Source organism: Sphaerothrix gracilis Ecp01 (assembly GCF_030405905.1).
Lineage (GTDB): Bacteria > Cyanobacteriota > Cyanobacteriia > Phormidesmidales > Phormidesmidaceae > Sphaerothrix > Sphaerothrix gracilis.
Genome location: NZ_JASATW010000005.1, coordinates 1 through 113,616 on the forward strand (window position 1 = coordinate 1; position 113,616 = coordinate 113,616).

Consider the following 113,616-nt stretch of genomic DNA (forward strand, 5'->3'; position numbering starts at 1 on the left):
CTGGGTGAGGAAGGTGCGTGTGGTCTCATCGGGCCATTTGTCCGCTAAGGCCTGCAAGGCAGTGCTGCGGGGATATTCGTTTTCATCGTTGAGGGCGCGCTGGGTGAGGAAGGTGCGCATGGTCTCATCGGGCCATTTGTCCGCTAAGGCCTGCAAGGCAGTGCGGCGGGGATATTCGTTTTCATCGTCGGTAGAGCGCTGGATAAGAAAGTCATGGGTGGTCTCGGTTGGCCATGTCTGGACCAACGCCCGTAGAGCAGCGCTGCGAGAAGTCCCATTTTCATCGTCGATAGAGCGCTGGACAAGGAAGTCATGGGTAATTTCGTCTGGCCACTTCATAGCTAGTGCTAGAAATGACGCCTGACGCGCATACCAATTCGCATTTAAGGCAAGACTTATTACACGCTGACGGTCACCAAAGATATTTGCTACAAAATGTGGCCAGCTTCCCGTCGATGATGGAGCACCAGAATCCTCTCCCAAGTGATATAGCCGCTCAAAATGAGTTTCGAATTCGTCCTCCCAGACAGCTCCCGGCCAAGGTCTGCTAAGGCTTCGAGACAATGTCACAATTTCATCAATCATTTCATTGAACATGTTGCGCTGAAATACCCGAACTACGGTGCGAAGCAGAAGATTTCCAACCACTTGCAAATCACTAATGTTTCTTGCTTCCATTAAGCATTCAATGGCGAGAGGTAATTCGTTCGGTGGAGACGAGGAATGGATGAGTGTGTCAATATCCGTTCGATTCGTAAGGTGCTGAAGGATGAGACCCACGAAATATTCGTCTATTTGACTGCAAACCAGACGTAAAACCTCGCGCCAATCATCATCTCGACAATGCTTTTCAAATAGATTGATTAACGCATCTTCATTGAGTGTTTTGGCAACATTAAACTGATGAACAATTTCTGCAGCACAGAAATACTCCAAAAACGTGCGATGGACAAAAGCGTAACTATTTGCACCCAGGAAACAAAGGATAAAATTTCGTTCACGCAGCTGCTTTACCAATGCCCGCGCTACTGCCCGCGCTTGGTCAAACCGTAATTCTGTGCGGAGATACTCTTCAATCAAGCCAGTCAATGTGTCGCCGTCAATGTAATTAGCGCGCAATTCGTCCGATACCCGCGTCTGCATAGCGTATGCCACCACCCGCAAGATATCAGTCTTCTCCCGTAGCCCGATCTCTGTACTCAAGCCGGGAAAATCGACTAATGTACGTTCTACATCCCACTGATGCAGCAGCAACCGCGAGCACTGCTGATACAGGTCAACCCGATCGCGCGGCAGCTCTTGATGTCGATTCAGCACCGCCATCATCGTCAACAGCAGTGGATTCCCTGCCAACTGCCGAATCGATTTAGAGTTTTGGATTGCCTTCTCCAGCCGCTCTTGCTTACTCTCAGCGTCCGTTTTCTGCGACTTATCAAACGTCACCTCATGCCACCGATCCAAAAAGGTGCCAATCTGGTCGTCGTCCAGATCTTGCAGCATAAAGTGGCGAAACTCGGCGTTGCGCAGCCGATGGGGCTGATAGCCCACCACCCGCGACGTCACCACCAGGCGCACATTCTTGTACTCATTGCTAAAGCGATGAATATCGTTGACCACCTGCTCCCGCTCAGCCGGGTCAAACACTTCGTCCAATCCATCCAGCAGCACCACCACCCGGTTCGGTTGCTCCAGCAGGTGCTTCAAGGTTTGCTGATTCAGCCGATGCCAAGTTGAGGCTTCGTGCAGATACTTTAAAAAGCCTTTGTGGCTGGGGCAGTGCCAGCGGGTATATTCTCGCAGCTCAATCAGCAGCGGCAGCGGCTGGGTATAGCGCTGGTTGGCGTCATTAATCCGCGCCCACTGCAGCGCCAGATACCGCAACAGCGAAGACTTACCCGATCCTGGATCCCCCAAGATGACCAGCCGTTGGATGGCGGCGGCATCAGTGACTGCCAGCACGGGTTTGGGGGGTTGGTTCACATAGGCTCGCCGCCGTTCATCGTGTAGCCTTTCCGACTCGGCCAGCTGGGCCGCATCCAGTTCTCCAGCTTCCACCAAGCGCAGCAGCTGATCCTTCGGCACCTCCAGCAGCTGCGGGTCATACTCATGGCACTCCCGCACCGACTGCGCCACAAACACGCTCCATAGCCGCACCTCGTAATAGGCTCCTGTCGTGTCAAGGCTGGCCAAATCTACCGTGCCATAGCGCTCGACTAGCGCTTCGCGATAGGTTTCCAGATTAAACTCTGGAGGCAGTCCCGCCAGTTCTTGCAATGCCTCAGTATTCTGGGCCTGAGCCAGGGAGGCGAACGTCTCCTGGAGTTCTGTCGAAGATTGGCGGATTGCCACCACTTTGGCCGCAAAGCGCTTCGCCACGTATGGCCAAGAGAACCCCTCTGGCATGGCGAGGGCACCGTCGAGCTGTTGCCACGCCGTGATAAAGATTTTGGGATCAAGATGGTAGTCAGGCTGCAAAAACAGGGCGGCGATGGCGTCGCGCACCGACTCCTGATTCACAAACCGCCGCACATCATAGATCCAGGCCTGTAGCCGCTCTCCCTCAATATCGGCCCGAATCAGTTCGTCTTCAATGAGTTGCAGCAGTTCTTTAAGCGCCTGTCCAGTGGCCTTAGTGAGCGGTTCCTTGTAAATAACGGAAAAAACGCTCTTAAAGCATTGCCCGACGTAGCTTTTGGCCGCATCTTTGGCGACTTCCTTAGCAATGTCTTCCAGAATTGGCCGAAAGACCGACAGTGCTGCAACACCCCAGATGGCTAGCCATTCCACCATTTTTTATTCACAAGAGAGTCTCCCCGATTATAGCCAGACCCGCTCAGCCCAATAGCAACTTTCCGCATATCTTCAGATGTGCCGTTGCCTGCCTGTATAGAATGCAACTGACGAGCAATCGTCAATGCCACCGCTTGGGGCGCTACTTTACATAATCTTTGCAGCGAGCTGGCTGATTCTCTTCGATTCTACGTTCCTCATTAATCACTTTGACCTTTAGAAGCGGGCAGTGCCCGCCCTACGTGGTGTGGCGAGGGCTTTATTGAGGCGGGCAGTGCTCGCCCTACTCTGGGCGCTGAATGATGGTTTCTAGGATACGGCGCTTGTTTTGCGGGTCGATGCCGATTAGGCGCACATAGTCGTCAGGGTAACTGGCGAGACATGTGGGAGTAGTTTGAGGTGGAGCTGAATGTGGTGGGAGAGGGGAATAACAGCCGGGGGGATTAATAGGAAAGCGTAACGGGTCTTCTCGTGCCTGCCGCGATCGCTGCTATCTGCATGTGATATTTGCATAGTGACAGCGGCTTTGAAACATGAGTCAGCAAAGTTTGTGTTGGAATACACCAAGCCATCAGATGGATTTTTGTAGCTTGGCTTAAAAGCAGCGCGCAGGTCACCAGATTCTCAGTCAGCCGCTGCTAGCCACACCTACTTTCGAGGCGCACAAACCGTGTCTACTCAAGTCAGTTCTCCCAACAGCAGTTCTCAAAGCTTCGCGGACAAAGATTCTCAGAAACGTCAGCTCACTTATTTACAGTTAGTGCTTTGCTCAGCAGCGATTGGTTTAGTGGGGGGCATAGTAGCTACCTGCTACTACTTCGTTTTAGAAACCATGATGCATGGGGTTTGGCATACGCTGCCGAACTTAGCCATCCCTTATTTTCCTGACTGGCTGCCAGCTAATAACTATGTATGGATCGCCACCACAACAGGCGGCTTTTGTGTGGGACTAATTCTTTACTTTATGGGTCTACCTGGCGAAATGGCCCAAGTCGTTGATAAGATTCACAGCCCAGGGCGAATTGACATTCGTAAAACCCCCGCTATGGTAATTGCTTCGCTAGTGGCAATTACCTCAGGCGGCAGTGCTGGGCCAGAAGCGCCTTTAGTTCAGGTCAACGGCAGCTTTGGTAGCTGGCTAGGCGATTCCTTGAAGTTAGAAACCGCTTCAGTGCGCGTCCTCACATTTTGCGGCATGAGCGCGGCGCTAGGCGCTTTTTTCGGTGCTCCGATTGGCGCGGCGATCTTTGCGTTGGAAATTCCCCACCGTCGAGGGTTGGAGTATTACGAAGCCGTTGCGCCTGCCGTGATTTCAGCAATTTTATCTTTTGCCGTATTTCGCATCAGTACGGGCATCACCATTGGTGGCTTTTATCATTTTGAATCGGTACCGCCGCTGACGCCGATCAATCTTTTGGAAGGGTTAGCGCTGGGTGTTGTCGGGGCAGGCGTGGCGGTTATGTTTATCTACGTCTTTCGGCTAGTAGGCCGGATTCTAGAGCCGCTAGAACATTTCCGCATTTTGCTAGCAACTCTGGGCGGTCTATCTATTGGCCTGATTGCCTTTGCCTATCCGCAGACGCTCTTTTTCAGCGAGGAGCAGATTCATACGGTGATTGAGACGGGAGCGCTGTTAGGAGTATCGGCGCTGCTGCTGATTGCAGTCGCTAAGATGTTCGCCATCAGCTTTACGCTACATTCTGGCTTTTTAGGCGGCTTTATCTTTCCGCTGTTCTTTATTGGGGCCAATGTGGGATTAGCGATCGCCCTGGCAGTGCCTCAAATCCATCCGACGCTGGGCATGGTCTGTCTGATGGCAGCAGTCAATGTCGCGGTGACTAAAACTCCCATCAGCACAAGCATCATCCTCAGCGTTTTGTCGGGAACCGCCATGCTGCCGGTAATCGTCATCGCCAGCTTTACGAGCTTCCTGTTGACCAGCCAAATTGCCATGATCGGCACTCAGCGATCGCGCACCCTAGAGAATATGGCTGCTCCTGCACTACCTCAAAATCAACTGGTAATGGGTCTGCAGAATATCGCCAACGCGCCCTCTACCTGAAACGAGCGGCTTGAACGGGAATGCCTGCTATTGACTTAGCCCAAATAAAAAAACCGGAGAACCTTCAAACTCGCTCGACAAGCTAAAAAGGTTGTCTACTTGAAGATTCTCCCGGCATGACCTTAGGTACTTCGGATAAGAACAGTCTCTCTGGTTTGTATCAGATCGTCGATGGAGAAAATTCAGTAAAAAGTTCAGGAAAGTTCAGGTGCACTGTCGGGTATGTCCGCGACAAGCCTAACTTGCGGCAGTTCAGCGGAGATAAGGCTACTTTATAAGCAGGCGTGCTGATCTCCCTCTTCTCTATGCTGCGGCTTCTAGAACCGACGATTGCCACCAAAATTCAAAAGATGAAAGAGCGGGTGCAGTGGCAGCATCCGCTCATGGTGACAAGCGGCATTGATCAAACCCGCTTTGTCCTAGAGGACGGTCACGACCAGGAGAGCTTTTCCTTTTTAGTAATTGGCGATAGTGGCTCTGGCAGTCATGGCCATCACGATCCGCAGCGGCGGATTGCGGCACAAATGCTCCCTCATCACGCTGACTGCCAATTTTTACTCCACACGGGTGACGTGGTCTATCAGTGTGGTTCCCACGAGCAGTATCCTGCTAACTTCATTCAGCCCTACCGGGAGTTTTTAGTGGGCGGCGATCGCCCGGATCAGATTGCTTACGACCAGATGGTCTTTGCCCTGCCCTTCTTGCCTGTTCTGGGCAATCACGACTACTACGACTTACCCCGTTTGCACAGCCTGCTCGCGCCGCTGACTCAGCCCCTGCAGCGTTTGCTGCGGCAGCCCCTACGGCGTAACATTGGCCGCTACGGATCGGGGCAGGGAGATGCCTTTGCCCGCGCCTTTTTAGATTATTCTCAAGATTTGACTTTAGATGAGCTAGCCTGCCACCTCAATCGCCACTATGATGCTCAAACCGAAAGGGGGCGCTGCCTGCGCTATCAACCAGGTCAGTTCACCCGCCTGCCCAACCGCTATTACAGCTTTCGCTATGGCGGCATTGACTTCTTCGCCCTAGATTCCAACACCCTCAATGCTCCTTCCCCCTTACCCAGTGATCAGTATGGGGAAAGCTATCGGCAGATGCTTCAGGCCCACCGCCGTGCCATCGCCGCCGCAGAAGCGGAAGTGTTTGACGAGGCGGCACGGCTACAGGCCACTCTTCCAGAAGCCGCCGAACAGCTCGACGCTCTTAGAGGCAAGCTGGAGCAACTGGTGGAGGTGCAGCGAGATATTGACAAGCAACTGGCGGCTCAGGGCGCGGAAACTGTAGATATGGATCAGCTCATCTGGCTGCAAGAGCGCCTAATTGCCTCATGGCAAAATCCGCAGGTGCGGGGTCGCATTCTGTTTTTTCATCATCCGCCCTATGTCAGCGAGGCAACGAAGTGGTGGCAAGGACAAACGCTGGCTGTACGACAGCACCTGCGCTGGGCCTTAAATGGTGCAGCTACAGCAGTGGGTCAAAATCGCGGCGATCGCCCCCTAGTGGATTTAGTGCTGAGCGGTCATGCCCACTGCTTTGAATATTTGCGTACCCTGGATACGGGCCATGCTGACTCCAATCTGAGCTGGGTTGTCTGCGGCGGAAGCGGTCTGAGCCTGAGACGACAGCGGCCCGCTGGGGCTGAGCTAGATGAAGTTTTTCCTAAAAAAGCTTACCCCTATCGAGAAAAGCGTTTGGTTGCCAAATCGCAGCTATTTGTGGGTCTTAGCGGCCAGCAGCAGCAGCGACGACCTTACTCTTTCTTACGGATTGATGTTCAGACTGGCGCTAAGCCTCAGTTTGTGCTGCGTCCCTATGTTTCAGAGCGACATCATCAGACTTGGCGAGACTATAGCCTTGATGCTATTGTCCTTTAGCTAGCGCGGGCATAGGCCAAATCGCGAATTAAAACGCTGCGGGTACTAATATAGGAGCCAACAGCGTTGCACTCTTCAGGACTGAGGCAAACGTCATCTTTGATTTGTCCCAGTAAATACTGCGTCAAGCTGTCACCCCCTAGTCGAGTTAGGACATCGGCGGGCGTTTTTTCAATTCGAGACCAGAGCAAACGCAAGAGGGAAGCATTCATGTTTGTCGGTTTCGGTATAGGAACACTGGAATATAAGCGACTTGATCTACTTATTTATATTTTCTTTAGATTCATAGCTTTACCCTAACGCTCCTCCAAAAAAGCTACAAGGGGGCTGCGGTAAAAGTTATCGCAATCGTCAAACTTATAACGTTTGGCAATCAGACTATGTACTTGCATTAAGAATTACAAAAACAAATATCTTTCTCGGTCAAAATAACGTGTTGTTCCTACGGTTCAGGGCTTTCTAGTAACGATCGCTCGGTGGCCTTCAGCGACTGTACCAGGCTGAGGGGCAGGGGCGACTGGCTGATCTCGCTAGCATAGGCCGCACTGAGAAAAGGCCGATAGCGCTGATCTTGGCGTAGGTAAGTCTGGAAAAAAATTGTACTCATGGCCTCTAAGTAATTCTGTGCAATATCAGGACGGGGCCCCAGAATGCTGACCGGAATGGGTAAAACTTCGCTGTCGTTTTCCGAGCGGGCAACGGTAGAAAAGTGAGTACCGTTTTGCAGCAGCAGCAGGTGGCGCTCTGCAGAGGTCAGCCAGGTAAAAGGGATAATCTGCTCAGCTAGAGCCGGCGCTACGGTGTCCGAGCTGCCCGCAACCAGCAGAGTAGGCACCTCAACTTGGCTCAGCCCCGCTGGCCCGAAAATGATGCTGCCGATGGGATTGACGGCGATCGCCGCTTTGATACGCGGATCGCTAAATGTGGCAACCGTTTCTGGCAGCCGAGCTGAGGCTGTGTCCCCAGCGGCGATCGCCGGTTGAAACAGTGCTAAAGCCTGACACTGCAGTAAGAGCGAAACATTAAAGCTGCTGAGCTGAGGCGGACAGTTTTCTACTAGTGAAGCCTGATTAAAAGTCGCTCCGGCCAGCGCTAGGGCCGTAAAGCCGCCAAAAGACTGGCCGATGATACCGACTTGATCTAGATTGATGCGGCGTTGCAGATAAGAATCAGCCCTAGCGAAGCGGGTAAGCGCATCTAGAGCCAGGCTGACTTCCTGAGGCCGATTGATGAACTCATCATCCGGGACTACCTGGGTCGTACGCCCCTCGGCTAAGGCCAAAAGTTGCTCAGCGCTGCTGCCACCATGCTCAACTGCCAGCACCACAAACCCGTAAGAGCTAAGATAGCGAGCCAGGTAAGCAAACGTGGTGCGATCGCTGCCGAGTCCGTGAGAGATCACCACGACGGGAAATCGTCCCGGAAATTCCCGCGAAGCAATCTCGCTAACAACTGGGATATAGAGATCAGCCGGTGGATTGAACCGGCGTACAGTCAGCGAAACTCGGCGCAGGGCAAATGGCCCCCGCCGCTGAATTTCTCTGGGCAGAGAAGCTATGTCAGGGAGGGTCTGCTGCTGGGCAGCCTGCAGCGCCGTACTCTGTATCGTTGCGATCGCCTGGTTGGCCTCATTCACGGCGCGATCGATGCCCTCCGCCACCGCTAAGCCGCGCAGCAGGTCAATGCGCACGCCCTGGGTCGGAAAGTAGCGCAGCACGTTGAGCAGCGTCAGCCCTTCTTCTGAATCAGCCGCCGCCAGCACCAGTGCCGCCCGCAGCGGCAGGAAGCCGGAGAGACGCGCCGGCGTATTGATGACCTCGCCAAGCTGCTGCAGCAAAAACGTGCCTTGGGGCGTATGCAGAAATTGGGAAACCGTGATGACGTTGATATCAACTGGCTCAGTCAATACCGTGCGCAACTGCGCCAGCTGTTCTGGGGTTAAAAACCGAGCGTAATACTCTAGATCACTGGGCAGTTCTCCCTCATTGGCTAAAGTCTCCAAATCTTCTATCTCAATTGCTCGCTCAAAGAGGCCGAAGGTGAGATAAATTCGCTCAGCCGAGACAGCCGGAGTTGCGATCGCTAAGCTTTGGAGAATACCAGCGCCCAATCCCCAAAAGCTCGGTGCTAGCCAGCGTTTGATCCCCCCAAAATAGTGGCCCCTAGAATGCTCGGCGCTGGCAAATTCCCGGTCAATACCCACATTCATAAAACAGAGAAAACAGTAATCTGAGGGAACTATAGCCTCTATTGATCAAAAATCTCCGCCGCCTACCCGGTGATTGACTAAAATTTCAGCAATTTCCCTGAGACCGTGAAGTCTAGGAGCCTGCATCCGGAATTGCCCTGACTTGTTGCTGTAAGTCCGCTTCTGAAAGAACGGGAATGCCTAACTGCTGCGCTTTTTCTAGCTTAGATCCGGCTTCTGCCCCGGCCACAACATAGTCGGTTTTCTTGCTGACAGCGCTGGTGACTTTGCCACCTGCGGCCTCAATCAGTGCCTTGGCTTCACTGCGCTTAAGCGTAGGCAAGGTCCCCGTCAATACTAAGGTTTTGCCGGACAGCGGTTGCGGTTGCCCTAGGGCCGTCGTGTCAGCTTGCGCCGCTAGCTGAATCCCGGCTGCTCGCAGCGACTCAATCAGGTTTTGATTAGCGGGTACGCGAAACCACTGATAGACCGACTGAGCAATTTCAGGGCCAATGCCATACACCGCCGCGATCGCTTCAGTTTCTGCTGTAGCTAGCTGCGCGACTGTGACAAACTGCTCGCTCAAAAGCTGGGCGTTGACGCTGCCTACGTGGCGAATGCCTAAGCCATAGAGCACTCTCGACCAGGGCTTTTGCTTTGACTGGGCGATCGCCTCTACTAGTTTTTGCGCTAGCTGCTGACCCATGCGATCTAGCGGCAGCAAGTCGTCTACGGTGAGCTTATAAAGATCGGCGATCGACGCCACGAGTCCTAGCTCCACCCACTGCTGCAGCCATTTTTCGCCCAGGCCGCTAATATCCATCGCGTCCCGGCTGGCCCAGTGAATCAGGGCACCCCGGACGATCGCCGGACAGGAACGATTGACGCAGCGGGTGACGGCCTCTCCCTTCGGTTTGTCCACTGGCTCACCGCATTCTGGGCAGTGGGTTGGCAGCGAGAAAGAACGAGCCTCGGCAGGCCGCAATTCAGGCAAAATTCGTACCACTTCCGGGATGATTTCGCCCGCCTTGCGGACGATAGCGGTGTCCCCAATATGAATGTCTAGCTCCGCTAGGCGATCGGCATTGTGCAGCGAGGCGCGGGAGACAGTGGTGCCTGCTAGCTGCACTGGGCTGAGCTCGGCCACTGGCGTAATCGCGCCGGTGCGCCCCACATTAACCGTGATATTTTGCACCACTGTCGGAGCTTCTTCCGCCGGATATTTCAGCGCCACGGCCCAGCGAGGAAACTTTTGGGTAAAGCCCAGGCGATCTTGCAAGTCTAGCGAGTTGAGCTTGACGACAACGCCGTCGGTGAGATAGCTGAGCTGCTGCCGCTCGGTAGCCCAGTAGGTGTAGTAAGCCTCAATTTCCTCAGTGCTCTGGCAGAGTTTGCGATGGGGATTGACTTTGAAGCCAAGCTTTTGCAGCAGTTCGAGGGCATCCCACTGGCTAGCGGGCAGGGGATGAGGCACTGCAGGCGGTGAGGGAGCGGGAGCGGACTGGGTGGGAGCGAGGGTTTCAAGCTGGAGGGGTTGGTTCCAGTGGGGGATGAGCAGAGTATAGGCGAAAAAGTCGAGCTGGCGGCGGGCCACGACGCGGGAGTCGAGCTGGCGTAAGGTGCCTGCAGCGGCATTGCGAGGGTTGGCAAACAGGGTTTCTCCGGCAGCTTCCCGGTCTTGATTGATCTGCTCAAAAACATCTAAGGGTAAAAAAGCTTCGCCCCGTACTTCAATCTGGGCGGGGGGATTGTGCAGTTTTAGGCGCAGGGGAATGCTGCGGATGGTTCTGACATTTTGGGTGATGTCTTCACCAGTAACGCCGTCACCGCGCGTAACGCCACGGGTGAGGATGCCGTTTTCGTAGGTCAGGGCTAGGGCATTGCCGTCAATTTTCAGCTCAGCCACTGCGGCCACCTGCTCAATATCCGGTTCCAAGCGCCGCCAGCGGTCTTCCCAAGCCTCAAATTCGCCAATGCCAAAGGCGTTTTCTAAGCTGTAAAGGGGGATATTGTGGCGAACGGAAGTAAACTGGCTGGCGGGTTTTTCACCTACGCGCTGGGTGGGGCTGTCAGGGGTAATTAGAGCAGGATGCTGGGCTTCTAAGTCTTGCAGTTCCCGGTAGAGCCGATCGTAGACCGGATCTGCCATTTGGGGCGCATCTAGCACGTAATAGGCATAGCTAGCTTGCTGCAGGAGCGATCGCAGTTCACGGGTTCGCTGCTGAATTGCGGCTGAGGGAAGATCCATAGAGCGACTCGGCAAACAAACAAACTTGCAAACACAGCTAGCTCAACGCCAGCCGGACACCGAGAGATTGTAAGGCATTCTCTCTGGCATTTGCCATTGTCAGAGAGGCAATTATCAACCAGAAAAAAACAGAGAAAACAAAAAAGGCGATCGCCTAGCTGAGCGATCGCCCTTTGTCTTCAGTCATCTACAAATTCAGTCATCTACAGGAACAACTAGCCTTAGACCGTTTGCGATCGGCGCAGGCCAAACAGTCCTAGCAGGCTCAAAGCTGCCAAACTACCTACCATACCGGGTTCAGGCACAGACGTTACCGCCAGTCCTATCAGCTGCTTGTCGTCATCACCAAAGTCTCCAATCGCCGTTGCCCCACCCGAGGCGAGATCAACGGAGTAGAGGGTAGAGCCAGAAGCCGCATAGGCAATATTCGCGCCTTCGGTGGGAGAGAATATGTCAAAACCCCCCAGGGCATTGAAATCAATTCCCAAACTGCCAATGGTGCTGAGGCCGCCAGCGTTTGCCGGATTTTGCAGATTCAGCGTGTCGAGAACATAGTCAATGGCATAGAGCTGAGTCGCTCGCCCTGCAGGAGCACCAAAAAAGGAGTTGATGTAGCCTGCCGCCGTCACGTTGGGATCAACTCCAAAATTAGGATCGCCCGCAACATAGGCCAAGGTGCCGTCAGGTTGGACACCGGGGGTATTGGGGTCAAAGTCTGCAATCTCACCCGTATCGACGTTGATCCGAAAGTTTTGGTCGTTGGTTCCCTCTAGCCGCAGGCGATCGGCAGCCGGATTAAAGTCAAACCCAGACTGCTGGCCGCCGCTATAAGACAGCGGCGACAGCGTGCTTTGGAACGTAGCGGCTCCGGTTTTGATGTCAATAGTGTAGATATCGTCTGTATCAGTAATGCCGTAGAGCAGTCGATTGGCAGGGCGAAAGTCAATACCCAACAGGGAACCGTTGATCCCGGTTACGTTGAGGGTTTTGATAGTGCTGGGATTTTCCAGATCAAAATACAGGATGGAATTGCTGTCGTCTAGCCCAAACAGCCGCGTGGTAGCTGCTTCAGCAGCCTGATGACCCAGCAAGCTGAGAGCTGCTGCCGTCATCAAGCCAGCGACGAAACCGAACTGTCTTACTTTCATAGAACCTCACAAAGGAGTAGCGGTATTCATAAGCAGACAGACAGCAAAAAAGACAATAGAGGTAGAGTCATCACTTCATAGAACAAGTAAGTCTGTCCAAGCTCTCCGTGTTTTTGCAGTTGTCTGCTAGTAATACGGAGGGGGCCGTCACGCAGATACTTCACCAAAACATGATTTATGAAAGCTTCATATATGAGCCGTAAAGCAGTAAGACTGTAAAGCTGCAATGAAGCCGTCAGTACAGTAGCTGAGTTACCGCCAACGCCAACGTCGGACAAGCAAAGCCAGATTCCGCTTTTACCAGTTTCTTTTGCCAGCTTGAAAACACTTAAGCATGCTGAATTTACCAGAGTCTACCCAAGCAGACTTTCTTTGGCAGTAGCATTGCGGTTTTGCTCATCTAGTTTGACTTTGGAAATCCGCGCAAATACCAAGACGCTTTATTAACTATTAGCTAACGCTCAAGCTAAATTAGACCCAGATTGGGAACCATGAGGTTGGCAAGGCTCAGCAGCTTTGCTGAGTTCTAGATAGCACTATCAGCCATTTCTCTGATTGAGATTTAGACATAGCAGGGTTATTCTGATTAAATAAAAACCTTAGATATTCAGCATTTGATCCTGACTTATCAAGCTTTTCGGTGCTAAACACTCAATAGGCAGACCTAATTATTTGCAGATGGGTAAAGCCTGCCGGGTATAGCTGTGCTCAAGTGACAGCGAACCCATGCGGGTGTTGAGTTTCGTTTCTCAACCGTAACTTATACTTGACACTCACTCATGTTTAACGGCGCCTACCTACTTAAAGAAAACTTATCTCTTTCATGCCGTAGTCAATATTCGTAGAAGCATGGCGCTCAGAATTTTTTATCCTAAAAACTACAATTCGGCCCATAGAACCTTCAACAAGATCAATAAGTTTCGTTCTAAGTCGCTGCAAAAAGGAACAGAGCAAGCCAACAAATTTCAGCTATTAAGATATTTTGCAATTAGTGGATTCATTGCATTTGTTTTAACCGCGATCGCCCTCAACCATTTTTACCATCATCAGTCGGTTAAAAATCTCATTCACCTGACCGAAGAACAAAATGTTGCCCTGACCAAATCATTTTCCAATACGCTTTGGCCAGAATTTTCCATTTTTTTACAGTCCACTGGTCCGCTGAGCGATCAGGAACTCAAGCATCACCCCAAGATGGCTGAGATGCAGCAAGCTGTCTTTGCCCAGATGAAGGGACTGTCTGTTGCCAAAGTAAAAGTTTTTGATTTAGAGGGGAGAACCGTTTTTTCCACTAACGCTGCTCAGATTGGAGCCGACAAGAGTCAATCTAGCGGGTTTATGGCGGCGAGAGCTGGCGAAGTTGTGAGTCAGCTAGGGCATCGAGACTCATTTCAATCGATTCAGGGTCAGTTGAAAGAACCAGATTTGCTTTCCAGCTATGTGCCGATTGTTTCAGGGGCAGAGGCCGAGGTTCAGGGTGTGCTCGAGCTGTATAGCGACGTTACGCCTTTGATGAGTCAAATCTATCAAACTCAGCGAACTATTCTGTTGGGCAGCTTTGTTATTCTGATTGGACTCTACAGTGCTCTGTTTTTAGTGATTAAGCGAGCCGATCAGATGATTAAGCAGCAGCACGAGGCTTTGCAAAAGTCGCAGATTGACTACAAAAGGCAGGCCAGTATTTTAGAGACAACCCTCAGCAACCTGCGGCAGACACAAACTCAGCTAGTTCACAGCGAGAAAATGTCGAGTCTAGGTCAGATGGTGGCAGGCGTAGCCCACGAAATCAACAACCCGGCTGGCTTCATATACGGCAACCTTCAATATCTTACCCAGCAGTTTAATGAACTGACGGAGCTGCTTAGGCTTTATCAAAAACACTATCCGGCACCTGTAGCCGAAATCGCTGCCCAGGTTGAGGACATAGACATAGAGTTCGTGATTGCTGATTTGCCCCGTTCATTAGAGTCTATGCAGATAGGGGCCGAGCGAATTCGACAGATTGTGCTTTCACTGCGAAACTTTTCCCGCCTCGATCGCGCGGGCATTGATAAGTTTGACCTACATCAGGGGCTAGAAGATACGCTACTGCTGCTGCAAAACCGGCTCAAGGGTAAAACAAACTATGCCGCCATTAAAATTGTCAAGCACTACGGAACGCTGCCGCTGATTGCAGCCCACGCCGGACAGCTCAATCAGGTGTTTATGAATCTGCTGAATAACGCAATTGATGCTATTCGAGAAAAACAGCTTGAACAGATAAAGACTGGCGATCGCAGCAGTCCAGCAGAGATTGAAATTTCAACCCAGGCAGCGGGCGATCGCATTTGCCTCAAGATTCGAGACACGGGTTGCGGTCTGTCTGAAAAAACGCGCGCTAAGATTTTCGATCCCTTCTTCACCACCAAGCCCGTCGGCAAGGGGACGGGGCTAGGTTTGTCAATCAGCTATCAGGTGATTACCCAAAACCATCGAGGCCAGATAAAATGTGAGTCGGCCTCAGGCGCAGGAACCACGTTCATCCTGACGCTGCCTGTGCAGCAGCCTGAAGCTAGCCCCTAAGTTAAGCAGCCTTGCGTTTATGCAGCGCTACAGACAGGTTTTGTGGCTTTTTTGGAGTACGGCGATCGCAGCCGAACTAGAGTATCGGCTCAATTTTTTAATTGCTGCTCTCAGCAGCTTGGGTAGTTTGGCAGGCAGTCTGTTTGGCCTGTTTCTCTTCTACCAGACGGGCTACGAGTTTCAGAACTGGAACTGGGAAGAGGCCCTGATTGTCTTAGGCATTTTCACGATGCTGCAGGGCTTTGCTGCCACGTTTTTGGCCCCCAATCTCAACAAAATTGTCAGGCATGTGCAGGAAGGCACCCTTGATTTTGTCTTGCTCAAGCCGGTGAGCTCTCAGTTTTGGCTTTCAACCCGAGCTCTCTCACCCTGGGGCGTCACCGATTTGTTTTTTGGTCTAGGCACGATCGTCTATGCGGGCAGTCGGCTCGGCTTAGAGGCTTCTGCTTACTTGTGGGGGCTGCCGCCTTTGCTGTTGGGAGCGGTGAGTCTCTACAGCCTGTGGTTCATGCTGGGAGCTACCAGCATCTGGTTTGTCAAAATTTATAATGTAACTGAGGTTTTGCGCGGCCTAATTGAGGCGGGACGGTTTCCGATGGCAGCCTATCCGGCTGCCTACCGCGTCTTTTTCACCTTCATCGTGCCCGTGGCCTTTTTGACCACGGTGCCAGCAGAAACCCTGCTGCAGCGAGTAGACTGGGGCTGGCTTTTGGGGTCAGCACTTTTAGCAGCCGCTCTGTTTCAGGTTTCTCGCTGGTTTTGGCGCTTTGCCCTGCAGTTTTATACCAGTGCCTCTAGCTAATGGAACAGCAGATTTTAGTTTGTCAGAATCGGAGCTGTCGCCGCTATGGATCAGCTCAGGTTCTGAGAGCGTTTCAACAGGCGGGCGTTGAGGCAGAACGGAGTGGCTGCTTAGGTCAGTGCGGCAATGGGCCGATGGTCTTGGTTTTGCCTGAAGAAATTTGGTATGACCGCGTGATTCCCCGCCAAGTAGACAAAATTGTAGAGCAGCATTTGCAGCAGGGGCTACCAGTGCGATCGCTGCTGTATAGGAAATTTCATCATGGAGGCTGAGGGTAAGAGTCTGTCGGTATCAGTGATGAGTCAGATAAAGGCGACGCGGCGACGCGGGGATTCGCCGCCGACATTTGGGCTGGGCCAACGGCTACTCCTTTTGTAAAAGCTGGGAGAAAGCAAGGTCTTCAGAAGCCAGCACAAAGATAGTGGGAGGGAGCTTGGCGGTCATGTGCTGCAGCTTTTCGTAGTATTGGCTGAAGTTTTCATCCGGTCTGGCTAGGCCTAGAAAAATGAGGTCGGCTTTGCGAGAGGAAGTCAACAGAATCTGATCAAAGGGTCTATTGTCGGCAATGATCACCTGGGAGGTCGCGCCAATGCGCAGGCTATCTGCCAAGCTCTCTAGGTTGATTTTGGCCGCATCTGCCGCCGCTTGGTTGGGGACGACCAGTTTTAGGCTCACCTCCGCGCCCATCCACTGCAGACTAGTACGCATCAGGTAGGCCAGAATTAGCATCAGGCCGCCGTTGTCCTGCAGGCCGCCCCACCAGACGTCAATTCGGCGACGCCGCAGGAGGGGATAGGTGCCAAAGCTGCTCTGTTCTGGATCGGCTCGCAGAATCACAATGTTGCGTTTGGCCTGATGGCATTTGGCAATAAACTGGCAGTAGCGATCGCGGCTCTCTGGATTTTCCGTATCGCCAATCAAGATTGTGTTAGGCACGAGCTGACCGATACCATACGCCTCAACCAGATTCTCTGCGCCCTCAAATGGACCCGGTGCTGTCACTAGCCGCACCATAGCCTGAATACCGTGTCGCTCTAAATAGTCTTGAATAGTGGCCTCCATTGTTTCCTGCTGGGCCACGCTGCGGGAACCGCTGGGAATGACGCTGGCTACAGTGATTAAACCTCGGTTGTGGGTGAGCGCAGCGGCTAGCTCAATCAGGTGCCAACGGCGGGTAGGAGCGCCGGAAAAAACCAGGATGTGGGGCCGCCAGTTTTTAGCATCAGGCGTTTTCTGAATGTTGTAGAGGCCAGTGCGCACTAAGGTCATCCACAGTCCCTGACGCACATCCCCCCAGGTGGCGCTCAGCTCTCGCCGCTCCAGCCAGATATAAATGCCTAAAACAATCAGAGCCGCGACAATAGTGGCGATCGCGTTAATCAAAAACATGATCGCCAAGCAGCCTACTGCCCCTGCCAGCGATAGCGACCAGTGCACCTTGAAACTAGGGCGAAAAGAGGGACTTTGCAAAAAGCCCTCCACCCCCGCCGTCACGTTTAACACCATATAGGTGGTGAGAAAAAACATGGTTAGCACTGGGGCAATTAGGTTGAGATCTCCCAGCGAAACCGCCGCCAGCGCAATTCCCAGGGTAAACAGGGTGCCCAAGCGCGGCTCGTCACTAGGGCCGCTGCCATTGCCCAACCACCGCAGTTTTTTCGGCAAAATGCCGTCGCGGGCTAGGGCCTGCAGCACGCGCGGGGCACCAAGGATGCTGCCAATAGCGCTAGAGAGAGTCGCCCCCCAAACCCCCAATAAAATCGCGTCGCCCCAAAAGGCCATACGGCGCATGACCAGAGGTTCGGCAATCAGTGTGGCCGGATCGGCCCACCAGTTGAGCAGAAACGGAATGCCCATGTAGATGACATAGCCGGTACCGATAGCAGCCAGAGTGCCTACGGGAATCGCCCGGATCGGATCGCGCAAATCCCCCGACATGTTGACCCCGGACATGATGCCTGTCACTGCCGGAAAAAATACCGCCAGCACCGCCCAAAAGTTGACAGAACCAGGTACCTCAGTGACAGGAAGGGACGTAGGTGCAACGGGTTCGCCAAAGATCAGCGATACCAGAGATACCAAAATTGCCGCCATAATCACGTACTGGGCTTTGATGGCAATCTCCGCCGACTGCAAGGCCAGCGCCGTGACCAAAACAGTGGTAATTACGGCAATCAGGGTCAGATTGAGGCTGGGAAAGACCTGCACCAGACTCTCAGCAAAGCCAATGGTATAGAGCGCTACTGAGAGGGCCTGGGCAAAGTAGAGTGGAATTCCTACTGCGCCTCCGGTTTCAATGCCTAGAGAACGACTGATCATGTAGTAGGCACCGCCTGCCTTGACTACTTGATCAGTGGCGATCGCGCTAATCGAAAGCCCGGTGAGAAAGGTAATGCTCGTCGAGATGGTGACAATGACCAGAGTGCCAACTAAACCCACATGCCCCACCACCCAGCCAAAGCGCAGATACATAATCACGCCGAGGATAGTCAAAATAGAGGGGGTGAAAACACCGCCAAACATCGTCAATCCAGCAGCACTGGCCTCTGGCTTGGAAATAACAACGTTGGATTCTGAGCGACGAGAAGGCATCTGCTAGGCCCTAGTATTTTATTAGGCGAAGGAAAACGTCTGCCCACCATCATGCCTAAAGACTGGCGCATCGACTAGTTTTCTAGACTGTGTAAACATATATAAAGCAGCTTTTCATTTTGTCCCCTGTGGTTTCTTCAACACTGCCCGCGACGACTCAAAAAGCCTGGGCCAGAGCGATCGCCCAGCCTGCCACCGAGTTTGCCCTGACGCCGCTGACTGTTCTGTCCGGTGAGCTGCCGCCAGACTTACGCGGCTCGCTGTATCGCAATGGTCCCGGACGTTTAGAGCGAGACGGCTTGCGGGTGCAGCACTGGTTTGATGGCGATGGCGCTATTTTGGCAGTTCATTTTGCCGACCAGCAGGCAACTGCTACCTATCGCTACGTGCAGTCGGCAGGCTACCGAGATGAGGAAGCGGCAGGGGCTTACCTCTACGGCGGCTATGGCACGCCTGCTCCCGGTCGGTTCTGGGAGCGCTGGCGCAAGCAGCTCAAAAATGCCGCCAATACGTCGGTGCTAGCCCTAGGCGATCGCCTCCTCGCTCTGTGGGAAGGCGGCCAGCCCCACCAGCTCGACTTGCATACCTTGGAGACATTGGGCACCGAAAACTTTGCAGTACTGACTCCTAGCTGCACCTATTCAGCCCATCCTAAAATCGACGCCGCTACCGGAGACATTTACAACTTCGGCGTTGTACCTGGGGCCAACGCCACCCTAAATCTCTACCGCAGCGATCGCACAGGCCGCATTCTCAAGCAAAATGCCATTCCCCTCAACGGCGTACCGCTGCTGCACGACTTTGCCCTAGCAGGCCAGTATTTGGTCTTTATCGTGCCGCCCGTGCGGTTAAACACCTTGCCCGCCGTCTTGGGACTCTCTAGCTTTAGTGACTGCCTGATGTGGCAGCCCAAACGGGGTACGCAGATTGTCACGGTGGATCGCCAAAGCCTAGAGGTGGTGAGCTATGGTGAAACCGAGGCTTGGTTTCAGTGGCATCTGGGTAAAAGCTATCAGGACTTTGACGGCAATTTGGTGATTGAGTTTGTCCGCTACCCCGATTTGACCACCAACCAACACCTGGGCGAGATCGCCAGCGGTCAAATCAGGAGTGTGGTGAACGGTCAGCTCTGGCAAATTCGCCTAAATCCGCAAACGGGAACAGTGCTGGAGCAAACGCCGCTAGTTGAACGAGGCTGTGAGTTTCCGGTATTTCCCAACTGGCCTAGCGACCTGGATCTGGCCCCCACTTATCTCAGCATCCGCCGCTCTGAGACGACTGCGCACACGGAGCTGTTTAACGCCATCGGCTGCTTTGATCCGCAAAACCAGGTGCTGACAATAGCAGATGCCGGAGAAAATTGTTATCCCGCTGAGCCAGTCTATGTGCCGCAGCCGTCAGATCCGGCTCAGGGCTGGATTCTAACGGTTGTCTACGATGGCGATCGCGATGTCAGTGAAGTTTGGATTTATGCCAGCGATCGCCTGATAGAGGAACCTATCTGTCGGCTAGCGCTGCCAAGCGTAATTCCCCATAGCTTTCACGGTACTTGGCGGCAGGGCTGAGCTGCTGCGGGCGATGCTGCTGTGACAGCGGATATTCTATGGCTCTACAAGATTTGGAAAAAAGCGTCGTCTAGCTCGTAGCCCAGCATCTGGGTCATGAATTTCAGCCGGGTACGGCTGGTGATGCCCTGAGCCTGTAGCCAGTGATTGATGTCAAACACCTTGCGCATGACGAAAATTTCTAGGGCTTCCGGATTGTAGCGAATGCCTTCGCGGGGGCTGAACTGATGCGGCACCAGCATGGCGGCATAGCGGCCCAGTTCGCCCGCTTCCCAATCTAAAATAAGCGGTAGCCAGGGATAGAGCGTGTCTAAACGGATAAACCAGAGCCGTACTTCCGGGATCTCAGATAGCTCACGCGGGTCGGTGGGGTCGCGGGGATAGTCAATTTCAAAGCGCAGATTAATATCCTGATTGACCGGGTCAAGGTCGGCCAGCAGTGGCTCTAGAACTGTTTGGGCAGGAGTTAAATCCAGGGTGTTGAGGCTGGCTTGACTGAGAGCGATCGCAGTGGGCATAACGGCTAAGTAAGTGGACACAAACAATACTGTAGGGCGCTGTTAGGCATAGCCGCAATGTACCCTTTTGCAGGGCTTTGATGCATGAGTAGAGACGGGCCGCAAGGCTGAAGCTACGGCTAAACCCCGTTCGTCAGTTACTGAGGTATCCAAGCAGGTTCCTAGACATGCCATGATAAATGAGTTGAATTTCCACAGCTATGTCTGACTCGCCCATTCGGATCTGTATTACCCTAGGCACTCGACCGGAAGCTATCAAGTTAGCGCCGGTAATTCAGCAGTTCCAGCAAAGCTCCCAGTTCAAAACCCAGGTTGTCCTGACCGGGCAGCACCGTGAGATGGTGCAGCAGGTGATGGATTTGTTCAATCTGCAGGCCGATGGCGATCTAGACATTATGCAAACCCGCCAAAGCCTGACCGATATTACCTGTCGCAGCTTGCAGGGGTTAGAGCAGCTATTTCAGCAGTTCAAGCCGCAGATGGTGCTGGTTCAGGGAGACACCACCACCGCCTTTTCCGCTACGCTAGCGGCGTTTTATCAAAAAATTGCCGTGGGTCATGTGGAGGCAGGGCTACGCACCGATGACCTGCTCAATCCCTACCCCGAAGAAGCCAACCGGCGTCTCATTTCCCAGCTAGCCCAGCTCCACTTTGCCCCGACAGCCAAAGCGGTAGAAAATTTGCGGCGCTCTGGGGTTGTGGGGCAAGTTCATCAAACAGGCAACACGGTGATTGACGCCCTGTTACAGGTGGCGGCCCGCCAGCCTGAGTGCTCAATTCCACAGCTAGACTGGACCCAGCACCGAGTGCTGCTGGCCACTGTTCACCGCCGGGAAAATTGGGGAGCACCGCTGCAGCAGATCGGCCAAAGCTTTTTGGCTATTTTGGAGCAGTTTCCAGACACGGCCCTGCTGTTGCCGCTGCATCGCAACCCAACTGTGCGAGAACCGCTAACGGCGATGCTGGGCCAGCATCCCAGAGCCTTTTTGACCGAACCCTTAGACTACGGGCAACTGGTGGGAGCTATACAGCGCTGCTATCTTTTACTGACTGACTCTGGCGGCCTCCAGGAAGAGGCGCCTGGGCTGGGCAAGCCGGTTTTAGTGCTGCGAGAGACGACGGAGCGTCCAGAAGCGCTCGCTGCCGGTACAGCTAGGCTCGTGGGTACAGAGGCCGATCAGATTAAGCAGGCAACGGCAGAGCTGTTAAACGAGGCAACGGCCTACGAGACAATGGCAAAAGCGGTCAATCCCTTTGGTGATGGTCGAGCCGCTCAGCGGATTGTCCAAATTGTCGGCGACTATTTCAGCTAAGCCAGCTAATTTTCTGAGGCATCATCCTGCATCTCATCCAGCAGATTTTTTTTAGAGCTTTTGAGCTGCTTCCACAGTCCTTTAATTTCGTCATAGGCTTCTTCTGGACTGAGCTTACCGCCTGTTTCTAGGCCGCAAATAATCGCTACTCGCTGCGCAAATTCTTGCAGATTGGCATTGAAGGCCAAATTCCCCGGAGAAAATTCACCTCGGTATCTGCTGCGGGGATAGAAAAAATTTTCTTTGTCGGAAGAATTTGAATTAACCATAGATGCCTCGTCATGGGAAACCGTTTAAAAGCTGATGCCCTACTATTTTTCCCCTATTCTCTAGCGGTTCTATTGCAAAAGACTCAGAAGCACTAGCTTATTTAAGCCCTCTGCTAACCAGCATCAGTCTTTGACCTCCTCAGCTCCGCCTCAAAAGTCAAGCAAAAAATCATAGCTTTCACGGCGTAGGTCACTGTGTCAGCGTAACGCATTCTAGCTCTTACGTTCTCTGCTAGCTAAAGCCCTAGCTGCTGCTCTACCCAAGCGATCGCCGTTTTGACTGAATCTGTTGCCATCAGAGTCTGGAGTGAGAGTTTTTCAAAGAAGCTGACCACTTCAGGGGGCACCCGCATGAAAATCACCGGCTTACCGGCTTTCAACGCTAGGGCCACTTCGGCAACCGTGCCCAAACCGATACCACAGGCAATGACAACCTCGCTAGAGAGCACATTGACGTTATTTCTGGCGTTGCCCAAATCCGTCAGAATCGGAACATCAACTGCGGCCGAGAGCGTACTCACATCTGTGCTGGGTAAAATGCCTACCGTCAGCCCCCCGGCGGCGCGAGCGCCCTGACTGGCCGCCTCCATCACCCCCACGTTGCGCCCCCCTGTCAGCAAAACCCAGCCGCGATGAGCCACTGCTTCTCCCAGAGCGTAAGCCGTTTGGGCCACGAGAGGGCTAGCGCTGTCGCCCGGCCCCATGATGCCGATTAGGTGTTTAGGCATAGTGTTTGACTGAAATTGATAAAAAACTTGATGCTAGGGATCTCCACATTTGTTATTTTCGTCGATTAAATTGTTGTAATGATAGGGCTTGCCTTAAGTTTGCTCACGTAGCGGAATTGATACGCCAGCCTGCTTACTCCACCAGTCCTATACGATTGCAAAAATTGTGCAGCTTTTGTTTCTAGCTAAGATTTTTGATCGCCAACTTCGCCTCAAACACCGTGCCTGGCAATATGGCAGCTCCTGGCTGCTCGGCAGCCTGATTGCTGTCGTCTGGAGTCTGGGGACGCCGGGGATAGCCCTCAATCGGCTGACCATTCGGATTGGGCCGATTGCTCAAACAATTGAGGTAGCAGATCTAGAGCAGTTTGCGCGTACAGGAGAGGTGCCTCCCAGGCTGCGGCTCTACAGCACCTTTTTGACTCCTCAGGTGCGGCAGGTTTTACAGAACCAACTGTCATTAGATCCAGACATTAGCGATCGCATTGTTGACGATATTTTGCAGTCGGCCAATGGTGAATTGCTGCTGGATACTCTCTCAACTATTGCGCCGGATCTCTCGGTCGATCAGCTGCGGGCTGCAATCCGACTAGCGGCGATGAGTACTGACGGGCTGAGCGTTTTGGGCATTTTACGGGCGCTGCCCCAAGACAGCCTCGAAATTGATGCCAGCGCGGCGATCGCGCTCATTTCCCAACTTAATCTTTCGCGGCTAGAGAGTCAGGCCCTCAGCAGCGTTCTCGACTACGAGCTAACTGATAGCGCCACTGACGCACTGCCAGCCAATTTTGATCCCGCCGCGCCTGGGCCAGAGTCCGTTGAGCAGTGGGAACTGCAGCTACGCGATCGCGATCGCGATCGGATCGTGCCCATCGATATCTACTGGAGTGACGACAGCCAGGGGCCACTGGTCGTTCTATCGCATGGCTTTGGAGCCGACCGCCGCTTTTTAGCCTACGCGGCCCAGCATTTAGCTTCACACGGGCTGACGGTAGTCGCGATCGAGCATCCCGGCAGCAATGTAGCCGCCCTTTCTGCCACCGAGCTAGACCCCAGAGCCGGGCGGGAACCCAGCCGCATTCTGCCAGCCACTGAATTTATTGATCGGCCCCAAGATGTCAGTTTTGTCTTGGACGAGTTGGCTAAGCTCAATCGCCACTCTTTTGCTCTGCGCGGTAAGCTCAAAACCGACCAGGTAACGCTGATTGGACACTCCCTGGGAGGCTATACCGGGCTAGCGCTGGCGGGCGCTAATCTCGATACGCGGGAGTTGGGAAGTTCCTGTAGCACCCTGATTCCGGTGGGACTGTCTCCGGCTGACTGGCTACAGTGTGCCGCCACTGACTTGCCGCGCCGCAGCCTTGATCTCAGCGATGCCCGCATTCAGCAGGTCGTCGCCATGAATCCCCTGATTGGCGATCTGTTTGGCAGCCGCGGCCTGACTCAGGTGACGGTGCCAACCTTGATGCTGACTAGCACCAACGACGGAGTGACGCCGACTATCAAGCAGCAAATTCGCCCTTTTTCGCAGTTAGCCGGCCCTAAGTATCTAGTGGCTGTCATTGGCGGCACCCACCTCAGCGTTGGCGATCCCCAAAACATCAATCCGGCCCTGCAGCAAATCCCGTTTATGCCAGAACTGCAGGGAGAAGAAACCCAGCATGTACGCCAGTTCGTGCAGGGACTTTTGCTCAGCTTTGTGAAGCAGCAGACCCCGGAAGCTGACCTCTACGCCCCCTTTCTGAGCGCCGCCTACGCTCAGTCTATGTCAACTGCCGAGCTACCTGTTCGCTTCAGCACCGAGCTGCCCCAAAGCCTGACTAACTGGCTCCGATTAACGGGTAGCTGGTCTAGCAAGAGCCGTAGCCCGACAGGTCTGCTGGCGTCGCTGATGCATCTGGAGGTGATTCAGGTGAACAATCGCCTAGGCCGACTGCCGCATCATGTCTTTGCCTACCTACGCCTTAGCTATCCGCCGCTGATTGTGCTGGATTGGCCTTGGCAGCCGCTGCGCCAAAGCTGACGCTGCCACAGCCAGGCTACTCGTGGGTCATGCCATCGGGCAGAATCGCCCCGGTGAGATCGGCGTTGCGCAGATTGGTGTAGGTCATGCTGGCGTTAATCATGACGGCTTCGGTGAGGATAGCGCCGCTCAGATTAGACCAGTTCAGCTTTGCCCGGTAAAGGGTAGCCCCGCGCAGATTGGCTCCCCGTAAGGAACTCCAGCTTAGATTGGCTCCTCGCAGGTTAGCCCGGCTGAGATTGACGTTGACTAAGTTAGTCCCTTTCAGGCGGGCGCGGCTGAGATCAACATCTCGCAGATCGGCCCCTTCTAAAGTGGCTCCGCTCAGTACCGCATCGGTCATGCTGGCATTTTCTAAAACGGCCCCATTGAGCAGAGCGCTAGTCAGATTAGCGTTATCTAGCACCGCGCCCGTGAGATCGCTGCCAAGCATTTTGGCTCGACTCAAACTGCTCTCGCTTAAATTGGTTTCCCGCAGCATTGCGCTGTCTAAATTGGCTTCGCTCAGATTAGCGTCTCGTAAATTAGCCTGATAGAGCTGGGTTCTAATTAGGTTGGCGCTCCGTATCCCGGCTTCTGCAAGATTGGCCTGTTGCAGGTTGGCATCTGTCAGATCGGCGCCAATCAAATTGCTCAACTGCAGTATGGCCTGAGTAAGGTCAGCCTTGACTAAAACAGCTTCGCGCAGATTAGCGCCAGCCAGATTAGCCCCCACTAAATTGGCCTGACGTAAGTTGGCCCGACGTAAATTGATCTCAGGCAGCTCGCAGTTAGCCAAGTTAACGTCGACTAAGTTAGCGCTCCGGAAATCTCTTTCTCCTGCTGCGTAACGTGCTAGCAGCTCTTCTGCATTCATGAATTTTGTCTCAGTTTTCAATTTTCCCTGCTAGCTTCAGCCCTGTTGAATAACTTATAGCCTGCTGTCCCTGATCTGCAGAAAGCGGTGAAGAGAGCATTCAGTCCGGCTTAGTCAACTGCAATAGCCCCGAAAACGACTGTTTATCTCTCATCAGTTAGCGTACCCAGTCTCCTTCCTCCGGAGGGCAAATCTGCTGAGAAGAGCCTGCATTCTCCCATAGAGATCATGTTAGCGACAAGGGCTATATTGCTTGTCCCATTTACGCTGCTAGCTATTTGCCATCGCTACGGATAGGCATCCTTTTAGGTCATTTTTTTACGCTAAGCAGCACTGCTTTACTGCGCTGTAGCCGTGGGGCTGTGGCCGTCTAACCGGGTTCATAGCTGTCCTATTGCCAACCCTCTAACAGATAAATTCAGCTAAATTTGGGCGACCTCTTTAAAATGAATGGCATATTTATAAGAACAGATAAAGCACTCCAAACAGGTAGCCATCACTAAGGTAAAGGACAAGGATATGCCGGATAATCGCCGAAGCCAGGTTGTCACTCAGGGCGTTCAGCGCAGCCCTAACCGCGCCATGCTGCGGGCTGTTGGTTTTCAAGACGAAGACTTTAAAAAGCCGATTGTGGGCTTAGCGAACGGCTACAGCACGATTACTCCCTGCAATATGGGTATTAACACCCTGGCCCAACGGGCTGAAACCGCTTTGAGAGAAGCGGGGGTGATGCCGCAGATGTTTGGCACCATCACTATCAGCGATGGCATTTCGATGGGAACAGAAGGGATGAAATATTCCCTGGTGTCGCGAGAAGTCATTGCCGATTCGATTGAGACGGCCTGTATGGGTCAGAGTATGGATGGCGTGCTGGCGATTGGCGGCTGTGATAAGAACATGCCGGGAGCGATGATGGCGATCGCCCGCATGAATATCCCAGCGGTATTTGTCTATGGCGGCACGATCAAGCCGGGGCACTACAACGGCCAGGATTTAACGGTAGTCAGTGCCTTTGAAGCTGTCGGGCAGTACAGCGCCGGTAAGATTGATGAAGCAGAACTGATAGCAGTAGAGCGCCATGCCTGTCCGGGGGCGGGTTCCTGCGGCGGTATGTACACCGCCAATACGATGTCGTCGGCCTTTGAAGCGATGGGCATGAGTCTCCCCTATTCCTCAACTATGGCGGCTGAGGATGAGGAAAAGGCAGAAAGTACTGAAAAATCGGCATTTGTTTTGGCTGAAGCCGTTCGGCAGCAAATTTTGCCCCAGGCTATTTTGACTCGCAAAGCCTTTGAAAACGCGATCGCCGTAATCATGGCAGTGGGGGGGTCCACCAACTCGGTGCTGCACCTTTTGGCCCTAGCCCATACCATCGGCGTTGACCTCACCCTCGACGACTTTGAAACTATCCGCGCCAAGGTGCCTGTTTTCTGCGACCTCAAACCCTCCGGGCGCTATGTGGCAACTGACCTACACAAGGCGGGGGGCATTCCCCAGGTGATGAAAATGCTGCTGAACCAAGGGCTACTACACGGCGATGCCCTCACGGTTAGCGGTCAGACCGTGGCGGAGGTGCTGGCAGAGGTGCCCGATCAGCCCCGCCCTGACCAAGATGTGATTCGTCCTTTTGAACAGCCGATCTATGCTCAGGGCCATTTGGGCATTCTGCGGGGCAATTTAGCAACTGAAGGAGCAGTTGCTAAGCTCACCGGCATCAAGAAGCGCAGTATCACCGGCCCAGCCCGCGTATTTGACTCTGAAGAAGATTGCCTAGACGCTATTCTGGCAGGCAAGATTCAGGCCGGGGACGTGATCGTGGTGCGCTACGAGGGGCCAAAAGGCGGACCGGGAATGCGGGAAATGCTGGCCCCAACCTCAGCGATTATCGGTGCAGGTCTAGGGGATGCCGTGGGCTTAATCACCGATGGCCGCTTCTCTGGCGGCACCTATGGCATGGTGGTAGGCCATGTGGCTCCTGAAGCTGCGGTGGGCGGCGCGATCGCCCTAGTCGAGGAGAACGACGCTATCACCATTGATGCCGATGGTCGTAAACTGCACCTTGATATTTCTGATCAGGAACTGGCGCAGCGCCGCAAAAACTGGCAGCCGCGCTCGCCCCGCTATACCCAAGGGGTACTGGCCAAATATGCCAAGCTAGTATCCTCTAGCAGTCGCGGGGCCGTAACGGATCTAAATCTGTTTGAATCCTAAGCGTCGGTAGGGACAGACCAGATTTGCCCCGGCAGACAGGTCACGTCCCTACCCTTGCTCAAACCCGGCATAGCTGCGTCCGCGCCACTGGGTCGGGGTTTGGATAGACGAGATATAAATGCGATAGACCGCCAGCAAATCGGCTAGGGGAGACAGCCAAAAAGCCCATTTCCCCTGGGCTTGGCTTAGGTCGTAAGACGGCGCGATCGCCAGCATTAGCCCTAGCCGTATCACAATCAGGCTGAGATTTAGCCCTAGAGCGATCGCCAGCGTCACGGACTGCCCCCCGAGTCCCCAGACAATGCCTAAAACGGGGGCTAGCAGCCAGGGCAGGCCCTGCACAGCCGAGAGAAACCACAAATCGCCCCACTTCTGGGCCGCAGAGGCGGCGTCCTTTAAGTCCAGCGATCGCCCCCATTCCTGCCAGGTTTCTTGGGCGCCTTCATACATCCGCACCTGCAGCAAATTAGCGCCGTCGAGAAAGCCGACCTTAGCACCCCGCGCTGCCGCCTGCCGGGCCAGGGTGACATCGTCACAGAAAGACTGGCGGGCGCTGCTATAGCCATCCATTGCAGCTAAAAGCGATCGCCGACAGAGAAAACACTGGCCATTGGCCATCACTCGTTCGGGCGGCGCGAAGCGGCTACCGGCTGGGCCAAAGCGATAGATCAGTGTCATCAGCAGCGCGGGCTGCAGCCACAGCTCACCGGCCTGCTTTAACACAAATTGCGGTGCTAGCGAGACTAAGTCATAGCCCTGCGCCTCTGCCGCTAGGACGAGTGCGGCCACTAGCCCTGGCTGTGGGCGAGTATCGGCATCAATGCCTAAAATCCAGCGGCTAGCTGCCGCGCTGTGACAAAATCCTGTGTGTAAGGCCCAAGGGCGACCTACCCAGTCAGGCGGCAGCGGCTCATCGTTGAGCAGTCGCACTCTCGGATCCTGGGCGGCAATCTGTTTGACGAGATCGGGGGTACCGTCTTGAGAACTGCTATCGACGACTAAAATCTCTCGCACTTCATAGGTCTGCCGCCTTAGTCCGGCTAGGCAAGGGCCAACCCGATGGACTTCATTGAGGGTGGGGACGATGATGCTGACAGCGCCTAGCAGATCGAGCGTGGGCCGCTGAGGCTGGAGGGGCAGTTGGCGAGTGGGGCCTTGCAGCAGACGTCCCAATAGCAGCGCTGCTGCCGGTAGCTGGTAGGCCAGTATCAGCAGCGCCAACGCACTGGCCTCGACGACGAATCCTTCTAAACTACTGAGCAAAACAGCAAACTCATCAAGATTACTTGTGAGGTACAGCGCCAACTGGCGGGGGCACCTCTTCGGGGGCCAACGCCTTGTCAACATTACCCTGCCACTGAACTGGCTCCGGTGTCACCATGTACCAGCACAGCACCGCCGGAACGGCGCCCGCAGCCAGCCCCAATAATACCGGAATAGTAATCCCCGAGCCTAAGCTCATCAGCATGGCAAAAGCAAAATTAGCCAGATAGACAATTAGAGGCGTTGTTAGCTGCGATCGCGTTAGGCGCTGTACTGACTGCTGTCCGCGCCAGAGAAAAGCTGCCACGCTCATAAACAGAGCGCCCGTACCCAGCCAGCCAGCAAAATTCTGATAGGGCATTCCGAAAAAAGCCCCCGGACGATGCCAAAACCAAAAAGGCATCGCAGTCTGACTCATGGCCGGATCCAACACAAAGTCCCAAGAGGTCAGCAGCCCAGCCCCTAGCAAAATGCTGCCTACTTGCCAAACACCAGTGGGAATCCACAGGCCGTCTCGCAGCCGCTGCTGACAGGAGAGTCCCGAACGGGCTAGCAGGTAAGCCGAAAAGCCCAAATAAAACCAGGACAGCGGAATTGTGAAGGGCACCAGTCCGGCAATCTTATAGCCCAGTCCGTTGAGATAGCTGTAGTGGCCAAACGGGAAGCCAGTGCTGGTGCCCAGCAGCTCGCTGCTGAGGGAAAGGGTAATTGCGGGAACAAGAAAAGCCAGTAAAGTCCGCGTTCCCAGCAGGCGATAGCCGTAGAGAGCCACCGCGATCGTCCCCAATACGATGTAAACAACCCCGCCACCGGCCATGCTCCAGCGAAACATCAGCGGCCCCGCCGGAATGTTGGCTAAAAACTCAGGGTGGGGCATCACCCACAGCAAACCTGCTAATCCGAAGGCCATAGAGACAACATGTCCCCACAGGCAAAACCGCTCAATCGCTCTCAATCGATTCATTACAAGTCCCCACATCACACTGCCCTGAGGCTAGCTTTTGTCTGCAATACTTTTTGTTAGAGAAAAGGCATTTCTGAAAATCCTCCCTTAGATTATAAGTTTTGTAAACAGGCTGTGGGGGGATTTAGCCATTTTGCCGGGTAGGGCGGAGGCAACTAAAGCAACGGTCTGGCGAATCAGAGACAGAATTTTTAGCAGGAACGCCCCCATCGTTCTATAGACTCTTGATCAGACTCTGTGTCGTTCAGTGAGGAAATTCGGTGACTGCGGGAATAGTGCTTTTGATTATTGTGATTGTCGTTGTGGCCATAGCGGCGATCGCGGTTGAGCTGCAGTATCGGCAGCGACCGGGAAATGCGCTGGCATTTGCGGCGGGTCAGTGGAATTTAGAAACCTATTCTCCGCACCACTACGTCATTGTGGGCGAGCCGCAGCTGATCAATCAAACGCGATCGCTGGAAATTATGGTGCCAGAGGTGACGGTGGAAGCGACTTTGCTCTCAGGGGAGTCTTTGAGCGAGGTGACGCTGCAAACTCGGCTAGTCCCTCGTCACCCGGATGCGCCAGCCCGCGCTGATGACTACTGGTTCGGCTACATCGTGAAGGTGGGTAAAACCACTCAGATGGAAATCACTGTTGATATTCAGGGGCCTAATCTCAGCCGGCTCAAAGCGCTGTGGCTCAAAGTCCACTATCTCACCTACGGCCCTCAGGGGCGCATTCCCAAAACCGGGCATGTGGTTGTGCCGCTGCAGTTTCCCGCCCCTGATGCCACTCCTCACTGGCGCGGTACTCCCGTAGCCGAGCGTCTACCTGTGCCGACCCATCTGCTGACCCACCTAGATGATCCGGTGGCGGTCGTCAAAAGATACGTCGTGCCCCATGCCAAGCCAGGGGACATTGTTACTTTGGGAGAAACCCCCGTCGCCATTATGCAGGGGCGCTGGCGACATCCCTCTACGGTACGGCCTGGCTGGGTGGCCCGGCGGCTGTGCTACTATTTCATGCCCACCTCTAGTTTGGCGACTGCCTGCGGTATGCAGACGCTGGTGGACATTGTCGGCGCTGGGCGCGTCGTCTATGCGTTTGTGGTGGGGGCGATCGCCAAAAAGTTTTTGGGCAAGCCCGGCCTGTTCTATCAGCTCGCCGGGGAACAGGCCCGCCTGATCGATGACGTTACAGGCACCTTGCCCCCCTATGACCAGTTCATCGTGCTGGGGCCACAGCAGCCACAGCAGGTAGTAGACGCTATCCTTAAAGAAACGGGTTTAGAAGCCGCCATTGTAGACGTCAACGACTTGAAAGCGGTTAAGATATTGGCAGCGACCTCTGGTGTTAATTCAAACATCCTGAGTCAGGCCCTGATTGATAATCCGGCGGGCAATGCCGATGAGCAGACGCCGCTGGTGCTGATTCGTCCTAGCGTTTAGGGCTTGTAGCCTTCGGCCTCGCCTAGCTCACTCACCCTCACTCATCCTATGCCTTCACACTCTCACAATGTCGTGATTCGTCCCATTCAGTATCGGGATTTGGATGCGCTGGCAGAATGCGGTGAAGGCACCCTGGAGTCAGGCGATCCGGTTGACTCAGCCACGACCAGCCAGTTTCTTAGCCAGGTGCGGCAGTGGTACGGCCCGCTCAAGTTTTTAAGCCTGTTTCCCAATCCACTGCAAAAGCTGCTTTCCGTCTACGTCGCTGAACGTGAGGGTAAAATCTGCGGCATGATCCAGGTGGCTCCGTTTAACCACACCCGCAGCACTTGGGAAATTCAGCGCGTTGCAATCAATCTGGCGGCGGGTTCTAGTTTTACCGTTGTTGGCTCCCAGCTACTGCGCTACTGCTTTGAAAAACTTTGGGAAGCGCGTACCTGGCTAGTAGAAGTCAACGTTAATAACAAATCTGCTTTAGGGCTGTACCGTCAAAATGGCTTTCAGCCGCTAGCCCAGGTTACCTACTGGTCGATTTCTGCTGACGTACTGGCAGAACTGGCCGCTCGCGAACCCGATTTGCCCAACTTGCTGCCCATCAGCAATGCTGATGCCCAACTGCTTTACCAGCTCGATACGGCTGCAATGCCACCTCTGGTCAGACAGGTTTTTGACCACCAGATTCAGGACTTTAAGACCAACCCGCTGCAGTCGATGACTCAAGGAGTCAGCCAGTGGATGAATAAAGCCGAGGTGGTTAGCGCCTACGTGTTTGAGCCGCAGCGCAAGGCCGCTATCGGCCGTTTTGAACTACGGGCCTGCCGCGACGGTTCGCGGCCCCACTCGGCTCAGCTCATTGTGCATCCGGCCTATACCTGGCTTTATCCAGAACTGCTGACGCAGCTAGCTCAGGTATTACGGGCTTATCCCAGCAATGAATTGCATCTCTATTCACGGGACTATCAGCCAGAGCGAGAAGAATTTTTTGCCCAGATTGGTGCTGTCCAAATTGAGCACGGACTGATGATGTCTCGCTCGGTCTGGCACAAGCTGCGCGAATCTAAGACTCTCTCCCTGGAGGGACTCCAGCTTCCCGACGTGCTGCAAGGACTCCAGCCTTCCGGCAAACCTATACCCGGACGAATTACCTGGGCCGCCGATCCGGCTCTGCCCGAAACTAACCGCCACGAGTATCAGGCGGGCCAACAGGAGCGACCGAGCGTGCCTAGCGAGCCAGAGCGCTCTGCAGCCGAGGAAACCGCTGGCGATCGCCCCCTTTCCCAGCCTGAAGGCCGCTAGCTGTTATCGTTAGTTTTGGTAAGCCGGAGAGAATTCTGGCTGAGCGCGACATTTTTTATGATTTCAGCTTTGGGGCTAGATATTGGACGGAAACGCATTGGCGTGGCTGGCTGCGATCGCACCGGATTGATTGCCACCGGCTTAACCACTTTAGAATGTCGCTCTTTGAACGAAGTGACTGAGCGGCTGCAGCGGTTAGTCCAGGAACGCTCAGTAGAAGTTTTAGTGGTCGGTTTACCGTATTCAATGGATGGTAAGCTGGGCTTTCAAGCTAAACAAGTGCAAAAAGTGGCCCACCGCTTAGGCCAAGCGCTACAGCTCCCGGTAGAGTTCGTCGATGAGCGACTCAGCTCTGTGCAAGCAGAGCAGCTCATCTTGGCGGAACGCCGCTCTCCGTCTCGTAACAAAGCGCTGATCGATCGTAAGGCGGCAGCCATCATTTTGCAGCAGTGGCTTGATCACCGTCGCGCAGCGGCAACGTAGCCAGTTTTCTAGCCTGGGGCCAGCAAGGAGTTTTTTTCATGGCGGATGAAGCGAATGAAATGCAAGAGGCAGAGGTAATCTTGACCGATGCGGCAGGGCGATCGCTGCCCTGCTTCATTGAGCAGACCATTCCGGTCGAAGATCAAGAATATTTGCTGTTGATTCCAGCCGATGCTCCCATTGAAATTTTTATGTGGCAGGCGGACCCAGACAGCGACGACGAAGATGAGGTGCTGGTTGATATTGACGAAGCCGATATTGACGCCCTGTTTCCCACTGCCCGCGCCGTCCTGGCTGAGCAGGACCTGATTTTGCAGCGAACGGCATTGACCCTAACGGCAGCCGGTGAACTGCCGGAACCGAATGACGAAGACTGCTTTACGCTAGAAGTTGACGAAGAGCCGGAACCGCAGACCGAAGAATTTCAAATTTTGACGACTTTCTTTCACGAAGATCAGGAATACACCCTCTGCACGCCGCTGGAGCCGCTGCTGTTTTTTGCAAAAGAAAATGCCAAGGGTGAGATTGAGCTGGTTTCTCCCGAAGAATTTCAGCAGGTTCGTCTCCAAATTGAAGATAAGCTGTTCGACGTTTTAGACTAAAATGTCGGCGTCTCAACTCCAGGGTGACACCAGCAAATTTTCTAGAGGGATCATTTAGGTACCGCTATGAAATCACGGGTCTGGAAAGGGCTGTTCTATTTGCTTTTACTGCCCGCCGCGATCGCGTTTAGTGGCTGGCAGGGCTGGTCTTGGTGGAGCTGGGCGACCGACCCAGTAGAAACGCCTTCTGCCGCAGCCGAGCCGATTGAGGGCCAAGAGGCCATCCAAATTGAAATTCCCATTGGCACACCCAGCCAGCAAATTGGCCGCGATTTAGAAGCCGCGGGCCTGATTCGCTCCTCTACTGCCTGGAATCTGTGGACACGCTGGCAGCTTTTGCGTCAGCCAGAGGGGGGCTACCAGGCCGGTACCTATGTGCTCTCACCCACCCAGCCGCTGGAGGATATTGCGGGTATTCTCTGGGCCGGAGAAGTCGTCACTCGCAGCTTTACGATTCCTGAAGGCTGGAACCGAGAACAGATTGCTGCAGCCTTGGCGCAGGAGGGCTTTTTCCCTGCCGCAGAGTTCTTGCAGCTCACCGAAACCATTCCTGCCGAGCGCTATCCCTGGCTGCCCAAAGACATTCCTCATCTAGAGGGGTTCTTGTTTCCTGATACCTATCAGATTCCCGCCGAACAAATTACCCCGGAGGCGATCATGACTCTGATGCTCGATCGCTTTGAAAGCACAGCGCTGCCTGTCTATCAGCAGCAGCCCAACGCTATGGAACTGCTCGACTGGGTAACTTTAGCTAGCATCATCGAGAAAGAGGCAGTGGTGTCCGACGAGCGCTCTACCATTGCAGGCGTCTTTAGTAATCGGCTGGAAGCAGGCATTCCCTTAGGAGCTGATCCCACCGTTGAATACGGTCTTGGCATTCGCCAAACCCCTGAAAACCCGCTGACCTACGCTCAGGTGGAAACGCCCAATCCCTATAACACCTATCTCAACGCCGGACTGCCGCCTACCCCCATCGCCAATCCGGGACTTGCCAGTTTAGAAGCCAGCCTCAATCCAGCAGATACTGAGTTCCTTTATTTTGTGGCTCGCTATGACGGCACCCATATTTTCAGCCGCACGCTGCAAGAGCATGAGGCCGCTCAGATTAGAATTCGAGACGAAATTGATGCGCAATCGGCCAACTAGCAAAAATTTAGATCGCCCTTTCCCCTTACTCTTAGACGACTTTATTACTCGATAGAAGGCAATGTTTTGGATCCAGTGGCTACAGCCAGACTTAGTGCTTGACGGATCGGTTTTTCGACTGACTCCGGATCTGATTGAAAAACACAATCTGCAAGGGCTGGTTCTCGATGTAGATGAAACCCTAGTCCCCTTCAGCCAGGCTCAGGCTACGGCTGAGCTGCAGCAGTGGATTGAGCAGCTGAAGCCGCTGGTGAGCCTATGGCTAGTGAGCAACAACATGAACAGCTACCGGATTCGTCGTATTGCCGAGGTTCTGGAGGTGCCCTATATTACCGGAGCGGGCAAGCCCTCCCGGCGGAAACTGAGAAAAGCGACCGAAGCCATGAATCTGCCGACGGAGCGAATTGCCATGGTAGGCGATCGCCTGTTTACCGATGTTTTGGCTGGCAACCGTCTGGGCATGTTTACGGTGCTCGTCGAGCCGATGATGAACCCGGCCCAGGAAATACGCAAGCATCCTCTGCGCACATTTGAAGTTTGGATTTCCCAGCTACTGGGAGTTTCGCTCAAAACTCCCTAGGCTTAGCGCGGCAGTCGCGCTGCTGATACGTTTCTTTACTTTTATCTATCTAGCTAAATATGAAAAAAATATTATGAAATATTGGCTAGTGATTCTGGGGATAGGAAGATATAAGTATTCAACGGGATCAACCCGAATAAAGATCCTGAAATTTAAAAGCGAATTTATAGACCGGCAGGGCGTTGGCTTTCCCAAAAGTCAGCGCCCTCTTTTAATGCCAACCCTCTTATGCAGTTTTCCACATTAGTTGTCAAAATTGGCACCTCTAGCCTGACCCAATCCACTAGCGGCCACCTGGCTCTTTCAACAATTGCCAGTTTGGTAGAAACCCTCAGCTCCCTGCGCCAGCAAGGACACCGGGTTATTTTAGTTTCATCCGGCGCGGTAGGTGTGGGCTGTGCTCGCTTAGGACTCACGGAACGGCCCCGCTCAATCTCGATGAAGCAGGCCGTGGCGGCAGTGGGGCAGGGGCGGCTAATGCGAGTTTACGATGATTTGTTTACGACGCTGGGGCAGCCGATCGCCCAGGTTTTACTCACCCGCACCGATTTGGTGCAGCGATCGCGCTATGTCAATAGCTATCGTACTTTTCGCCAGCTTCTCCAGCTCGGCGTTATTCCCATTGTCAATGAGAACGACACGGTAGCGGTGGATGAACTTAAGTTCGGCGATAACGACACCCTCTCCGCTCAGGTTGCCAGCCTAGTGGGGGCTGACTGGCTGATTTTGCTCACGGATGTCGATCGGCTCTATTCTGCCGATCCGCGCTCCAATCCCGATGCGCGGCCTATCAGCCTGGTGGACAAAGTAGCCCAGCTAGCTGAGCTACAGGTGAAGGTGGGCGATCGCGGCACTAACTGGGGTACAGGCGGCATGGTGACGAAAATTGAGGCCGCTCGCATTGCTACCACTGCCGGTATTCGCACCGTCATCACCGATGGTAAAACGCCGCGCAACCTAGAAAAAATTCTGCAGGGTGCCGACATTGGCACCCACTTCGCCCCCCAGCCTCAGCTCCCCAATGCTCGCAAGCGCTGGATTGCCCACGGCCTAGTGCCTGCAGGCAAGCTTTACCTGGATGAGGGAGCTGTCAGAGCAATTGCGCAGTCGGGGCGATCGCTTCTAGCAGCCGGTATTACTGAAATTGAAGGGGAGTTTCAAAGCCAAGATGCGGTGCAGCTCTGCGATCGCGCAGGCAAGGAGATTGCGCGCGGGTTGGTGAACTATAGCTACCGCGATTTGCAGAAAATTCGCGGCCAGCGATCGGATAAGATTGCCGCGATTCTAGGCTATGACGGAGCGGAGACGGTGGTGCACCGGGATAATTTGGTGCTGAGTCCGGAATAGAGGGGATAGAGAGAGGTGACACTCTAAGCCTGATTATGGCTGCCCCTAAGGCCCAATTATCGAAACGCTCAGCCTAATCCCGACAAAAAAAGTCGGGTATGTTTGACGATGATTTTTTGAGCGTGATACTATCCAGCAAGTCGGTTAAAAACCACGTTGTTGTCTTGACCTAGCGCAGTTAGAACTATGACCCAGGCGATCGAAAAGCAGCTCACTGCTAAAACCACTTTCACCAACCTCAAATGCCGCGAGTGTGGTGAAACCTATGACCTCGGAGCCAAGCACGTTTGTGAAGATGTTTGCTTTGGCCCCTTAGAAGTGGCTTATGACTACGACGAAATTCGTCGCCGCGTCAGCCGCGATCGCATCGCTGCGGGGCCCAAGTCTATCTGGCGCTACAAAGACTTTTTGCCCGTTGCCGACAATCCCATTGATGTCGGCACCGGCATGACGCCGCTGCTCAAGACCAACCGTCTTGCCCGTCGCCTCGGTTTAAAAAATCTCTACATCAAGAACGACGCGGTCAATATGCCGACGCTGAGCTTTAAAGATCGGGTGGTTTCTGTCGCCCTCAGCAAAGCTAAGGAGCTAGGCTTTTCCACCGTTTCCTGCGCCAGCACCGGCAATCTAGCCAACTCGACCGCGGCGATCGCGGCTCATGCAGGACTAGACTGCTGCGTCTTCATCCCTTCTGATCTCGAAGCGGGTAAAGTGCTAGGAACGCTAATCTACAGCCCGACGGTGATGGCCGTTCACGGCAATTACGATCAGGTCAACCGGCTTTGCTGCGAAGTGGCTAACACCCACGGCTGGGGCTTTGTCAATATCAACCTGCGTCCCTATTATTCGGAAGGATCGAAGACGTTAGGGTTTGAAGTAGCTGAGCAGCTCGGCTGGCAGCTACCCGATCACATCGTTGCGCCTTTGGCCTCCGGTTCTCTCTACTCCAAGATTCACAAGGGCTTTCAAGAATTCATTAAAACTGGCCTGGTGGAGGACAAAGCGGTACGCTTCAGCGGTGCTCAGGCGGAAGGCTGCTCTCCAATTGCCCAGGCTTTCAAAGAGGGCCGCGACTTTGTCAGTCCGGTTAAGCCCAACACCATTGCTAAGTCTATTGCCATCGGCAACCCGGCAGACGGTATCTATGCCCTCGATATTGCCCGCAAGACCAACGGCAACATCGAATCTGTCACCGACGCCGAGATTATTGACGGCATCAAGCTGCTGGCTGAAACCGAGGGCATCTTTACCGAAACCGCAGGGGGAACCACCATTGCGGTGCTGAAAAAGCTGGTAGAAGCAGGCAAGATCGATCCCGATGAAACCACGGTGGCCTACATCACCGGCAACGGCCTCAAGACCCAAGAGGCCGTTCAGGGCTACATTGGCGAGCCGCTGACAATTGAGCCAAAGCTGGAGAGCTTCGAGCGTGCCCTAGAGCGCGCCCGCACCTTAGAGCGGCTAGACTGGCAGCAAACCTCCGTGTAACCCCCGTGAAGGATGAGCACAAGCGATATCCTCTGCTCATCCCCGCCATGTCCTAGTTATTTCCGCTGGGCATGCTTAGCCCACTCTGCGAGATCCCGTCAATTTTCGATTTTCTACCCTTCGTCTGAAATCATGGCTGTCAAAGTTCTTATTCCTACCCCCCTACAAAAGTTCACCCACAATCAGGCCACCCTCGAATGTAAGGGTGACAATATTGCCGAAATGCTGAACGACCTAGAAGCCAACTGTCCTGGCATTAAGGCCCGTCTCTGCGATGACAAAGGTGAACTCCGTCGCTTCGTCAATTTCTACGTCAACAGCGAAGATATTCGCTTTCTCGATGGCAAAGAAACCTCCCTCAGCGAGGGTGATGAGGTGAGCATCGTTCCGGCAGTTGCGGGTGGCTAATTGCTCCGGTAACTACTGCATCTAGGTCACAGCGCTGAAGCCATTCAGCGCTTTTTTTGGCTTATTTTTGCTGTGGATATTCTAAGATTTGTAGCGGCAGATTGAGCCAGCGAGCGGCCCAGCGCGACAGCCGAAATTTACGCTGAATGGCAGCGGGCATTGTTTCCCAACTGGCCGTCACAAAACCCAAGCGCTGGTAAAAATGTCCTAGGCGATCGCCCAAGCATTCCAAATACAAGGGCTGATTCGCCTGCTGAATCAAATGCTGGGTCAAATGCGTTCCTAAGCCCAGCCGTCGATGGGCCGGATCCACCACCAGACTGCCTAGCTCCTGCGCCTGCTCAAACTGCCTGAGCTGCCCGCAGGCTACCACCTGTCTTTGCTGCTCAATTAGCCAAAACTGCTGCCAGCGAAGCTGAGTTGGATCCAGCAGCGATCGCAGCACTAACCACCGAATTGCCCCCATATCCGCCGCGATCGCCCGCCGGAGGTGATATTCCCTGGGCAATTCTGGTTGCTTCACTATTTTCATCTACCCGCTCAATTGGGTTTGAATAAACGGCATACTGAATTAGCATAGGCTGGCTTCTTTTAGCTGGCTGCATCTTCTCTATAGAATGGCTGAGGCTTCTTTTTTCATCGGCTGTGCCGTTTGGGCTTATAAAGATTGGATTGGCGACTTTTATCCGGCAGGTAGCCGCCCAGGCGACTTGCTACAGCTCTACAGCCAGCGTCTGACAGCGGTTGAAGGCAATACCACGTTTTACTCAGTGCCCAGTGAGGCTATGGTGCAGCGCTGGGCTGCAGAGACACCGGCCAGCTTCCGGTTTTGCCTAAAGCTGCCGCGATTAATCACTCACCAGGGGCAGCTGAGTCCGAGGCTGCCGGAAGCGATCGCTTTCCTAAAGCGGGTAGCACCATTGGGCGATCGCCTTGGCCCCTGCCTGGCCCAGTTGCCGCCGAGCTATAGTCCTGCGGCTTTAGCAGACTTGAACAGCTTTATTGAACGATGGCCACACCAGCAAGTGCCCTTGGCGGTGGAAGTGCGTCATCGTGACTGGTTTCAGTCTAGTTATCAAACCCAGCTCAATCAGCTTTTAGCTAACCATAGAAGCGGGCGGGCACTGCTTGATAGCCGCCCGATCTACGACTGCATAGCCGACGGCAACCGCGATCCTCAGCTACACTCTGAGCGCCGCAAGCCACAGGTACCGCTACAGCCCGCCGTCACTGCCGATTTCAGCCTTATCCGCTACATCGGCCATCCCGATTTGGCCTATAACCAGTCGTACTTACAAAAATGGATTCCCCAACTACAGCAGTGGCTGAGTCAAGGAACCCAAATTTACTTCTTTGTCCATTGTCCAATCGAAGCCAAATCGCCTGCGATCGCTCGCCATTTCTATCAGCTTTTACAGCAGCAGGGAATCGTTAGGCAACCTTTACCTTGGCAGAAAATCAGTCCATCCCCAACACAGCTCAGCCTGTTTTAATCAGTCTGTTTTCAAGGGAATAGACTAATCGTTGTCCCAATCCTCTCGCCCCATCAGATCGCTAATCCGATCTCTGAGTAGAAAACCCCTCGCCTCCAGCTCAGCCTCAATCCCGGCCCATTCGCGAGCTGGAATATATTTGCAAAGCGTATAGATGGGCTGCTGGCGGCTTACAGTTCCTTTTTGAACTAGCTGACGCGCTTCATCTTGAATGAAGTCAATGGAATAAGAGTAAGAAAGTGATTGAAGCATAATTCACCCTGTCAAAAGACATCAGTGGAAGTAACGTGGCATGTCAAGGCTAACCAATCTAGCCCCAAACCCGATGGAAGACTTAGCGAAAGACTGAACTTCGAGAAGCGTTTCTGTAACAGATCATACTGTTTTTTTAGGCTGTTGACCGCTGTAAAGCTCCAGTTATTGTCTCTCCAAATCAATCTCTGGAGGATTAATAAATATTGTTAGTTGTTAAGCTGCCCAGACTGGCTAATTTTATGTCAATAACAGCTAAGACTTATGGAAAGGATCAGCTTCTCTTAATCTCTCAACAGCCTTAATTGAATCTCTCAATAACTTTAGTTGGGTTATATTCTTGCTTCTGAGCTGAGAAATTACTGCGAAGCCTCAGTGGTTTTGCGGGCAATTTGGCGGTGATTAAGTAAATTAAATCGCCTTTACAAAGTTATCAAATCCTATTTTCTATGAATTGCTAAACGGTCAGCGATCGCCGTTGGCGCTGCTGGCAAAGTTCAACTGCAAGTTCAATTGCCGCTGTCATACTGGTTGCTGCCGCCAGACCACATCCAGCAATATCAAAAGCGGTACCGTGATCGGGAGAGGTGCGGACAAAAGGCAAGCCGATTGTCGTGTTGACGGCCCGGTCGAAAGCTAGAAGCTTGACCGGGATCAGTCCCTGGTCGTGGTACAGGGCTAAATAAGCGTCATGAGCCGGCTGCTGGCCCATCCAGGCTTGTCCTGGTTTGACCCAGAGGGTATCTGGTGGGACGGGGCCATCTAGGGTGAGCTGCGGGTATCGCTGGCGCTGCTGGTGCAGCCAGGGCACCAGCCAGTCTTGTTCTTCGTGGCCGAGCTGCCCCTGCTCGCCGCTGTGGGGATTGAGTCCGGCGATGGCGATGCGGGGCTGACTTAGGCCAAAATCCTGCTGTAAGCATTCAATCAGCAGGTCAAGCTTGCGGCTCATCAGTGCCGGGGAGAGGGCTGTAGGGACTTGAGCCAGAGGAATATGAGTGGTGGCTAGAAGGGTGCGTAGCTGCCAACCGCTGTGAGGCGATCGCGCTACGAACAACATGCCAAAGCGATCGCGTCCGGCTCCCTCGGCCAGCAGCTCAGTTTGGCCCGGATAGGAATGTCCGGCTAGCTTCCAGGCTGACTTGGCAATGGGAGCGGTGACAATACCGTCGAAGTGGCCGCTGATGGTTTTGCGAATTGCCGTCTGTAAAGAACGAAAGCTGATATCACCGCTAGCGCCGTTGCCAACGCCGAGGCTGACTGCAGCCCTAACGGTAGCGTCGGCCTCAATCTCTAGCTGCTCAAAAGCGGCAGGATCGGCTAGCGACAGGCCCAACTGAGTTAGCCGCTCATAGGTCTGCTGCAGCAAAAAAGAGTTGCCGACTAAGGTGATCTCAGCCAGCGATCGCCAGCGGTTATCGGCCAGGGCCTTCAGTACTACCTCAGGGCCGATGCCGGCAGGATCACCGAGGGTAATTGCTAGTCGAGGACGGCGGCTAGAGGTCATAGCAAAGCAGATGGGTTTCTACGGGGATGGTGTTAAATGGCGTTGTCAGTTAAATCCAGCAGCAATCAGTTCTGGAGCGGCCCCAAACTGTTTTAGAATTGGTCTGCAAGTAAAGTTATTTTTCATCAGCCTCAGTTTAGGGCTGATTTAGCAAGAGGAGTACATTGACTCATTATGAGTGGCGAAATCTTTAATTCAGCAATCCTAGCGTTTTCTCTTATCTTGGTGGGCCTAGCTCTAGGCTTCCTAATGCTGCGGATTCAGGGCGGTGAAGAGTAGTCTTCGGGTTGGATCATGTCCGCTGGTCGAATAATCTGATATTCTTATAAAAGCAAAGTTTTGTTACATTTCCCTCATGACTTTACTCGTTGTTGGTGCCACTGGCACTTTAGGAAGGCAGCTCGTTCGCCGTGCCCTGGATGAGGGATACGAGGTACGGTGCTTGGTGCGCAGCTTTCAAAAAGCCGCTTTTTTAAGAGAGTGGGGTGCGACTCTGGTGCGGGCAAATTTGTGCAAGCCAGAAACTCTACCGCCTGCTCTAGAAGGGGTGACGGCTGTGATTGATGCCGCAACGGCCCGGCCTACCGATACAGCGAGTATTTATCAGGTTGACTGGGAAGGAAAAGTTGCTCTAATTCAGGCCGCCAAAGCGGCGGGCGTTGAGCGCTACGTTTTCTTCTCTATTCTCCATGCCGAGAAGTATCCTCATGTGCCGCTAATGGACATTAAGCGGTGTACGGAAAAGTTTTTAGCCGAATCAGGATTGACCTATACGGTTCTGCGTCCCTGTGGTTTTATGCAGGGACTCATTGGTCAGTACGCAATTCCCATTTTGGAAAAGCAGGCCGTTTGGGTGATGGGGGAAGCGGCCCCAATCGCCTACATGAATACGCAAGATATTGCCCGGTTTGCAATTAAATCACTGAAGCTGCCTGCCGCAGAAAACCGCGTCTTTCCAATGGCGGGGACGCGAGCCTGGGGTGCTTACGAAATTGTCCGCCTTTGCGAGCGTCTCTCTGGGCAAGATTCCAAGGTTTCGCAGATGCCTCTGGGGCTGCTAAAAAGCGTACGCCGCGTAGCTAGATTCTTTCAGTGGGGCTGGAACCTCTCAGATCGACTGGCCTTTGCCGAAGTGGTCGCCAGCGGCAAGCCGCTTGATGCACCGATGGACGAGGTATACGAGGCGTTTGAGATTGATCCGGCAGAAGTCACCACTTTAGAAGAATATCTGCAAGAGTATTTCAGCCGCATTATGAAGAAGCTGAAAGAACTTAACTACGAGCGCGACAAAGCTAGCAAAAAGAAAGTACCGTTTTAGCGCGAATTCAGCTGAACGGTTGAGCGGATTAGACTGGGCATATAGCCTGCTCGGTTTCTAAATCGAACAGGTGGATCTGATCGGCAGCGATCGCCAGCCAGAGCTCATCGTCGATTTTAACTGGCTGGCTACCGGCCAGGCGGGCCTGTAGCTGTTCGCCGGCCAGATCTGCCGTGATATAGGTTTCGTTGCCCAAAGCTTCCACCCGCACGACCCTGACGCAGAGATTCTTAGGGGCTGGCAGCCCAACTGTCAGGTGTTCTGGGCGAATACCCAGCAGAACCGTTTGACCTTCGCGGGCGCGCAAAGTTTCTTCCCAGCAGCCGGGCAGCGTCAGGCGAAACCGGGGATGGCTAATCACGGGCGAGCCTTTCACCTGTACGGGGATAAAGTTCATCGGCGGCGAGCCGATAAATTCGGCGACGAAACGGTTGGCCGGGTGATGATACAGCTCCAAAGGGGGGGCTACCTGCTGAATTTGGCCCTGGTTCATCACGGCAATGCGATCGCCCATCGTCATCGCCTCGGTTTGGTCGTGGGTGACGTAGATCGTGGTGATGCCTAGGGATCGCTGCAGGGCTACGATTTGGGCTCGCGTTTCAGTGCGGAGCTTAGCATCTAGGTTAGAGAGCGGCTCATCCATCAGAAATACCTGGGGGTTGCGAGACATGGCTCGTCCCAAGGCTACCCGCTGCTTCTGTCCACCAGAGAGCTGGCGTGGCATCCGGTTGAGCAATGGCTCAATCTGCAGCATTTTGGCTACCGATCGCACCCGCTGATCGACCTGACGCTCTGCCTCAGAAAGGTACCGCAGTCCTTTAGGCAAAACCCGCGTGAGGGCAACTAGGGCCGACTCCCACCAGGCTGAACTCACGGCGTCCTGCTGCCTGCTATTTGCCCCGGTTGCCAGCGACATCCGCCGCAGCCCAAAGGCTAGATTGTCATAAACCGTTAGGTGAGGATAGAGGGCATAGCTTTGAAACACCATAGCAATATCGCGCTGCTTGGGGGGGAGCTGGTTTACCAGGCGATCGCCCACCCGAACATTGCCTGCTGTCAGGGTTTCCAGGCCGGCAATCAGCCGCAGTAGGGTACTTTTACCGCAGCCGGAAGGCCCCACTAACACCATAAACTCACCGTCTGCCACCGTCAGGCTGATGCGCCGCAGCACAGCGATCGCCGTCGTTGAGTTGATCTCTGTCGCTATGGCAGCCTCGCTGACCAGCGGTATAGCTGGAACTTCCGGCCCAGCCGAGGGATCGCGGCGATGGCGGGGAAAAGTTTTGTAGATATTTTCTAGAACAACGGGAGCCACAGCAGATTTAGACGATGAGGTTGAATTTATTGTCGCCTGATTGTACCGAATTACTGAGTCAGGTAGGGGCTATTCGGCCTCAGCCGCTTCCACGAGTGAAGAAATCAGGGCGGTGACAATCTTCTCGCCTCTGGCCGGCTGCAAAATGCGCTGGCAGGGCGTGTCTTTACCCTGACGGGGCACATCGTCTGGCGCAATCTGAGCAGTGCGTCCTTCAGTGGTGCTGAGGGTCACCTGCGTTTCTGCTAGCACCGGCACCACTGCCGCTAGGCTGTCAGACTTGAGGCTAAACCGAAACGCCTGGGTGCCAATTTCACCCCGATTAGCCAACCGTAGGGCTTTAGCGGGTATCCGTTTGGCAAAGCCTAAAGCTGAAATCAGCAGAATCATGTCTGCATCCTGCACTGCTAGACAGCCGACTAGCTGCTCTTGCTTCCGTAAGCGCAGAGCCTTTGGGCCTTGGGCATTACGGCCCATGACCGGCAACTGCTCATCGTCAACTTTGAATTTGAGCAGCCGCCCCCCCGATGTTCCCAATACCAGTAAGTCCTCTACCTGGGCGAGCACCGCATACCGTAGCTGATCGCCATCCTTCAGCTTTAGCGCCGTCAGCCCCCGTCCGGTGAGGTGGGTGAACTCTGAGAGCGGCTGGCGCTTGATGCGTCCTGCAGTGGTTGTGAGTATCAGTTCCTTGGACAATGTGCTTTCGGTCAAAATGATCTGGGCCACGACGGCGTCTGGCTCGGCAGGCACTGAGTCAGGCAGCAGTCCTACCAGGGGCGTTCCCTTGGACTGGCGGGAGGTGGCGGGAATATCACCCACTAAAATCGTATAGGCTTTGCCCGCCTGAGTCAGCACCAGTAGCTCCTGCGTGGTCAGGGCTGACTCGGTTTGAATCGGAAAGTCGTCGGCTTCGCGTAGCGTAGCTATTTCATCGGTTTGCTGTCGGGCCTGCCGCCGTTGGAATGCCCGTGGAGACAGCCGCCGCACATAGCCGCGAGCGGAAAACTCTAGGACTACCTCTGTTTCAACTTCTTCCGCCACAATTTCAGCTATGAGCTGCTTTTCTTCGGCTCGCTCTGCCTCGGTTTGAATGCGGGTACGTCTGGGATCGCCAAATTTTTTCTTTAGCGCTCGCAGCTCTTTCTTCAGCGACTTCAGCAGTTCCTGACGATTAGACAGCAGCTGCTGCAGCTGATTCATCCGCGCAGTCAGTTCTTCGTATTCCCGCTGCAAATTCTGCTGTTCTAGGTCAGTGAGACGGCGCAGCGGCATGGCTAAAATAGCATCGGCTTGGCGATCGCTGAGGTTGAACCGTTGCTGTAGCTGGACTTTGGCGGTGGTACCGTCAGCCGCCTGCCGCAAAATATCAATCACCGCGTCTAGATTGGCTAAGGCAGCGCGCAGTCCTTCAACTAGGTGTAGACGACTCTCAGCTTTATCTAGCTCGTGTTGATACTGGCGGGTGAGGGTTTCTTCGCGGAAGTTAAGAAAAGCTTCTAGCAGCGATCGCAGCGGTAGCTGGCGGGGCTGTCCCTGGTCTAGGGCTAGCAAAATAGCGCCAAAGTTGCTCTGTAAAGGGGTGAGTTTATAAAGCGCATTGAGAACAAGCTGGGGCTGGGCTTCCCGCTTGAGTTCGATGACGACACGCATGCCCTCGCGATCGCTTTCGTCCCGGATATCAGAGATGCCGTCAATTTTGCCGTTATTGACTAAATCAGCAATTTTCTCAATCCAGCCCGCCTTGTTGACCTGATAGGGCAGTTCCGTAATGACGATAGCATTGCGCCGCTGACGGCCCCGTCCCGGATGAATCTCTTCAAAGGCAGCGACGCCGCGCATGGGAATGCTGCCGCGTCCGGTGCGGTAGGCTTCTCGAATGCCCTGGGTACCTACAATTTCGCCGCCGGTGGGGAAGTCTGGTCCTGGAATTAGCTTAAATAGCGCATCATCTGTCAGATCGGGGCGATCGATGAGCGCAATTAGACCGTCAATCACTTCCCCCAGATTGTGGGGGGGAATATTGGTTGCCATACCCACAGCGATGCCGGAGGAGCCGTTGAGCAGCAAATTAGGCAGTTGCGAGGGTAGGACAATCGGCTCCTGCTGCGAGCTATCAAAGTTGTCAATAAAATCAACGGTGGCCTCGCCAATTTCTCCCAGCAGGGCCTCATAGCCAACCGGGGCCAGCCGGGTTTCGGTATAGCGCATGGCTGCCGGTGGATCGTTGTCTACGGAGCCAAAGTTGCCGTGCCCGTCCAGCAGGGGATAGCGGCTGGAAAAGGACTGCACCATCCTGACCAAGGCATCATAGACCGCCTGGTCGCCGTGGGGATGATACTTACCGAGTACGTCCCCCACCACGCGGGCGCATTTGCGAAAAGGCCGATCTGGGGTCAAGCCTAGCTCGTACATAGCGTAGAGAATGCGGCGATGGACTGGCTTCAGGCCATCGCGTACGTCAGGCAGGGCCCGTCCGACAATCACGCTCATGGCATATTCTAAGTACGATCGCTGTACTTCAGAATGCAGGGAGGTGACGATAACCTGACCGGGAGAAGGCTGATTGAGCTGCTTCGCCATGAGCTGTTTTCCTTGAAAATTAATCTAAAATCCGAATCGACTGTAACAATGCTGTAACTTATATGCAGAGCAGAAAAGTGACAAGACTCAATCCGCTAGCTAAGGCTGAACTTCACAATTGATTCTGCTATTGGGCATCTATCTCAGTACTACCCGGGACGAAGGGTGAATCCTTCAGGGGGCGCTTGAACGAATCCATTCATGCTGTTTTTGCCTGTCTGACCTTTCCTATCTCTTTGATTGCAAAGCTCTATGAAAACTGTTCTGATTGTGGAAGATGACATGATCAATGCCCGCGTCTTTTCCAAAATTTTGACTAAGCGCGGTGGCCTGGCAGTGAAGCACACCGAAAATGTCGAAGAAGTAATGCAGATTGCCCATAATCAGGAAGCCGATATTATTTTGATGGATGTGTCGCTGGCACATAGCGTCTATCAGGGCAAGCCTGTAGACGGTATCACAATTACCCAGATGCTGAAGGCCAATCCAGCAACGGCTAAGCTTCCCGTCATTCTGGTGACCGCTCACGCCATGGATGGCGATCGCGAGAACTTTCTTCAACAGAGCGGGGCAGATGGCTATATCTCCAAACCTGTTGTTGACCACCAAAAGTTTGTAGACGATATTCTAGCCCTGCTGCCGAGCGAAGACTAGCCAGAGCTGGTGCGGATAAGTACACTTGTACGACTAGAACTGAATTTTAGCAAGCCTAATTTTCAAGGTACGACTCTGATACTGTCAAGAGCCTTACGGACAAGGATCAGGAAATAGGGCAGGAGAAATTAAGTCAGAAGCCGTTTTGAGTTTTGCATGATGGACCTCAAGCGATGAACTGATTTCAACGCTCAGACCTGAAAGCTCAAAATTCAAAACCGCTTCCTACACTTTGCCCTAACCTAGTCGGTACAGCCTGTTTAGAGGAACTAAATAGCCTAAAGCTGGGCAAGCAGGGCGCGCATGGCTGGAACTTCAAAAAACTGCTGGGTGGCGCTGAGTAGCTGTTCGCCCCAAAGATTTTCCTCTAGAAAGGCAAGATCAGCGTAACGGCTATCGCGCTCTAGGGCTTCAGTTGCTAGATTAATAGCCGCTTCCCGTTGTCCCTGATTGTAGAGAGCTACGGCGATCGCTAGCTGAGGCTCAGATTCTTCGGCAGCGATGGCCAAAGCATCTTGCCAATGCTGAATAGCGTCTGCCGGTCGGTCCATTTCGTAAAGAACCAGACCGATATTGTTGATAGCAGGCCAGAATTCGGCCTCTTGCTCGGCTGCCTGCTCATAGCTGCTAATAGCTTTGTCATAGCGGCTGAGCTTGTAGTAGGCGTTACCTAGATCGAAGAGTGCCCCGGCACTATCTGGCTCAATGGCTAATCCTGCCTCTAGATAATCGACCGCCTGCAAATAGCGAGACTCCTGAAAAGAGGCTGTTCCCAGGGCAAACAAAACTGCTGAATTGTCGGGAGCTAGCCTTTGCGCTTCCTCAAGCGCGCTGATAGCGCTTTCTACCTGGTCAAACTGTAGATAGAGCGTGCCGAGTAGACCCCAGATATCTGCTTCGTTGGGGGCCAGTTGTACCGCCAGTTGCGCTCTTGAAAGGGCTGCCTGGTATTGTTGAAATTGAGCTAGCTGTGCTGCCTCTTGTGCGAGAAGCAAGCCCTCCTGCTGTAGCTGTTCAAAGTCTAAGGGCAGCGTGTAGGGAACAAGTGCTTGAGAAATAGCTGGTTTAGGAGAGATTAAGAAACCAGCAGCCACTAGACAGGAAACTAAAGAAATACGCTTCAGCACAGATTCAGCAACTCAAAATAACCTACTTGCAGCTAGCATAGCTCATCCCAAACGTTTTGCTGGTATTTTGTCACGGCCAGGTCTTGAACTAGGTAACACTACTACAGCTACAACTGCTGCTGACCAGCCCAAAGGCTCAGCCCCCAACCGGTAGCCTCTGCAGAGCAGCCAAGCCCCATCCTTCGAGCACTCTCTTTGCCACTGCTTCCCTGTGAAGTTGACACTGCTCTCCGTCAAGTTACGCAAACAGGTCAGGGCAAGAAACGGCATTTTAACGGTTGAAGACTTAGATAAAAAAATAGATGCTGGAATTAAACCGATAGCTGACGGAATTGGGGGCAAGCTTTTATGAGGTCATTGCGTAGGGTTTATTCAATTGTTTTTATTGCCGACTATAGGCACTTGATATGAATTCAGATGCATCTTCAAGGCCGTTTGAGTCTTACTGGCTGCAGATTGCTAAGGCGGTTGAACATGCCAGCGACGGCATTGTAATTGCCAATTGCGATCGCGAACTAGTTTATATCAACCCAGCGCTGGTAAATTTGCTGGGATATAGCTTGTCAGACCTCAAAGCAGTTGGCGGAGCCGACGCGGTTTATGAGGATGCTCAGCAGCTCCGCTCTATTCGGGAAACCGTAATGCAGCAGGGAAGCTGGGCCGGTGAAGCCCTGATTCGGCACCGTCGGGGCGATCGCCGGGTCGTTTTTGTCAGAATAGATACAATTCAGAGCGAAACCGGGGCGCTGGTCGGCTATGTGGCTCTGCATACGGATATTACTGCCCAAAGAGAAGCCCAGCAAGAACGCAACCTCCTGCTGCAGCGCCTATCGGCCCAAAATCAGAACTTAGAGTCTTTAATTCAAGAGCGCACACGGCGGCTGCAGCAGCAGGCGCGAACCCTCAACACTATCCTAGAATCTTCGCTGGACCACATCTACTGTGTCGATCGCCGGTGTCGGTTCTTATATGCGTCTCGGGCGGGGGCAGCAGCTATGGGCCTGCAGCCGATGGAGATGATTGGCCGCACCCCTGATCAGGTCAAACTACCAAGACAGTTGGTTAAGCAGCTAGAGCGGCAAATTCGCGATATCTTTACCACCCAGCAGCCAGGCATCTATCAGTCAACCGTGTCTATGGTGACAGGCGATCGCGTTTTTGAATATGCCCTCAGCCCGATTCTGACCGAGGAAGCTGAAGTCGAAGCGGTGGTTATCAATGCTCGCGATATCACCGAATGTCGGCGGAATCAGGCTGTGCTCGAAGCTCTGGTTGCAGAAACTGCCAGTACGGTCGGAGAGGCTTTTTTTGCCGCTTTGGTGCGGCACCTAGCGCAAACGCTGGGCGTACGATATGCCACGGTTACTCAGCAGACTAAAGCAAATTTACTGCAGACAATTGCTAGCTGGCCCCGCAACGGAACGGACTGTGACTTTAGCGGGCCAATTATAGGCAGCCCCTGTGCGATCGCCCTGCAGCAAGGAGTTTACTGCTGCCCAGAAGAAGTGCAGCAGCAGTTCCCCGCTTGTCAAGTACTACAGCAGCTAGCGGTGACTAGCTACTTTGCAGTCGCAATATTAGACAGTGCCGGACAGCCCCTGGGTTTGCTTAGCGTGTTTGACGACAAGCCCTTTCCGTATTCAGAAATAGTTGAGAAGATACTGCACATTTTTGCCGATAGAGCCAGTGCTGAACTAGAGCGACAGCAAGCAACCCAGGCGCTGCGCTCAAGCGAAGAAAATTTTCGCGCTATTTTTGAGCAGGCTGCCGTGGGCATGTGTCGGCTCAATGCGGCAGGCTACTTTGTTCAAGTTAATCAGCGGCTGTGCGACATGCTCGGCTACAGCGAAGCTGAGCTGCTGCAGATGTGTTTTATGGAAATTACCCATCCCGATGATAAAGAGTTAGGACTTGACCTGCGCCAGCAGCTGAAAACAGGTGAAATTTCCACTTTTACACTCGAAAAGCGCTATTTGCGCCGAAACAATCAGATTGTTTGGCTAAAAATCAGCGTTTCCGCTGTTTCTAGAACTGATACTGAATTTTATTCTCTAACGGTTGCCGAAGATATTACGGCTCACAAACAGGCCGAAGCCCAACTGCAGCGCGACGAGGCTCGATTTGAGCGAATTGCTGCCAACGTACCAGGGGCGCTGTATCAGAGTATTCTGTGGCCAGACGGATACCAGTCTGTGCCCTACATCAGCGATCGCATCCAGGAAGTTCTAGAGCTGGAGCCAGAAATGATTCAGCAAGAGGCTTCTGTCCTCTGGGATCGAGTCCATCCGGAAGATCGAGTACTGCTAGAGGAGTCCATTGCCGTCTCGGCTCGACGACTCATTCGCTGGTCGTGGGAAGGGCGGTTTATCTCAGCGTTAGGCCGGGTGGTTTGGGTGAAAGGCATCGCTGAACCAGAACTTCAGCCAGATGGTTCTATTCTCTGGGACGGCCTGCTGATTGATATTAGCCGCCGCCGCCGGGCTGAAGAAGAAATTCAAAAGGCGATCGCCAAAGAGCGAGAGCTAAACGAACTCAAGTCGCGTTTTATCGCTACCACCTCTCATGAATTTCGCACCCCGCTGGCCGTGATTGCTTCCTCTGCTGGCATTCTCAAAGATTTTGGCAACAAGCTGGATGAGTCTAAAAAGCAAAAGCATCTCGATACGATTCAAACCTACGTACGCCATACAACTCAGCTTTTAGACGACCTGCTGTTTATCAATCATTCAGGGACAAATCAGCTAGCGTTTAAGCCTGAGAGTTTGCAACTGCTGCCCTGGTGTCATCAGTTAATCAAAAAAATGCAGGCAGAGGCGCAGCAGCATCAGATACAGCTTGTTATTGACGTTGACACAGCGGAGCAGTTAGCCCACAGCATTTGCTTAGACAAGCAGCTACTGGAGCGCATCTTGATCAATCTTATTAACAATAGTGTTAAATATTCGCCTGCCGGAACGGCAGTCAAAGTGCAGATAGATCTGCAGCCGGATCAAATCAGCTTCAGCGTTGAGGACAGCGGACACGGAATTGTAGAAAAAGATCGGGCCTATCTGTTTGAGCCTTTTTACCGAGGACACAATGCAGACCACATTCCTGGCATTGGCTTGGGGCTATCAATCGTAAAGCAGTGTGTGGAGCTACATCAGGGCCAAATCAGCTTCGTTAGCCAGACAGGCATCGGCACGACGTTTCGCTGTTCACTGCCTATGACCTTGTCAGAAAAAGAAAAGCCTTGAGCCGAATAGCTAACCCTGGCAGCGAGGTCAAAATTAAAGGGACAGCATTGCTGCTATCCCTCAGATTGGCTAAAAATAGCTAGACATCACGCAATGGCGGGTCTAGCCCTAAAAACTTTTTGCTCTGTTAAGCAACTTCGGCGCTGCTATTAGACCCTACTCGCTCAGGCAGCACCCAGCAAAAAATAGGAATCAGAACGACTGAAGCTACGCTAACCACCAAAACAACCTGTAAACCGTCAATTAATGCAGTGTTCACTGAATTCGCCTCCAGATGAAGTGAGTTGCTAAAGGCGCGTTCCTTCGGGGCATCCCTACTTCCGCCTTCCCCTCAAACTACACAGGCACAGAGGTATTTCCGGGAAAGGTGAACGATTTCGTTTCTGTACTCATTGTTACGTTTTTAGCCCTAAACGTCCATAGATTTGGTCTTAATGTTTACTTTTTCTGACATTCAGACCAAAAGAGGCACGTAGCGCGCCTCTTCAACTTGGAAAGCAATCCTTTTTTATCTACCCGTTGCCTGCCAATAGAGCCGTTTTTTATGCCGACATACGGGTGAGCAGCACCGGACAAGGGGCATAGACGCGCACGTAGTCGGATAAGGATTCTCCCAGGAGTCGGTCTAGATCCGGCATCCCTTTGGCAATTGAGGGACGGCGATCGGGGGAGCCTAGAATTAGGAGATTGACATTCATATCTTCGGCGAGCTGGCAAATACGCTGTCCGGCTTTGCCTTCGGGGGCCACGCAGCGATATTTGATGCCCAAACGTTTGGCTTCTGCCGCGGCAGAAGCCAATAGGGGATCTTGCTCTGGATTGGGATTGGTTTCTTCCAGCGGTTTAGCTTTCAAATTGGAAACTGAATGGACTAAAATCAGCTCGCCATCCTTGATGTCTCGAAGCATCGAGAGGGCTAGCTTTAAGCTCTGCTGCGCCGAATCTGACTTATCTAAGGCTACTAAAATGCGCTTGACGGAGCGAATGGAGTAGAGGTCGTCTTTTACCAGCAGCATGGGCTGAGACGCTAGCTGAAAAACATACTGACTGACCGAGTTTTCCAAAATTGCCTTCAGACCCCGTAGGCCACGCGAACCCATAATAATTAGGCTGGCTTCAATTTCATCGGCAACTTTGCACACAACGTTTTTGGGATCGCCTTCCCGCAGCATTGCTGTCACCCGCTTCGGATCTAGGTTTAGCTTGTTAATTGCTTCAGCAAGAGTCCTGCCACCCGCTTCCCAGCGGCTGGTCATCTCTTCGGCTGTAACCTGTGGCGGCACAACGTGCAGCACAGTGACTTCGGCTCGCTGAATCAAGGGAATTTCCATCAGCGCCTTCATCATGGCTTCTGTATTTCCCGTGCCGGAATCTGCGAGTAAAATTTTTTCTATCATGCTGACCTCTAGGTTAAGCGTTGCAAAAGCAGCAGTGTTCTAATAATTGCGGTGATTAAATAGATAGCTGTGTCAATCCTCAAAAAGCTGTCTCTCTGAGGCGTTGAGTCTACTTCATCATACGCAGGTCTTTTGAGTTAGTTTGAGCGGAATTTATAATTTTTAGTAACCGCCCAGCTTGATCTAGACTAGGACGTGCCTCGTCGTTGAAGCGTTTTGAACCAGGTTTGCTGAGTCATTTCTTGGTAATTTAAACACGCAGAATAGCAAAGTTTAATGCCCCATCAATCCTGGTTTCAATACCCAGTTCGGGTTCAACCTCACCATACCGACTATGCCGGCGTCGTTTGGCACGGAACGTATATTACCTGGCTGGAGGCCGCTCGAGTTGAATGTTTGCGGCAGGCGGGAGCGGATTTTGCAGAGTGGGTGACGGCAGGGATTGATCTACCCGTGATTGATTTATCTCTGCGCTATCACCGGGCTTTGCAATTGGGTATGGAAGCGCTGATTAAAACCCGCTTGACCTATCGGGGCATCAGGTTAAATTGGCACTATGAAGTTCATGCGATCGCCCCTAGCTATCTCTGCCTCAGTGGTCAGGTCACTCTCGTCCCCGTCGATCGCCAGCACAACAAGATTATGCGATCGCTGCCTGCCGAGATGCAGCAAACTTTAAACCGGCTGATTGCCCAGTTTGAGGATTAGCGATTTGGAGTGGTCGCGTCTACGCCCGGTAGCCAGTCTTGGAGTTGCTGCCAGATTGTACCGGGGCCAATGCCAAAAAAGATTTGCAATCCTAGCAAAATGACAGCCACCAGTAGAGCCGTTTTTAGAGTTGCTTTGACAACTCTAATGAGCCATAAAAAAGCTAAAACGGAAACGGCAAACGCGCCAACAATAACGACAAGTTCCACGATAACTTCAGCAAATTAATTTAGCGAATAGAGGCGGGCTGAGACAGAGAATGACTGAGAGACTCGACTTCACTTCTGGCCCAGCGATCGGCTTCCAATATATCTTCTAGGGTCGGACTGGCTGGATTTTGGGTCTGATGGCGATCGCAGACCTGCTCAATTAGATGCGGAATATCTAAAAACCGAATCTTTTCGTCTAAAAAGAGAGAAACTGCCTGCTCGTTGGCCGCATTCAGCACTGCCGTCATTGAGCCGCCCGCTCGGCCTGCGGCGTAGGCCAAGTCCATGCAGGGATACTTCTGATGATCGGGGTGGCGGAAGGTGAGGTCGCCCGCTTTGACCAAATCTAGCGGTTCCCAGTCCGTGTAGAGGCGCTCCGGCCAGGAAAGGGCATACAGCAGCGGCAGCCGCATATCGGGCCAGCCAAGCTGGGCCAACATGGAGGTATCCTGCAGCTCAATCAAGGAGTGAATAATACTCTGCGGATGAATCACAATATCAATTTGGTCATAGTCTAGGCCAAACAGATAGTGTGCCTCTATCACCTCTAAGCCCTTATTCATCAGAGTGGCTGAGTCTACGGTGATTTTGCGCCCCATCGACCAGTTGGGATGTTTGAGCGCATCGGCAACTTGCACCTCGGCTAGCTTTTCGGTGGGCCAGTCCCGGAAAGCACCGCCAGAAGCCGTGAGTAGAATCCGCCGCAGCCCGCCTTTGGGTACACCTTGTAGACACTGAAAAATGGCTGAGTGCTCGGAATCAGCCGGTAGGAGACGGACACCGTGCTTTTCAACTAGGGGTAAGACGACCGGGCCACCAGCGATGAGGGTTTCCTTGTTGGCTAGCGCGATATCTTTACCCGCCTCGATTGCCGCTAGCGTTGGCAGCAATCCTGCACAGCCGACAATGCCCGTGACGACGGCTTCGGCATCGCCGTAGCGGGCCACTTCGACAACGCCTTCTTCCCCTGCTAAAAGAATCGGCTGCGGGTCTAAATCTGCGATCGCTGCCTTGAGTTCCGGCAGGCGATCTTTCTGGCAAAGGGCCACAATTTCAGGCCGAAACTGCTTCACCTGCTGGGCCAGTAGCTCAACGTTACGTCCTGCCGCAATACCCACTAAGCGAAACTGATCCGAATGACTCTGCACAATATCGAGGGTCTGTGTGCCGATGGAGCCAGTCGATCCAAGCAGGGTTATGGCTTTCACAATGCTTCCAAGGTTCAGGTTTGCTTCACAAGTATAAGGATCTCATAGTTTGGGCTTCAAGATGAGTCTCCCAATCCTGTAGCCCGCCAGAGCAAACTTTACGGATCTTGTCTTTCTCACCTGTAAAAGGGCATGAGGGCCTTTGCAAGAGCTAAATAGTGCCTAGCAGCAAAATCTGCCCCAAGTCAGCATTAACCTTGTAGAACAGCCATTTTTAAGAAGTTTATCAGGAACCACAAATGCTCATGACGCCCTGAATGAGCTATGACAAGATGGAGTCACCCCCGTCAGCAGGCGAAAAATTGGAAAAGGCTCCTTGCCTCTGAGGTCGGTGCAAACTCTTGGTAGGCCAAGAGTGGTAGGCCAAGAGGTTCATACCGTCTACGAGCCACATGTTGAGGAAAAAGCAGGCGTGCACCGAGACTCAGTGCATATGCTCTCCAGGTAAGGTCTAGACTATGAGCAAAGATTTTCAGAGCCCGAAATCCTCAAAAAAACTGTCTGCTGTGGCTAACACCCAACTGCAGTCCCGTTCCTTTACAGCCTCTGCGCTAGCCTCTTCAGAAGCTACAGCTAAGCCCAAGTCGGGAATAGACTTTGATGCGGCCAATATTCCCCTGTTTCCAGAGAAATCTGCTGGCTCTAGTGAAGTCAGCTCGACTCAGCGATCGCCCCAGCCCGGTCCAAACTCTGACCCAAGCCAGCAGCCCCAGCCTGCCGAAAATACTTCACTGCCCACCTATCTCCAAACTGCGCTCAAGCGCACTGCTCAAGCCAATGCGGCCCAGTCTCAGCAGGGACTACATCTGTTTCGTCAAGCCCACTCCGATGCTCTCCTCGATCGCTATCGCGCAAATCTAGCAGAATCACCCCAGTCCATCAAAATACAACAGCAGTCTCCGCTCAATGTCGTCCGCTGCATGGGGAGGAGTCCATCTGGCAAGGAGGAGCCTAGCCAGGCAGCCTCTAAGAAAACGGCAGAAGAAATCAACTTCGATACCCTAGCCTTAGGCAATCTCAAAAAAGAGAATCTGCCTGAGAAATTTGTGATCCCAGAATCGATGAAGGCAGGCATGCAAGCAGCCTGGAAAAAATCTTTTCCGGGGGGCAAGTCTCAGGAGCAAGGCGGTATTTTAGTCAAGAATAAAGACGGGACTTACTCTTGGAAAGCTGGGCCTGCTGGCAAATCGGGTTCCTTCAGTCCCAACTATGGCGATGTTGAAGCAGACGAAACGCTGGTTGCTTCCGGCCACAGTCATCCCTACGACAAAAGTGAAGGTGGCCATACCCATGTGTCTTTTAGCGGGGCTGATCTAGCCAATCTGGTTACCCAAGATGAACACTTCAAGATCGTTCAGGCGGGTGAAGGCCAATTTGTCGTCAGCCGCACGCAGGAGTTCAATAAAAAGCGCTCAGAGCTAGACAAACAAGGTAAAAAAGACCTCAAAGCCGAAATGAAGAAGACCTGGAATGATACCTTCAGTACAGCGAAAGGGACGTTCCAGGAACGGGTCGAAGCTGCAGTCAAGGCCGTTTGTAGTAAGTACGATTTGGTGTACTACAAGGGGTCTGGCGGTAAGCTCAGCAAACAGTAGATAGGCTCAGATGGAGGCAATGCCAGGATCTATCTTGCCGGGGTCGCTGCTATGACTAACACGGTATTCATAATTCAAGGTTTACTGCTGGTTTTACTCATCGTTATCCAGTCCTGCACCGCCCCTCTCGCCCCTGATGTTGACAGTAATGCCGATTCTCTCAGTTTCCCCGTCCAGCTTGATCAAGGAAGGTTTGCAATGACCTCATCTCCAGTCACTATCGAAGCAACAGACCCTGACCAATGGTTGATTCAGGTCGAGCAGTCCCTGGCAGAGGATTCAGCGGCTGGTAGGGTTGTGATTAGATCAGCAGCGCCTCCTGATCCTGATAATCCACCTCACCTAGTCCTTGCTAGCAGTCGCGCCTGGCTGGCTCTGGGAGATCAATTTATAGATCAAGGCAACTTTGAAGCAGCGATCGCCTGCGCGAAGCAGGGGTTAGCGGTTCTCGGCAGCGAGTACGCCGGATCAGAAGTAGAAGACGATACCGAGATGAAGCTATTAGCCGCTGAGGACAGAATCCAGGCTGGTCATCTCCAGGATGGAGCCAGCGTCATGTTGCGCATGTTGAAAACTCGTACCGAGCTGTATCAGGAACTGCATGCGGCAACGGTAGTGCAGTAGCGATGAGCGCGCTCTTTTGGATAGCCCAGAACTGGCTGTCCATAAACACTGGAGGCAACCTAGATGACGGAATTGAAGCTCACCGAAGCCAATTTAGTCCATCTGCAAAAGTTTCAATCTCTGTTGCCGCAGGTGCGTCACTATATCCGGCAGCTCAGCCCAGCTCACTGGCCGGCGCTTAGCTCGGTTCTCAGTAATCTAACTGAGCGGCCCCTGGGTTCGCTATCTATTTTACCTTTGGCAAGCTGTGCCGCTGTGGGAGGCGATCCGCAAACGGCAATTCCAGTCGCAGCGGCCTGGGAAGTTCTCAATCTAGCCATGCGCATTCTAGATGATCTGCAGGATCAAGATCGGCAGTCTGGACTGTGGGCCGAGGTGGGGGCGGCGCGCGCGTTTAACCTGAGTGCGGGTCTCTATGCCCTATGCAACCAGCTGCTGGCGCAGGCTCCTTGGTCGGATGCCTGTCACCGTAAAATCACTCAAACGTTTGCCCAAACGGGGTTGCGCTTGCTTAGCGGTCAAGAGCGAGACCTACAAGGATCGGCGCCAACCTTTGAAGACTACTGGCAGATAATGCAGGCCAAGAATGCCGCTGCTTTTGCCATGGTCTGCGAAGCTGGGGCTTTATGCGGCACAGAACAGCCTGATTACTTCAAGGCTTGCCGTCAGTTTGGCTATCACCTGGGGATGGTTTTGCAACTGTTTGATGACCTCCAGGGAATGTGGGAACCGATTGGCATTGGGGATTTGGCAATGGGTAAGATGACTTTTCCTTTGCTGTATGGCCTGTGCCTTGAGCATCCAGCACAGGCCGAACTGCAGCGCATTTGGGCAAGCAGCAATTTGCAGGCTCAGCGCGATCGCATCATCAGCCTTTTAGATCAGCTCCAGACCCGCGAGTTTATGGTCTGGACGGCCCTGCAAGAGCAACAGCAAGCTGTCGAGGCTTTGGCAGCTTGTCCAGGGGAGGAAGGCAAGATGGCTTTAGTGGCCTATGTCACGACCATTTTTAGACATATCGAAGCGATTTTGCCTGCCAGTAATGAAACCGTCTAGCCCTTACGCATGAATTCACCTGCTTTATCGCAACTAATCACTCAGGTTGAATCAAAAGGGTTTTTGCTGCCCAAACCTGTAGGTATCGTCGGTGATTTCGGGGATACTCAGGAAAATTCAGAGGATTTGATTCATCTAGTACAGGCAGGGCAGAAACGGGCTACGGCCAGTTTGCTCTGGTCTTGGCAGGTTGAGCAAGAGGCCGTTCCCACTCCTGGCGAGTTAGAGATTGTCGTCAATTGGCAACAGCAGCCTGTCTTCGTGCTCGAATATACGCAAGTTGAAATTTTGCCGTTTAATCAAGTTTCTGCTGACTTTGCCTGGGCGGAGGGAGAAGGCGATCTCTCTTTAACCTACTGGCGCCGGACACACTGGGACTTTTTTAGTCGTGAGTGCGATCGCTTAGATAGAACCGCCTCAGCTCAAATGCCGATTGTCTGTGCTCACTTCAAGCTGCTTTTTAGCCTGATTGACGGCTCAACTGGGTCAGAGCGTTAAGCTTTTTTTCGGATTTGTAACATGGCTCAAAGTGGATGATAGGGTCAATACTGTTGAAAGTGCGTTCCAAACCCAGGGGGAAGCGTTTTGCTACCACGAACAGAGCAGTCAGCCAACACTACCCGCGAAGACTTTAGCGAATACGTAGCTCACCTACAGCTCCACATGGCTTTACAAGCGCGTAATCTAGTGCCGCCTTTGGGCCAAAAGGGCGATCGCCGCCAACAGCTACTAGAGCAAACCCAGGCAGACTTTGAGAAAATTGTTTCTCGCCAGCGGTTCTAGTTTTTTCGGCTTCATTCAGCTCGTATTCATCTCTACTAAAAGCAAAAGCAGCCTCCGAGAGGCTGCTTTTTTTACGACTTAATATTGCCTCATTACCCTTGCAGCCAGCGCGCAATGTCCTTGGCGTGATAGGTCAAAATCAGGTCGGCTCCTGAGCGCTTAAAGCTCAGCATCGTCTCCATGACGACCTTCTGCTCGTCTATCCAGCCGTTTAGCGCCGCCGCCTTCACCATTGAATACTCACCCGACACGTTATAAGCCGCTACGGGTAAATTTGTCGCCTGCTTCACCCGCCAGATAATGTCCATATAGGACAGAGCTGGCTTCACCATCAGCATATCGGCCCCTTCAGCAATATCCAGCGCAATTTCCTTGAGAGCCTCTGTCCCATTAGCTGGATCCATTTGATAAGTGCGGCGATCGCCAAACTGCGGGGCCGACTCAGCCGCATCGCGGAATGGCCCGTAATAAGCCGATGCGTATTTAGCGGCGTAGGACAAAATTGGCATGTCAGTAAAATCAGCCGCGTCCAGTCCTTGTCGAATCGCCTGCACGAAGCCGTCCATCATGCCAGAAGGGGCAATAATATCGGCTCCCGCCTGGGCCTGAGAAATTGCCGTTTTCTGTAGCAGTTCTAGCGTGGGATCGTTCAGTACTCGCCCGCTGAGATCGCCAGTTTCCAGGTAGCCACAGTGACCGTGAGCTGTGTACTCACACAGGCAGGTATCTACTATCACAATTAGATCCGGGACGGCTTCTTTGACCGCCGTTGTCGCTTTTTGCACAATGCCGCAGTCGTGCCAAGCGCCGGTCGCTTCATTGTCCTTATCCTCTGGAATACCAAAGAGAATGATTCCTGGAATGCCAAGGGCATGAACCTCTTTGGCTTCCTGCACGATCTTGTCTACCGAAAGCTGATAGACCCCAGGCATAGACTTGACTTCTTGCGCAACGCCTTCTCCCGGCACCGCAAAGAGAGGATAAATCAGGTCGCTAGTCGTCACGGCGTTTTCCTGCACCATGCGACGCAGTTGAGGATGGCTCCGGAGACGGCGAGGACGATGAGTCGGAAACATGATGCTTATTTGAGAGTTTAATAAAAGTCAACAAACGCTAAAACTTAGGCGAGGCTGGCCTGAAGCTTTTCTCAGAGCCGCAGACTTATCGGCTCACACCAGCCAAAACCGTTACTAAAGTCTAAAGCCTGATGAGTCGCCGCACTCACCGAGAAAGTTACGTTCTGTAAAAGTGCGTCTGCGGCAGTCTGTTGAATGATTAGCCACTGCTGAGTCACAGCTAGCCGAGAAGCCGTGGTCTGCCGAAAATTTTGGGCTTGCAGATGTTTTTTACCAGGCTGGCTTAATAAGGCTGGCTTTATGTGCTAGATTTATTAACCGGACGCGGCACTAATAATTGTGTCAGTTCCGGCAAAATCTGTTCGGGTCGCTAGCTCAGCGGTAGAGCACTCGGCTTTTAACCGATTGGTCCTGGGTTCGAATCCCAGGCGACCCAGTTTATCGTAGCTAATTAAGAATTTTTAGGAGATTCCATGTCCTCATTGAATTTCCTCTGATATTCTTAACTAAGAGTTCAGATTTCAAAAATACTGCGTTATGGAACCAGCATGCTGGTTCAAAGGCTTTTAGGATTTGAATGTTTTAGGTTCATTTCCAGAAATGCTTTAAGATTGATGAGTAATAACACTTATTGATCTTTTGACACAGTTGCCGTTAGGCAATATTTAGATTTAGGAGGATATCTATGGCGCTTGTCCCAATGAGGCTGCTGCTGGATCACGCCGCTGAGCATGGCTACGGGATTCCGGCTTACAACGTCAACAACCTAGAGCAGATTTTGGCCATCATGGCGGCTGCTCAAGAAACCGATAGCCCGGTAATCTTGCAGGCCTCCCGGGGTGCTCGTAAGTACGCTGGAGAGAACTTCCTGCGCCACTTGGTGACGGCTGCTGTCGAGACTTATCCTGATATTCCGGTGGTGATGCACCAGGATCACGGTAATAGCCCTGCAACCTGCTATTCAGCAATTCGCAACGGCTTTACCAGCGTGATGATGGATGGCTCCTTGGAAGCTGATGCCAAAACCCCAGCTAGCTTTGAGTACAACGTAGATGTCACCAGCCAGGTCGTCAAAGTTGCTCATGCGGTTGGCGCTAGTGTAGAGGGCGAGCTAGGCTGCCTCGGTTCTCTAGAAACTGGTCAGGGTGACAAAGAAGATGGTCACGGTTTTGAGGGCACCCTCAGCAAAGACCAGCTCCTGACTGACCCCGATGAGGCGGTTCAGTTCGTGGAAGCGACTCAGGTAGACGCGCTGGCGGTAGCGATTGGTACCAGCCACGGTGCTTATAAGTTTACCCGTAAGCCCACCGGCGAAATTTTGGCCATCAGCCGCATTGAAGAAATTCACCGTCGCTTGCCCAACACTCACCTGGTTATGCACGGATCTTCTTCTGTGCCCCAAGAGTGGCTGGATATCATCAACCAGTACGGCGGTCAGATTCCTGAGACTTACGGTGTACCCATCGAAGAGATTCAAAAAGGAATCAAGAGCGGTGTACGCAAGGTGAACATTGACACCGATAACCGCTTGGCTATCACTGCGGCGATTCGGGAAGCTGCGGCGAAGGATCCTTCCAACTTTGATCCGCGCCACTTCATGAAGCCTGCTATTAAGTACATGAAGCAGGTCTGCCAGAAGCGCTACGAAGCTTTTGGTACAGCGGGCAATGCTAGCAAGATCAAGCAGCAGCCTGTTGATGTTTACGCAGCTATGTACGCTAAGGGCGAACTAGATGCGAAGACCAAGTCTGCCGCAGCCGTGTAAAACGTTTGCTCCAGAGAGTTAGCTAAACTCAAGAGCTGGATGGCTAAGGCTGTCCAGCTTTTTTATGTCAATCTGCAGTCCAGAGGGCAAGGCCACCGCCCCGCCCACGAGCGCCAATACAGTCAGAACGAACCAAAAAATATTTGAAAAAGGCCTGCTCTTTTAGCCCCTGCTGGGCAAATTCGGCTTCTCGCTGTTTTCCCTGGCGGATAAAGCCGGAGTAGAGCTGAAGTGAGCCGAGATTGAGGGTCAGTCGGGTAAAGTCAAAAGCTAAGATTTGCTGCCGCTCGTAAAACCGGGTAGGGCCGCTCACGATTAAATCCAATGGGCCAAGCTGCACGCGGTTCTTGACCTGCGCCCGATCGCCTATTTCCAGCGGCTCCAACGGCTGATAGGTCAGCGTAATTTTTAGCCAGTTGGGCAAAAAGCGGCCCTTGCCTAGGGCAATGCCCGCTCGCTGCCGCGTTTTTTTCGTGCCGGTGATAAAGCCTAGCCGCCAGGTACCGACCAAATCTGCATAGGTAGCTGAATGAGACCGGGCTGATTTCTCTGCTGCTAGCAGCTCTGTTACAACCGCTTCCGGGTCAGGAGGCTGAGTATGACCGTAAGTGAGATAGGCAACCGCTTGGCTCAGCGCCGTCATAAATAGACCTGTATTTTCCGCTGTTAACGGTTTAGCACACGACCGGCGTTTAAGATCGCCAGCAGCGCCACCCCGACATCAGCAAAGACAGCCGCCCAGAGGCTAGCCAGTCCCACGGCTCCCAAGGTAATAAAGATCGCCTTGACGCCCAGGGCTAGAGCAATATTCTGCCAGACAATTCGCCGCGTTTTGCCCGCTAGCTGAATAGCTTCTGCAACCTTTGAGGGGGCATCGGTCATAATCACCACGTCGGCGGTTTCGATCGCCGCATCTGACCCTAAACCGCCCATGGCAATGCCAACGTCGGCCCTGGCAATGACGGGGGCATCGTTGATACCGTCACCAACAAAGGCAACTTTGCCTCCAGTTTGCTGAGCCTGCTGCAAAATCTTTTCTAAAGCCTCAACCTTGCCTTCTGGCAGCAGCTCTGCCTGATAGTTATCTAGACCAAGCTGGCTGGCAATGCGATCGGCAACCGACTGGCTATCTCCCGTGAGCATTGCCGTTTGCAGTCCTTGGGCCTGTAAAGCCTGCACGGCCTCTGGCGCATCTGGCTTCAGCTCATCGGCAATTATTACCCGCCCAGCGTACTCACCATCAACCGCTAAATGAGCCACGGTTCCGGCGACAACGCAGACCGAATGGGGAATGTTTTCTTGATGCAGCAGCCGATCGCTGCCCACAAGCACCTGGCGATCGCCGACCTGAGCCTGAATGCCCTGCCCGGAAATTTCCCGGTAGTTTTGGACTGCGGCTGAGTCAATTGACTGGCCATAGGCTGCTCGAATTGACTGAGCCACGGGGTGATTGGAATGTACTTCGGCGATCGCGGCTAGCTCTAAAAGTTGAGCCTGAGAAAAGCCGTTATCAGTCACCAGCTCGGTCACTTTGAAGTTGCCCTGGGTCAGGGTGCCGGTCTTGTCAAAAACGACGGTTTGCACCTGGGTCAGCGCATCGAGGAAGGTAGCACCTTTCACTAAAATGCCGCGTCTGGCCGCACCGCCGACGCCGCCGAAATAGCCCAGCGGAATGCTAATGACCAAGCCGCAGGGGCAGGAAATGACCAGTAACACCAAGGCCCGATAAGTCCAGGTGGCGGCGGTAGCGCCTGGCAGCAAGAGCGGCGGTAAAATCGCTACGGCTAAGGATAAGAAAACGACAACGGGCGTGTAGTAGCGGGCAAAGCGGGTAATAAATTTTTCCGTCGCCGCTTTTTGGCTGCTGGCATTTTCTACTAGATCGAGAATTCTGACGATGGAGGAGTCGGCCAACCGCTTGGTCACGCGCAGGGTCAGCAGCCCGGACTGATTGATCATGCCTGCCAAGACCTGACTGCCCGGTTTAACCTGTCGCGGGACTGACTCGCCGGTCAGGGCTGAGGTATCTACCTGAGAACGACCCGCTAGCACTTCGCCATCCAGCGGCACGCGCTCTCCCGGCTTCACCACAATCGTGCTGCCAATGGCCACGGTTTCGGGATCGACCGATTTTGTCTCTTCACCCAGCTTGAGATGAGCCATCTCTGGCCGCACCGCCAGCAGCGACTTAATCGATCGCCGCGATCGCCCCACGGCTAAATCCTGAAACAGCTCCCCCACCTGAAAAAACAGCATCACGCCTACGGCTTCTGGCAGCTCGTGAATAGCGATCGCTCCCAGCGTGGCAATTGTCATCAAAAAATTTTCGTCAAACAGCCGTCCCCGCAGGATATTCTTGCCTGCCGTGGTCAGAACGCTCCAGCCGCTAATCAGATAGGCCGGAATTAAAACCGCGTACTCGGCCAGGGCAAAAGGCGTATCGTGCAGCGGCTGATGGAAAATCAGACCGACCAGGAAAAGTACCAGCGCGATCGCAAATGGGCGCAGGGCTGACTGAGCGTCAAACTCAGCCGCCGCCTGACCGTGATTGTGACCGCAGCAGCCGGACTGGCTGGGGGCGGTTTTGACTGGGTTATGGCTGTGTGAATGGCAAGCGCCCATCGTGTACCTAACAAGATAAATACATGAATATCTGTTCAGATATTACATCAAAAAAATAGGACAGGTACGAGAGGGACCTAGTCGGCTGGTTCGTCTAAATGCTCGGCAACTTCCTGATACAGATTGAGCACGTGCTGATCAGCGAGGCGATAGTAGACATTGCGGCCTTGCTTACGGTAGCTGACCAAGCGCAGAGTCCTCAGCAGGCGGAGCTGGTGGGAAACCGCAGATTCTCCCATTTTGACCAGCGCTGCCAAATCGCAGACGCAGAGTTCTTGTTTAGCCAGGGCCGAAATCAGCTTTAAGCGATTGGGATCAGCTAAAACGCCAAAGAATTCCGCCATTCGCTGAGCCTTATCCGTTGACAGAATTTGGGGCTGGACGTGACGAATATTTTTAATGTGGACTAGCGACTCTTCACAGGCGGGAGCGTCTGAGACCAGGTCTGAATTTTGAGGTTTGAGATTTGAGTTTGGGCGATTTGGCATGATCAAAGTCTATTTAAATCTTTAGCCCTGAAAACGCAAGCCGACATGGCCGTCTTGCGTGAAAATTTTGCCAGCCTATTCTCTAACAGGGCGAATACTGCGATAGCGATCGCGGCGAATTCCATCAATAACGGCGTGGATGGCCTGGGGTGGCTCCCCTAGCGTCTTTAGCAGGTGTGATCCCAATTCTAGCGCGGCCTCAAATTCCGGCTGTACCACCTCTTTAGCCCCCATTTGGGTCAGCAGGTCAATCTCCTTGTTGCTGTGGGAGCGGGCAATAATATCTAGGTGAGGGGCTTGGCTAATAGCCCGCTGCAGCAAGAGGCGGGCACTGGTAGGATCAGGCAGGGCGATCGCCAGCGCCTTGGCCGTCTCTAGATGGGTTTTCTCTAGCACCAGTTCTGAGTCCGCGTCGCCATAGATGTAGGGAATCTGGCGGTTGCGCAACCCCTGCACCGCCGCTTCGCTGTTCTCCACCACCAGCAGCGGATAGCCGCGATTCTGCAGAATGTTGACAATCACCTGCCCGACCCGGCCATAGCCCGCCACAATCACGTGATTTTTCAGGGTTTCCGGCACGGACAGCAGTCGGGGTTCTTCTCGCTGCTTCAGGTACTGTTTTAGTAAAGGCAGACGGGCTAAGCGATCGGCAAAGCGGGGAGCGCTCTTGAGCCAGATCGGGGTCAGCATCAGGGTAATTGCCGTGGTGCCCAGCAGCAGCGAATAGCGCTGCTCGCCAATCAGCCCCATTTCAAACCCCACCAGGGACAGCACAAAGGAGAACTCCCCAATCTGGCTGAGGCCGAAGCTGGCATTCACCGCCGTTTTGAAGGAATAGCCGAAGTTCAGCACAATCGGCAAAATGATCACAGTTTTACCCAGCATGACCAGCGTTACCAGACCGATGATTGGCCCCCAATTTTGGGCTAGCACCTGGGGATCAATCAGCATGCCAATAGAGGCAAAGAACAGACAGGCAAAGGTATCCCGCAGGGGCAGCACCTTAGCCAGAGCCTGATCGGCATAGTCAATCTCAGAGATCATAAGACCTGCGACAAAAGCGCCCATTTCAATTGACAGCCCTAGCTCCGCTGTAATCCAGGCGACGCCAAGGCAGAGGGCAATCACGGTCAGCAGAAACAGCTCGTTATTCTCAGTGGCCGCAATCCGCTGAATCAGCCGGGGTACTAGCCAGCGCCCTGCCGCGATCGCCCCGCCCAGAAAAATCAGCACCTTTAGCAGCGCCGCGCCCAGCATCGGCCAGAGCTGATCGGGTTCTGTTAGCGCGGGTAAAAACGCTAGCATCAGCCCCAAAGCCAGATCCTGAGCAATCAAAATTGCCAGCATAATTTGGCCGTGCACCGTATTGGTTTCTCCCCGCTCTACCAGGGTTTTCAGCACCACCGCCGTCGAGGAGAGAGACAGCACCAGCCCTAAGAAAACTCCCTCTACGGGCGAATCGGCCCACTGTAGCCAAAGGGCGATCGCCGCCACTAACCCCGTCGTCAGCCCGATCTGCAACAGGCTACCCTGTAGGGCAATATCTTTGACTCGCTTCAGCTCGGTCAGAGAAAATTCCACCCCCAGCGCAAACAGCAAAAAGGCGACGCCCACCTCAGCTAAAGCCTGAATTTGTGCAGTATCTTGCAGCAGCCGGAATCCGTATGGCCCCACCAGCAGTCCCGTCGCCAAATAGCCCAGCAGAGCAGGCTGCTTGAAGCGGTGGGCAACATAGCCGCCTACGGCTGAAGCGCCCAAAGCCAGGGTCAAATCTAGAATAAAGTGATGCTCAGCCGCCATAGGTTACTTATTTACTCCAGAGATTGAATCCGGGTGGGGGGCCAGTAAATTTTATAGGCTTTACCGAGGATATCGGAGCTGGGCAAAAAGCCCCACACGTGAGAATCGCCGCTGGCACTGCGATTATCTCCTAAAACAAAATAGGCATTAGTTGGAACCGTCTCCGGCCCCCAGCGATAATTAGGGGGAGTGTATAGATAAGGTTCTGCTAGGGCTTGCTGGTTAATCCAAACCTGGCCATTTTCTACCCGTACCTGCTGCCCCGGCAAACCAATGACGCGCTTAACCAGCAGGGCGTCTACAGAAACAGCCGTTTCTGCTAGCGCCGCTATCGGCGGGGTAAACACCACGATATCGCCAAGCTGAGGCTGATAGAAGGGATCTTTGCTGACAAACAGGCGATCGCCCACCTCTAGCGTCGGCAGCATTGATTCACTGGGAATAATACACTGCTCCACCGACTGCTGAATCCAGCTAGGAATGGTGCCGACGGTCAGACGAATCATAATCAAGCCCGCGACCACAACGGCGATCGCCCAGGGGCAGCGCTGGGTGCCGCTCACCTGAGTGCGATAGAGATGATAGCAGGCTAAGGCCCAGATAAAGGGTGGCAGCAGTGTGAGTGACGGATAGGTATTAGATAAAAAGGCCAGACCGACGCCCACAATCAGCAGGCCGCCGCCAATCACTGCCTGCTGAAAATAAAGATGCCCCAACCCAGGCAGAATCTGCGATAGGAAAACGCCGTACCAGGTACTGCGCTGTCCCTGCGGGCTGAGCGTCTTGGCGGCGCCGCTGGCGTAGAGCTGCCAGATACTGAGCAGATAGAGACTGAAGGCAATGCCCAACAGCAGTAGGCCAGTGAGGGTATTGCCCGTTGGCGCAAAAATTGACCAGACAGCGCTGCCAATCAGCAGGATTTCGCCCAGAATAAAGCCAGCGCCTAAGCCAGAATTCCCGGCATAAAACTGACCCAGACCAGGAAACAAAGCCGATAGATTGACAGCAATCCAGGGGTCAGGCTGCTTTCGAGAGCTGACATAGAGACGCGATCGCATGGGGACTTGACCAAGACAGTTGCCTCCAGGATGCCGCATCTTTTCAGGATGTGCTAGCCACCAGCGGATAAATTCGGTCGGAGCAGACCGTAAACGTTTCTTGTAGCAAATGTCTGCGATCGCGCCTCCAAGAAGCTTCCTAGAGCCTCTGGCGTTGGCGCTAAGCCGGGCTAGCGCCTAAATTCTCCTGTAGAAAAGCCCACTTATCAGCCACTTCCTCAATAATTTTCTGAGTCGGTTTGCCTGCCCCATGTCCAGCCTTAGTTTCTATCCGAATCATCACGGGGGCCTCTCCCTGGTGGGCCGCCTGCAGCGCTGCAGCAAACTTGAAGCTGTGGGCCGGGACTACCCGGTCATCGTGATCAGCCGTCGTAATCAGCGTGGCTGGATACTGAGTGCCGGGTTTGAGATTGTGCAGCGGCGAATAGGCATAGAGGGCTTCAAATTCAGCTTCATTTTGGGGAGAGCCGTAGTCCGACTCCCAGGCCCAGCCAATCGTAAACTGGTTGAACCGCAACATATCCATGACGCCGACAGCGGGCAAGGCCGCAGCAAACAGATCGGGCCGCTGGCTCATACAGGCCCCCACGAGCAGTCCGCCGTTGCTGCCGCCCATGATTGCCAGCTTTTCGGACCGGGTATAGTCATGGGCAATGAGCCACTCTGCGGCGGCAATAAAGTCATTAAACACGTTTTGCTTTTTCAGCTTCGTCCCTGTCAGATGCCAGTCTTCGCCATATTCGCCGCCACCACGCAGATTTGGCACCGCGTAAATGCCGCCTAGCTCCATCCAGACCAGATTGCTGACGGAGAAACCGGGCGTAATTGAAACGCTAAAGCCGCCATAGCCATAGAGCAGCGTCGGATTTTGGCCGTCTAGCACCAATCCTCTTTTATGGACGATGAACATGGGGATGCGAGTGCCGTCGGCGCTGGTGTAGAAGATCTGCTCAGTTTGGTAGTCAGCCGGGTCAAAGTTGACCTGAGGCTGGCGAAAGAGGGTGCTTTCGCCCGTCTGCATGTCGTAGCGATAGAGGGTGCTGGGGGTAGTGAAGCTGGTGTAGCTGTAGAAAGTTTCGGTATCTTCGCGTTTACCGTCAAAGCCGCCTGCCGAGCCAATGCCGGGCAGGTCTACATTTCTGACAAAGGTGCCGTCCAGGTTGAAAATTTTAATCGTGGTGTAGGCATCTTTGAGATAGTCGACGACGAACTGGTGGTTGAGCAGGCCGATGCTCTGCAACGTTTCCTCTGTTTCGGGAATAATCTCCTGCCACTGGGCTTTTTGCGGCTGGGCGATATCAATCGCGATTAGCTTGCCCTTGGGCGCGTCTAAGTCGGTGCGGAACCAAAACAGGGAGTCTTCATTGTCGATAAAGCTGTATTCCGCCTCAAATTCGCTGATTAGCTCTACAATCTCGCTGCCCGGTGTCTGCAGGTCTTTGTAGAAAACTAAGTTGCGCGGATCGGTACCTTGCCAAACTGAAATAACCAGATAGCGGCCATCGTCCGTGACGCCGCCGCTGAAGCCCCACTCCTTTTGATCGGGACGTTCATAAATCAGCTCGTCTTCAGACTGGGGCGTGCCCAAACGGTGATAGTAGAGCTTTTGGTAATAGTTGACCGCTTCTAGCTTCGTCGTTTCATCCGGCTCATCGTAGCGGCTGTAGAAAAAGCCTTGATGATCGTGGGTCCAAGACGCGCCGGAGAACTTAATCCACTGCAGGCGATCGCTCAAGTCTTCGCCGGTTTCAATCTCCCGCACAAACCATTCCATCCAGTCAGAGCCCGCCGTGGACAGGCCGTAAGCCAAATACTGGCCGTTCTCGCTGATGGCGGTACCCTGCAGCGCCACTGTGCCGTCCTCAGAGAGGGTATTGGGATCGAGGAGTACCCGCGGCTCAGCCTCTAGGCTGGGCAGCGTGTAGAGAACGCTCTGATTCTGCAGGCCGTCATTTTTGTAGAAAAAATAGCGATCGCCCCGCTTGAAAGGAACGCTATAGCGCTCATAGTTCCACAGTTCAGTTAGGCGCTGCTGGATGCGATCGCGCTGGGGCAGCTGCTTCAGGTAGCCGAAAGTGACCTGATTTTGGGCCTCAATCCACTGCCGCACCGCCTCGGTGTTAGGATCTTCTAGCCAGCGGTAAGGATCGGCAACTTCAACGCCATGATAGACATCTACCTGATCGGCCTGACGGGTGGGGGGATAGTTGAAGGGCATAGCAGTCCTCGCGCATGACTGGGAAGTGCCCCTTCATTTTACGATTCGCCCAAGGCTTCTGAGGGAAACGAAACCGCGCTTCTTTCATCCTGATAGACCAGTTGGGCTAGCTTATCAGCGGCTCCCGGCGTGCCTCGCACCTGCCGCAAAGCCTGAGTCATGGCCTGTAATTTTTGGGGATGCGCCAGGTAGTCCAGCAGGCGATCGCCCACCGCTTCCGGCCTGAGACGCCCCCACAGCTCCGGCACGATCTCTCGTTTGGCCCAGATATTTGGCCAGGCAAACTGTTTGCCCGATCGCTGCAAAATGCCCAACACCACCAGATTAAACAGCTTCAGCAGCGGTCGGCCAATTCCCGGTAGCCCGCTTAAAATTCCCGGCAGGCCGTCCCAGGAGCGCATAGCGTCAAGCTGGTGCGTGGGCAGCAAGACCACCATTGGCACCGCCAGAGAACCCAGTTCAGCCGTATTAGCCCCCACGGTTGTCACGCAGATGCGGCACTGAGTCAGCACGTCATAGGCTGGGAAAGGCTGCCACAGCATAATCTGAGTCCCTCCCTCAGTTTTGAGGTAGGGAAGCTGGCCGGCATGTGGGCGCACCAGCTCAGTTGAGGGGCCGTGGACTACATGGACAATCGGGTTAAAGCTGGCGTCAGCATAGCGGGCTAGGGTTTCTAAATCGAGGGTCGGCGCAACGGGGATGACAAAGCGGGTTTGAGGCCGCTGCTGTTTGAGATAATCAGCGATCGCCAGCACTAGCGGTACCCCCTGCTCTAGCTTATTGGGCTTAGATCCGGGCAGCAGACCGATCAGTTCGGTTTCAGGCTCAAGCACCAACTGCTGCACCAGATAGTCCGAGGCTGCCATCTGCCGCACATCGCTCATCAAATCGCCTACAACCGTAAGCTTGTGGCGATAGCGCTGAGGACTGCGGTTCACCACAGAGTCATTCATCACCCCAAAGCGATCGAGCCAGCGCAGCCAGCGGGCGTCCCATTCGGCATAAATAACGCTTTTGTAGCCCAGCCGTTTGCTGATGACCAGCGCGTAGAACTGATCGCCTCCCAGGAATAAAACCACGCCGCGATCGCGCCAGTCCCAGTTTTCAGCCGTTTGGCCCCGCAGTAAAAACCGCCAAAAGTGCTTGGCCGCCTGCACCCGATCCACTTCCGGATAGCTTTGGACAATCTGGGCTTCCCGCCCGCTGGCATGGGGACAGGGGGACAGCACCACCGAAATTCTCACCTGCTCATGACTGGGAACCCGCTGCCGTAGCGATCGCAGCACTGGCTTCACCCAAGTCGTAATTTCTCCCGGCCCGTTCGACAAAATCAAAATATCAAGCGGCTGCATGGCGGAGATAGTAACAGAGGTCTTTTCGACTATACCCGGCCCACCGTCTAGGGAGAAAGCCATTGCCCTAGTTCCTGTAAGTCTCGAACCTAGTTAGAGTTGAAGAAACGGACTGGATTACTGCCCTCCCTATGTCTAGACTTCTTAGCTCTATGCTGCTGGCGATACTCGGCGTAGTGGTGTATCACCTAGCGCAGAAATTACAGCCGACCACGGTTAGCCCTTTCCTGATCCTGACGGTTGCCTACTCTGCCGCTGCGCTGCTCTCAATTTGCCTGCACGTTTTGATGCCCGCTGAAACCGCCCCAGTTCAGACATTTTTGCTGCCTGCCCTAGGGCTGGGTATTGCAATTGTCGTAATCGAGCTAGGATTTTTGGCCGTTTACCGTTCGGGCTGGAATGTAGGAATTGCTGGGGTATTTGCCACTGCTGGAGCAACTTTGGTATTGGTGCCTATTGGCATCGTAGTGCTGCAGGAAAAAATTTCTGGCCTCAATGCCGTCGGCATCGGCCTGTGCCTATTAGGTCTGCTATTAACGGCTAAGCAGTGATGGATGTACGCATTTGCTTCATTGGGGATTCTTTTGTTAACGGCACGGGTGATCCTGACTATTTAGGCTGGGCTGGGCGACTTTGCCGCGATCTAAAAGCTCCGAACTACGACCTAACTTATTACAATCTTGGCGTCCGCCGCGAAACTAGTGAACAAATTGCGCAACGCTGGCAGCACGAAGTAGACTACCGCTTACCTGCAGACGCGACAGGTCGTCTAGTTTTTTCCTTCGGTACCAATGACACCACCGTCGATGCTGGACAGCGCCGAGTTGAGCTAGCGGCGTCTCTAGCCGCTGCGGAGCGTATTTTAACTGCTGCTCAGACCCGCTATCTTACCCTGATGGTAGGGCCTCCTGCCATTGCTGACGCTGAGCAAAACCAGCGCACTGAACAGCTTTCTGGTCGGCTAGCTGAACTTTGCCAGACTCTGGACATTCCCTACTTAGAAGTGCTGGAGAGCACAGCCTGCTCCCCCGTCTGGATGGCTGATGTTCGGAATGGGGACGGGGCTCATCCCGGCGCAGCAGGTTATGGCGAACTGGCACAGACTATTGGCAGGTGGTCAGCTTGGCAAAGCTGGTGGGTCTAGTTTAATCACGAACTTCAGCCTTAAGGTAGGCCAGGAATTGATTAAGTTTCTTTACATTACTAGGTAGTTAACTTAATTTCTCTACATATTCTTATGGAAACCTACGATGTTGTGATCATCGGGGCGGGTCACAACGGTTTAGTCTGTGCCGCCTACCTATTGAAGGCAGGCTACAGCGTATTGGTCTTAGAAAAGCGATCGCTGCCTGGCGGCGCGGCCACGACCGAAGAAGCTCTGCCAGAAACCGCTCCCGGTTTTCGGTTTAATCTTTGCGCCATCGATCACGAATTTATTCACCTCGGCCCGGTGGTGGAAGAACTAGAGTTGACCAAATACGGCCTGGAGTATCTCTACTGCGATCCGGTCGTCTTCTGCCCCCATCCTGACGGCAAGGCCTTTTTAGCCCACCGCTCTATTGAGAAGACCTGCGCCGAGATCGCTCAGTACAGCGATCGCGATGCCAAAAAATACGCCGAATACATGGACTTCTGGCAGCGCATGATTCAGGCGGTTAAACCCGTTTTCAATGCGCCACCCAAGTCAATTATCGATATCATCGGCAACTACGGCCTGCACAATCTGCGAGATTTGTTCTCGCTGCTAGGCGGTGTGGATAAAACCTTAGACCTGGTGCGGACGCTGCTCACCAGTCCTAAAAATTCGCTGGAGGAATGGTTTGACAGTGAATTTCTGATTGCCCCCATGGCGCGATTAGCTTCAGAGCTGGGTGCGCCGCCGTCTGAGAAAACGATCGCGATTGGGGCAATGATGATGGCCCTACGCCATCACCCCGGTATGTCCCGGCCTAGAGGCGGCACCGGAGCGTTGACTCAGGCGCTGGTGAACCGGGTGCAGCAGACAGGCGGCGTGATTTGTTGTGATCAAGGGGTACAGCAGGTCTTGGTTGGCAACAGTGGCCGAGCTGAGGGCGTCAGGACGCTCAGCGGCCAGGAATATCGGGCGACGAAAGGCGTTATTTCCAACCTGGATGCCAAACGCCTGTTTCTACAGCTAGCCGATCCGATTGACGTAGATGCCGCTGATCCGCAGCTCCGCAATCGTTTAGAACGGCGGATTGTCAACAATAACGAAACTATTCTCAAAATCGACTGTGCTCTCTCTGAACTACCCCGCTTCGAGCACCACAATCACCGTGACGAGTACTGGACAGGCTCAGTGCTGATTGCTGACTCCTTTAACCATGTGGAAGAAGCCCACTCCTTACCCGCAGTCGGCAAGATCCCAAACAATCCCTCTATGTATGTGGATGTGCCCACCGTATTGGATCCGTCAATGGCCCCACCGGGCAAGCATACCCTCTGGATTGAATTTTTTGCCCCCTATCAGATTGCGGGCGCTGAGGGTACGGGACTTAACGGTACGGGCTGGACAGACGAGCTCAAGAATCAGGTAGCCGATCGCGTCATTGATAAGCTGGCAGACTATACGCCTAATCTCAAGTCCTCTATCATCGCCCGCCGGGTTGAAAGCCCCGCCGAGCTAGGGGAACGGCTAGGGGCCTATAAGGGCAACTACTACCATGTCGATATGACCCTGGAGCAAATGCTATTTCTGCGGCCCCTGCCGGAAATTTCCAACTACACAACGCCAATTGCAGGACTGTTTTTGACCGGGGCTGGTACTCATCCCGGTGGTGCCATTTCCGGGATGCCCGGTCGCAACTGCGCCCGCGTGTTTCTTAACCAGGATCAGTCCTGGCAGCAAAATCTGAAGGAGGCCAGTCACTGGCTGCAGAAAACTTTGCGGTTTTAGCCTAACTATTTTGCTGGGCCACCATAATGATGCCAGCAATGACAATCGCAGCCGCTATTACAGCCAGCGCAATTTTCCACTTGCTGTAGGGGCGATCGCCCACTACCTGACCATTCATGCCGTTGATAATTACCTGGTACTGCTGGTTCTGAAAACGGTAGCTCGCCATCCATACGGGCAGCAAAACGTGTTTAAACGTAGTGTCATGGTATTGGGTCAAAACTGAAATCACTTCCTGCGTATCGCCGCCAATATCGTGGCAAACATCCTGACGGATTGTGCCGGCCATTTGCGCTTTAGCCAATTCAAAACCAGGCTGCAGATTGATTTGGTAGCGCTGGGCCTGAAATCCGGTCAGGTAGCGCGGATCGTAGGGTTCTAAATCAGCAGCTTTGATTCGAGGCCACAGCAGGCCCAGCCAGTCCGAGCGGATGGAGTGGACAGCCGGTACCAGTACGTCATCAAAAAAGCGAGAAACTGTGCCCGATGCCGGATACCAGCGGGTTCTTCTGACTTCTCGGGTTTTGGTTTCAGTTTTACCCTCGTCGTTGGTTTCGGTATAGGTTTCGGTTTCGTAGTAATATTCGCCCCGCCGTCCCTGATAGCGGCTACTGGTCTGGCTGTCGTATGTCCAGAAGGGCAGATAGATGCCTTTGAGCTGCTCCTGCTGGGCCAGCTTTTTGAGGGAATTAGGCGCAAACCAGCGGTTACTCAGCCACTTTTGCAGCGCGCTGCGAGCCTGCTTCCGGCCGACTTGAAACGGAATCAAACCCGCTGGGGCTAAAACCGGGTTCGCCATCTGAGGCTGGACCACAATGCTAGAGGCGCAAAACGGACACCTATCAGCCACCGTCGGCGGTTCAAACGTCAGCGTCACCTGGCAGCCGGGACAGCGAACTTCTTGGGCGGTGGTCGAAAGCGCGGCGATTTGGGTTGAGTTGGCGTTGATAAACTGGCTGAAGGAATGTTCCACCAGCACGGCTGCCCGCAGCTGGGTGTTGGCTGGGGGCAGCGCCTGCGATCGCCCGCAATACTCACACCGGAGCTGCCCGGAAACTGGGTCAAACGTAGTCTTAGCGCCGCAGCCCTGACAGGCTTGCAGTTCTCTTTGTGATAGCGTCATCGGTTTAGTCCAGCGGCGGTGGCGGCGAACTCAGTAATGACTGTAATTCTGACAGCGTGCCTGCCTGCTGCCAGCCGGATAGTCCGGGCCGCCAGACATGGGACTGGGTCGTAAGGCCATTAGTCAAAAGCTGCTCACGGGTGAAAGGACCGTGGTTCTGGCCTTCGCGAGTGATAAACCAGATGGCGGTTTGAGGTGGAGGCGGCGGTGTCGGCGCGGCTGCAGGAGCGGAATGCTGGACGGCTGAGGCCAACTGCTGCCCCATGGCAATGCCAACCCCCAAGTCCAGTCCTGGGTTGCCACCGCCGGGATTCTGAGCTGACTTTTCAATCGCATTAGCGGCCTGGTACTGGGCGTACTGCTGCAAGTTGCCGAGCAGTCCCATCGAAGCCCGCTTGTCTAGGGCGGCTTCCACTTCTTCCGGCAGGGAAATGTTTTCAACTAAAAGCTGGGTCAGGGCCAAACCAAAGCGCTCCATATCGGGCTGCATGCCTTCGCGGATGCTGCTGCCCATCGTCTGGTAGTGCGCCGCTAGATCAATCAGCGGCGTCTGGTCGCGGCCTACCCAACTGGCAAATGCCGTCACGATCATGTTGCGCAGGTGATCGGTGATTTCGTCGGTTTGAAATAGGCCGTCGGTGCTGACGAGCTGCTCTAACAGTTGCCTCGCATCTTGAACCTGGATGCTGTAGTTGCCATAAGCTCGCAGCCGGATTGGGCCGAGCTCCGGATCGCGGATGGTAATGGGGTTGGCGGTGCCCCACTTGAGGTTGGTGAAAACGCGGGTATTAAAAAAGTAAACTTCGGCTTTGAAAGGCGAATTAAAGCCGTACTTCCAGCCCTTAAGCGTGCTGAGGATGGGTAAGTTCTGCGTTTCCAAACGGTAGCGCCCTGGGCCAAAGGCATCGGCAATCTGCCCTTCATTGACAAAAACAGCCACCTGTCCGGGCCGTACCGTCAACTGTGCGCCCATCTTAATCTCGTTATTATGACGCTCAAACCGATAGGCCAGCGTATCCTGGGTCGGATCGAGCCATTCGACAATGTCAATAAATTCCGCGCGTAGATTAAAAAGTCCCAAGGTTAGCTATCCTCAAACCGTCAGATTTCGTGTTTTGCCCTTTCGCAGGCGATCGCTCATTTTCAACGTTCCCACAGACCTGCGATCGCCCCTACCCTAAAAACTCAAAATTGCGGCCACAAATTGCGGCCACGTCCCCGAGGCCCGTTAAAGACTACAGATAAGCTCTCTCAAGTTACGGAAATTAATCTACTGCCAGACTGAAGTTTAGCGACTTACTTTGTTGCTTTAAAGTTACGGTTAGCTGTTGCAGACACCAGCGATCGCTAACCCGGATTAATCCGACTCGTTAGCACATGATCTTGCCACTGGCCGTTGATATACAAATACGCCTTCGCTACGCCCTCGATCTCAAACCCCAACCGCTCTAACACATTGGCACTGCGCTGATTGTGGGGCATATAGTTTGCCATGATTCGGTGCAGCCCCAATACCTCGAACCCGTAGCGAATCAGCCGCTCTCCCGCCTCTGTCATATAGCCTTGCCCCTGCTTGGCCGCTGCTAGGCTGTAGCCCAGCGTTGCTGCCTGGAACACGCCCCAAACCATATTGTTGAGATTGATCACTCCGATCACCGTCTGCGGCTTGGTTTGCTCGAAGATGAAGAGTTTAAGCGATCGCAAATTGACCGCATCTTGCTTATGCCCCTGCAACTGGGCTGTCCAGTAATCTTCGGTAAAGAAATTGTCTGGACGCTGCGGTTCAAATGGCTTCAGATAGGCATGATTCACCCGGAAATAGCGAACAATACTGCCAATATCTTCCAGTTCTCCCATCCGCAGAATTAGGCGCTGCGACCTCAGTACAGGCAATTGAGACGACATGATAGGCTGCAAACAAGCGTCAGAACAAGAGGCTAAGATTGTGCAGCTAGAACACTGGAACCCCGAAGTTGACGGCCCTCTGTCAGAATCCGCCCTGCGCCAGAAGCTCCAGGCCAAAGGCTACCGCGTCAGCCGCTATACTTACGCGCCTGGCACCACCTTTCCGCCTCACATCCACAGCATAGACAAAATTGATGCGGTTCTTTCCGGTCGCTTTCGCATGTCCATGCAGGGGCAAAGCGTCATCTTGGCAGCCGGAGATATGCTAGCTGTACCCGGTGGGGAAAGTCACGCCGCTGAAGTCGTTGGCGATGAACCAGTTGTAAGCCTAGATGCAACTAAGCAGTGACTGAGTGATAATCGTTTACTTAACTGACTCTTTGAAAATAGCCAAACTTTACCAGTAAGCCGCATGAGGTTGAAACAATTCGGGTTCATTATTCGCCGTTTTCAGTCGTTTCATCCTCCGGCTCTGCTGCATTATCTGCTGCATTATCAGTAGGAGATTCCTGTGAAGTTGATTCGGATGGGGATGATTCAGGTCCCGCTTCTCCGGCCTCATCAGGTTCGTCAGTCGGTTCTTCTGAGAGGGTAGGCGTGCTGGCTGCCGAGGCGGGCGGTTCCGTCGCTATCTGCCACTCCGATACCGAACGATTCACCGCGTTGATAAAGTCTACGGGAACTACCTGCACCGTGACTGCTTCGGCCTCTGCCGGTAGCGGTACCGTTTCTGGGTCAACTAGGGCATAGATAGCCCCGCCGCTAAAGTCTTCGCCGCCCAGCACCATCGTATGCGCGGTGCCATCTTCAAGGGTAAATTCGACAGTGGCTACAGGGGCGTCAAAGCCAAAGTCAGCCTGCTCGTCCGGAGTAATGGTGATGGTTTGCTCTGCTGATTCGGTGCGCAGCAGATTGAGTAGAAAGGCGATCGCGGCAGGTTCAGCTTGGGCCTGTTCTGGCTCAAGCATTTGCCAATCACCCGCCTGATCCCGCTCAAACCGTAGGGTAGTATCCTCAGTGTCTACCGTGAGCGTTTGCACATCGGCTTCTGCAAACTCAAATAGGCGATCGCCCTGATTTTCAGCAGCAGCGTCGGGATTGTCAGGCGATCGCTGTGACTCGCTAATCAGCACCGCGCCGCCCAAAACCGCCGCCACCAATACGAGAATTACCGTACTTCGCTGTAGTTTCATTATTCTCTCCTAGCGTCGCCGCAGCCACATCAGCACCGCTCCCACAATGGCAATTAGCGGCAAAATCAAGCAGGCAAAGACCGCAATGCCGACCTGCTGGGCGGGCGTCATCAAAATTCGTCGCTTGGTGACTTCTTTAGGCCGGATAGAAAAGATCTCATCGGCCTGCTGGCTCAGCCAGGTGATGGAATTGAGGAACACATCGCCGTTGAGCTGCTGGTTGAACAGACCGTCTGAGGCGAAGCTAGAGTTACCAATAACCACCAAGCGCGTTTCCTGGGGTGTCGCCTCCTCGTTATTCGCTGGCGCTTCTGCCGCCTGAGCCGGACGGGTCAGGGCTACGCCCACCACAAAGGGGCCATCAGGAGCCTGCTCTGGATCAAACTGGAGTTCACCTTCGGCTGAGATCGTCTGCGCTTGGGTATCCAGCCCGGTTGTGAGCAAAGGAGTCGCCTCTACATTAGGCACTTCGGCAATTTCCAGCGGCTGCACCACCGGATAAAAAGAGCGGCCACCGTCAAATTCTTGGGTAATGGGGTGATCGCCGTAGTCAGACACAATAGGAGCAGCCGGACCCAGGCCCACAAGCTGTCCTGCCCCGGAGGTGTCTAAAACCAGCTCTTGCGTGGGAGTAATGCCCCAGCTTACCAGGAAATTGTCAAGGCCGTTATTAGTATTAGGATCCACCAACAGCAGGGCATTGCCGCCTGCAGCCAGATAGGTTTCTAGGGCGGCAATTTCCGCTTCAAAGAGAGCTTGCTGCGGCCCCGCAACGACAACAACGCTGGCATCTGCAGGAATCTGAGGAGCCTCCTCGGCGGCTGCGGGGGCGGTCTCCGCCGAAGCTTCTTCATCTGGGGTTTCAGGTTCCTCAGCCGCTTCTGGATTGAGCAGATCTTCGAGATCGCTGCTGGTTTCTGCTGGCTCCGCTAAGTTCAGCGGCTTCACCGTGTAGTTGCGCTCTTCTAGGCTTTGGGCAGCTTCAAACAGTCCGGCCTGAGTACCGTCGATCGCATACTCGCCATGTCCCTGTAAAAAGTAAATGGTAGCCTCGCGATCGCCGCCTAAGCGATCGAGCTGATTCGTCAATTGACGTTCTGATAGGCGCTCGTTTTCGCTGACTCGCTGCACTAGCTGGCGGCGATCGCCCACTGTCAAATAGACCTCGCCTGCCGTTTGCACCCCAAATTCCTGGCTCAGAACTGGCTGATCGTAAGGATTAATGTACTCGTAGCTAAACTGATCAGGATTTTGTTGCTCATAGCTTTCTAAGAGCTGCTGATCTTGAGTATTGGGAGCGAGATCAAAAATCAGCACCTCGACCGGCTGATCTAAGGTTTGCACAACCCGCTCAGACTGGGGGGCTAGGGTAAAAAGCTGATTTTCGGTCAGGTCTAGCCGAGCTGTATAGCGCACCGCCAAGAAATTGATCAGTCCTAAAATCACGACGACGGCTAAGGTTGCCACCAAAGCGTTCGTCCCTGCCTGAGTCGATCGCTGCTGCCAAAATCCCTGTAGCCCCTGGCCGCTAAACCAAGACCCGGCAATCAGCAGTCCTAGGCCCACAATTAAAAACACGATGGGCAGCGGTGTCAAACCGCCTAGCGCGATCGCCACCAGTCCAGCCGTAATCAGCGCCAAACCGGGCCAAATCAGATATTTGAGAGATTTAGAAGAGAAGTTTAGTTTTTTCATATCAGTCCACAAGGGACACCGAAAAAAGTGAGCTATCTATACCAAGAGCGCTGAACTAAGAGCGCTGAAACCGTAGCGCTTCAATCGACTGAGCCGTCAAGAAGAGTCCTAATCCCACGTAGCTAATAAATAAAATTAGGCCGCTGGTATCTAAAATGCCTTGGGTAAAGTCGGTGTAGTGCCGCAGCAGGGACAAATGGCCTAGCGTTGCGCCTAGCCAGCCTTCCACTGCCGTAGCAATCAGGTCTACAACCCACAGTCCCAGCACCAGCGCAAATGAGATAATTGCCGCCAGCACCGTGCTATCGGTCAGAGATGAAATGAACATACCCAAAGATAGAATCGCCGCTGCCAGCAGCACTAGGCCGCCGTGCCCTAACAGCAGCACGCCCATCTGTACTGGCGGTTCCGAGGCGCTCAAGGCGACTACTTCACACAGCAGCAGCGGCAGCAGCAGCGTAATGTAAAAAGTCAGAACGGCCAGCAGCTTACCCAAGGCCACGGCCCAGTTAGTCATGGGCGAAGTAGCCAGCAGTTCTAAAGTGCCGCGCTTGCGCTCCTCGGCATAGAGACCCATCGACAGAATTGGCAAAATAAACATCGACAGAGAACCCAGCAATCCCAGATAGATTTTAAGAAACTCGTAGGGCACATCAACGGGGGCCTGCTGTCCCATCTGATCGGCAGCGGCGACCTGAGCGATGATGCCCTGAGGACTCAGCAAAATGATGCTGAGGAAAAAGCCGCCAATAATCCAAAAAACAGCAGCCACTATATAGGACAGCGGTGAGGCAAAGTAGCTCTGTAGCTCCCGCTGATAGATGGCTAAGATATTGCCCGCAACAATTTTCATGGCGTCTCTTCCTCTACGGACTGCGGCTCGACGACTACCGTAGAGTCGGTAGATGCCATCGCAGTTGGACTGGCTTCAACGGTTTCCTGCATCGTCAAATTAATAAAGACATCCTCTAAGGTGGCACCGGAGCGCCGGAGCTGGTAAAGTCCCAGCCCTGCCTGCACGATGTTAGCGGCAATTTCTCGCCCCGGATCGCTGTCAGCCGCCGCGACTATCTGCAGGCGATGGCGCTGAGGGCCTGAGGTGTCGTCTGTAAGCACGTTTACCTGCCGAATCTGGGGTAAAGCCTGAAGCTGCTGCTGAGCTACCTGCAGGTCACCTTCTAGCTCTAGTTCATAGTTAGTGCCGCCGCTGAGGTGACTCATGAGATTGGCGGGCGTATCGGTTGCCACGACCTGGCCTCGGTTGATAATCGCCACGCGATCGCAGGTCATACTCACCTCCGGCAAAATGTGGGTCGAGAGAATCACCGTATGATCGCCGGCCAGCTGCCGAATTAGGTTACGCACTTCAATAATCTGGCGCGGGTCGAGTCCCACGGTTGGCTCATCCAAAATGATGGCAGGCGGATCGTGGACGATCGCCTGGGCTATGCCTACCCGCTGACGATAGCCTTTAGAAAGCTTGCGAATGAGGTCTGTCTGCTTTTCTTGCAGGCCGCAGCGATCGATGGCTAAAGCCACCCGCTGAGCGCGATCGCCGGCTGCCACCCCTTTAATCCGCGCTACAAAGTGCAAAAAGCTCTCAACGGTCATGTCCGGATAGAGCGGCGGACTCTCTGGCAGATAGCCAATCCGCTGTCGCACCGCCATTGAGTCTGCGTGGACTTCATATTCGCCAATGCGGGCACTACCGCTGCTAGCGGGCAAGTAGCCTGTCAAGATGCGCATGGTAGTGGTCTTACCGGCTCCATTGGGGCCGAGAAAACCTAAAATCTCTCCCGTCTCCACCCGAAATGACACATCTCGAATCGCCGGGGTGGCTCCATACATCTTGCTGAGATTTTCAACTTCAATCATCCAGCAGCATCCATTACAGCAAAAGGTTCCGTTGTGAATTATCGCCTTAAACGACGAGAATGTGTCTGAGAGGTTGCTGGTAACCCCCCTAACCGAGACAATGCTTATGTAGAGGCGTATTCAAGGTAAGTCAGTGAACACGGCGCAACCCGGCCCAGGCTTCGGATTTACATTTCTATACTATTTCGCCGGAATTGGCTTAATTACTACGCTCTTAATGGCTCAGAGTCTCCACGTTAGCCTAGAGTCAGGCTTTCCGGCTCAGCTCGGCATCGGCGTAGGTCTAGTGGGTGGCCTGATTGCTGCCTATTTTAACCAGACCCTTTCCCTAGAAGTACCGTTTAAGGGCAAAAAGCAGTTTTTGCGATCGCTCAGTCAGGTACTCAGCGAGATGGGCTACACCCAAGTGGCTGAGACAGAAGGGGTCTTAATCTATCAGCGATCGCCGCTAAGACAGCTTTTTTCCGGCAAAGTCTACGTGCAGCTCAACAAGCAAAATGCCCTAATTTTCAGCCGCGCCGCTCACATCCGCAGTCTCCGCCGTCGCCTGTCTCCCTAACGTCACACCATGCCTAAAAAACAAAAATTTCCTCACCTTGTCGGCTCCAAATGGACGGCTCAGCAAAAGGTTTCTGGCTGGCGGCATTTCCAGGTGGTGAACCGTAAAAATCAGGGTGAGTGGGTCTTTGCCGAGCTGGTAGCTTCCTGCGATCCAGAGGTGCGCTTTTGGCTCAATGCCAAGCTGCTCAAAAACCGCAGTCTTTGGCTGGCAGGCTGGCAGACTTTACAGGAAATGGTGTCGGCGGAAGCGGAGATGTGAGGCTCTAGCAAAATTCTCATCATCCAGCCTACAAAATAATTGGGTGCGCCTACTTAACAGGGTTAATAACTGCTACTCACACCCTGACTAGGCTAGTCCCGTAAAATTTTTTAATGAAAACTCTCATCAAAAGGGTTTACTTTAACAAAAGTAGCAAAAAATAAGTTTGTTTAGAATCTTTACGCCGACAGCATTCTCTATAGAGTTCAGGTAATTTAGCGAGACGTTTAGCATGAGCAGCGATTTATCCACCAAACTGCGTGAGGGCACCAAAAAAGCCCACACTATGGCAGAGAACGTCGGCTTCGTCCGGTGCTTCTTGAGAGGAGTAGTTGAAAAAAATTCCTACCGCAAGCTAGTAGCTAACTTCTATTTTGTCTACACGGCAATGGAAGAAGAATTAGAGCGCCAGCGCAACCACCCGGTTGTTTCTAAGGTCTATTTTCCTAAGCTACACCGTAAGGAAACTTTAGAAACCGATTTAGCTTATTACTACGGCCCTAACTGGCGCGAGCAGATTGCTCCCTCCAAGGCCGGACAGGCCTATGTCGATCGCATCCGCGAGATTTCTAACACTCAGCCTGAACTGCTAGTGGGGCATTCCTACACCCGCTATCTAGGCGATCTCTCTGGTGGTCAAATTCTTAAAGGCATTGCTCAGCGGGCGATGAACCTGAGCGAAGGCGAAGGCACCGCTTTTTATGAGTTTGACGATATTCAAGATGAGAAAGCGTTTAAGCAGGCTTACCGGGCTTCTTTAGACGAAGCGCCTGTGGATGAAGCGATGGCCGATCGCATTGTGGAGGAGGCCAATGATGCTTTTGGCATCAATATGCAGATGTTCCAAGAGTTGGAAGGCAACTTGATCAAGGCCATTGGTCAGATGCTCTTCAACACTCTGACTCGCAATCGTCGTCGCGGCAGTACAGAACTGGCGACGGCTGACTAGACTTTAAAGCGCTGACAACTGGCTCTTTGTGTTCATTTAGGCACCCTCCGGGGTGCTTTTTGTGTTTTTTATACCCCGCTGGCCAAAATTACGCAGGCTATATCTGGGGTATCGCCATTTAGCGCAGGGAACTCCCGCCTTTTATAGGAGTTTTTCGGCCCTTAAGTTACATATTATACGAAAAGCCCTGGGTGTTGAAAGCTGTTGCAAGCTATTTAATCGCCTCAGCTTAGGGTGGGAAAATCTATCACTATTCACTAATGCAGAAGTACAACCTGTGGCTTTATGATCGGCTTAATCGCATAGGGTACCTGGAAAGCTATGAGAGCAAAATTATGGTTGTGGCCTTTGTCGGCACCCATATTCCCCTCTTGGCGCTGCTATTTTACTTTGTTAACTCCTCCGCATTTCCTCTAGATACTAAGCTCGCTATCCTGGGTGTGGCTTTGGTAGCTACGCTGGCAGGAACGCTGATTACGCTTTTCATACTCCATAGCCTGCTGATGCCCGTAAAGCTGACAGCGCAGTCTCTTCGGCTCTATTGGGCTGAACGAAGAATTCCTGATCTGCCGACTCGGTTCACGGACGATGCCGGTATTCTGATGTCTAATGCTACTGAGATCATTCGCAAGCTCGATCGTCTCATTGTTTATCTGGCAGACTACGACAACTCTACTGGTTTACCGAATCAGACGCTTTTCCAAAAGCACTTAAACAAAATTTTGACAGCGGCCACACCTCACCACTTGGATGTCGCTGTGTTTGTCATTCATTTAAGCGATTTACCCACCCTACATAGTCTGCGAGACGATCGCTTTAGCCAGCAGGTCCTCAGAGCAATCTCCTATCGCCTGAGCCAGTTCTGCGGCGAGTTTGGTTTTGTGGCTCGGCTCAATGGCGACGAATTTGCGATCGCCCAGTCGGTTTCGCGCTCTTACTCAGAAGCGATCCAGCAGGCACAGCGCTTGCTGGATGTGCTGCTGCAACCCTATCAAATTGAACGGGAGTCTATTCACTTAACAGCCTGCATCGGCGTGGCCCTCCATTCTAGAGGCGATCGCTCTGAACAGGTCTTATCAAATGCCTGTATTGCTTTGCAACAGGCCAAACAGCAGGGAAATAGCTGCTTCCAATTTCACTCAACCGATATGACACTGCGACTGCAGCAGCATCTGCATCTAGAAAGTGAACTGCGCCAAGCGATGGCCCGCAATCAGCTACAGCTTTACTATCAGCCTCAAATTGATTTGGTTAGCGGTCATCTAGTTGGGGTTGAGTGCCTTTTGCGCTGGTATCATCCTGAATTAGGCCCCGTTTCTCCGGCAGAATTTATTCCCATCGCTGAAGCGACCGGGCTAATTTTGCCGATTGGAGACTGGGTACTCAAAACCGCCTGTGAGCAAAATAGAGCTTGGCAGCAGGCCGGACTGCCGCCGATTCGGATGGCGATCAATCTATCCCCACTGCAGTTTCAGCAACCTCATCTAGTTCAGCAGATTCAATCGATTCTCAGCAAAACCGGGTTAGATGCTCGCTATCTGGAGCTAGAAGTCACCGAAAGCTTAGCGATGAATAACGTTGAGCAAACGCTGGATCTGTTGCAAACGCTGCATCGCTTAGGTGTTACGTTGGCCCTAGATGATTTTGGTACGGGCTATTCGTCTCTCAGCTATTTGAGAAAGTTTCCGTTTGATATTCTCAAAATCGATCGCGCTTTTATTAAAGATGTTGGCAGTAGTTCTGATGCAGCCGCTTTGGTTAAGGCGATTATGGCGCTGGCCGGTAGCCTCAACCTGGACTTAGTTGCAGAAGGCATAGAAACCTCCACTCAGCTTGAGTTTCTGGCGACCCAGGGACAAAATCTTAGTATTCAAGGCTATTACTTCAGCCCGCCTGTAACCGCCAGTGAACTAGGCCGACTCCTCAAAGAACAACCTAAATCGGTTGAGCAGCAGCAGCTCAGCTACAGTCTCAAATAAATATTTTTAGATCTGCTACCAATTGCAACGAACAGTCAAGAAACATATCGATTGTCTGAGCGCATTTCAGCCTGAGCGATCGCTATATCAGCCTGCAGACAAGGCTTGCGCAGCTTGAGCCAGGGTTGATTCTAGCTGAGTCTTCGTAACAGTGGCAGTTCACAAAAGCCAAATCTTTGAGGACAATCAGAAGCGATGTTAAAGCTTTAGCAGCGGGGGTCAGTTGCAGCTCTAGCTAAGGGCTGTGTGATTAGGCCGACCTGCCAGCGCTATAAAAAGTTTTCAAGCAAATTGTCGTCAAAGACTACCGGATAGGGAGAACGCTATATGAAACTGGCTTATTGGATGTATGCAGGCCCCGCCCACATCGGCACCCTTCGCATTGCCAGTTCTTTTAAGAATGTTCACGCCATCATGCACGCCCCGATTGGCGATGACTACTTCAACGTCATGCGATCGATGCTGTCGCGGGAGCGCGACTTTACCCCTGTCACCGCCAGCGTGGTCGATCGCAATGTGCTAGCGCGGGGTTCACAGGAGAAGGTGGTAGACAATATCACCCGCAAAGATCGAGAGGAGCACCCCGATCTGATTGTGCTGACCCCGACCTGCACTTCTAGCATCCTGCAGGAAGACCTACAAAACTTCGTAGAGCGGGCACAGCTAGATGCTCAAGGCGACGTTATGCTGGCCGACGTCAACCACTACCGGGTAAATGAGCTCCAGGCCGCCGATCGCACTTTGCAGCAGATTGTGGCCTACTACCTCAACAAGGCCAGGAAAAAAGGCGAACTGCCAGCCGCTAAAACTGCCAAGCCTTCAGTCAATATTTTTGGCATTACGACCCTCGGTTTTCACAACAATCACGATGTCAAGGAACTGCGGCGGCTAATGGCCGATTTGGGCATTGAGGTGAACGCTGTAGTGCCCGACGGGGCTTCTGTCCATGAGCTAAAGAACCTGCCTCGCGCCTGGTTTAATCTCGTTCCTTACAGAGAGATTGGCCCCACCACCGCAGAGTATCTCAAGACCGAGTTTGATATGCCCTACGTGGATATCACGCCGATGGGTATCGTCGAAACGGCTCGCTGCATCCGGGCGATTCAGAAGATTCTGAACCAGCAGGGGGCTGAGGTGAATTATGAAAGCTTTATTGATGAGCAAACCCGCTTTGCCTCTCAGGCGGCTTGGTTTTCCCGCTCGATTGACTGCCAAAACCTCACGGGCAAAAAGTGCGTCGTTTTTGGCGATAGTACCCATGCCGCCGCTATCACTAAAATTCTGGCGCGCGAGATGGGAATCCACGTCGTGCTAGCAGGCTCTTACTGCAAGTACGATACCGAATGGTTTAAGCAGGAAGTGGGCGAATACTGTGATGAAGTACTCATGAGCGAGGATCATGGTGAAATTGGTGACGCGATCGCTCGCATTGAGCCTGCTGCTATTTTCGGTACCCAAATGGAGCGTCATGTGGGTAAGCGCCTAGATATTCCCTGCGGCGTGATTGCGGCTCCCATTCACGTCCAGAACTTCCCGGTGGGCTACCGTCCGTTCTTGGGCTATGAAGGGGCTAACCAGGTCGTCGATCTGATTTATAACTCTTTCACCTTGGGTATGGAAGATCACCTGCTAGAGATCTTTGGTGGCCACGACACCAAGGAAGTCATCACCAAAACCATGTCTGCGGATTCCGATATGAGCTGGACTAAAGATGGCTTGGCAGAGCTGAACAAAATCCCTGGCTTTGTGCGTGGTAAGGTGAAGCGCAATACTGAGAAGTTTGCCCGCGATCGCAATATTGCTGAAATCAGTGCTGAAGTGCTGTATGCAGCGAAAGAGGCCGTTGGTGCTTAGGGCAATAGGTTTTGCGGGATAGATCAGCCGATTTATCCCGCAAAAATTAGTTCGCGAGGAAAAATATTGCCAAACCCGCAACGCCACAGTTAAAAATTAGCAAGCTCAGAACCACCCAAATTCCATTAACGGCCATAAAGCCAGACACAACCAGGTGTAACAGCAAAGCTTGGCCGAGGGTGGTGCTGATGCCGCTGACAATTGCGATCAAGACTTTCATGGCAGCGTCTCTTGACTGACAGCGACTCTAATTGTACGAGCCGCCGAAGTTTGCAAGACAACTCAAATAACCTGAATTGAGGTTGAGCCAAGGCTAGCCTTTAGCGTTGCTGTATCAGTCTGCGTGGGTAGGAACAAGACTAGGATCCTTTAAAACTAACTCATTACTAGCCGGTTCTACCCTATAGGCTTCTCCAATGTAACCAGTCCGGTCGTAAAGAATCTGGTGGATGTGCAAATCAAGCGCCTGCTCATCCGCAATTCGATCGGCATAAAACGCTTTCATTCTAGGTTCAATGCCAAGCTGCACGAGGCGATCGTGTAGCAAAGCGTTATGGCCGCGAAAATAGGCTTGTCGAGCCACATCGTCTTGCAAAAAGGTGAAAATCACCGAGGCCGGGACTCCTGCCAGTGTGATGCGCTCGGTAACAAATAAAAATCCGAAGACTCCCAGCGCAGTAATGCCACCTGCTCCTAAAGCCGCTAAGCCCCGCCGAGATAAAAGTAGCGGACGTGTAAAGGTACTTTGACAAGCTGGGCAAAAATACTGCCGTCTCAGCTTTGCTTTCCCATGACGATACACGGGGCGGTGACCGCATTTTGAACACTGCATGGTGGACAATGGGCTATCAAACTGCAACGGGTAGGAAGACAACGCTGCTATATTAGCGATCGCGCTAGCGGCTATGCCAGAAAATCAGCCGTAGTTGACGATATTCCTACGGAAAACTCTCAGTATTTGCAAAAACTTTAATTTCCCTCGTATCCGTCATAATGCGTAAGAGTCTGTCTTTACAGCAAACTAAAGAAAGCCCATCCTGCGGCTGCTCTACTGCCGCTTAGGAATAAAAACAGACCCCAATCAGGTAAAGGTTTACGTTCTATGGCCCGCCAGCGCTCCAAGTCAGATCTACCCACGAAAGTTTGCCCCGTCTGTCAGCGCCCTTTTACCTGGCGCAAAAAGTGGGCTGACTGCTGGGATGAAGTCAAATACTGCTCCGATCGCTGCCGCCGCCGTCGCTCCCAGGCACAGCCCAGTGAGTAGAGGCTCTCCGTTTGCCTAACCTTCTAACCTCAAAGTGTCAGCACCTATTCCCATGCAAAGGGCTGATTGCGATCGCCCACGATGGCATAAAACCGCTCTAGGTTTTCGGGGGCCAACTCTTGCTGCCAGCGCTGGTCAAGCTTGATGGTGAGATCCATCTTGGCGTAATAGTCGCCATGCACCGCTTGGGTATTGCTGGCGACGGGCTGATTGCGATAGCGGGCGATCAGCGCTCTGGCGCTGCGGCTACCGGCAATATAGTGATGGTCGTGCTGCCAGTAGGCCAGCATCTCGGGTTCAAAAGGAATTTCCAGGAAAGCGCATACCTGACGCATAATCTCTGCCGGCTCGGTGGCTAGGGCTTCGTACTGTACCTGTAAGCGCCGATTGGCAGGCAAACTGGCATAGAGGCGATCGCACTGGTCAAGATTTTCCAGCCAGCGCTGGCTCACGGTTTCTACCGTCAGGGCAGGGTAAGCGCGCAGGTAGGAGTTGAGAACGGCTCGACCATCGCGCACCGCATGAATGACATAGGCTTGTAAACGCCCCTGACGGAACTCACGCGCCTTTAGCCGCTGGGCTACCCAGTCAGGATATTTGCTAGAGTCTACCAGCAGGGTTTTCTGGATTCTTTCTGCCAGCAGCGTGTAGGGATTGAATACGGCATCCTGACCAATACGTTCGCGGATCCAACGCTCTAGTTTGAGCGGGAGATAGGCCCGGAGGCGACGACCACTCAGGCCCAAAGCGAGCTGCTCCGCATCGGCCTGACTAAAATGATCAGGCCAAAACGTGCCGCTGGGGCAGAGGGCGCTGAGTGTGGGCGTGCGGCGATAAATTTCTGGCAGCTTGCTAATTTCCCCTAAGGAAAAGCCCTGAGAGTGACTGCCCAGCATCAGATCTAACATGGTCGAGCCAGAGCGGCCGATGCCCAGAATGAAAACGACTTTTCCCGTAGCAACCATATCGTTCAATCACTCCTCTGTTTTGGCTAAGACAGTCCTAGTTTTCTGAGTAGACGCTGCGGCAGGGTAGGCGGCTTGGGTTTGTAGTAGGTTGGCTGGCCTTTGAAGTCGGGGCGATCTGCCGGATTCTTCAAATAGCGATAGTGCAGGAAAATATCGCGGTAGGGAAACTCCAGGTTTTCACCTGCACACAGGCGTTGAAAAAACTTGGAGCTAACGCCGATGTAATGCAGATAGGTGAGCCGTTTCCCTTTGTCGTAAAGCAGATGATCTTGGGCTACGAAATGAGAAGACGTGACCGAGTTGCCCGTGGCTTGTCCGGCAGGCCGGGCTAGAGCCAGATTGTGTACCTGACGGTCGCTTTTCATCACCATGTAATTCAGCACAGACTGGTTAGGCGCGCCTAGATATAACACTTCGGCATCGCCGCCCCGCAGCCCCGAAACCAGCCAAGCTAAGTGGTCAGGGGGAAACGTGCCTTTTTTAGCGGCGTAACAACCTGAGCAGAAGATTTCTTTTTGAATGCGTTCTGAGCTGAATAAGGCTTCTAGGCGATCGCTGTTGATATTAAAAATATGAGAGGGGTCTTTGAACTGGAAGTCGTAGACTGCAAAATCGCTGTGGTCTAAAGCGGCAAAAAAAGGCTCTAGCGGCCCCAGGACTAAGGTGTCGGCGTCTAGATAAATGAAGCGATCGAAGGGGGCAGCGGCATCAAAGGCGCAGTAGCGATGGTTTTCACCCACGCGGTAAAACCGGGTTTTGATTCCCTGATTTTGCCAATCGCTCAGAGCGGTGGGATGAGATTGCCAAACAGCGTAAGAAAAATCTTCCCACCGCTGAAACAGAGAGTGGTCGTCTAATAGCCTCACCTGGGGGCGACGGGTAAGTTCCTGTCTGACCCGTTCTAGCTGCTGATCGTAGGCAATGACGCAGACCGGATAGTCTTTCCCGGCGTTGGCTTCAATGCTATTAAGCAGCGCCACAAGCTGATCAAAAACCCTGTCGTTGGCTAGGGTGTAAATCCCATCCACCATCAAAAACTGCCTCCTCTGGTTTGCCTACGGGCGCGTCTGGTCAATCGATTATCCAACCTACTCAACCCATATTTTAGATGGAGCTGCGCTAGCAGAAACTACCTCATAGTTCCCTAGAGTTTGTCTGCGGCCAACAGGCAATACCCTGGTGCCCGTAATGAATAGACAGCCATTTTGAAAGCTGTTCTACTACTTTTTACAGCTTGGTATATTGCCCCTATACTCGATTAGCGGCCTTGACTGAGTAATCGCGCATGTCTAATCGAAACGAAACGCCTGTTTTACTAATTTCTTTACTGATTACGGTTGCCCTAGTCGGTGCTTTGGGCGCTTGGCTTTGGCCACGACTGCAGCTAGGTGGCTCAGACCCCTCTACGGATTCGGCTCAGTCTGTCAACACCCAGACCGAAACTGCCACTGAAACAAGCGACTCTCGCCTCAGTCAGGGCGAACAGATACTTGTCGCCGATGCTTCGCCGCTGAAGCAGCAGGGCGTTGAAGCGATCGCCGCCGGAAATTACGATCAGGCCGTTTCCTTACTGGAGTCGGCGCTGGCGGAAAATCGTAACGACCCAGAAGCACTCATTTATCTCAACAACGCCCGCATTGCCGAGCAGCAGGCCTACACCATTGCCGTAGCGGCTCCGGTCGAAACCGCGCTAGATCCGGCCTTAGAAATTCTGCGGGGTGTGGCTCAGGCCCAGACCGAAATTAATCAGGCGGGCGGCCTTGATGGCGTGCCGCTGCGGGTGGTGATTGCTGACGATGGCAATAGTCCGGCTGAGGCTGAAGCGATCGCTAATCAGCTTGTGGCCGCTGCGGATGTGTTGGCGGTGGTGGGGCACTTCAGCAGCAATATCACGCTGGCAACCGCGCCCATTTACACGGAGGGGCAACTGCCGCTAATTTCCCCTACCAGCACCTCAGTCGAGATTTCCGGCGTCAGCGACTATGTGTTTCGCACCACGCCCAGCGATCGCTTTGCCGCTACTACCCTAGCTCGCTACATGCTGAATCAGCTCAGTCAGCAAACCGCCGCCGTTTTCTTCAACTCCGAGAGTGACTACAGCACGTCCCTCAAAAATGAGTTCACCACGGCAGTTTTCAGCGATGGCGGTCAAATTGCCGCCGAGCTAGACCTTGCCGCGCCCAATTTCAACGCGGCTGAGGCGGTGCAGCAGCTCAAGTCCCAGGGGGTTGAGACTTTGATGCTAGCGGCCAATACGTCAACTCTAGATCAGGCGATCGCGGTCATCGAGGCCAACGGGGGCGATCTGGCTATGCTAGGGGGCGACAGTCTTTACAATCCCGAAGTGCTTTCGGTAGGGGCGGCAGCGGACGATTTGGTGGTTGCCATTCCCTGGCATATTCTGGCTGATCCAGAGGCTGACTTTGCCCAGGATTCGCGCCGTCTCTGGGGCGGAGATGTGAGCTGGCGCACGGCTATGGCTTACGATGCGGTGATGGCGATCGCTGCTGCGCTAGAGTCCACTCCTGTCACTAACCGGCAAAATCTGCAGGCAACCCTGACGAGTGCTACCTTTGCGGCAGACGGGGCGGCTAGCCAAGTCAAGTTTCTACCATCGGGCGATCGCAATCAGGCGGCTCAGTTGGTGACGGTTGAACCCGGTTCGCGATCGGGTCGCGGCTATGATTTCGTCCCTGTCACGCCGTAGGGGCGATGCGCGAGTTATCCCTATGGGTCGTATCGCACCCTGGGATCTAGCCAGCCATAGAGCAGGTCCGCTATCAGGTTAAAAATCACTACCAAAATGGCGTAGATAAACGCGATCGCCATCACCACTGGCGTATCTCCCCGGTAGATGGACTCCACCAGCAGCGCCCCGATTCCTGGCACCCGAAACACCTGCTCTGTCACCAGCGAGCCGGTAAAAATGGTGGGAATATCCAGCGCCACCAGCGTCACTACCGGCACCAGGGCATTGCGCAGCACGTGCAGATTAATCACCCGAAACGCTGAAAGTCCCTTGGCATAAGCAGTTTGCACATAGTCCTGGGGCAGTTCCTCTAGGACAGCAGAGCGAATAAAGCGCATCAGCACCGCCGTCTGAAACAGGGCGAGTACGCAAATTGGCATAATCGACTGCCGCAGTACCGCTAAAAAGCTGGACCAGCCCTGCACCGTCAGCGAGCTGTTGTAGATGAAGGGAAACCAGCCGAGCTGAACGCTGAAGACGATGATAAACAGCAGCCCGGTGAAGAACGTCGGCAGGGAAAAGCCCATGAAGGCAAAGGTGGTTGCTAAGCGATCGAAAATAGAACCGCGCTTGAGGGCCGAAACCATTCCCAAGGGAAATGCCAGCAAAACGCTGAGGCTGTAGGCCGCGCCGATAATCCACAGCGTCGTGGGTAGGCGCTGCACAATCAGGCCGCTGACAGGGCTGCGGCTGGTGAAGGAGTAACCCATGTTGCCCTGCAGAAAAGCCCAGGCCCATTTGAAATAGCGAATATGAACGGGCTGATCGAGTCCCAGAGTGCGGCGGATATTTTCCCGGACTTCGGCGGTGATCGACGGATTGGCTGCCAGATCGCCGAGGGGGTTGGTGGGGGCGATCGCTAAAATCGTAAAAATCACCACGCTAATGGCAATTAAGGTCGGAATCGCAATCAGAACGCGCCGCAGCAGATAACGAGTCATTAAAACCGAGCAGTAACAGAGCCTATCTATACAGTATCGAGATCGAGGCTCAATGCTCTCAGCCAGTCTGCCAGCCGCGCCGATCTTTGTCGTTCCTGCGCTAGGGCCGTCTCTGCCTGTTCTGCCTCTGTGAGGATTCATTAGAACGCTCTCCTTTACAATAGGCCCAGGGTGTCTAGGTAGGGAATGCGAACGCCGACTTTAAAATTCGATCGTGGGACGCTGATTCTGCATCCGCCACCGCGAGGCAAAGCCTGGGTAGACTATGCCGTTTGGGACGATCGGATTGAGCGGTTTCGGGTGCCCGCCAATCAGTATCGGCCCTTGGTGGAAGCGCTGCGGGCCGAAGGCGTCTCTTTTGAAGACCAGTCGCCTAAGTTTGAGCCGTTACAGCTCCAGCCGCGCTTGGTGATGGAACCCTACGCCCATCAGCGAGAAGCGCTCAGCGCTTGGGTGCAGTCCGGCTGGCGGGGAGTGGTGGTGCTGCCGACGGCGGCAGGTAAGACCTATCTGGCCCAGTTGGCGATGCAGGCGACGCCGCGCAGCACCCTAATCACGGTGCCGACGCTGGATCTAATGCACCAGTGGTATGCCCATTTGGAAGCGGCTTTCCCGGATGTGGCAGTGGGTTTGCTAGGGGGCGGCTCCCGCGATCGCACCCCGATCCTGGTTGCCACTTACGACAGCGCCGCTATTCATGCCGAAACTTTGGGCAACCAGTATGCCCTGCTGATCTGCGATGAGTGCCACCACTTGCCCAGCGACTTCAACCGGGTGATTGCTGAGTTCTCCATTGCGCCCTATCGCCTCGGCCTCACGGCCACCCCGGATCGGGCCGATGGTCGCCATGAGGATTTAACCCAGCTCCTCGGCCCGGTAGTCTATCACCGCACGGCTGAGGAGCTATCCGGCAAGGCATTAGCGCCCTATCAGGTGATTCAGATTAAGGTGCAGCTATCTGAACAAGAGCGCGATCGCTATGATTTCCTCACCCAGCGGCGCAATCGCTTTCTGCAAGAGAGCAATATTTGGCTGGGCACCACTAAAGGCTGGCAGCGGTTTGTAGCTGCTAGTGCGCGATCGCAGGCGGGGCGGCGGGCAATGCTGGCTCACCGGGAGGCGAAGGCGATCGCCCTGGGCACGGACGGCAAGCTGAAGGTGCTGGCAGATTTGCTGGTGCAGCACTACCCCGAACGGACAATTATCTTTACCAACGACAACGCCACGGTCTATCGCATTTCTCAGGACTTTTTGATTCCGGCGATTACCCATCAGACCCCGGTGAAGGAGCGCCACGACGTGCTGCAAAAGTTCCGCAGCGGCGAGTATAAAACTCTGGTGGTTTCTCACGTGCTGAATGAAGGGGTGGACGTGCCAGAGGCGAGAGTGGCGATTTTGCTTTCGGGTTCTGGCTCTACGCGGGAGTATATTCAGCGGCTGGGGCGGGTGTTGCGCAAGGGGACGGGGGACAAGCTGGCGCTGCTGTATGAGGTGATTGCGGAAGAGACGACTGAGGAAAATGTCTCGCGGCGGCGGCGACAGACGACTAAGCCTAAGGTGGCACCGAATCAGCTTGAACTGGCTCCGGTCTATGACCTGGCTGCTCGTCGCGTGCCGCAGGCGGCTGAGGCCGCGGGGGACTGGCCGACGGATGAGGAAGAGTAGCCAGCGACTAGCTGAGTCGTTGCTGGCTGTAGCGCAGGACGTCGCCGGGGTCGGGGCGAATGAGCAGGCCGTTTTCTGGGATGTCAACGGTGTGGCTCCAGGCGGAGCGATCGCGGTAGCCGAGTAAATAGAGGCGATCGATGGCGTTTTGGGTGGCGGTGGGGGAGCCGACGAGGTAGTGGCGTAGGCGGCGTTTTGGGTAGCGGGTAGTGGGTGGAGGGGTAGATGGGGTTGGGGTGTCTTGGGTGTCGAAGTGGATGAGGAAGGGCGGTTCGGTGAGGAGCTGCTGGAGGAGGGCGAGGTAGTTTTCGGCGTCGTGGCGGTGGTGGAATCGAGCGACGGCGAGGTTTTGGCGATCGGGCAGGCGGCGATAGACCACCCAGGGGTGGGGTGATTGGTAATCTGGCATGGTGTTGGGACGGTAGAATGAGACACGACAGCAGGACAGCCTGTGACCCGCAGCTCTCGCGGATTTCGGCTTCTCTGCTGTTCCTGTATAGACATATTGTCTAGACACCTGATTCTTTTGTCAAGCAGTCTAGACAAGTTGTCTTACTTCTGCCAGATGGTTAGATGGGCTGACTGTGACTTGAATGGAAGAATCGCCGCTTAAAAAGTTACGAGAGGAACTGGGATTGTCTCAGGAGGGATTTGCGCGGCAGATTGGTACGTCGGCTCGAACGATTAGCCGTTGGGAACGAGGTGATAGCGTGCCATCGTTCACGATTTCTCAGATGAAAGCGTTGGATGAGCTATTGCAAGCACACGGCAAGACTTTGAAGGATCTGCCCGATAACTTTGCAGCTAAATAACCTTCTCGTCGTTTTGTATGCTGTTGCAACATCTACAGCAAAAAGCAGTTTTTGGTTGAGAAAAGTGCTGGAGAGGAGATCCCAGGGTTTTAAGCTGAAATTTGGTTTCTGCAGAGCGCTACAAGTCAAAACCCTGGGATCTTCGAGCACAGTTATGTGGTTTTAGGTGACTGTTTCTAGGAAGCTGTGCTATCTAGGGGAGAAAGGTAGAGGGCGAGTCATGTCACAGGATGAGCTGCTGCGGGTAATTGAGCGAGCTGCCAGAGATGGGAGAAAGGAGCTTGACTTGGCCGGAAATGACTTAATAGAACTCCCCCCCCAAATCGGTCAACTGACTCATTTAGAAAAACTTATCCTAGGCAAATTTGATCCTCGCAAAGGACCTATCGGCAACAAACTTCGAACCTTACCAGCCGAAATTGCGCAACTGCAAAATCTATCTGTGCTCTACCTCAGCGCGAACCAACTTCGAACCTTACCAGCCGAAATTGCGCAACTGCAAAATCTATCGGGGCTCCACCTCAGCGGGAACCAACTGAGCAGTTTGCCGCCAGAAATTGCGCAACTGCAAAATCTATCTGTGCTCCACCTCAGCGAGAACCAACTGAGCAGTTTGCCGCCGGAAATCGCGCAACTGCAAAATCTATCTGTGCTCTACCTCAGCGGGAACCAACTGAGCAGTTTGCCGCCAGAAATTGCGCAACTGCAAAATCTATCTGTGCTCCACCTCAGCGAGAACCAACTGAGCAGTTTGCCGCCGGAAATCGCGCAACTGCAAAATCTATCTGTGCTCTACCTCAGCGGGAACCAACTGAGCAGTTTGCCGCCAGAAATCGCGCAACTGCAAAATCTATCGGGGCTCCATCTCAGCGTGAACCGACTGAGCAGTTTGCCGCCAGAAATCGCGCAACTACAAAATCTATCGGGACTCCATCTCAGTGCGAACAAACTTCAAACCTTACCAGCCGAAATTGCGCAACTGCAAAATCTATCTGAGCTCTACCTCAGCGGGAACCAACTGAGCAGTTTGCCGCCAGAAATCGCGCAACTGCAAAATTTATCGAGGCTCGGCCTCAGCGAGAACCGACTGAGCAGTTTGCCGCCAGAAATCGCGCAACTGCAAAATTTATCTGTGCTCTACCTCCGCGAGAACCAACTGAGCAGTTTGCCGCCAGAAATTGCGCAACTGCAAAATCTATCTGAACTCTACCTCCGCGCGAACCAACTGAGCAGTTTGCCGCCAGAAATTGCGCAACTGCAAAATCTATCTGAGCTCGACCTCCGCGCGAACCAACTGAGCAGTTTGCCGCCAGAAATTGCGCAACTGCAAAATCTATCTGAGCTCGACCTCCGCGAGAACCAACTGAGCAGTTTGCCGCCAGAAATCGCGCAACTGCAAAATCTATTAGGGCTCCGTCTCAGCGAGAACCAACTGAGCAGTTTGCCGCCGGGAATCGCGCAACTGCAAAATCTATCTGAGCTCGACCTCAGCAAGAACCAACTGAGCAGTTTGCCGCCGGAAATCGCGCAACTGAAAAATCTATCTAAGCTCGGCCTCCGCGCGAACCAACTGAGCAGTTTGCCGCCGGGAATCGCGCAACTGAAAAATCTATCTGAGCTCGACCTCAGCAAGAACAACTTACCTATTCCACCAGAAATTCTTATCAAAATTGACAAGCCTAGAGAGATTATCAACTACTACCTGCAAAACCGAGCCGAACCGTCTCGCCCGCTGAATGAAGCTAAGGTGCTGCTGGTTGGCGAAGCTAAGGTGGGTAAAACGTCGCTGGTCAGGCGGCTGATTGATGACATGTTTGATCCTGCTGAACGGATGACTGAAGGCATCAATATTCGCGCTTGGCCAATTGATGCCAACCAGCAAACTGTAAAGCTCAACGTTTGGGACTTTGGCGGGCAGGAGATTATGCACGCTACCCACCAGTTTTTCCTCACCAAGCGCAGCCTCTATTTGCTAGTGCTCAACGCTCGTCAGGATGAACAGGGCAATCGCATAGAATACTGGCTCAAGATTATTCGCAGCTTTAGCGGCAATTCTCCCGTCATCATCGTCGGCAATCAGGTGGATCAAAAATCGCTTGATATCGATCGCCGGGGACTCAAGCGCAAGTATCCCAACATCGCTGGCTTTATTGAAACCTCCTGCAGCAATCCAAAGCACAGAGGCGTTGAAAAACTGCGGCGAGAAATTCAGGCACAGATTGCTGATCTGCCCCACGTGTTCGATACGCTGCCAGAATCTTGGTTTGAGGTGAAAGCTCGGTTAGAAAAGTTAGAGGCTGACTACATCGAATATCATCAGTATCAGCAAATCTGTGCCGATCAGAAAGTAGCTGATGAGCAGAGCCAGGAAACCCTCGTCGGCTTTTTGCACGATTTAGGTATTGCCCTCAACTTCCGAGACGATCCTCGCCTGCAACAAGATAGCGTTCTCAATCCTGAATGGGTCACCAACGGCGTTTACTCCATCCTCAACGACAACGCCCTCATGACTCAGCATAAAGGTATGCTAGAGCGCTCCATGCTTCCCCGCATCCTAGAGGCCAAGCGCTACCCGCCGGAAAAGCATCTGTTCATTCTCGACATCATGCGCAAGTTTGAGCTGTGCTTTCCCCTAGAAGGCTATGCCGACGAAAAATATCTGCTGCCCGACCTGCTCAGCAAAGAAGAGCCGGAAACCGGCGACTGGCAGGATGCACTGCCTTTTCAATATCACTACAACATCCTGCCCGGCAGCATTATTTCTCGCTTCATTGTGCGGATGAATCAGCTCATTGCCAAACGCACCTACTGGCGCAACGGCGTTGTTTTGGCCAAAGGTAGCAATAAAGCTCTGGTCAAAGCCGACAAAGAAGATCGCAAGATTTTCATCTGGGTCAGCGGTAATCAAAGCACCCGCCGCATTTTGCTAGAGAGCATCCGCGATCAGTTCGACTATATTCACGGCACCATCCCCGGCATTGAAGTCGAAGAAAAAGTGCCCCTACCGGACAGGCCGGATGTTTTGGTGGATTACAAAAATCTGCTGGATATGGAAGCTTTAGGCGTTCAAGAATTTGTTCCTTCCGGTCTGCGGCAACAGGTACGGGTTCGCGACCTGCTAGAAGGCATCGAAACGCTAAAAGGCCGGGAAGATCGGCTAGAGACTCGCAGAGAACTAGAACGACGGTTTGAGCCACCTCCAGCGCCTCAGCCCGATCCGCGTCCTACTACTGCCGAGCGTCACAAAAATCCTTGGGGATCTGGACTGTTTTACCTGTTTGTCTTGTTTGTGGTCACGGCTCTATTTGCCATTGTCAGTCACTTTGTCCCCTGGTATGTCTTACCCGTCGTTATCATTGGGGCACTACTGGCTATTGGCATTGTTGGAGCCTTCCAGCTCATGCAGGACGAACGATTTAGTCAAGAAAATTTTATTACCTTAATCATCGAAGCCTACAAGCGCCTGCCGCTGCTGCGCGGTCAAAACGCCGCTGATCTGCCCTCTGCAACAGATGACGAATCTCAGTAGGGTCATGAATGGCACGCTCCACCAACCGAATGCGGCCTTAATAGCAATAACGCCCATCCTCATCTGGATAAGGTTGATCCGTCGAAAGCCGCATTGCCCCCAGCAGCGTCGAAACAATCACGCAGCGCTTTGACGAACCACCCCCCTCACCCACCAGCGTCACCCGTCCTTTAAACGCCAGCGCCGGGACATTGCCCTTGTAGTCAAACTTAGTGGAAGGAATATAACTCTTCTGCCTTAAATTAGTTTCCTCATCTAGCCGCACCCCCACAGGCAGCGTTTGCCAGCCCGTCGCATCCTTCGGCAAAATCGTGTCCGGATGAGTCGTCCACTCCACCCGATCGCCCACTTCCCGAATGCTAAAGCGCCAGCTCATCTTGGCCTGTATCGCCTGTCGCTGAGCCTGGCGGATGCCGCCATACACCTCACGCTGGCCCACCGCAAGCTGATACCGCTGCCACAGCCCAAACAGACTAGGAGCCGCGATCGCCGCCAGCGTTCCCATCATCACCAGCACCAGCAGCATTTCCAGCAGCGTAAAACCTGCCTGATTCCGCGATCGCCTTAGCTGGCTAAAACGACAAATTTTCATGAGTGAAGCCCCCTGACTAGGCTTCAGAGTGCCCGCGCCCTATTTTCCCTATCTCCGAGAAAACTACGGTTTTTCAACCACTTCGCGGCCCAGCGGATAGCGCCAAGCCAGTAAACACCCCCCCGCCATGAGAACCGCTGGCAACAGACCCACCAGCAGCCGCATCGCCCACAGCGCCGTCTCTGGTTGTGATAGGCCAGCCTCCGAAACAAAACCCGATCCGGCCAAAACCTGCCCCGTCAGAAAAAGCGCGATCGCCAAAGCCCCCTTCTGCAAAAACACCAGAACGCTGAAAAATAAACCCTCCCGCCGCTGTCCCGTTCGGACGGCCTCTCGCTCAATCACATCAGCCAGCAGCGCAAACGGCACAAAATAAAACGTCGCCACTCCTAACCCCACCAAAACGGCGCAGCCATACAGCATGCCGACCTGCCCCGGTCGCAGCCCCAAAAATCCTATCAGCCCCACGATCGCTATCATCGCTCCCAGCAGGTAGGTTCTTTGCTTATCGAGCCTCTGAGCCAGCCAGCTCCACAGCGGCAGCACCAGCAAAGCCGTCATCTGCACCACCACCGCAACTTGGGTAAAATGCTGCTCCGTCAGGCCCAGCCAAACCGTTACAAAATAGGGCAGGACAGCAGCCGTCACCTGTAACCCCAGCCAGGAACACAGATAAAGGCCGACGATGTACCGAAAAGGGCGATTCGTAGCCAGCGATCGCCAGGGCGGCTGAGCGGTAATAGCAACAGACTCAGAGGAAACCAACCGCCGTGCCTGCATCGCCCGGTAGCGAGGATAGGTGCCGAGCACCGCGATCGCGATCGCCAGCACGACACCGCCGCCAGTTACGGCCCCCAGCAGCCAGTACTGCCTTTGAGTATCGGCCACAGCCGCAAAAACAACCTGAGCGAGCAGGAGTCCTAGAATGCTGCCGCCCAGATTGCAGCCCGCTTTCACGCTCATAATCTGGGTGCGCTGGTCGTAGCTGGCCGCTAGCTCAGCCGCCAGCGCCGTAAACGGCAACTGCACCGCCGTATACAGCCCGTAGGCCAAAAGCGAAATTAGGCAGTAGTAGAGAAATAGGGCCGTTTGATTTGCTAGCGGCGGCACCCACCACTGCAGCCAGCAGCACAGTCCCAACGGTAAAGCTGCCGCCGCCATCCAGCTATAGCGGCGTCCTAGGGGAGATTGGGTGCGATCGCTGAGCCAGCCCACCAGCGGATCGTTCATCGCATCCCACAGCCGACCCAGCAGCAGCGTCGTGCCCGCCAGCCCTGGCGAAAGTCCGGCCACGTCGGTGAGAAAAAACAGCAGAAAGAAGATCGCTAGACTCACAGGGGCCGCAATTCCCAGCTCGCCCAGACCATAAGCAACCTGAGTTCGCCAGCTCAGTCTGGGCAGCTCAGCCACCCACCCTTACCGAAACAGCAGCGGATAGATCCGCTTCACCGCCAGCCAGGTAAACAAGACCGTCCAGGCCACCAGCCACAGCAGCGGCAGCAGCCAGCCATTAGGCAATCCCAGCGGCCAGCGCAGCAAATCCACCAGCGCCGCCAGCGGCAAAAGACCCGCAATAAACTCCAAGGCGGGGGGCAGCGTACTGCGGGGAAAGTAGGTGCCGCAGAGGGTGAACATAGGAATAATCATCAGAAAAATCGGCACGTTCACCTGGTCGATTTTGCGCACCATCCCCGCTACCAGCAGCCCAAACGCGCCGAAAAGGAGGCTACCTAAAACAATTACGGGCAGCGCCAGCAGCAAATGGGGCAGAGTATAGAGGCGGGCGACTACGGCCACTAGGCCAGTCAGCACCCCGGCGATCGTGCCCTTGGTGGTAGCCCAAAGCCAGTCACCGATGAAAACTTCGCTAAAGCTTAGAGGAGCCGTCAGCAGGGCCTGCCAGGTTTTCTGAAAATTGAGCCGAATAAACGTGCTGTAAGCGCCTTCAAAAAAAGACTGGAACAGGACGCCAATGCCAATCATGCCGGGAGCGATGAATTGGGAGTAGGAAATAGTTGCATTTCCGTAGCTGACTTCGCCAATCAGCGGCGTGAGGCCGAAGCCAAAAGCCAAGAGGTAAATGATCGGTTCTGAAACGGGGGGTAAAAAGTTCACCAGCCAGGTGCTGCGATAGACCTGAAAATGGCGCCACCAGACTGAATAAATGCCCCAGGGGGAAAGTGATAGAGATTTCATTCCAGTAAATTTCCGGTGAGTCGCAAAAAGACATCTTCCAAATTGGCCCGGCGGCGGGTCAGGCGGGGAGGATGCAGGGCTTCAATTTGGCTCCAAAGCCTCTCAGGCTGATCGCTGGGCAAAGCCAGCAGGTAGCCATTGCCAAATGGCCGTCCCCAAACCTGAAACGATTCGCTGAGAGCCTGGAGCTTAGTGACGGGTACGCCCTCGATCTCCACAACTTCGTGACTGATGACGCGCTTGATCAGGACGGCGGGCGTCCCTTCATCAATCACCTTGCCCTGCTGCATGAGCAGGAGGCGATCGCAGAGCCGCTGGGCTTCGTCCATATAGTGTGTGGTCAGCAGTACACCGCAGCCCTGCTGTTTGAGCTGAGTCACCAGTCGCCAAAATTCCTGCCGCGCATCTGGATCAAGGCCCGTCGTTGGCTCGTCTAAAAACACGAGCTTGGGGCGATTGATTAGCGCTCGCGCTAGCACGAGCCGCCGTTTCATGCCGCCAGAAAGTTCGTCAACCTGGGCCTGCGCTTTATCCTGCAGATTGACCAGGCTCAGCAGTTCGGCTGCGCGATCGCGGGCCTGCTTGCCCCGGAGACGATAGTGGTGGGCAAAGTAGGACAGGTTTTTGAAAACGGTAAAATCCGGGTCGAGGTTGTCCTCCTGGGTGACAATACCCATCTCAGCCCGGGCCTGCTTACCCTGGGCCGGTAGCTGCCAAGGCCCAAACTGGACAAAGCCGCGAGTAGGAATCACCAGGCCGTAGAGCATCCCAACCGTTGTCGTTTTGCCAGCCCCATTGGGCCCTAGCAGACCAACGATTTCACCCGGCTGCAGGGCAAAATTTAGACCTTGGACAACGGAGCGATCGCCATAGCCTTTCCATAAATCGTAAGCCGTCAGCGTCAAGTCATTCAACGCGCTAGCCCTCCACCCAATAACGCTTAGTCTAAAAAGAAAATCGAGAATAATCAGAGAAGCGAATCAGGCTAGGCCATTCACTGATACTGATGTAGATGTTAATTCAAAAGAGGCGTACCAGTTTCAGCGAGCTGCGTCGCGGCTCACCTTGGGGTTAATTTTTGGGGCTTACGCCTAAAAGCCGATCAAATGAGTGAACAGCGACGGTCTGTTTTGGACAGGCAGCGTTACCCTAATAAAGTCAATGGGCATTCTCTGGAAAAGAGTATAAAACTTTTGTTGAGGGGTGGGCCACATCTTCTTTTACTAGGTTAAGTCTTGGTAAATTAACTAAATAACGGCAACAGAGGCACTATGGAAACTCTGAGACCGATGACGGCAGCATCTGACAGAATTATGGACAGTAGTTTTCCCCTCTCGACGGTTCAGCCGGGAAAGCTGCGCATCATTGCCAGCAGCTTTGATGCTCGTCCGATGAGCTATATCGATGAAGGCAGACGCTTGGGCTATGAGCCAGCAACGGCGCGGGCTGTCTGTGAAAAGCTAGGTCTAGAACCGATTTGGTGCGACTTGCCGCTTGACAAGTTCTATACTCAGCTCAGCTCAGGTCAGTATGATGTCATCTGGTTCAGCCAGCCTGTCACTCAGGAAAGACGGGCTTGGGCTGACTTTACGCGAGCTTATGGCCGCTTTGACGTGGCTGTGCTCGTGAGGGATGAAAGCCCTATCGAGACAATCGAAGACCTGAAGGAAGCTCGCTTAGGAGCCAGTAAACACAGCACAGAGCTGGACTTGATCAATCAGCTTCCCGATCTAGAATTTGTCGAATTTCCCGGCAGCGATCGCGTTCTGCCAGAGATGATTGAAGCATTGCAGTCCCAGACAATTGATGCTGTGCTGGATGATGCTCTACCGCTGCTAGCGGCTGAGGCCATGAATCCCGATTTGCGGGTCGCTTTTGAGATTCCGACGCAAACCCCCTTCGGCGTTGGCGTCGTTCCGGGCAACCGTGAACTGCTAGATGCGCTCAACTATGGTCTCAACCTGCTAATTGCTGAAGGCACTTTAGCCAAGCTATGGACGCAGTGGATTCCCTATAAATCCTGTCCTTTCTAGCCCCGTTGCTGAAATGGGACACGCTACTCACCGAGTCAAGCTCCGCTCAAGTACGGAAGCGGATTTGGACTTTATCTTGATCACCGAACAGCATCCTGATAATGCTCGTTTTGTTGTGGGCTGGCCGCGATCGCGTCATCAAGCGGCTCTAGAACACTCAGATGAGCGACATTTAATTTTGGAATCGCCTGTTGCCCCTCAGCCAGTCGGCTATCTGATTCTGGCTGGCCTCAGCAATCCGCACCACAACTTAGAGCTTTGTCGCCTGGTCGTAGCTGAAAAAGGCCAAGGCTATGGCCGCTCAGCCCTACAGCAGGCCAAGCAGCTCGCCTTCAAGACTTACGGTGCTCATCGCCTTTGGCTCGATTTAAAAGTCTATAATCATCGAGCCAAGCGGCTGTATGAACAGGAAGGCTTCGTCGAAGAAGGGACGCTGCGAGAGTGCATTAAGACAGAAGCGGGATTTGAATCCCTAATTGTCATGTCGATTTTACGCTCAGAGTACGAAGAACTCTAAGTCAGCGCTTTGCCACCAGATTTAGAGCTGGGGGCTTCTATCAGACCGAATGAGCAGAGTGGCGCCGCCAATCAGCAAAAAGGCAATTCCCCACCAGAGAGAATTTCCGGGCAAAATCTTGAGTAAGAGGGTAACGATGCCTGATGTCAGTAGAGACCAGCCCGCGGTTGTTCTATATTCCATAATTTCCTTAACGTGTAGCGTCTTAGCGCCATAACTGTGCCATCAAGGTATCAGCGCTGCCAGTACCGTGTCTTTGTCCCTAGGAAATAGCTTCTCTCTAGCTACGGGCTGAAGTAGAGGTAGCTCAAATCTCTCTCGCAGGGGAGTACAGTTACTGGCTCTGTTGGAAAAAGGTTATTGCCGTCGCCTGCGGACGGCCCGCCAAGAAGCGATCGCCAGCATGAGTATGGTCAGCGGCAGGACAACCAGCAGCAGGACGGCATTGAAAGCCTCTATATTTTCGTGCTTGGCCGCATCCAAAATCAGATAGGTCGTATAGGCCACGTAGTAGCCCAAAAACAAGCCTCCCTCCCAGCGGGATACAACATTGCCGGTGGCGAAAATGGGTAGGCAGGCGATCGCCACCGCAATCATGACTGGAATATCAAATCGCAGGGCCGCTAGATTGACCTCAATGCCAGCAGGCGTAATCAACCCCGCGACGCCCAGCACCAGCAAAAGATTGAAGATGTTGCTGCCGACGACATTGCCCACGGCAATATCTCTTTCGCCGCGCAGACTGGCAATGGCCGAGGTCGCTAGCTCTGGCAGAGAAGTGCCGGTTGCCACAATGGTTAGACCAATGACAAGCTGGCTAGCCTGCAATGCTTCGGCGATCGCCACAGCTCCCTGAATCAAAAACTGAGAACCACTGACCAATAGCAGTAAACCCACTCCAATGAACCCCAAGTTAACCAGCCACCCTTTAAGGGAAGCCGATTGATGATAGCCATACTCTTTGGCATATTCCGCCTGAACTTCAGCATTCTTTTCCTTGCGGCTCTGAATAATCAGAAATACCGTATAGCCAATGCCCCCCAGCAGTAAAAAGATGCCGTCTGAGAAATCGATGACGCCGTCTAGGCCGAATAGTAGGGTCAGCAGGGAAACGCCGACCATAATAGGCACATCTAGACGTACTAGCTGCTGAGAGACAATGAGGGGCGAGATTAAGGCAGAAATCCCTAGGATTAGCAAGACATTTAGAATGTTGCTGCCAATGATATTGCCCAGGGCAATTTCGGCCTGCTGCGCCAGACCTGATTGGATACTGACGGCCAATTCCGGAGCGCTGGTGCCATAGGCAACGACGGTTAAACCGACGATCAGGGGAGGAATGCCAATCATGGCTGCTAGACGAGACGCTCCCTTAACCAAGAGTTCAGCACCAGCCACTAGCAGCACAAAACCAGTCAGAAGGACAACAATATCCGCAAAGTTCATAAGGGGGGATCTGCAAAACCTGGACGCTTGAGCGGGGACTATCCCGGCACATTTTTCATTCTCTGCCAATTTGAAAATCTTACTATCCTGAGATCAGTGATCGGTTAAAGATTACTCATTCTCAAAATCTGTCGCTATTCAAAGATTTATGTCTACTGCTCCCTGGCGATCGCCGTTGGCTCGTGCCCTCCATCGCAACCGTAGCGATGCCCATGCCCGCTACCTGCAACTGGCGACTCTTCGTGCTAACGCTCGCCCTGCCAATCGAACGGTGGTTTTTCGCGGCTTCTTAAACGATACCAATCGCCTGCAGTTTGCCACCGATGGCCGCAGCGACAAAATTGAACAGATTGAGCAAAATCCCTGGAGTGAAGGCTGCTGGTATTTCGTCAAGACCAGAGAACAATTTCGCCTGCTGGGCAGGCTAGAACTCGTTGGCCCTGACCACCCAGACACCGAACTGATAGCAGCCCGTCAGCAGATCTGGCATAACCTTTCAGACAGTGCCCGCACCCAGTTTGCCTGGCCGCAGCCGGGGGGCAAGCGAGCCAGCGACGAGGCTTTTACGCCGGCGGCTGAGCTAGATCCAGCGCAGCCCCTACCCAAGTTTTGTCTGCTCCTGCTGACCCCTTTTGAGGTCGATCACCTAGAGCTGAGGGGAGAGCCGCAGAATCGACACCGCTACTTTCTGCACGACATCAAGGGGTGGACAACCGAGGCTATCAATCCCTGATGCAGCGTTAAACAGCGACTAGATGCCTGAACCGTCAAAAAATTCTTCAAAAGCGCGATCGCGCAGACGACAGCTAGACTTGGTGCTAGGGCTGTAGGCTTCTGCCATGACTGGCTGACGGGATTGATTCAGCTTTTCAACCTGCTGCTCTAGAGATTCAATCCGATCGAGCAAGGCCCGAATCACTTTGGCTTCTGAATCTGGTAAACGACCGTGTTCTAGAGGATCCGAGCGCTCGCCGGAGCGGTGTACAACCCGTCCGGGTACCCCCACGACCGTGCAGCCAGAAGGCACTTCTCGCAGCACGACCGATCCGGCCCCGATGCGCACATCATTGCCAATTTGAATATTGCCCAGCACTTTAGCCCCGGCCCCAACCACGACGTTGCTGCCCAAGGTAGGATGACGCTTACCGCTTTCTTTGCCTGTTCCTCCCAGGGTAACTCCCTGATAGATCAGGCCGTAGTCGCCAACGATAGCCGTCTCACCAATGACTACCCCCATGCCGTGATCAATAAAAACGCCCCGACCAATCGTAGCGCCTGGGTGAATCTCAATGCCCGTCAAGAACCGGCCTATATGAGAAATTAGCCGAGGAATGAGCGGTAGACCCAAATACCACAGCCAGTGGGCTAGACGATGAAACAGCAATGCCTGCAAGCCTGGATAGCAAAACAGGACTTCTAACCAGTTACGAGCAGCCGGATCGCGATCGAAGATGATGCGAAAGTCTTCAGCTAGGGCTTTTAACACAGATCTCCCTCAGCAGTCGGGTTGCGCCAGTTTTTATCTTAGCGTTTTTAGGAATTCTACTGAGGATTTATGAGCAGTTACCCATATTTTAGATAGAGAGTCGGCGCTGCTAGAGAGATGGAAGGTTAGGGCGTTGCGCTGAGTACATAGTCGTAGCGATCGCCTTGCTCAAAAGCCCCTACCCAAACTCGGTAAGAACCCGCCAGCCAGTCCGTATCTTGCAGAACGGCGTCTGGCTCACGGCGAGTACCCGCCGCGCAGCGCACAGTGTTGTTGTCGGGGCCTTGCACCAGCAGAGTTGTGGACTGACCACCGCTATCAACTTGAAGGGTCAAATCGGCTAAGTCTTGCTCTAGCACTAAAATGTGGTCGGGCGTCGAGTCAGCAAAGCCCAGGCAGAAATTGCCATCACTATCGCGGTTGACAATATTGGTGAGAGAGTAAAAACCAGCGGTGAAGCCTTCTACACTGAGACTCTGAGTCGATGGCTCACTAGGCACAACCAGGTTCTCGAATAGAGCTGTTTGAGCTAAGGCAGGTAGGCTCCCCAGCAAAACCAGCCCCATTACTGTTAAAGAGCGTGTAGATTTTGATAAGAAACGCAGCATGATAAAACGTATATTCTTGTTAAATAAACTTGACGAGTAGCTGGCTAAAAAAGTTGCTGAGAAGTTCTATAACACTCTAATTTTATCTAAAAATCACAATGAGTTTATTGGTTTTAACTTTTCTACTGCTGATCAGTGTAGGCATGACGACGAGTCTTGATAGCTTGCCTGAACTAGTGATGGGCTGGCTATCGCCGCCTCGATGGCTAGGCTGGCTGTGTTTGGCCGCGACTATAGCCTGGCTGACGGGAGAGTGAGTCAGCTTAAGCATTAAAGAACTCGGAAAATATAGTGTTAGCAGAGCGCAACTAAGCCAGCCATGCGATATAAAAGAGGAGGCTTAGACCCAGCTTTAACTAAAGTTTTTTAAGTAAAAATTTAGATTGTTTTGCAATTAAACTATTATGAGTTCTTTCAGCGCTGAATCATCTCCCATCGATCTTGAGCAACTGCAGCAAATTTCTGGCAATGATCCAGAGTTTGAGCAAGAACTGCTGCAGCTGTTTGTGGAAGATGCGATCGCTCAAACCGAAGTTCTAGCAACCGCCATTGCCCAGCAGAACGGCCGCGATATAGAAGAAACAGCCCACCACATCAAGGGATCCAGTGCCAATGTGGGAGCGGTCAGCATATCTCAAACAGCCGCTCAAATAGAACAAATTGCTTATCAGCAGGATGCAGCCCAGCAGCAAAGCCTCCTAGCAACTCTAAAGCAAGCGCTATCTGAGGTGCGCCACTACTTAGACTCTCTGGGCGGTTAGCCCAGTTACGCTTTAAATCTGGGCATCGACGCTGCCATAGAGTTCGGGGAGTTCTTGGGTCGGTGGCAGCGTTTTGACATCGCGAGTTTCAATGTAGCCCGTATAGTAAGCACCGGCCTCAATCTCTAAAGCCCCAGCCACAACATCCCCTTCTAGCCGGGCCGTTTTAGCCAGAGTTAGCTTACCCTCTACGAAAACGCGAGCTTTAAGCACGCCCTGAACAATAATATTGCGCGCTCTGACCTCTGGCCCCTCAACTAAGCCCGTGGTCGAAATTTCCATATCGCCTTTAACCTCAACGGTGCCGTGGATAATACCGTCTACCCGCAACAGACCGTTGGCGTGCAAGATCCCTTCAAATTCACTGTTTTGACTGAGATAGGTCAATAACGGTGCTGGCTTGCGTTTAAACATAAAGCGTGTGTCCTGACTTAATCGTTGGCTTAAAACCGCTGCACCCCCTCAAAGATACTCCCATTGTTTTTCGTTTTTGGGCGCTGCCCCCTCAATTTCCAACTCTTGTTTGAGCGAGTGGATATGAGGCCAGTAATGGGCATTTTATAGCCAGCGGCAAAAATAGCTCAGTCAAATTCAAAGAAAATTGAAAGATTTTCCACTTTCTTAGAAAAGTTGGGGATCAATGGAGATAGGGCGATCCCCGGCTCAGATTAGGGCAATCTTGTTAAAAGACAAAGTCCTAATTTGAACCAGTTGACGGCGATCGCGCTCTAAAAGTTTGCCAGGTGAAGAGATTTAAGCAATGTCTATAAATACGGAGTTAAAAAATGCTTACGCTTCAGCTCGATCCGGATATCGCCGTTTCTGAAACGGTTGAACAGTTTGCTCAGCTCCAGGCTGCTGATCAGCTAGTTGTGCTTTGGCGCATCTATGAAGCTATGGGGGAAGCGATTCGGACAGCCGCTCCGGCTGTGATGTTTTCCCAGATAGTGCAAAGCCTTTTTGCCCAAATTTTGCAGCTACAGCGCCACGATCAGGTGGCAGCGCTTTTAGATATTGCCTCAGGCGAAGAGACTCGCATTAGCGTAGCCTATAAGAATCTATCTGCCCCGCTCAAGCTTGTCTTTTGGTACCGCTTGGCCCAGGCTCATCAGCGCGGGCACTTCCCAGCAGCACCGCGACAGGAAACGCTATCTCTTCCAGCAGAACAGCTTTTAGAGAAGATTATCCTTTTAGGTTTTAATCAGAAAGTGACTTTTCTGCTAGCAGCGGCAGCAGATTTAGGCTCTACCTGGTAAGCCGCTTCCAAGTTGATTGAATTTCAGTAAAGATGCTTCTGATTAAAGAACCGCTCGGCTCAACGCCGGGCGGTTCCAATTTTGGAAACTTGTCTAGCTGTAGACCTAGACTGCTTCAGCCGTGGAAGGACTGGGCTGGGGCTGAGGCTGGAACTGGAAGAGGGTATAGACCACGTTACGGCGAATTCCCGTCATCATGTCTAAAAACAGCTCATAGCCTTCACTTTTGTACTCAATCAGCGGATCCTTCTGACCGTAGCCTCGCAGTCCGACTGACTCTCGCAGAGCATCCATCTGCTGCAGGTGCTCCCGCCACAGGGTATCAATCTGCTGCAGAATGAAGAATCGCTCAGCGTCACGCATCAGACCTGGCTTGATCTGATCAACCTGGGCCTCTTTCAGATCGTAGGCAATGCGTACCTGCTCGTGTAGGAAGGTTTTCACCTCATTCATAGAAAGATCTTCAATGTGCTTAGGTTCTAGATCTTCAAGCAGATAGACAAACTCCTTCACCTTGCCCACCAGGCTCTCTAAGTCCCATTCTTCTGCTGGCAGTTCTGGGTTGATGTAGGCGTTAACGATGTCATCCATCGTTTGCTCAGCGTAGTTGATTACCAGCTCTTTCAGCTCTTGCCCTTCTAGAACCCGGTGCCGCTCAGCATAGATGGCCCGCCGCTGATTGTTCATCACCTCGTCGTATTCAAAGACCTGCTTACGGATGTCGTAGTAATAGGTCTCGACCTTCTTTTGCGCCCCTTCTAGCGAGCGAGTCAGCATCCGCGATTCGATTGGCATGTCTTCCTCTACGCGGAAGGCGTTCATTAGGCCCGCCACGCGATCGCCGCCGAAGATACGCAGCAGATTATCCTGCAGGCTGAGGAAGAAGCGAGTTGATCCCGGATCCCCTTGCCGTCCGGCCCGCCCTCGGAGCTGGTTGTCAATCCGGCGGGACTCGTGGCGCTCGGTGCCAATTACGTGCAGGCCGCCTAAATTAATGACCTCATCGTGTTCAGCGGCGGTGTGCTGCTCATACTCGTGGTAGATCGCCAGGTAGACATCCCGTAGCTTTTGAATGACCGGATCGTCCGTCGGCGCTTTTTCAGCCGCGATCGCCACTTTATCCTCGGCCTGCAGTTCGGGGAGACTGCGTTCGCCATAGGTTTCAACGGCTAAATCGACCGCTTCTCGGAGCTGCTTTTCGGTTTGCGGTGACAGCTCAGCGGGATAGATCTGGGGTGAGGCTTTCCAGGACTTGACTTTCTTTCCGGGGGTAAAGCCTTGGGCTTTATTGCGCCCCTTGCCAGCAGGTACCTGAGTTACCGAAAACTCGTCTTCGTCTTCTGGCTGCACCACGCGGGGCATAAAATATTCCCGCAGCTTCAGCCGGGCCATGTAGTCGGCGTTACCGCCCAAAATGATGTCAGTACCCCGGCCAGCCATGTTGGTGGCAATGGTGACGGCTCCGCGTCGTCCGGCCTGAGCCACAATTTCTGACTCTCGCTCTACGTTCTCCGGCTTAGCGTTTAGCAGGTTGTGGGGCACGCTGCGCTCTGACAGCAGGGCTGATAGCAGCTCCGATTTTTCAACGCTGGTAGTACCAACCAGTACAGGCCGTCCCGTTTCGTGCATTTCAACGCATTCTTCCGCGATCGCCCGCCACTTGGCCTCTTCGGTTTTGTAGACCATGTCCGAGTAGTTTTCTCGCGCTAGGGGACGGTTGGTCGGAATCACCGTCACCTCCAGGTTGTAGATTTTCTCGAACTCGGCCTCTTCCGTTTTCGCCGTGCCCGTCATCCCGGAAAGTTTGGGATAGAGCAGAAAGAAATTTTGATAGGTAATGCTGGCTAAGGTTTGAGTTTCCGGCTGGATGTCTACATGCTCTTTAGCCTCAATGGCCTGGTGCAGACCGTCGCTCCAGCGGCGACCGGGCATGACCCGCCCGGTAAACTCGTCTACAATCACAATCTCGCCATTGCGAACGATGTAGTTGACGTCTTTGACAAAAAGCTCTTTGGCTTTAATGGCATTGAAAATATAGTGCGCCCAAGGATCTTTTGGATCAAACAGGTCGGTGACGTTGAGTAGCTGCTCCGACTGAATAAAGCCTTCGTCCGTCAGCAGAACGTTGCGAGCCTTTTCGTCAACTTCGTAGTGTTCTTCACTCTGCAGGGCGCGGGCCACATCAGCCGCCTTGATATACTTTTCGCTAGGCCGCTCTACCTGCCCAGAGATAATCAGAGGCGTCCGGGCTTCGTCTACCAAAATGGAGTCAACTTCGTCAAT

Annotated in this window: 105 protein-coding genes, 1 tRNA gene, 1 pseudogene and 1 riboswitch (1 of these 108 only partly in view); of the genes and pseudogenes, 51 read left to right on the forward strand and 56 right to left on the reverse strand. The window is 53.4% G+C overall.

The window, feature by feature from the left end:
* From QJQ48_RS06405 to QJQ48_RS06415, 3 genes and pseudogenes are all read right to left on the reverse strand, one after another.
* On the reverse strand, nt 1–2,790 hold a 2,790-nt coding region (locus QJQ48_RS06405; RefSeq protein WP_346290383.1), incomplete at its 3' end, for an NACHT domain-containing protein.
* A gap of 283 nt (nt 2,791–3,073) precedes the next feature.
* Nucleotides 3,074–3,184, reverse strand: a pseudogene (locus QJQ48_RS06410) (RuBisCO small subunit-like domain-containing protein); the annotation flags it as partial.
* Nucleotides 3,136–3,303 carry a hypothetical protein gene (locus QJQ48_RS06415; protein WP_346290384.1) on the reverse strand — a complete coding sequence of 56 codons (168 nt, stop codon included), beginning with the start codon at nt 3,301–3,303 and terminating at the stop codon, nt 3,136–3,138. The gene QJQ48_RS06415 and the pseudogene QJQ48_RS06410, both read right to left, overlap by 49 nt.
* 157 nt (nt 3,304–3,460) lie before the next feature.
* Here QJQ48_RS06415 and QJQ48_RS06420 point away from each other — a divergent pair, with 157 nt between their 5' ends.
* A complete protein-coding gene (locus QJQ48_RS06420; protein ID WP_346290385.1) occupies nt 3,461–4,852 on the forward strand; it encodes a chloride channel protein in 1,392 nt (463 codons plus the stop codon).
* A gap of 305 nt (nt 4,853–5,157) precedes the next feature.
* The gene (locus QJQ48_RS06425) at nt 5,158–6,729 is read left to right on the forward strand and encodes a metallophosphoesterase family protein (protein WP_346290386.1); all 1,572 of its coding nucleotides are present in this window, start codon (nt 5,158–5,160) and stop codon (nt 6,727–6,729) included.
* On the opposite strand, the gene QJQ48_RS06430 is transcribed toward QJQ48_RS06425, so the two are convergent.
* The 4 genes from QJQ48_RS06430 to QJQ48_RS06445 form a co-directional block, all read right to left on the reverse strand.
* Nucleotides 6,726–6,941, reverse strand: a complete 216-nt coding sequence (locus tag QJQ48_RS06430; RefSeq protein ID WP_346290387.1) for a hypothetical protein — start codon at nt 6,939–6,941, stop codon at nt 6,726–6,728. The genes QJQ48_RS06425 and QJQ48_RS06430 overlap by 4 nt on opposite strands.
* 230 nt (nt 6,942–7,171) lie before the next feature.
* Complete coding sequence (locus QJQ48_RS06435) at nt 7,172–8,938, reverse strand: alpha/beta hydrolase (RefSeq protein ID WP_346290388.1); 1,767 nt, start codon at nt 8,936–8,938, stop codon at nt 7,172–7,174.
* A 112-nt stretch (nt 8,939–9,050) separates the two neighbouring features.
* A complete protein-coding gene (gene ligA, locus QJQ48_RS06440) occupies nt 9,051–11,165 on the reverse strand; it encodes an NAD-dependent DNA ligase LigA (RefSeq protein ID WP_346290389.1) in 2,115 nt (704 codons plus the stop codon).
* A 221-nt stretch (nt 11,166–11,386) separates the two neighbouring features.
* Nucleotides 11,387–12,313, reverse strand: a complete 927-nt coding sequence (locus tag QJQ48_RS06445) for a DUF4394 domain-containing protein (protein WP_346290390.1) — start codon at nt 12,311–12,313, stop codon at nt 11,387–11,389.
* A gap of 849 nt (nt 12,314–13,162) precedes the next feature.
* Between QJQ48_RS06445 and QJQ48_RS06450 the strand changes: the two genes are divergently transcribed.
* From QJQ48_RS06450 to QJQ48_RS06460, 3 genes are read left to right on the forward strand one after another with little or no spacing between them, the layout of a single operon-like run.
* On the forward strand, nt 13,163–14,875 hold the full coding sequence (locus tag QJQ48_RS06450; RefSeq protein WP_346290391.1) for a sensor histidine kinase: 1,713 nt from the start codon (nt 13,163–13,165) through the stop codon (nt 14,873–14,875).
* Between the two features lie 19 nt (nt 14,876–14,894).
* Nucleotides 14,895–15,677 (forward strand): ABC transporter permease, encoded by a 783-nt coding sequence (locus tag QJQ48_RS06455; RefSeq protein ID WP_346290392.1) that lies wholly within the window; start codon nt 14,895–14,897, stop codon nt 15,675–15,677.
* On the forward strand, nt 15,677–15,949 hold the full coding sequence (locus tag QJQ48_RS06460) for a (2Fe-2S) ferredoxin domain-containing protein (RefSeq protein WP_346290393.1): 273 nt from the start codon (nt 15,677–15,679) through the stop codon (nt 15,947–15,949). Before QJQ48_RS06455 ends, QJQ48_RS06460 begins: the two co-directional genes overlap by 1 nt.
* A gap of 91 nt (nt 15,950–16,040) precedes the next feature.
* On the opposite strand, the gene QJQ48_RS06465 is transcribed toward QJQ48_RS06460, so the two are convergent.
* Nucleotides 16,041–18,269: an APC family permease gene (locus tag QJQ48_RS06465; RefSeq protein WP_346290394.1), complete on the reverse strand. Its 2,229-nt coding sequence runs from the start codon at nt 18,267–18,269 to the stop codon at nt 16,041–16,043.
* A 128-nt stretch (nt 18,270–18,397) separates the two neighbouring features.
* Here QJQ48_RS06465 and QJQ48_RS06470 point away from each other — a divergent pair, with 128 nt between their 5' ends.
* Entirely contained in the window at nt 18,398–19,834 is a 1,437-nt protein-coding gene (locus tag QJQ48_RS06470; RefSeq protein WP_346290395.1) for a carotenoid oxygenase family protein, read from the forward strand.
* A 44-nt stretch (nt 19,835–19,878) separates the two neighbouring features.
* Here QJQ48_RS06470 and QJQ48_RS06475 read toward each other — a convergent pair whose 3' ends face one another.
* Nucleotides 19,879–20,352 carry a CRR6 family NdhI maturation factor gene (locus QJQ48_RS06475; protein WP_346290644.1) on the reverse strand — a complete coding sequence of 158 codons (474 nt, stop codon included), beginning with the start codon at nt 20,350–20,352 and terminating at the stop codon, nt 19,879–19,881.
* 200 nt (nt 20,353–20,552) lie between these two features.
* Here QJQ48_RS06475 and wecB point away from each other — a divergent pair, with 200 nt between their 5' ends.
* The gene (wecB, locus tag QJQ48_RS06480) at nt 20,553–21,665 is read left to right on the forward strand and encodes a non-hydrolyzing UDP-N-acetylglucosamine 2-epimerase (RefSeq protein WP_346290396.1); all 1,113 of its coding nucleotides are present in this window, start codon (nt 20,553–20,555) and stop codon (nt 21,663–21,665) included.
* A 5-nt stretch (nt 21,666–21,670) separates the two neighbouring features.
* Here wecB and QJQ48_RS06485 read toward each other — a convergent pair whose 3' ends face one another.
* Nucleotides 21,671–21,934 (reverse strand): DUF7219 family protein, encoded by a 264-nt coding sequence (locus tag QJQ48_RS06485; protein WP_346290397.1) that lies wholly within the window; start codon nt 21,932–21,934, stop codon nt 21,671–21,673.
* A 236-nt stretch (nt 21,935–22,170) separates the two neighbouring features.
* A complete protein-coding gene (locus tag QJQ48_RS06490) occupies nt 22,171–22,662 on the reverse strand; it encodes a TIGR00725 family protein (protein ID WP_346290398.1) in 492 nt (163 codons plus the stop codon).
* Nucleotides 22,663–22,828: 166 nt separating this feature from the next.
* On the opposite strand from QJQ48_RS06490, the gene QJQ48_RS06495 reads away from it, so the two are divergent.
* Nucleotides 22,829–24,685 (forward strand): alpha/beta hydrolase, encoded by a 1,857-nt coding sequence (locus tag QJQ48_RS06495; protein WP_346290399.1) that lies wholly within the window; start codon nt 22,829–22,831, stop codon nt 24,683–24,685.
* Between the two features lie 16 nt (nt 24,686–24,701).
* Here the strand turns inward: QJQ48_RS06495 and QJQ48_RS06500 are convergent, their stop codons facing one another.
* On the reverse strand, nt 24,702–25,541 hold the full coding sequence (locus tag QJQ48_RS06500) for a pentapeptide repeat-containing protein (RefSeq protein WP_346290400.1): 840 nt from the start codon (nt 25,539–25,541) through the stop codon (nt 24,702–24,704).
* 519 nt (nt 25,542–26,060) lie between these two features.
* On the opposite strand from QJQ48_RS06500, the gene ilvD reads away from it, so the two are divergent.
* Complete coding sequence (ilvD, locus tag QJQ48_RS06505; RefSeq protein ID WP_346290401.1) at nt 26,061–27,752, forward strand: dihydroxy-acid dehydratase; 1,692 nt, start codon at nt 26,061–26,063, stop codon at nt 27,750–27,752.
* 48 nt (nt 27,753–27,800) lie between these two features.
* Here the strand turns inward: ilvD and cruG are convergent, their stop codons facing one another.
* Nucleotides 27,801–29,015 (reverse strand): 2'-O-glycosyltransferase CruG, encoded by a 1,215-nt coding sequence (gene cruG / locus QJQ48_RS06510; RefSeq protein ID WP_346290402.1) that lies wholly within the window; start codon nt 29,013–29,015, stop codon nt 27,801–27,803.
* Between the two features lie 19 nt (nt 29,016–29,034).
* A complete protein-coding gene (cruF, locus tag QJQ48_RS06515) occupies nt 29,035–29,979 on the reverse strand; it encodes a gamma-carotene 1'-hydroxylase CruF (protein WP_346290403.1) in 945 nt (314 codons plus the stop codon).
* A 260-nt stretch (nt 29,980–30,239) separates the two neighbouring features.
* Here cruF and QJQ48_RS06520 point away from each other — a divergent pair, with 260 nt between their 5' ends.
* The 9 genes from QJQ48_RS06520 to QJQ48_RS06560 all read left to right on the forward strand — a co-directional run bounded on the left by QJQ48_RS06520 (nt 30,240) and on the right by QJQ48_RS06560 (nt 38,759).
* Complete coding sequence (locus QJQ48_RS06520) at nt 30,240–31,409, forward strand: F420-0:Gamma-glutamyl ligase (protein ID WP_346290404.1); 1,170 nt, start codon at nt 30,240–30,242, stop codon at nt 31,407–31,409.
* A 48-nt stretch (nt 31,410–31,457) separates the two neighbouring features.
* Nucleotides 31,458–32,705 (forward strand): GNAT family N-acetyltransferase, encoded by a 1,248-nt coding sequence (locus tag QJQ48_RS06525; protein ID WP_346290405.1) that lies wholly within the window; start codon nt 31,458–31,460, stop codon nt 32,703–32,705.
* A 57-nt stretch (nt 32,706–32,762) separates the two neighbouring features.
* Nucleotides 32,763–33,188 carry a Holliday junction resolvase RuvX gene (gene ruvX / locus QJQ48_RS06530; protein WP_346290406.1) on the forward strand — a complete coding sequence of 142 codons (426 nt, stop codon included), beginning with the start codon at nt 32,763–32,765 and terminating at the stop codon, nt 33,186–33,188.
* 38 nt (nt 33,189–33,226) lie between these two features.
* Complete coding sequence (locus QJQ48_RS06535; protein WP_346290407.1) at nt 33,227–33,790, forward strand: DUF3727 domain-containing protein; 564 nt, start codon at nt 33,227–33,229, stop codon at nt 33,788–33,790.
* Between the two features lie 66 nt (nt 33,791–33,856).
* Complete coding sequence (mltG, locus tag QJQ48_RS06540) at nt 33,857–34,936, forward strand: endolytic transglycosylase MltG (RefSeq protein WP_346290408.1); 1,080 nt, start codon at nt 33,857–33,859, stop codon at nt 34,934–34,936.
* 61 nt (nt 34,937–34,997) lie between these two features.
* The gene (locus tag QJQ48_RS06545) at nt 34,998–35,516 is read left to right on the forward strand and encodes a YqeG family HAD IIIA-type phosphatase (RefSeq protein ID WP_346290409.1); all 519 of its coding nucleotides are present in this window, start codon (nt 34,998–35,000) and stop codon (nt 35,514–35,516) included.
* A gap of 228 nt (nt 35,517–35,744) precedes the next feature.
* Nucleotides 35,745–36,863, forward strand: coding sequence for a glutamate 5-kinase (gene proB / locus QJQ48_RS06550; protein ID WP_346290410.1), 1,119 nt, complete (start codon nt 35,745–35,747; stop codon nt 36,861–36,863).
* A 186-nt stretch (nt 36,864–37,049) separates the two neighbouring features.
* On the forward strand, nt 37,050–38,351 hold the full coding sequence (gene thrC / locus QJQ48_RS06555; RefSeq protein ID WP_346290411.1) for a threonine synthase: 1,302 nt from the start codon (nt 37,050–37,052) through the stop codon (nt 38,349–38,351).
* 132 nt (nt 38,352–38,483) lie between these two features.
* A complete protein-coding gene (locus tag QJQ48_RS06560) occupies nt 38,484–38,759 on the forward strand; it encodes a MoaD/ThiS family protein (RefSeq protein ID WP_346290412.1) in 276 nt (91 codons plus the stop codon).
* A 61-nt stretch (nt 38,760–38,820) separates the two neighbouring features.
* Here the strand turns inward: QJQ48_RS06560 and QJQ48_RS06565 are convergent, their stop codons facing one another.
* Complete coding sequence (locus QJQ48_RS06565; protein ID WP_346290413.1) at nt 38,821–39,291, reverse strand: GNAT family N-acetyltransferase; 471 nt, start codon at nt 39,289–39,291, stop codon at nt 38,821–38,823.
* Nucleotides 39,292–39,376: 85 nt separating this feature from the next.
* On the opposite strand from QJQ48_RS06565, the gene QJQ48_RS06570 reads away from it, so the two are divergent.
* Nucleotides 39,377–40,252, forward strand: a complete 876-nt coding sequence (locus QJQ48_RS06570) for a DUF72 domain-containing protein (RefSeq protein ID WP_346290414.1) — start codon at nt 39,377–39,379, stop codon at nt 40,250–40,252.
* Nucleotides 40,253–40,276: 24 nt separating this feature from the next.
* On the opposite strand, the gene QJQ48_RS06575 is transcribed toward QJQ48_RS06570, so the two are convergent.
* The gene (locus QJQ48_RS06575) at nt 40,277–40,504 is read right to left on the reverse strand and encodes a DUF4327 family protein (RefSeq protein ID WP_346290415.1); all 228 of its coding nucleotides are present in this window, start codon (nt 40,502–40,504) and stop codon (nt 40,277–40,279) included.
* 457 nt (nt 40,505–40,961) lie between these two features.
* Entirely contained in the window at nt 40,962–42,008 is a 1,047-nt protein-coding gene (gene pdxA, locus QJQ48_RS06580) for a 4-hydroxythreonine-4-phosphate dehydrogenase PdxA (protein ID WP_346290416.1), read from the reverse strand.
* Nucleotides 42,009–42,182: 174 nt separating this feature from the next.
* Between pdxA and petM the strand changes: the two genes are divergently transcribed.
* Together petM and QJQ48_RS06590 are read left to right on the forward strand one after the other, a co-directional pair.
* A complete protein-coding gene (gene petM / locus QJQ48_RS06585; protein ID WP_346290417.1) occupies nt 42,183–42,287 on the forward strand; it encodes a cytochrome b6-f complex subunit PetM in 105 nt (34 codons plus the stop codon).
* Nucleotides 42,288–42,363: 76 nt separating this feature from the next.
* A complete protein-coding gene (locus QJQ48_RS06590; protein ID WP_346290418.1) occupies nt 42,364–43,326 on the forward strand; it encodes an SDR family oxidoreductase in 963 nt (320 codons plus the stop codon).
* Nucleotides 43,327–43,354: 28 nt separating this feature from the next.
* Here the strand turns inward: QJQ48_RS06590 and QJQ48_RS06595 are convergent, their stop codons facing one another.
* On the reverse strand, nt 43,355–44,641 hold the full coding sequence (locus QJQ48_RS06595) for an ABC transporter ATP-binding protein (protein WP_346290419.1): 1,287 nt from the start codon (nt 44,639–44,641) through the stop codon (nt 43,355–43,357).
* Nucleotides 44,642–44,710: 69 nt separating this feature from the next.
* On the reverse strand, nt 44,711–47,224 hold the full coding sequence (gyrA, locus tag QJQ48_RS06600; protein WP_346290420.1) for a DNA gyrase subunit A: 2,514 nt from the start codon (nt 47,222–47,224) through the stop codon (nt 44,711–44,713).
* 252 nt (nt 47,225–47,476) lie between these two features.
* On the opposite strand from gyrA, the gene QJQ48_RS06605 reads away from it, so the two are divergent.
* Nucleotides 47,477–47,878, forward strand: a complete 402-nt coding sequence (locus tag QJQ48_RS06605) for a response regulator (RefSeq protein ID WP_346290421.1) — start codon at nt 47,477–47,479, stop codon at nt 47,876–47,878.
* Between the two features lie 278 nt (nt 47,879–48,156).
* On the opposite strand, the gene QJQ48_RS06610 is transcribed toward QJQ48_RS06605, so the two are convergent.
* Nucleotides 48,157–49,005, reverse strand: a complete 849-nt coding sequence (locus QJQ48_RS06610) for a tetratricopeptide repeat protein (RefSeq protein ID WP_346290422.1) — start codon at nt 49,003–49,005, stop codon at nt 48,157–48,159.
* A 407-nt stretch (nt 49,006–49,412) separates the two neighbouring features.
* On the opposite strand from QJQ48_RS06610, the gene QJQ48_RS06615 reads away from it, so the two are divergent.
* On the forward strand, nt 49,413–52,241 hold the full coding sequence (locus tag QJQ48_RS06615) for a PAS domain-containing sensor histidine kinase (protein ID WP_346290423.1): 2,829 nt from the start codon (nt 49,413–49,415) through the stop codon (nt 52,239–52,241).
* Nucleotides 52,242–52,368: 127 nt separating this feature from the next.
* Here QJQ48_RS06615 and QJQ48_RS06620 read toward each other — a convergent pair whose 3' ends face one another.
* On the reverse strand, nt 52,369–52,500 hold the full coding sequence (locus QJQ48_RS06620) for a hypothetical protein (protein WP_346290424.1): 132 nt from the start codon (nt 52,498–52,500) through the stop codon (nt 52,369–52,371).
* Nucleotides 52,501–52,533: 33 nt separating this feature from the next.
* A riboswitch (Glutamine riboswitch) is annotated at nt 52,534–52,617 on the reverse strand.
* A 166-nt stretch (nt 52,618–52,783) separates the two neighbouring features.
* Nucleotides 52,784–53,638: a universal stress protein gene (locus QJQ48_RS06625; protein WP_346290425.1), complete on the reverse strand. Its 855-nt coding sequence runs from the start codon at nt 53,636–53,638 to the stop codon at nt 52,784–52,786.
* Between the two features lie 276 nt (nt 53,639–53,914).
* Between QJQ48_RS06625 and QJQ48_RS06630 the strand changes: the two genes are divergently transcribed.
* Nucleotides 53,915–54,346: an acyl-CoA thioesterase gene (locus QJQ48_RS06630; protein ID WP_346290426.1), complete on the forward strand. Its 432-nt coding sequence runs from the start codon at nt 53,915–53,917 to the stop codon at nt 54,344–54,346.
* Here the strand turns inward: QJQ48_RS06630 and QJQ48_RS06635 are convergent.
* Together QJQ48_RS06635 and dxr are read right to left on the reverse strand one after the other, a co-directional pair.
* Nucleotides 54,343–54,555 carry a hypothetical protein gene (locus QJQ48_RS06635; protein WP_346290427.1) on the reverse strand — a complete coding sequence of 71 codons (213 nt, stop codon included), beginning with the start codon at nt 54,553–54,555 and terminating at the stop codon, nt 54,343–54,345. The two genes, QJQ48_RS06630 and QJQ48_RS06635, sit on opposite strands and share 4 nt — an antisense overlap.
* Nucleotides 54,556–54,575: 20 nt before the next feature.
* Nucleotides 54,576–55,763 carry a 1-deoxy-D-xylulose-5-phosphate reductoisomerase gene (gene dxr / locus QJQ48_RS06640; RefSeq protein ID WP_346290428.1) on the reverse strand — a complete coding sequence of 396 codons (1,188 nt, stop codon included), beginning with the start codon at nt 55,761–55,763 and terminating at the stop codon, nt 54,576–54,578.
* Between the two features lie 506 nt (nt 55,764–56,269).
* Between dxr and QJQ48_RS06645 the strand changes: the two genes are divergently transcribed.
* The 5 genes from QJQ48_RS06645 (at nt 56,270) to QJQ48_RS06665 (ending at nt 59,821) form a co-directional block, all read left to right on the forward strand.
* Nucleotides 56,270–57,358: a hypothetical protein gene (locus QJQ48_RS06645; protein WP_346290429.1), complete on the forward strand. Its 1,089-nt coding sequence runs from the start codon at nt 56,270–56,272 to the stop codon at nt 57,356–57,358.
* 198 nt (nt 57,359–57,556) lie between these two features.
* Nucleotides 57,557–57,982, forward strand: coding sequence for a hypothetical protein (locus tag QJQ48_RS06650; protein WP_346290430.1), 426 nt, complete (start codon nt 57,557–57,559; stop codon nt 57,980–57,982).
* A gap of 63 nt (nt 57,983–58,045) precedes the next feature.
* Nucleotides 58,046–59,038: a polyprenyl synthetase family protein gene (locus QJQ48_RS06655; protein ID WP_346290431.1), complete on the forward strand. Its 993-nt coding sequence runs from the start codon at nt 58,046–58,048 to the stop codon at nt 59,036–59,038.
* Between the two features lie 9 nt (nt 59,039–59,047).
* A complete protein-coding gene (locus QJQ48_RS06660) occupies nt 59,048–59,536 on the forward strand; it encodes an ASCH domain-containing protein (RefSeq protein ID WP_346290432.1) in 489 nt (162 codons plus the stop codon).
* 87 nt (nt 59,537–59,623) lie between these two features.
* Nucleotides 59,624–59,821 (forward strand): hypothetical protein, encoded by a 198-nt coding sequence (locus QJQ48_RS06665; protein ID WP_346290433.1) that lies wholly within the window; start codon nt 59,624–59,626, stop codon nt 59,819–59,821.
* Between the two features lie 92 nt (nt 59,822–59,913).
* Here QJQ48_RS06665 and hemB read toward each other — a convergent pair whose 3' ends face one another.
* Entirely contained in the window at nt 59,914–60,897 is a 984-nt protein-coding gene (gene hemB, locus QJQ48_RS06670; protein WP_346290434.1) for a porphobilinogen synthase, read from the reverse strand.
* A 71-nt stretch (nt 60,898–60,968) separates the two neighbouring features.
* A complete protein-coding gene (locus QJQ48_RS06675; protein WP_346290435.1) occupies nt 60,969–61,115 on the reverse strand; it encodes a hypothetical protein in 147 nt (48 codons plus the stop codon).
* 146 nt (nt 61,116–61,261) lie between these two features.
* On the opposite strand from QJQ48_RS06675, the gene QJQ48_RS06680 reads away from it, so the two are divergent.
* Both QJQ48_RS06680 and fba read left to right on the forward strand, forming a co-directional pair.
* Nucleotides 61,262–61,333: transfer RNA gene (locus tag QJQ48_RS06680), tRNA-Lys, on the forward strand.
* Between the two features lie 249 nt (nt 61,334–61,582).
* Entirely contained in the window at nt 61,583–62,662 is a 1,080-nt protein-coding gene (fba, locus tag QJQ48_RS06685; protein ID WP_346290436.1) for a class II fructose-bisphosphate aldolase, read from the forward strand.
* 67 nt (nt 62,663–62,729) lie between these two features.
* Here the strand turns inward: fba and QJQ48_RS06690 are convergent, their stop codons facing one another.
* From QJQ48_RS06690 to QJQ48_RS06720, 7 genes are all read right to left on the reverse strand, one after another.
* The gene (locus QJQ48_RS06690; RefSeq protein WP_346290437.1) at nt 62,730–63,305 is read right to left on the reverse strand and encodes a hypothetical protein; all 576 of its coding nucleotides are present in this window, start codon (nt 63,303–63,305) and stop codon (nt 62,730–62,732) included.
* A 23-nt stretch (nt 63,306–63,328) separates the two neighbouring features.
* Nucleotides 63,329–65,284, reverse strand: a complete 1,956-nt coding sequence (locus tag QJQ48_RS06695; RefSeq protein ID WP_346290438.1) for a heavy metal translocating P-type ATPase — start codon at nt 65,282–65,284, stop codon at nt 63,329–63,331.
* A gap of 77 nt (nt 65,285–65,361) precedes the next feature.
* Entirely contained in the window at nt 65,362–65,772 is a 411-nt protein-coding gene (locus tag QJQ48_RS06700) for an ArsR/SmtB family transcription factor (protein WP_346290439.1), read from the reverse strand.
* 75 nt (nt 65,773–65,847) lie between these two features.
* Nucleotides 65,848–67,572, reverse strand: a complete 1,725-nt coding sequence (locus QJQ48_RS06705) for a cation:proton antiporter (protein ID WP_346290440.1) — start codon at nt 67,570–67,572, stop codon at nt 65,848–65,850.
* A gap of 11 nt (nt 67,573–67,583) precedes the next feature.
* A complete protein-coding gene (gene lepB, locus QJQ48_RS06710; protein WP_346290441.1) occupies nt 67,584–68,669 on the reverse strand; it encodes a signal peptidase I in 1,086 nt (361 codons plus the stop codon).
* A gap of 121 nt (nt 68,670–68,790) precedes the next feature.
* Nucleotides 68,791–70,848 (reverse strand): prolyl oligopeptidase family serine peptidase, encoded by a 2,058-nt coding sequence (locus QJQ48_RS06715; protein ID WP_346290442.1) that lies wholly within the window; start codon nt 70,846–70,848, stop codon nt 68,791–68,793.
* A gap of 38 nt (nt 70,849–70,886) precedes the next feature.
* Complete coding sequence (locus QJQ48_RS06720; protein ID WP_346290645.1) at nt 70,887–72,200, reverse strand: lipid-A-disaccharide synthase; 1,314 nt, start codon at nt 72,198–72,200, stop codon at nt 70,887–70,889.
* A 131-nt stretch (nt 72,201–72,331) separates the two neighbouring features.
* Between QJQ48_RS06720 and QJQ48_RS06725 the strand changes: the two genes are divergently transcribed.
* From QJQ48_RS06725 to crtO, 3 genes are all read left to right on the forward strand, one after another.
* The gene (locus tag QJQ48_RS06725; protein ID WP_346290443.1) at nt 72,332–72,751 is read left to right on the forward strand and encodes a hypothetical protein; all 420 of its coding nucleotides are present in this window, start codon (nt 72,332–72,334) and stop codon (nt 72,749–72,751) included.
* Nucleotides 72,751–73,344 (forward strand): GDSL-type esterase/lipase family protein, encoded by a 594-nt coding sequence (locus QJQ48_RS06730; protein WP_346290444.1) that lies wholly within the window; start codon nt 72,751–72,753, stop codon nt 73,342–73,344. The genes QJQ48_RS06725 and QJQ48_RS06730 overlap by 1 nt, the downstream gene beginning before the upstream one ends.
* Before the next feature lie 93 nt (nt 73,345–73,437).
* On the forward strand, nt 73,438–75,117 hold the full coding sequence (crtO, locus tag QJQ48_RS06735) for a beta-carotene ketolase CrtO (protein WP_346290445.1): 1,680 nt from the start codon (nt 73,438–73,440) through the stop codon (nt 75,115–75,117).
* A gap of 1 nt (nt 75,118) precedes the next feature.
* Here crtO and QJQ48_RS06740 read toward each other — a convergent pair whose 3' ends face one another.
* The 3 genes from QJQ48_RS06740 to QJQ48_RS06750 form a co-directional block, all read right to left on the reverse strand.
* Nucleotides 75,119–76,240 (reverse strand): TFIIB-type zinc ribbon-containing protein, encoded by a 1,122-nt coding sequence (locus QJQ48_RS06740; protein WP_346290446.1) that lies wholly within the window; start codon nt 76,238–76,240, stop codon nt 75,119–75,121.
* 4 nt (nt 76,241–76,244) lie between these two features.
* Nucleotides 76,245–77,321 (reverse strand): SPFH domain-containing protein, encoded by a 1,077-nt coding sequence (locus QJQ48_RS06745; protein WP_346290447.1) that lies wholly within the window; start codon nt 77,319–77,321, stop codon nt 76,245–76,247.
* Between the two features lie 266 nt (nt 77,322–77,587).
* The gene (locus QJQ48_RS06750) at nt 77,588–78,145 is read right to left on the reverse strand and encodes a GNAT family N-acetyltransferase (protein ID WP_346290448.1); all 558 of its coding nucleotides are present in this window, start codon (nt 78,143–78,145) and stop codon (nt 77,588–77,590) included.
* On the opposite strand from QJQ48_RS06750, the gene QJQ48_RS06755 reads away from it, so the two are divergent.
* Nucleotides 78,144–78,494, forward strand: a complete 351-nt coding sequence (locus QJQ48_RS06755; protein ID WP_346290449.1) for a cupin domain-containing protein — start codon at nt 78,144–78,146, stop codon at nt 78,492–78,494. The two genes, QJQ48_RS06750 and QJQ48_RS06755, sit on opposite strands and share 2 nt — an antisense overlap.
* A gap of 88 nt (nt 78,495–78,582) precedes the next feature.
* Here QJQ48_RS06755 and QJQ48_RS06760 read toward each other — a convergent pair whose 3' ends face one another.
* The 4 genes from QJQ48_RS06760 to QJQ48_RS06775 are packed head-to-tail and all read right to left on the reverse strand — an operon-like array spanning nt 78,583 to nt 82,908.
* A complete protein-coding gene (locus QJQ48_RS06760) occupies nt 78,583–79,338 on the reverse strand; it encodes a DUF4340 domain-containing protein (RefSeq protein ID WP_346290450.1) in 756 nt (251 codons plus the stop codon).
* A 9-nt stretch (nt 79,339–79,347) separates the two neighbouring features.
* On the reverse strand, nt 79,348–81,033 hold the full coding sequence (locus tag QJQ48_RS06765; RefSeq protein ID WP_346290451.1) for a Gldg family protein: 1,686 nt from the start codon (nt 81,031–81,033) through the stop codon (nt 79,348–79,350).
* A gap of 55 nt (nt 81,034–81,088) precedes the next feature.
* Nucleotides 81,089–81,886: an ABC transporter permease gene (locus QJQ48_RS06770; RefSeq protein WP_346290452.1), complete on the reverse strand. Its 798-nt coding sequence runs from the start codon at nt 81,884–81,886 to the stop codon at nt 81,089–81,091.
* Entirely contained in the window at nt 81,883–82,908 is a 1,026-nt protein-coding gene (locus QJQ48_RS06775; RefSeq protein WP_346290453.1) for an ABC transporter ATP-binding protein, read from the reverse strand. Before QJQ48_RS06775 ends, QJQ48_RS06770 begins: the two co-directional genes overlap by 4 nt.
* 217 nt (nt 82,909–83,125) lie before the next feature.
* Here QJQ48_RS06775 and QJQ48_RS06780 point away from each other — a divergent pair, with 217 nt between their 5' ends.
* The 5 genes from QJQ48_RS06780 to bchB all read left to right on the forward strand — a co-directional run bounded on the left by QJQ48_RS06780 (nt 83,126) and on the right by bchB (nt 88,510).
* On the forward strand, nt 83,126–83,467 hold the full coding sequence (locus QJQ48_RS06780; RefSeq protein ID WP_346290454.1) for a hypothetical protein: 342 nt from the start codon (nt 83,126–83,128) through the stop codon (nt 83,465–83,467).
* 9 nt (nt 83,468–83,476) lie between these two features.
* Nucleotides 83,477–83,728, forward strand: a complete 252-nt coding sequence (locus QJQ48_RS06785) for a TIGR02450 family Trp-rich protein (RefSeq protein WP_346290455.1) — start codon at nt 83,477–83,479, stop codon at nt 83,726–83,728.
* A gap of 232 nt (nt 83,729–83,960) precedes the next feature.
* Complete coding sequence (locus tag QJQ48_RS06790) at nt 83,961–84,677, forward strand: biliverdin-producing heme oxygenase (protein WP_346290456.1); 717 nt, start codon at nt 83,961–83,963, stop codon at nt 84,675–84,677.
* Between the two features lie 335 nt (nt 84,678–85,012).
* Nucleotides 85,013–86,656, forward strand: coding sequence for a putative bifunctional diguanylate cyclase/phosphodiesterase (locus QJQ48_RS06795; RefSeq protein WP_346290457.1), 1,644 nt, complete (start codon nt 85,013–85,015; stop codon nt 86,654–86,656).
* 327 nt (nt 86,657–86,983) lie between these two features.
* Complete coding sequence (bchB, locus tag QJQ48_RS06800) at nt 86,984–88,510, forward strand: ferredoxin:protochlorophyllide reductase (ATP-dependent) subunit B (RefSeq protein WP_346290458.1); 1,527 nt, start codon at nt 86,984–86,986, stop codon at nt 88,508–88,510.
* A 46-nt stretch (nt 88,511–88,556) separates the two neighbouring features.
* On the opposite strand, the gene QJQ48_RS06805 is transcribed toward bchB, so the two are convergent.
* Nucleotides 88,557–88,730 carry a hypothetical protein gene (locus QJQ48_RS06805; RefSeq protein ID WP_346290459.1) on the reverse strand — a complete coding sequence of 58 codons (174 nt, stop codon included), beginning with the start codon at nt 88,728–88,730 and terminating at the stop codon, nt 88,557–88,559.
* 114 nt (nt 88,731–88,844) lie between these two features.
* Complete coding sequence (locus tag QJQ48_RS06810; protein ID WP_346290460.1) at nt 88,845–89,342, reverse strand: hypothetical protein; 498 nt, start codon at nt 89,340–89,342, stop codon at nt 88,845–88,847.
* Nucleotides 89,343–89,612: 270 nt separating this feature from the next.
* Here QJQ48_RS06810 and QJQ48_RS06815 point away from each other — a divergent pair, with 270 nt between their 5' ends.
* Entirely contained in the window at nt 89,613–89,774 is a 162-nt protein-coding gene (locus QJQ48_RS06815) for a DUF2256 domain-containing protein (protein WP_346290461.1), read from the forward strand.
* 44 nt (nt 89,775–89,818) lie between these two features.
* Here the strand turns inward: QJQ48_RS06815 and QJQ48_RS06820 are convergent, their stop codons facing one another.
* Complete coding sequence (locus QJQ48_RS06820) at nt 89,819–90,739, reverse strand: sulfotransferase family protein (RefSeq protein WP_346290462.1); 921 nt, start codon at nt 90,737–90,739, stop codon at nt 89,819–89,821.
* Nucleotides 90,740–90,765: 26 nt separating this feature from the next.
* A complete protein-coding gene (locus tag QJQ48_RS06825) occupies nt 90,766–91,773 on the reverse strand; it encodes an Npun_R2821/Npun_R2822 family protein (RefSeq protein ID WP_346290463.1) in 1,008 nt (335 codons plus the stop codon).
* A gap of 254 nt (nt 91,774–92,027) precedes the next feature.
* On the opposite strand from QJQ48_RS06825, the gene QJQ48_RS06830 reads away from it, so the two are divergent.
* Nucleotides 92,028–93,449, forward strand: a complete 1,422-nt coding sequence (locus tag QJQ48_RS06830) for an ABC transporter substrate-binding protein (RefSeq protein ID WP_346290464.1) — start codon at nt 92,028–92,030, stop codon at nt 93,447–93,449.
* Nucleotides 93,450–93,469: 20 nt separating this feature from the next.
* Here the strand turns inward: QJQ48_RS06830 and QJQ48_RS06835 are convergent, their stop codons facing one another.
* Entirely contained in the window at nt 93,470–94,432 is a 963-nt protein-coding gene (locus tag QJQ48_RS06835) for an ABC transporter permease (protein ID WP_346290465.1), read from the reverse strand.
* A 186-nt stretch (nt 94,433–94,618) separates the two neighbouring features.
* On the opposite strand from QJQ48_RS06835, the gene QJQ48_RS06840 reads away from it, so the two are divergent.
* Nucleotides 94,619–96,097 (forward strand): DEAD/DEAH box helicase, encoded by a 1,479-nt coding sequence (locus QJQ48_RS06840; RefSeq protein WP_346290466.1) that lies wholly within the window; start codon nt 94,619–94,621, stop codon nt 96,095–96,097.
* 7 nt (nt 96,098–96,104) lie between these two features.
* On the opposite strand, the gene QJQ48_RS06845 is transcribed toward QJQ48_RS06840, so the two are convergent.
* A complete protein-coding gene (locus QJQ48_RS06845) occupies nt 96,105–96,506 on the reverse strand; it encodes a hypothetical protein (RefSeq protein WP_346290467.1) in 402 nt (133 codons plus the stop codon).
* A 184-nt stretch (nt 96,507–96,690) separates the two neighbouring features.
* Here QJQ48_RS06845 and QJQ48_RS06850 point away from each other — a divergent pair, with 184 nt between their 5' ends.
* Both QJQ48_RS06850 and QJQ48_RS06855 read left to right on the forward strand, forming a co-directional pair.
* On the forward strand, nt 96,691–96,909 hold the full coding sequence (locus QJQ48_RS06850; protein ID WP_346290468.1) for a helix-turn-helix domain-containing protein: 219 nt from the start codon (nt 96,691–96,693) through the stop codon (nt 96,907–96,909).
* A gap of 220 nt (nt 96,910–97,129) precedes the next feature.
* Nucleotides 97,130–100,438 (forward strand): leucine-rich repeat domain-containing protein, encoded by a 3,309-nt coding sequence (locus tag QJQ48_RS06855; RefSeq protein WP_346290469.1) that lies wholly within the window; start codon nt 97,130–97,132, stop codon nt 100,436–100,438.
* Nucleotides 100,439–100,475: 37 nt separating this feature from the next.
* Here the strand turns inward: QJQ48_RS06855 and QJQ48_RS06860 are convergent, their stop codons facing one another.
* The 4 genes from QJQ48_RS06860 to QJQ48_RS06875 all read right to left on the reverse strand — a co-directional run bounded on the left by QJQ48_RS06860 (nt 100,476) and on the right by QJQ48_RS06875 (nt 104,131).
* The gene (locus tag QJQ48_RS06860; RefSeq protein WP_346290470.1) at nt 100,476–101,030 is read right to left on the reverse strand and encodes a pilus assembly FimT family protein; all 555 of its coding nucleotides are present in this window, start codon (nt 101,028–101,030) and stop codon (nt 100,476–100,478) included.
* 63 nt (nt 101,031–101,093) lie between these two features.
* On the reverse strand, nt 101,094–102,440 hold the full coding sequence (locus QJQ48_RS06865) for an MFS transporter (protein WP_346290471.1): 1,347 nt from the start codon (nt 102,438–102,440) through the stop codon (nt 101,094–101,096).
* A 6-nt stretch (nt 102,441–102,446) separates the two neighbouring features.
* On the reverse strand, nt 102,447–103,226 hold the full coding sequence (locus QJQ48_RS06870; protein ID WP_346290472.1) for an ABC transporter permease: 780 nt from the start codon (nt 103,224–103,226) through the stop codon (nt 102,447–102,449).
* Nucleotides 103,223–104,131 carry an ABC transporter ATP-binding protein gene (locus QJQ48_RS06875; protein WP_346290646.1) on the reverse strand — a complete coding sequence of 303 codons (909 nt, stop codon included), beginning with the start codon at nt 104,129–104,131 and terminating at the stop codon, nt 103,223–103,225. The genes QJQ48_RS06870 and QJQ48_RS06875 overlap by 4 nt, the downstream gene beginning before the upstream one ends.
* 366 nt (nt 104,132–104,497) lie before the next feature.
* Here QJQ48_RS06875 and QJQ48_RS06880 point away from each other — a divergent pair, with 366 nt between their 5' ends.
* Together QJQ48_RS06880 and QJQ48_RS06885 are read left to right on the forward strand one after the other, a co-directional pair.
* Nucleotides 104,498–105,259 (forward strand): substrate-binding periplasmic protein, encoded by a 762-nt coding sequence (locus QJQ48_RS06880; RefSeq protein ID WP_346290473.1) that lies wholly within the window; start codon nt 104,498–104,500, stop codon nt 105,257–105,259.
* A gap of 13 nt (nt 105,260–105,272) precedes the next feature.
* Nucleotides 105,273–105,776 (forward strand): GNAT family N-acetyltransferase, encoded by a 504-nt coding sequence (locus QJQ48_RS06885; protein WP_346290474.1) that lies wholly within the window; start codon nt 105,273–105,275, stop codon nt 105,774–105,776.
* Nucleotides 105,777–105,797: 21 nt separating this feature from the next.
* Here the strand turns inward: QJQ48_RS06885 and QJQ48_RS06890 are convergent, their stop codons facing one another.
* Both QJQ48_RS06890 and QJQ48_RS06895 read right to left on the reverse strand, forming a co-directional pair.
* The gene (locus tag QJQ48_RS06890) at nt 105,798–105,959 is read right to left on the reverse strand and encodes a hypothetical protein (RefSeq protein WP_346290475.1); all 162 of its coding nucleotides are present in this window, start codon (nt 105,957–105,959) and stop codon (nt 105,798–105,800) included.
* Between the two features lie 174 nt (nt 105,960–106,133).
* Nucleotides 106,134–107,222, reverse strand: coding sequence for a calcium/sodium antiporter (locus QJQ48_RS06895; protein WP_346290476.1), 1,089 nt, complete (start codon nt 107,220–107,222; stop codon nt 106,134–106,136).
* A gap of 148 nt (nt 107,223–107,370) precedes the next feature.
* Between QJQ48_RS06895 and QJQ48_RS06900 the strand changes: the two genes are divergently transcribed.
* On the forward strand, nt 107,371–107,955 hold the full coding sequence (locus QJQ48_RS06900) for an Npun_F5749 family FMN-dependent PPOX-type flavoprotein (RefSeq protein ID WP_346290477.1): 585 nt from the start codon (nt 107,371–107,373) through the stop codon (nt 107,953–107,955).
* A gap of 18 nt (nt 107,956–107,973) precedes the next feature.
* On the opposite strand, the gene cysE is transcribed toward QJQ48_RS06900, so the two are convergent.
* Nucleotides 107,974–108,708, reverse strand: a complete 735-nt coding sequence (cysE, locus tag QJQ48_RS06905; protein WP_346290478.1) for a serine O-acetyltransferase — start codon at nt 108,706–108,708, stop codon at nt 107,974–107,976.
* A gap of 125 nt (nt 108,709–108,833) precedes the next feature.
* Nucleotides 108,834–109,274, reverse strand: a complete 441-nt coding sequence (locus QJQ48_RS06910) for a hypothetical protein (protein WP_346290479.1) — start codon at nt 109,272–109,274, stop codon at nt 108,834–108,836.
* 140 nt (nt 109,275–109,414) lie between these two features.
* Between QJQ48_RS06910 and QJQ48_RS06915 the strand changes: the two genes are divergently transcribed.
* Nucleotides 109,415–109,573 (forward strand): hypothetical protein, encoded by a 159-nt coding sequence (locus tag QJQ48_RS06915; protein WP_346290480.1) that lies wholly within the window; start codon nt 109,415–109,417, stop codon nt 109,571–109,573.
* A 147-nt stretch (nt 109,574–109,720) separates the two neighbouring features.
* The gene (locus QJQ48_RS06920) at nt 109,721–110,077 is read left to right on the forward strand and encodes an Hpt domain-containing protein (RefSeq protein ID WP_346290481.1); all 357 of its coding nucleotides are present in this window, start codon (nt 109,721–109,723) and stop codon (nt 110,075–110,077) included.
* A 12-nt stretch (nt 110,078–110,089) separates the two neighbouring features.
* Here the strand turns inward: QJQ48_RS06920 and QJQ48_RS06925 are convergent, their stop codons facing one another.
* Nucleotides 110,090–110,491, reverse strand: coding sequence for a bactofilin family protein (locus QJQ48_RS06925; protein WP_346290482.1), 402 nt, complete (start codon nt 110,489–110,491; stop codon nt 110,090–110,092).
* A gap of 371 nt (nt 110,492–110,862) precedes the next feature.
* Between QJQ48_RS06925 and QJQ48_RS06930 the strand changes: the two genes are divergently transcribed.
* The gene (locus QJQ48_RS06930) at nt 110,863–111,333 is read left to right on the forward strand and encodes an orange carotenoid protein N-terminal domain-containing protein (RefSeq protein WP_346290483.1); all 471 of its coding nucleotides are present in this window, start codon (nt 110,863–110,865) and stop codon (nt 111,331–111,333) included.
* A gap of 105 nt (nt 111,334–111,438) precedes the next feature.
* Here QJQ48_RS06930 and secA read toward each other — a convergent pair whose 3' ends face one another.
* Nucleotides 111,439–113,616, reverse strand: partial view of a preprotein translocase subunit SecA gene (gene secA, locus QJQ48_RS06935; protein WP_346290647.1) — the 3' portion only. The gene runs 609 nt beyond the window's last position; the window shows 2,178 of its 2,787 coding nt (coding positions 610–2,787); its start codon lies off the right edge, out of view; its stop codon occupies nt 111,439–111,441.

What these genes read in the sequence shown, in the direction of transcription:
- QJQ48_RS06890 (WP_346290475.1), bottom strand. Translation starts at nt 105,959, where the DNA reads ATGGAATATAGAACAACCGCGGGCTGGTCTCTACTGACATCAGGCATC.
- proB (WP_346290410.1), top strand. Translation starts at nt 35,745, where the DNA reads ATGCAGTTTTCCACATTAGTTGTCAAAATTGGCACCTCTAGCCTGACC.
- QJQ48_RS06725 (WP_346290443.1), top strand. Translation starts at nt 72,332, where the DNA reads ATGTCTAGACTTCTTAGCTCTATGCTGCTGGCGATACTCGGCGTAGTG.
- QJQ48_RS06565 (WP_346290413.1), bottom strand. Translation starts at nt 39,291, where the DNA reads ATGAAAATAGTGAAGCAACCAGAATTGCCCAGGGAATATCACCTCCGG.
- QJQ48_RS06815 (WP_346290461.1), top strand. Translation starts at nt 89,613, where the DNA reads ATGGCCCGCCAGCGCTCCAAGTCAGATCTACCCACGAAAGTTTGCCCC.
- QJQ48_RS06525 (WP_346290405.1), top strand. Translation starts at nt 31,458, where the DNA reads ATGCCTTCACACTCTCACAATGTCGTGATTCGTCCCATTCAGTATCGG.
- QJQ48_RS06740 (WP_346290446.1), bottom strand. Translation starts at nt 76,240, where the DNA reads ATGACGCTATCACAAAGAGAACTGCAAGCCTGTCAGGGCTGCGGCGCT.
- QJQ48_RS06475 (WP_346290644.1), bottom strand. Translation starts at nt 20,352, where the DNA reads ATGCCCACTGCGATCGCTCTCAGTCAAGCCAGCCTCAACACCCTGGAT.
- QJQ48_RS06560 (WP_346290412.1), top strand. Translation starts at nt 38,484, where the DNA reads ATGGCTGTCAAAGTTCTTATTCCTACCCCCCTACAAAAGTTCACCCAC.
- QJQ48_RS06450 (WP_346290391.1), top strand. Translation starts at nt 13,163, where the DNA reads ATGGCGCTCAGAATTTTTTATCCTAAAAACTACAATTCGGCCCATAGA.
- pdxA (WP_346290416.1), bottom strand. Translation starts at nt 42,008, where the DNA reads ATGACCTCTAGCCGCCGTCCTCGACTAGCAATTACCCTCGGTGATCCT.
- QJQ48_RS06840 (WP_346290466.1), top strand. Translation starts at nt 94,619, where the DNA reads ATGCGAACGCCGACTTTAAAATTCGATCGTGGGACGCTGATTCTGCAT.
- QJQ48_RS06820 (WP_346290462.1), bottom strand. Translation starts at nt 90,739, where the DNA reads ATGGTTGCTACGGGAAAAGTCGTTTTCATTCTGGGCATCGGCCGCTCT.
- QJQ48_RS06885 (WP_346290474.1), top strand. Translation starts at nt 105,273, where the DNA reads ATGGGACACGCTACTCACCGAGTCAAGCTCCGCTCAAGTACGGAAGCG.
- QJQ48_RS06465 (WP_346290394.1), bottom strand. Translation starts at nt 18,269, where the DNA reads ATGCCTTCTCGTCGCTCAGAATCCAACGTTGTTATTTCCAAGCCAGAG.
- crtO (WP_346290445.1), top strand. Translation starts at nt 73,438, where the DNA reads ATGGAAACCTACGATGTTGTGATCATCGGGGCGGGTCACAACGGTTTA.
- QJQ48_RS06415 (WP_346290384.1), bottom strand. Translation starts at nt 3,303, where the DNA reads ATGCAAATATCACATGCAGATAGCAGCGATCGCGGCAGGCACGAGAAG.
- QJQ48_RS06835 (WP_346290465.1), bottom strand. Translation starts at nt 94,432, where the DNA reads ATGACTCGTTATCTGCTGCGGCGCGTTCTGATTGCGATTCCGACCTTA.
- QJQ48_RS06770 (WP_346290452.1), bottom strand. Translation starts at nt 81,886, where the DNA reads ATGAAAATTGTTGCGGGCAATATCTTAGCCATCTATCAGCGGGAGCTA.
- QJQ48_RS06615 (WP_346290423.1), top strand. Translation starts at nt 49,413, where the DNA reads ATGAATTCAGATGCATCTTCAAGGCCGTTTGAGTCTTACTGGCTGCAG.
- QJQ48_RS06660 (WP_346290432.1), top strand. Translation starts at nt 59,048, where the DNA reads ATGAATTCACCTGCTTTATCGCAACTAATCACTCAGGTTGAATCAAAA.
- QJQ48_RS06755 (WP_346290449.1), top strand. Translation starts at nt 78,144, where the DNA reads ATGATAGGCTGCAAACAAGCGTCAGAACAAGAGGCTAAGATTGTGCAG.
- QJQ48_RS06910 (WP_346290479.1), bottom strand. Translation starts at nt 109,274, where the DNA reads ATGGGGCTGGTTTTGCTGGGGAGCCTACCTGCCTTAGCTCAAACAGCT.
- QJQ48_RS06870 (WP_346290472.1), bottom strand. Translation starts at nt 103,226, where the DNA reads ATGAAATCTCTATCACTTTCCCCCTGGGGCATTTATTCAGTCTGGTGG.
- QJQ48_RS06500 (WP_346290400.1), bottom strand. Translation starts at nt 25,541, where the DNA reads ATGAATGCAGAAGAGCTGCTAGCACGTTACGCAGCAGGAGAAAGAGAT.
- QJQ48_RS06485 (WP_346290397.1), bottom strand. Translation starts at nt 21,934, where the DNA reads ATGGTTAATTCAAATTCTTCCGACAAAGAAAATTTTTTCTATCCCCGC.
- QJQ48_RS06760 (WP_346290450.1), bottom strand. Translation starts at nt 79,338, where the DNA reads ATGAAACTACAGCGAAGTACGGTAATTCTCGTATTGGTGGCGGCGGTT.
- QJQ48_RS06630 (WP_346290426.1), top strand. Translation starts at nt 53,915, where the DNA reads ATGCCCCATCAATCCTGGTTTCAATACCCAGTTCGGGTTCAACCTCAC.
- hemB (WP_346290434.1), bottom strand. Translation starts at nt 60,897, where the DNA reads ATGTTTCCGACTCATCGTCCTCGCCGTCTCCGGAGCCATCCTCAACTG.
- QJQ48_RS06625 (WP_346290425.1), bottom strand. Translation starts at nt 53,638, where the DNA reads ATGATAGAAAAAATTTTACTCGCAGATTCCGGCACGGGAAATACAGAA.
- QJQ48_RS06690 (WP_346290437.1), bottom strand. Translation starts at nt 63,305, where the DNA reads ATGACGGCGCTGAGCCAAGCGGTTGCCTATCTCACTTACGGTCATACT.
- QJQ48_RS06830 (WP_346290464.1), top strand. Translation starts at nt 92,028, where the DNA reads ATGTCTAATCGAAACGAAACGCCTGTTTTACTAATTTCTTTACTGATT.
- QJQ48_RS06805 (WP_346290459.1), bottom strand. Translation starts at nt 88,730, where the DNA reads ATGAAAGTCTTGATCGCAATTGTCAGCGGCATCAGCACCACCCTCGGC.
- QJQ48_RS06705 (WP_346290440.1), bottom strand. Translation starts at nt 67,572, where the DNA reads ATGGCGGCTGAGCATCACTTTATTCTAGATTTGACCCTGGCTTTGGGC.
- QJQ48_RS06535 (WP_346290407.1), top strand. Translation starts at nt 33,227, where the DNA reads ATGGCGGATGAAGCGAATGAAATGCAAGAGGCAGAGGTAATCTTGACC.
- QJQ48_RS06730 (WP_346290444.1), top strand. Translation starts at nt 72,751, where the DNA reads ATGGATGTACGCATTTGCTTCATTGGGGATTCTTTTGTTAACGGCACG.
- fba (WP_346290436.1), top strand. Translation starts at nt 61,583, where the DNA reads ATGGCGCTTGTCCCAATGAGGCTGCTGCTGGATCACGCCGCTGAGCAT.
- wecB (WP_346290396.1), top strand. Translation starts at nt 20,553, where the DNA reads ATGTCTGACTCGCCCATTCGGATCTGTATTACCCTAGGCACTCGACCG.
- QJQ48_RS06695 (WP_346290438.1), bottom strand. Translation starts at nt 65,284, where the DNA reads ATGGGCGCTTGCCATTCACACAGCCATAACCCAGTCAAAACCGCCCCC.
- QJQ48_RS06795 (WP_346290457.1), top strand. Translation starts at nt 85,013, where the DNA reads ATGGTTGTGGCCTTTGTCGGCACCCATATTCCCCTCTTGGCGCTGCTA.
- QJQ48_RS06605 (WP_346290421.1), top strand. Translation starts at nt 47,477, where the DNA reads ATGAAAACTGTTCTGATTGTGGAAGATGACATGATCAATGCCCGCGTC.
- mltG (WP_346290408.1), top strand. Translation starts at nt 33,857, where the DNA reads ATGAAATCACGGGTCTGGAAAGGGCTGTTCTATTTGCTTTTACTGCCC.
- QJQ48_RS06880 (WP_346290473.1), top strand. Translation starts at nt 104,498, where the DNA reads ATGGAAACTCTGAGACCGATGACGGCAGCATCTGACAGAATTATGGAC.
- ilvD (WP_346290401.1), top strand. Translation starts at nt 26,061, where the DNA reads ATGCCGGATAATCGCCGAAGCCAGGTTGTCACTCAGGGCGTTCAGCGC.
- QJQ48_RS06855 (WP_346290469.1), top strand. Translation starts at nt 97,130, where the DNA reads ATGTCACAGGATGAGCTGCTGCGGGTAATTGAGCGAGCTGCCAGAGAT.
- QJQ48_RS06785 (WP_346290455.1), top strand. Translation starts at nt 83,477, where the DNA reads ATGCCTAAAAAACAAAAATTTCCTCACCTTGTCGGCTCCAAATGGACG.
- QJQ48_RS06700 (WP_346290439.1), bottom strand. Translation starts at nt 65,772, where the DNA reads ATGCCAAATCGCCCAAACTCAAATCTCAAACCTCAAAATTCAGACCTG.
- QJQ48_RS06930 (WP_346290483.1), top strand. Translation starts at nt 110,863, where the DNA reads ATGCTTACGCTTCAGCTCGATCCGGATATCGCCGTTTCTGAAACGGTT.
- QJQ48_RS06850 (WP_346290468.1), top strand. Translation starts at nt 96,691, where the DNA reads ATGGAAGAATCGCCGCTTAAAAAGTTACGAGAGGAACTGGGATTGTCT.
- QJQ48_RS06810 (WP_346290460.1), bottom strand. Translation starts at nt 89,342, where the DNA reads ATGCAGTGTTCAAAATGCGGTCACCGCCCCGTGTATCGTCATGGGAAA.
- ligA (WP_346290389.1), bottom strand. Translation starts at nt 11,165, where the DNA reads ATGGATCTTCCCTCAGCCGCAATTCAGCAGCGAACCCGTGAACTGCGA.
- petM (WP_346290417.1), top strand. Translation starts at nt 42,183, where the DNA reads ATGAGTGGCGAAATCTTTAATTCAGCAATCCTAGCGTTTTCTCTTATC.
- lepB (WP_346290441.1), bottom strand. Translation starts at nt 68,669, where the DNA reads ATGCGGCATCCTGGAGGCAACTGTCTTGGTCAAGTCCCCATGCGATCG.
- QJQ48_RS06545 (WP_346290409.1), top strand. Translation starts at nt 34,998, where the DNA reads ATGTTTTGGATCCAGTGGCTACAGCCAGACTTAGTGCTTGACGGATCG.
- QJQ48_RS06915 (WP_346290480.1), top strand. Translation starts at nt 109,415, where the DNA reads ATGAGTTTATTGGTTTTAACTTTTCTACTGCTGATCAGTGTAGGCATG.
- QJQ48_RS06590 (WP_346290418.1), top strand. Translation starts at nt 42,364, where the DNA reads ATGACTTTACTCGTTGTTGGTGCCACTGGCACTTTAGGAAGGCAGCTC.
- QJQ48_RS06860 (WP_346290470.1), bottom strand. Translation starts at nt 101,030, where the DNA reads ATGAAAATTTGTCGTTTTAGCCAGCTAAGGCGATCGCGGAATCAGGCA.
- QJQ48_RS06490 (WP_346290398.1), bottom strand. Translation starts at nt 22,662, where the DNA reads ATGCCTAAACACCTAATCGGCATCATGGGGCCGGGCGACAGCGCTAGC.
- bchB (WP_346290458.1), top strand. Translation starts at nt 86,984, where the DNA reads ATGAAACTGGCTTATTGGATGTATGCAGGCCCCGCCCACATCGGCACC.
- QJQ48_RS06575 (WP_346290415.1), bottom strand. Translation starts at nt 40,504, where the DNA reads ATGCTTCAATCACTTTCTTACTCTTATTCCATTGACTTCATTCAAGAT.
- QJQ48_RS06445 (WP_346290390.1), bottom strand. Translation starts at nt 12,313, where the DNA reads ATGAAAGTAAGACAGTTCGGTTTCGTCGCTGGCTTGATGACGGCAGCA.
- QJQ48_RS06790 (WP_346290456.1), top strand. Translation starts at nt 83,961, where the DNA reads ATGAGCAGCGATTTATCCACCAAACTGCGTGAGGGCACCAAAAAAGCC.
- QJQ48_RS06900 (WP_346290477.1), top strand. Translation starts at nt 107,371, where the DNA reads ATGTCTACTGCTCCCTGGCGATCGCCGTTGGCTCGTGCCCTCCATCGC.
- QJQ48_RS06775 (WP_346290453.1), bottom strand. Translation starts at nt 82,908, where the DNA reads ATGATTGAAGTTGAAAATCTCAGCAAGATGTATGGAGCCACCCCGGCG.
- QJQ48_RS06455 (WP_346290392.1), top strand. Translation starts at nt 14,895, where the DNA reads ATGCAGCGCTACAGACAGGTTTTGTGGCTTTTTTGGAGTACGGCGATC.
- QJQ48_RS06720 (WP_346290645.1), bottom strand. Translation starts at nt 72,200, where the DNA reads ATGCAGCCGCTTGATATTTTGATTTTGTCGAACGGGCCGGGAGAAATT.
- QJQ48_RS06895 (WP_346290476.1), bottom strand. Translation starts at nt 107,222, where the DNA reads ATGAACTTTGCGGATATTGTTGTCCTTCTGACTGGTTTTGTGCTGCTA.
- QJQ48_RS06765 (WP_346290451.1), bottom strand. Translation starts at nt 81,033, where the DNA reads ATGAAAAAACTAAACTTCTCTTCTAAATCTCTCAAATATCTGATTTGG.
- QJQ48_RS06425 (WP_346290386.1), top strand. Translation starts at nt 5,158, where the DNA reads ATGCTGCGGCTTCTAGAACCGACGATTGCCACCAAAATTCAAAAGATG.
- QJQ48_RS06925 (WP_346290482.1), bottom strand. Translation starts at nt 110,491, where the DNA reads ATGTTTAAACGCAAGCCAGCACCGTTATTGACCTATCTCAGTCAAAAC.
- QJQ48_RS06655 (WP_346290431.1), top strand. Translation starts at nt 58,046, where the DNA reads ATGACGGAATTGAAGCTCACCGAAGCCAATTTAGTCCATCTGCAAAAG.
- QJQ48_RS06780 (WP_346290454.1), top strand. Translation starts at nt 83,126, where the DNA reads ATGGCTCAGAGTCTCCACGTTAGCCTAGAGTCAGGCTTTCCGGCTCAG.
- QJQ48_RS06845 (WP_346290467.1), bottom strand. Translation starts at nt 96,506, where the DNA reads ATGCCAGATTACCAATCACCCCACCCCTGGGTGGTCTATCGCCGCCTG.
- QJQ48_RS06570 (WP_346290414.1), top strand. Translation starts at nt 39,377, where the DNA reads ATGGCTGAGGCTTCTTTTTTCATCGGCTGTGCCGTTTGGGCTTATAAA.
- QJQ48_RS06430 (WP_346290387.1), bottom strand. Translation starts at nt 6,941, where the DNA reads ATGAATGCTTCCCTCTTGCGTTTGCTCTGGTCTCGAATTGAAAAAACG.
- QJQ48_RS06650 (WP_346290430.1), top strand. Translation starts at nt 57,557, where the DNA reads ATGACCTCATCTCCAGTCACTATCGAAGCAACAGACCCTGACCAATGG.
- QJQ48_RS06460 (WP_346290393.1), top strand. Translation starts at nt 15,677, where the DNA reads ATGGAACAGCAGATTTTAGTTTGTCAGAATCGGAGCTGTCGCCGCTAT.
- QJQ48_RS06435 (WP_346290388.1), bottom strand. Translation starts at nt 8,938, where the DNA reads ATGAATGTGGGTATTGACCGGGAATTTGCCAGCGCCGAGCATTCTAGG.
- QJQ48_RS06715 (WP_346290442.1), bottom strand. Translation starts at nt 70,848, where the DNA reads ATGCCCTTCAACTATCCCCCCACCCGTCAGGCCGATCAGGTAGATGTC.
- gyrA (WP_346290420.1), bottom strand. Translation starts at nt 47,224, where the DNA reads ATGGCGAAGCAGCTCAATCAGCCTTCTCCCGGTCAGGTTATCGTCACC.
- ruvX (WP_346290406.1), top strand. Translation starts at nt 32,763, where the DNA reads ATGATTTCAGCTTTGGGGCTAGATATTGGACGGAAACGCATTGGCGTG.
- QJQ48_RS06825 (WP_346290463.1), bottom strand. Translation starts at nt 91,773, where the DNA reads ATGGTGGATGGGATTTACACCCTAGCCAACGACAGGGTTTTTGATCAG.
- QJQ48_RS06750 (WP_346290448.1), bottom strand. Translation starts at nt 78,145, where the DNA reads ATGTCGTCTCAATTGCCTGTACTGAGGTCGCAGCGCCTAATTCTGCGG.
- thrC (WP_346290411.1), top strand. Translation starts at nt 37,050, where the DNA reads ATGACCCAGGCGATCGAAAAGCAGCTCACTGCTAAAACCACTTTCACC.
- QJQ48_RS06920 (WP_346290481.1), top strand. Translation starts at nt 109,721, where the DNA reads ATGAGTTCTTTCAGCGCTGAATCATCTCCCATCGATCTTGAGCAACTG.
- cruF (WP_346290403.1), bottom strand. Translation starts at nt 29,979, where the DNA reads ATGAATCGATTGAGAGCGATTGAGCGGTTTTGCCTGTGGGGACATGTT.